The organism is Pedobacter sp. B4-66, from assembly GCF_018492665.1.
Taxonomy (GTDB): domain Bacteria; phylum Bacteroidota; class Bacteroidia; order Sphingobacteriales; family Sphingobacteriaceae; genus Pedobacter.
In genome coordinates this window covers 1-115,343 of the sequence record NZ_JAFVME010000018.1, presented here as the reverse complement: position 1 = coordinate 115,343, position 115,343 = coordinate 1, and the positions used below count along the sequence as shown (strand labels likewise).

The window sequence follows — 115,343 nt, the reverse complement described above, 5'->3', positions numbered from 1 at the left end:
TTATCTTTGAGATATGAACATCCCTCTCAAATACTTTGCTGTATTTATTTTGTTCTTTTATTTTTCTTCGCAGGTCGGGGCAAAAAACAAAAGTTCAAGGGAACGTCATGCAGATACTGTACTGATCAATAAATATCTTTCATTAGGAAAACAAAAGCATAAACAAAACAAATTAGACTCAGCCAAACGTTTTTTTAATAAAGCATTAATGCTAAGCAGGGTTGCAAAAGATTCAGCAGGAATGGTGAATGCTTATATTGGTGTTGGTACCGAAGACTATCATCGCGGAGACTTTAAAAATGCAACAGCCAATTGGCTTTCTGGATTAAAGATTGCTGAATTGATGAAGGATCAAGTTAAACAACTTGAATTAAATTCAAATCTATCTTCTGTTTTTTTAACGCTGGTAAATAAGAAAAAAGCAACCTATTACACAGAAACCACCTATAAACTTGCCAAAGCACTTAAGGACACAACTTCTCTTATTACCGCATTACTAGATATATCCAGTAGAGAAGGAATATTTGGAAATTTAGATAAAGAGGCTTACTATTTAAAGGAGGTAGTTAAATTATGTAAAGCATCAAAAAACTACCCATATGAGATTTTGGCCTATTTAAATTTAGGACAATCTTATAAAGATCATAAAGACTATAAGTTTTCTCTATATTATTATGGAAAAGCCGATTCTACTTCGAAAGCACACCAATACAAGGAATATGATCGTATGATCTATATGTCACTGGCCGGAGTGTTACATGCGACGAACAAAAACAAAGAGGCTTTAAAGTATATAAAAATGGTTATTCCCCTTGCCAGGCAAGCGGGTGCTTCTGCTCGCTTACGAGACATGTACAGTCTCGCTTCAAATATCTACAGCGGCTTAAACAATCATAAAGAGGCGCTCCATTACCTCAGAAAAAGCAACTTTTTAAAAGATTCATTATTTAGTGTTGAGAACGAAGCGGCCATACATCGAATGGAAATTGAGCATCGAAGCGTTAAAAGAGAAAAGGCAATTTCTGATCAAAAGCTGATCATCTCCAGAAACAAGCTTGAACTGCAGGAAAAGAATAAGTACATAACAATTGCGGTTTTAGCAACCATAATTCTTGCCGCAATTTCAGTGGCTGTTTATCTGGTTTATTCAGCCAAACATAAGGCCAACAATCACAAGTTAAACCTTATTCAGAAAGAAAAAGAAGTTGCTATTCTTGAAGCCTTAATTAATGGCGAAGAAAAAGAAAGATCGAGACTAGCGCTTGAACTTCATGATAGTGTGGGAGGTATTTTATCTGTGACTAAAATGCAAATGAGTATTTTATTAGATGAGCATCATTATCTTTCGACCTCTTCTACGTTTGAAAAAACGCTTTTCATGCTGGATAATGCATCAAGTGAAACAAGATCTATAGCACATAATTTAGCCCCTCAAATTTTATTTCAAAAAGGACTAAACACCTCCATTGCTTCATTATGTGAGAAGACAAATGGATCAACATTAAATGTTGTTTACTACTCAATTGGAAATGTGGACAGATACAATAGTGACTTTGAGCTTTTCATCTATCGAACAGTTCAGGAAGGCTTAACTAACGTTATTAAGCATGCGAGTGCCAAAGAGGTAATTGTTCAGCTATCAAACAGCAATAATGTATTAAACCTAACTATTGAAGATGATGGCAAGGGAATGGATGCCACATCAATTGGTGTTAATGGAATGGGATTAAACAATATGCGACTAAGAACTATTGCAAAAGGCGGAATTTTCGAACTTTCCTCATCAGCTTCAGGCACTACAATTTTCCTTGAATTTGACATCACTCCATACACGCTAAAAAACATTAATGAACCTATTGAGGATTTTTCATTAGTAAAAAATTAAACCCAGATAAATAATGATATCGTGAGAACAATTGCTAATCTTATCTTTCTCTTTACGCTTTGTCTACCTCTTTTTGTTTTATCAAAGAATGATTCAGACGGCGACAGCTCTACTGTAAAAAAATTCATGAGACTAGCCAATGAGCAACTAAAGAATGGCAAAATGGATTCGGCGGATTTTTATTACAACAAGGCTGGTTTTTTGGCAAAAAGAATAAACTATCACCGAGGTTTTCTTGATTACACAAGTCGTTATTCCAATTTCCTTTTCCAAGAACTCAGATACAAAGAAGCCCTTATTGTTGCGCAACAGCAATTGGAATTAAGTTTAAAACTAAACGAAAAGAAAAGAGCTTCCAATGCCTATAACAATATTGCTTTACAGTACCATGCACTTGGAAATTTTCATTTATCTGCAGAGAATTTCATTAAAGGACTTCGCCTTTCCGAACAATTAAACGATCCATTAAATCAAAGGATTACTTACACCAATATGGCATCGTTATTTTTTGACATTGGTGACAAAAAGAAAAGTCTTTATTATGCTCAGAAGGGTTATGACTTGGCAATCCAACTAAAAGATGAAACCCAGATTACTAGGAGCCTTGTTAACCTTGGATGCAGCAAAACATTAAATGGTAACTACCCGGAGGCAATAGCAGATTTTAAACGAGTAATCTCATTTGGAAAAAAAAACAGCGATATTACATTGGAGCTCGTTGGCATTATCAACATTGCTGACATATATATTAGAACTAAGGACTACAAGAAGGCCCTTGAATGGAATCAGAAAGGCTATGCAATGCTCAACCCAAATACTCGCGGAGATTATGACATTTACATATTAGGAGGGCTTGCAAATTCCTACTTTAACCTGAAGCAATATAAAAAAGCTGATCATTTCTTTAAACAAGTAATTGGTAACGCCGAGGATCAATTAACAAAGAATGAGCTTAGAGATCTTTATCTGGTTGGTTCAAATTTAAAGGAGCAATTAAATAAACCGACGGAAGCATTAATGCTGAGAAAAAAATATCAGGCATTAAGTGATTCCATGTTAAATGCTACTACCCAGAACAGCATACAGGAGCAAGAGATTAAATATCAAAGCTCGCTAAAAGAAAAGACCCTGGCACAACAGAAGCTTAAACTTTCAAACCATCGATATGAGTTACAGAAAAAGAATAAATGGCTTATTTTTTCTATTTCTTTATGTGCATTGTTCATGACCTTAAGTTTGTTGATTTATCTGGTGTACCGACAAAGACAAAAGGCCTCTCTTGCTGAAAGGGAAAAGCAATTATTGCAGGCCCGGTTAACCGGTGAGGAAAATGAACGTTCTCGGCAAGCCCGTGAGCTTCATGATGGTGTTGGAGGCATCCTCTCCGCAGCAAGGATGCAGATGAGTACACTTAAAGATGAAATTGTCGGCTCACAGATAGGCACTTATGCACGAACACTATCCCTAATTAATTATGCTTCGGAAGAAGTCCGCAACATCTCACACAACCTTGCTCCTGAGGTAGTACTAAATGAAGGATTGGAAATGGCAATTACCCGATTTTGTAAAAGAATTAGTCAGCCGGGACTAAGCATCAACTGCTATTTAATAGGGAAAATTCCGCCACTAAAAAGTGAGTATGAACTGCTAATTTACCGCATCGTTCAGGAAGCTGTAAATAACATATTAAAACATGCGAAAGCTACAGAAGCAATTGTGCAGTTATCAATTAATGACGCCATACTTAGTCTTACAATCGAAGATAATGGAATTGGTTTCGATACGGCTATTTTTTCTAAAACCGGAATGGGATTAATGAACCTTCAGTCCCGAACCTTGAATCTTGGCGGAACTTTTGAGATTTCCTCCTTACCCAATTCAGGCACCACCATTTTCCTTGAATTTGATGTTAAGTCATTCATTCTAAATCCGGATCAGGAGGCTATTAACCTCAAGGCGAAGTCTTTTGCAACCCCAATTAATCCTGAAGCGTTTTAATATTTTAATTCCCTAGATTTGCGAACTAACATAAAAAAGCTAGATATGACTTATCCGGAAAAACTGAGCGAAATACGCAAACAAATGAAGGCCGACAACGTACAGGCTTACATCATTCCATCTGCAGATCCGCACATTAGTGAATATTTGCCAGATCATTACAAATGCATTCCTTTTGCTTCGGGCTTTACGGGCTCAGCAGGCACATTGGTAATTACACATGACTTTGCAGGACTGTGGACTGACTTCCGCTATTTTGAACAAGCCGCTGAACAACTAGAAAACAGTGGTTTTGAACTGGTAAAACAAAAGGTGCAACATGCCCCTGAATATATTCAATGGTTGATTGAAAAGCTGGAAGGCGGATCGGTTGTTGCCAGCAATGAAAAATTGCTTTCTCTACTTTTAGGAGACCTGTTCACTCAACAGTTTTCTGTTAAGAATATCACCCTGGCCAATAAAGACTATTTAAATTCCATTTGGGAAAACAGACCCGAGCTGCCAAACGAAAGTGCATTTTTAATTGCTGAAAAACACATCGGACAATCTGTAAGCAGTAAACTTGCCGAAGTAAGATCAGCGCTAAAAAAACAAGGTGCGGCTTATCATTTAGTATCCTCTTTAGATGATATGGCCTGGTTATTCAACATCCGTGGAAATGATGTGAGTTACAACCCTGTAGTTTTAAGCTTTGCATTAATCAATCAGGGCCATGCTAAACTATTTATTAACGCGAATAAATTAAGCGCTGGCGATAAAGAAGAATTATTGAAAGAAGGCGTAGAAGTATTCGCTTACGAAGAGATTGAAGATGCTTTAGCACGAATCCCTGAGAGCAGCTCCATATTTATTGATCCAAAACGCAACTGCTTTGCCTATGCAAAGCTAGTTCCGAAAACAGTAACCGTAATAAAAGACACCAATCCATCTACCCATCTTAAAGCTGTTAAAAATGAAACGGAACTAGCCAACACCCGTACTGCAATGGTTAAAGATGGTGTTGCGATTACCCGTTTCTTAAAATGGCTTTCGGAAAACATAGGAAAAACGTTAATTACGGAACTTTCTGCAGCGGCCGAATTGCTTAAGTTTAGAGCAGGACAGGAAGGCTTTGTTGGCGATAGTTTCAATACCATTAGTGCTTATAAAGCTCATGGTGCCCTACCTCACTATGGTGCATCAGAAGAAAGTAATTCGGAAATAAAAGCTGAGGGATTATTCCTTCTGGATTCGGGTGGTCAGTATTTTTATGGAACTACTGATATTACACGTACCATCCCAATGGGAAATAATACTGAAGAAGAAAAAACCGATTATACACTGGTACTAAAAGGTATGATTGATGGTTGTAAAACTCGTTTCCCGAAAGGCACTTGTGGTTATCAGATTGATGCCATAACACGTAAGCCTCTATGGGATTATGCGGTTAACTATGGTCATGGAACGGGACATGGTGTAGGTTATTTCCTAAATGTGCACGAAGGTCCTCAGGTTTTAAACCCGACAGCAACACCGGTTGCTCTTGAGCTTGGAATGATATCATCTGTTGAACCTGGAATTTATCGTCCGGGGAAACATGGTGTGAGAATTGAAAACCTTGTAAACACCATTAAGGATATAACCAACGAGTTTAATGAATTCTATTCATTTGAATGCTTAACCATTGCTCCAATTAGCACTAAAATTGTTAAAAAGGACCTACTGGAACAAAACCAGATTGACTGGCTTAACGGTTATAATTCATTGGTGTTTGAGAAGCTTAGTCCTTTCCTTACTGAAGAAGAAGCGAAGTGGTTAGCTGAAGAAACTAAAGGTATTTAGCAATTCTCTTCAAAAGCTGCATTAACATGCGCTGAAAAAGCGCATATGAACGCTAGGCTTTTTCTGAGAACAACTAAATATTAGCCCAATCAGCGTGAGGGGGAATGTAAATAGCAAAAAGCAAAGGTTACATTTTTTAGATCTGCACCCTATTTAGGTTGATCTAAAAAATGTAACCTTTGTTTTTTAGGCAATTGCTGGCCCCCCTGCCTTTCCAGAAAAAATCGATGTGCTTCGAAGACATGCAAATGTTTTGCCCTTCAGCAAAAGATTTGAGGATGAGAAGAACATTGTTTTTTTCCCTTTTCCTAACTTACAGAGCGGTCTAAATGAACATATCCGCCATCAACATATACAAGTTGTCCTGTGGTATGGCTAGAAACCTCCGACAGCAAGAATATGGTAGCATTAGCTATCTCTTCTGCCGTCGTCATTCTATTTCCCAATGGGATTTTAGCTTTAATAGAAGCCAGTTTCTCTTCAGAGTTAGGTATAGAGCTAATCCATGTTTGATACAGAGGCGTATAGCACTCAGATACAATCACGGAGTTTACACGGATACCATGAGGTAGTAATTCAACTGCCCACTCTCTTGTAAGTGCATTTCGGCCACCATTTGCTGCCGCATATGCTGATGTACCACCCTGACCTGTGTCTGCTACCTTTGACCCTATATTAACAATAGATCCTTTGGATTTGATTAATGATGGCAAAGCATGATGTGCCATCAAATAATAATGCACAATATTTTTATGCAGGCTTTCGATGAATTTTTCGTAGCTGCCATTGGTTAAACTAACACCATCATTTACGCCAGCATTATTTACCAATCCATCTATACGACCGAACTTTTCCAACACCTGGCTTACCGCCTTTGCATTATCTTCTGGATTAGTCAATTCAGCAACAATCTGAAATACTTGTCCACCACTTGCGGCCACATCATTGGCCAGTTTTAAATTATCTGATTCGTTTCTTCCAATGATAACAGGAATGGCACCTTCTTTGGCCAATACTCTTACAATGCCCTCGCCAATGCCCTTTGCACCGCCAGTTACGATAATTACTTTATCTTTTAATTGCAGATCCATAGATTGCTTATTTCAAATTGTAAAATTTAGTTGCATTACCACCCCAAAAAAGTGCCTGTTCGTTTTCAGAAAGCTTGGAAACATAGCTTTTAGCAAGGTCTATAACCTGCCCGTATGCAGCTGCCAGCAGGCTTACCGGCCAGTCAGACCCATACATTATTCTATTTGCTCCAAAAGCTTCGAATACGACATCCAGATATGGGGTAAAGTCTTCATTCTTCCAGTACTTCCAATCAGCCTCAGTTACCATACCTGATGCCTTACAGTACACATTCTCATGAGCAGCCAGCTTTTGTATATCAAGAGCCCACTCTGTGATGTTTTTATTTTTAATATCCGGCTTTGCAATATGATCCAGCACAAAAAGCTGATCAGGGAATTGAGCTACCAACTCTGGTGTGTACTTAAGCTGATCAGGGAAAACCAATATATCGTAGGTAAACCCGTAGTTTTTAAGTTTACCAATTCCATTCACAAAGTCCGGCTTCAGCATCAATGCACGGTCTGTTTCACCCTGCAAAATATGTCTGAACCCTTTCATCTCAGGGTGCTCACTTAAATCTGCCAGTTGCTCATTAATGTTTGCAGCCCTTAAATCAACCCAGCCAACAACCCCTTTTACAAAGGGATTATCTTTAGCATTTTGAAGTTGAAAAGCATTCTCCTGAGGAGACTGGTCTGCCTGCACAACTACACAACCATCAAAATTAAAATGCTCTAGTACAGGCTGAAGGTGTTTAGGAAGAAAGTCATCCTGCAGCACCGCCATATCATCTGTTATCCAGCTATCCCTTACCGCATTATATTTCCAGAAATGCTGATGAGAATCAATTCTTAACATAATTTTTTACCTGTTGTTTTGAGGTACCAAGGCCATCAATGCCTAGTTCTACAACATCACCTTCTTTAAGATATACAGGAGGTTTAAACCCTAGTCCAACACCTGCAGGCGTTCCCGTAGAGATTACATCACCAGGTAATAGCGTCATGAACTGACTTACATATGCAATTACGAAAGGCACATTAAATATAAAGTTGGAGGTATTACCGTCCTGCATTATTTTGCCGTTAACGCTAAGCCATAATCTAAGATTATCGACATCAGCTATTTCATCTTTAGTTGCAAGGAATGGACCTAAAGGAGCAAAAGTATCACAACCTTTTCCTTTATCCCATGTTCCGTTTCTTTCGATCTGGAATTCACGCTCTGACACATCGTTATGCAACACATAACCAGCCACATAATCAAGCGCATCAGCTTCTTCAACATAAGATGCTTTTTTACCGATTACAATTGCCAATTCAACTTCCCAGTCTGTTTTAACAGAGTTTTTAGGGATAACGATATCATCAAAAGGCCCTACTAAAGCAGTAGTGGATTTCATAAAAATAACCGGCTCCGGTGGTAATGGCGCATTGGTTTCCTTTGCGTGATCTGCATAGTTTAACCCGATGCAAACAATTTTTGAAGGACGTGCAACAGGTGAACCCAAACGTGTGTCGGCAGGAACCTGAGCTAATTTACCTTCATTTGCTTTAACAAATGCTTCAAGTCTGGCTAAGCCATTATCATTAAAAAACTTTTCGTTATAATCTTCGCCAAATGCCGAAGTATCATACCAAATATCGTTTACAATAACGCCGGTTTTTTCCTGATCGGCTGCTCCCCATCTGATTAATTTCATTGATTTATATTTATTTAAAAAAACTCAAATTAGTTATTTAATTTAACAAATCCTCCATCTAAAGGATAGTCATTTCCAGTTACAAAGCCGGCTTCGTCTGAACATAAGTATAATGCAAGAGAGGCCACTTCTTCCGGCTTGCCCATACGGCCTATTGGCTGGCTTTTCGATAGCTTATCGAAAATAGCTTCTTCCTGACCCGCATAATTTTTAGCAATAAAACCATCAACGAACGGTGTATGCACCCTTGCAGGCGAAATACTGTTACACCTGATTCCATCTGCCATATAATCGCGTGCTACAGACAATGTCATTGCGGATACAGCACCTTTACTCATCGAGTAAGCAAATCTATCAGTAATACCTACCAATGCAGCGATAGAAGCCATATTAAGGATTACAGGAGCACTGCTTTTTTTCAATGCAGGGATAGCAGCGTATAAACAGTTATAAGCGCCTTTAACATTTACATTAAAGATTTTAGTGAAATCGTCTTCACTTGTAGTTTCAAGTTTTCCCACATGAGCAATACCTGCATTGTTAACAAGGATATCTATATTTCCTATTTTGGTAAAAATATCAATTACCTGAGTCTGGTTGCTTACATCACAACTATAGCCTATTGCATTTCCGCCTGCTTTACTGATCTCATCTATGGTTTGTGAAGCAGCTTCAGCATTTAGTTCGAGAATATGAACCAAAGCACCTTGTTTTGCAAAAAGCACTGATATAGCTCTGCCAATTCCGCTTCCACCGCCTGTAATAATTGCTGATTTTCCTTTTAAACTGAACATATTTATACTATTATAATGAAACACCTCTTTTCCATGGGATGAAATCATCCTGGTTTAACAATACTGCTTTAGGAGTGATTTCGCCACTTGCAGCTTTGATACAATACTCTAAAATCTCCTCGCCCATTTGTTCAATGGTTTTCTCACCGCGAATAATTGCTCCGGTATCGATATCAATAATATCACCCATTCTATTGGTAAGGGCTGTGTTTGTAGCAATTTTAATAACAGGACAAACTGGGTTTCCTGTCGGCGTGCCTAAACCTGTAGTGAAAAGGATCAAGGTAGCACCACTGGCTGCTTTTCCGGTTGTTGCCTCAACATCATTTCCTGGAGTACACACCAAGCTTAAGCCTGGTTTAGTTGCAGGTTCTGTATAGTCCAGAACATCAACCACAGGTGAAGTCCCTGCTTTTTTAGCTGCTCCCGTACTTTTGATCGCATCGGTAATTAAGCCATCTTTTATATTTCCAGGTGATGGGTTCATGTGAAATCCAGAACCGACAGCATGAGCTTGAGCGTCATACTCCTGCATTAGCCTGATAAATTTATCTGCCGTAGGTTTATCTATACATCTATCAATTATGTTTTGTTCTGCTCCACATAATTCAGGGAATTCTGCCAGCAGGACTTTAGCACCAAGTGCGACTAACAAATCAGAAGTATAACCCACTGATGGATTAGCGGAGATACCACTAAAGCCATCGCTACCGCCACATTTAACACCAACACATAGTTGACTAAGTGGCGCTGGACTTCTTTCTGCTTTATTGATCTCGGTTAAACCCGCGAAAGTTTTAAGAATCGCATCTTTTATCAGTTGCTCTTCGCTTTGGCTTTGCTGCTGTTCAAAAATTAAGACCTTTTTATTGAACGTAGGATTACGCTCTTTAATGTCATCTAACAAACTTTGAGTTTGCAAATGCTGACAGCCAAGACTAAGCACGGTGATCCCGGCCACATTTGGATGATCTGCATAAGCAGCTAACAAATTGCTTAATAAATCAGAATCTTGACGTGTACCCCCACAACCACCCTGATGATTAAGGAATTTTATACCATCAACATTTTTGAATACTCTGTTTTTGACTGCCTGTGCAGAAGCAAGACTGTCGATATCAAAAGACTCAATTGATTCGCCATCTTGATATGCAGTAAGCAACTGATCTGTAAACTGTTTGTATTTATCAGTTACATTATAGCCCAAAGTGTTGTACAATGATTCTTTTATTACATCAAGATTTCTGTTTTCACAAAAAACCGTCGGTATAAACAACCAATAATTCGCGGTTCCCACTTTACCATCCTGACGATGGTATCCGTTAAATGTTCTGTTTTGAAACTTTGATACATCTGGCGCCTGCCATTGATAATTTACATCTCTGTAGGCATAATCCTGAGAAGCATGATGAACATTTTCGGTAGTCATCAATCCTCCCTGAGGAATAAAAGTAGTGGCTTTACCAACCAAAACCCCATACATTAACACATCTTCACCAATTGCTCTTTCCGTTATAAAGAACTTATGCTTTGCGTGTACATCATCCTGTAAATCGAATGTTAAGTTATTCCATTCAATTTTTAGCCCTTTTGGTAAATCTTGCAAGGCTACCAGAACATTATCGTCTGGATGTATTTGCAAAAAACTTTTATTAGTTATTACTGACATTATGCTTTTAATTCAAATATTTTATCCATCATCACCCATTTTTCACCCGGTTTAGAACCCGGAATAGCCTGCTGATATTTCCACATTAATTTTTCCCATTCCTGCACCTTTTCGTTTGAGGCATCCATAGCTCCTTTCTTTTCAAAGCTAAATTTACTATTTACTTCCATAATCATGAACAGCCTATTGCCATATCTGTAAATTTCCATGGCATCAATGCCGGCAGAGGTAATACTGTCCTGAATTTCAGGCCATACCTGCTCGTGCATGACTTCGTATTCTTTGATCAGATCAGGATCATTTACCAGATCAAGCGCTAAACAATATCTTTTCATTTTATATATTTTTCTAAGGTTTTTACACTATGCTCTTTTAACAACCTTGTGTCCGGTTACACCAAATAGGAATACAACAGCGAAACATATTAATGGTACTATATACCCAACCTGAATATCAGCTATATCACTAATATAACCCATTGCCGGCGGTAATATTGCCCCCCCAACGATAGACATAATGATCAGACTGCTTCCAAATTTCGTGTCTTTTCCAAGATCCTTTATTCCCAGAGAGAAGATCGTTGGGAACATGATAGACATGAAGAATGCAATACCAATAACCGCAAACAATGCCACGGTGCCATGTGCTACTATTGCAACGGCACACAATATCATACTGGCTACAGCATAAATGGCTAATAACCGCTCTGCCTTAATAAATTTCATCAGGAAAGTACCAAGTATTCTTCCAATTAAAAAAGCTAATCCCATGCCAATACCTGCGTACCCAGCCGCCTTTTGCTGATCAATTTCGGCCGCTTTAGTAGCATACAAAATAAAAAAGCTAAACACACAAACCTGAGCACCTACATAAAAAAACTGAGCAAGAACAGCCCATCTAAGATGTTTATGCTTAAAGGCATCCCATATGGTATGGTCAGTTGCTTTGTCACCAGGCTCTTCTGTTTCCACAATTTCAGGCAATTTCAAAAAGACAAAGATGATTGCTATTACCAGAATAATACTTCCCAGCACTAAATATGGCGTTTTTACTGATGAAGCTTCTGATGCCAAAGCAAATTCCCTTGCTGTGGCAGTCATTTTATTTAATTCTTCGTCTGACAACCCTTCTATTAAAATAATTTTAGCCCCGATTATTGGAGCAACTGTTGCTGCAAGCCCATTAAATGACTGTGCAAAGTTCAGACGAAAAGTTGCCGTTTCGGGAGGGCCAAGCAATGATGCATAAGGGTTAGCCGCCGTTTCCAGAATGGTAAGTCCACATGCGATAATAAATAACGCGCCTAAAAAGAACACATATGCTTGCGTATTTGCAGCTGGTATAAATAAAAATGATCCTATAGCAAACAGTGCTAAACCTAAAATGATCCCGGTTTTATAACCATACTTTTTCATAATAAATCCTGCCGGAAGCGCCATCACAAAGTAGGCGATAAATACGGCAGAGTCGACCAATGATGCTTCTAAAGTACTTAGACTAAAAGACCTTTTTAAATGCGGGATTAGAATTGGATCTAAATTATGTACAAAGCCCCACATAAAAAACAGGGAGGTAATCATAATAAATGGAAACAGGTACTTGTTTTTCGTCATCTGGTTTAATTTTTTGGTTAGTCAAAGAACGCGTTTTTTGAAATGATTTATTTTATCATTTTACCTTATTATTAAGCTATTTTGGCAAATAAAGATTCTATTAACTACATTGAGTGGCCCGTTACGCAATGTGCTCTTTCAGAATTTTAAATTCAATTGCCAAAATAACTTAATCTGATTTGTTCTAATTATCTAATTTCGATTCGTGTATTAAATAGTCCGATAGTTGTATGCGGAGAAAGCGGATTGTGCAATTGCCAGCTAATTGGATAGTATTTACCTTTCTCTACAGCAATTGGTTTTAGCTCCTGATGATAAACCGTTTGATTTAAATTGTTATCAATGCTCATCACATTGATTTTTTTAAAGCCATTATAGTACTTCACAATCAACTGATTCTTGCCTTTTTTAAGTGGCAATAGGATTACGTCCTTTAATTGTTTCTCCTTAAATGGATTGTTATGCTCTGCCAATACTTTCCCATTCAGCGTTACGGTAACACCATCTCCACTGGTTATACCAACAAGATATGATTGATCTTTCTCTGAAGTAATTTCCTGTAAGAAATAGGTTGCCGAATTTTTATCCGCCTCTATTTCATAAGTAACATTATTTTTCCTGTCATCTGTTTTACTCCATACCTGGCTATCTGAGTTTGGCCAAGGTCTACTTACATCAACATTGGTTAAATTGCCATGCACCCCACCAACACCAGAGTAATAAGAGCCCGACTGATAAATATCTCCCCATTTAATAGCTGCAGGATCATTCTTTAACTTCTCGGCAGCTGTTCCGTTCAATGTAACAACGGTAGTTTTTCCATTAATTTCTAAATCTATTGCCTTCCCTTTTTCTTCGTCTGTATAATAGATAACAGGTGTTGGGTTTCCGCCTTTTGAAGGACTAATTGTCCATGACTCTTTTACAGTGCTTTGAAAACGGTTATTGTAATCTACTCCTGAGCTGCTATAATGTTTAAAAGCATTGTGTGAGTTAAGGATTAGAGGCGCTTTATTGAAAGCGATGATGTTCGCGGGAGGCACAGAATATCCATTGGCAAATTCTATTACAATCACCTTAAATTCCTTTTCAATAGCTAAACCTTGAGGAACATTAATTGTTACGCCAGAAGCATTCTGACTAAATTTACCTTTTATATTCTCTCCGAGAACGTAAACATCCTTAATTTTTCCTGTAAGTCCCGGAAGCGTTATTACTCCATTTTCAGGAGCTGAAAGTAAGTGCAAATAGATTTTATTTGGTCTGCTGGTCAGGCTCCCCCATTTGAATGAAATGTGAAAAGGATCAGGATCTGTTCCATAAATGGCCTCTTTGTTCTTATCTAACCATTTGCCTATGCTTAGTAAAACATCCTTTTCGAAATCAACCACTGAACCATCTCCTTTGGGGCCAATATTCAATAGGAAATTACCTCCGCGACTTGCAACTTTAATTAAGCTTGTCAGTTTTTCGCGAATTTTTGCTTCTTCACTTCCTCTTTCCTGCCATGAACGGTAGCTCCAGGTTTCATCAAAGAAAGATGCAGGTGACTGCCATGGTACTCCAATTGCGTAATCAGGCTCCTGATTATCACCCATCACATTAAAATCCCCCATATCGTTTCCGATTCTGCTACCGATCATACAATCAGGTTGAAGCTTATGAACTAAATCTCTTAACTCTCTGCTTTCATCTGCATTTTGAGAACCCATATCAAACCATAGCTCAGAAATTGGTCCGTAGTTACTTAATAGTTCTGTAATCTGTTTTTTATTGTATTGCACATGTTCAGGTGTAATATAATCTGAATTACTGCTTGAAATTGGAGAAGCCTGAGGGTAATGCCAATCGATTAAAGAGAAATACAATCCAAACCTTAATCCACCACGTTTACAGGCTTCGGAAAGTTCCTTTACCACATCTCTTTTGAAAGGTGTAGCATCAACCACATTAAAATCGGTAGTATTTGTTTTGAACATACAGAAACCATCGTGGTGTTTTGAGGTAATTACGATAGAACGCATACCTGCTTTTTTAGCTAATGAAACAATAGAATCTGCATTCCAGCTCTTAGGATTAAACCTTTTAGCCACATCTGCATAAGTATCACTGTAGATACCTGCATGGGCCTGAATCTGTTCACTTAAACCTTTTGCAACCGGTTTTCCTTCCCAAACCCCACCCAAAACAGAATAGATTCCGTAGTGAATGAACATAGAATATTTTTGGTCCTGCCACTCTTTTAAGGCTTTAGGATCATGCTGGGCAAAAGCCAGGGTTTTACAGAGCGTTAATAATGCAAATAAAATGGTTACTTTTTGTTTCATGTTTTACTGGTTGTCGTATTTATTTGAGCGGCTTATCTAAGTTGATCTTTTGTGTATTTTGGCTTCTAAAAATAGTCATTTCGACAATTTTATCTGATTTATTTTTCTGCTGTTCGGCAACCAGTGCAACAACTTTATTTGTTGTTTTCTTTTTAAAAGAAAGGATAACATCATTAGGTTTTAATACCCCTGCAAAAGGACTATTCGCATCAACACTAAGCACCAGAATACCTATTTCTTCAGGCATTCCTGTCGCAGATCGCTCGCCTAATGTTTCCAGATTTTTTATCTGCAATCCAAACCATTCAGTGGACGCACTCATATTTACACCTTCTATTCCCTTAAGTACAGGTATTGGTGCTTTCTTGGCAATCTTGCGTAAAGCAGCTGATGTTACACCAAATTTATCAGTGGAAAAGTTCTTAAACCCTAAAACCAATGCTTTAGAATTACTTCTAACGCTGTAATCGCCAATTGAAGGATTTACAAATCCAGGATTCCCAAACGTAGAATGCTGATCTGTACCTGCCTGCTGTGACTTTTCTAATGAGGCTTTATCTGCAAAGAAGTTATAGTCGATCTCTTTGCCCCAGAAATTGATTCCGATAGGATAATAATTTCTTGTTATAATGTTATGCTTAAACACATCTCCACTGTTTTCAAACCAAACATGGGGATGAAATGAATTATTTAAAATGATGTTATTTTCTACTGTTCTGTAAAACCCTTCGCGAAGTTTTAACCCTCCATTTAAGCAAACGTTATTATAGATGCGGTAATTGCTTGATCCGTCGTCCAAATCTATATCCCATCCATGCTCACAATGAAATCTATTGTCGTGCAGTGTAATTGTTTTTATCACGTCTGCTGTAATTAATGCAGGATTATCTTTAGCTATTTTATTCATTGTTGGAACATCAGGATTCCAATACCTATCCCTGCCCCATGAATTAAATGCGCCATGATCTCCGGATTCCAAAACCGTATTAAAAACATCATTAAAGGCAATCTCGTGACCGCCCCATGTTCCTTCACTAATATTTATACCTGCTCTGGGAACGTCGTAAATGGTATTGTGGATAGCTTTGATACTCATCGACATTGAAATTTGCACACCTGCTACCTGCTTTTCAACCTGTCCCAGTCCATACATCAATGTATTTTCGACAGCACAATTTGCAGGGTAGTTGTTTGTTTTTGGTCCACGAACTGTGTCAATTTCGTTAAATGGTACAAATTGAGAATATTCGAAACTAGGAGAACGAACTGCTTTTGGATCGCCGACAAAACAAACGCCACTTGCTCCTGCGAAAGCGATATGACAACCGGAAATTCTATTGTTTCTATTGTAATTACTTAAGAATACGGCATTGCCTCCAACATGGTTGAAATAACAAGACCTCACCTCACAAGACTCTGCTCCTTCCATCAAAACAGCTCCACCTCTATAGATGGTCCAGTCGCTACGTAATAGCGGCTCTTTGGTTTCCATAAAGGTTCTAAGTGTATGTGTCAGTTCAAGACCTTCGATGTTTATATTTTTAACAGGACTTTTTTCGGAGCCTTTAAATTCAAAAAGGTGCTTTAGACGAGGTATCTCTACTTTAGCTGCAGAAAGGTTGGTGGATTGTTCTGGATAATAGTAAAGTATCTTTTCGTCTTTATTGTAATACCACTCCCCTACAGTATCCAGCTCCTCAAATATATTTTCAACGAATCGATGTTTCTCGTGCATCCCCATTTGGCGGTTATTTTGGTAACCACCTTCCATTTTCAGTTTTCCTTCTCCGTCTTTTCCGGTGATCCGGTATTGATAACCACCCCACTCCGCTCTGTGTAACGCATGGATAAAGCCACCTGTTGGGTTTTTCCAGCTAGCTATGCGCTCTGGACTCAATGCATCTGCAGAAGATCCGCCAAAGAACCTTACAGCCGGATTATAGTTAGGGTATCTAGCCATGCGTTGCTGATTTCCTTTAATGAAAAGCTGATCAAAAGTATAGTCGGCTCCAACCTTGGCTTTCATGATCTTGCCTTTATAGCTTTCCCATTTTAAGGGTAAGTGAGTTCCGCCACTGACAACTACTTTTTCGCTTGCATATGGCTTTATGGTTAGCTCATTATTTGTTTTTCTTGAATCTTCTGGTGTAAATACAACGGTTTGTGATAAGTAGTGGGTTCCGCCACGAAGGAATATGACAACTTTGCCAGGGGTATTGCGCGCGGCAAGTTGAGCTCTTTTTATTGTTGCAAAAGGCTTTTCCCTGGTTCCTGAGTTTTTATCATTTCCTTTTGGAGAAACGTAAAAATCTTTAGCGAAGGCACAATTGACAGTTAGCAATAAGGCAAATAGAATTGAGAACAAAGGTTTCATTTGGTTTCTTGTTAGGTTTTATTTGGTCTATTAGGTTTCTCAAAGAAAGCGAATTACAGCATGCAAAATTTGCATAAATTGTCTAAACATTAAGCAATTTTGGCATTAGACTATGAAGATATGCCAAAATTCAGTATTTATAACAAAACCAGCAACGGTTTATTGAGGCTGGTTTTATTTAATGGCATTAAAAGAGCGCGTTACTTTATCATTTTCTTTAAATAGACGATTGGTATTTTAATCATGGTCTCATCTGATAAACTTCCTGAAACAGTATTTAATTTGACATCTGTTAAATTCACATCTACTTTACCAGTAGTATTCAGCGTTAATTGATTAATGCCAATACGATCTTTGCTTTGTTCATCTCCTGAGATATTCAATCCTGATTCAGGAGATGCGGATATATTTAGTAAGTCGTAAGATTTCTCTTCAGACCTAAAATGTGAGGATTTCAGATCTAAATCAAGAGATTTAACTCCTTCCCCAGCCAACAGCAAGTCATTTACCTTTTCAGCATTAATGCTTAGGTGATTTACATTGAAATCGTTCTCCATATTTAAAAAAACTATATCCTTAGCATTTAACTTTAATGCTTCCGATTGGTTTTTGAATGTTAATGTAACTGCATCTATGTCTGATAAATTTAACGCTTCTATTTTTGGTGCATACACATAGATAGTAATGGGATAAGATACATCTTTAAGACCTCCCTTCAATGTAATGTGAAGTTGCTCGTTAGCGTCAATAGTTACTTCGACAAAGTCCTTATATATCTCCGAAACTTTTACTCCATAATCTTTATCATTCACAAGATTTACGTACCATGTTTTATCTCTATTCCCAAAAGCGCCTACTCTATTTCCATGAACACTTATAGATTTGAACGCTCTCTTAAGTGCTATCCTAGAAAAGCCATTAGACTCGGAGTTTAAACGTAAATTGGCATTCCCTTGTTCCTTGATTTCTTCAGGATCTTTATAATCTCTGTTTATGGTGTAGGCCATTATTGTTAATGGTACAACAAACATCAAGACTGCAAATGCGATTAATAATTTATTACTTGTTTTCATTTGAATATTTTTTAATGGCTATAATATCTAACTAGCAGACATTCGACCTAAGGGTTAGTAAATGTTTCGTTCACAAATTTCTTATATCTTGCTTCCAGCTCTTCAAAGCCTATATCCAGCAGATAAAGGTTTCTGAAGAAGACCGGAAGTTCTTCGTCCATAAACTGAACTTTACGATAAAGTTTTATCTGTTTAATAGCATCCTCTGCTATAAAAAAACCGATGCCTCTTTTGTTGCTAAGGATATTTTTATTCTGAAGAAGTTCGTAAGTACGCATTACCGTATTAGGATTAACTTCTAATGATACGGCCAACTCTCTTACTGAGGGTATTTTTTCTTCATCTTTCCATTTGCCCAACAAAATATGCTCACAAACGTAATCCCCTATCTGAAGGTATATTGCCTTATTATCTCTAAATTCCATGTTTGTGTAATTTAATTAAACCTCTTTCTCTTTGACACGAAAAAAGGTTATTGCCCAGAAAAACAATGTTATGAATGCAGTTCCCATTAGTATATAAATAAAAACTTCATCGTTGTGGGATCTATATCCGAAATTAGCTGAATCCTGTACTTTATGGAGGGTCAACCACATTCCTACTTTCACAAGTGCATATATCAACCCGCTGCAAAAAAGCATTGTAACAACAGCAGTTTTTATATAATGAAACCTATTAAAATAAACTGAACCTAAGAGAAAAATACTAGTAATCATAAACGGGATTCCATACATAGGCCTCATCTCTTTATGCGCCAACAACTCAGAGAACAAGGTCCTTATACCAATAACACCCGTTTTAGGTGTAGGAAAAGGCCCAGATGTAGTACTAAATGTAATATGACCAATAGACTTTTCAATGTAGGTTACAAAAGTCAGATCAACAATATAAAAAACTAGCAGAAAGCTAAATACACTTAAGATACTTGTGTAAAATAAACCACACAGCCATTTTTCTAAACTTGAGGCAGGGGCCATTAGTTCAATTATTGCCTTAGCCTTTTGTCCCAGCATTGAAAAATAGCTACTGGCTATTACACTGATAAAAATGAATCCCAACGTAAGAAACAAAGGAATTCTAAAATACAGGTTCAAAAAACCATCTGAATTATAACGGTAATCTTTATCCGGATCCGGGAAATTCCAGGAGTAAAATAGAACAAATACACCGGTTATCACCAATAAACTGATGAGGTATATTTTGCCAAACTCAAGCCATTGTCTTTTCACCAATAACCAGAAGCGATTAAAATTAAATGTGTTGTTCATAGTGCGTTAATTAAAAATGGGTTTAAGTTTTTTCTTTTCTGCAAGTACAGCGTTGAATAAAAGTTCAATATCCATCTTGCTATCTTCCTGATGGTAGTTTGGTACTACTACGTTAAACCCAGATAAAGCCGGTTCAGCATAAATCACGGTTTCGTCTAACTCCTTCATCTTTTTAAAGGTTAACTTTTGAGTGATCTCTTCAATTGATGCCTTTAATGCGATTGTACTTTCATCTAACATAATCACCGTATCAATTAAATTATCAAGATCACGTACCTGATGGGTTGAGATGACAATACAACGGTCGTCAGTTAAGGCAGAGGCCATAACTTTACGAAATTGAGCCTTAGAGGGAATATCTAAACCATTGGTTGGTTCATCCATAATAATCAGCTTAGCCTGGGTAGCCAAGCCAAAGGCAATAATAAACTTCTTCTTTTGCCCATAAGACATATTAACCAGCTTATTGCTAATAGGGATGTTAAATTCCTCTAGCAACACATTCAAATAAGCATGATCAAATTTTTTATAGAATGGGGCATTTGCCTTTATATACGCATCAATTTTAATTGAAGGGAGATGAAACTCCTCAGGAATAAAACAGATGTCGGCCAACAACTCAGGTTCTCTTTTGGCGGGATTAAATCCCATCACATTTAGAGATCCACTTTGCGCATATACCAAACCAGCTATATTTTTCAATAGGCTAGATTTCCCTGCTCCATTTTTTCCTAGTAAGCCATAGATATGACCAGCGCTGAGCTGCATACTCATATCTTTAAAAAGTAAGCTATGCTTACTGTAACCAAAATTAAGATTGTTAATTGCTATCATTACTACTGTATTAGTTAAATAATACACTAATGTATATGGTAATTTTTGTATATCCTAATAATTGGTAAAATAAAATTTAACTGTATAAAAAAAGCCTTACATGATGTAAGGCTTAAAATTTCTATTTATAAAGGGTGTTTTATTCACACGTGCATTTTCCTTTAAAATCACCTTCTCAGAAGAACGGTTATTTTAGAATCTTTAACAGGTAAGAGCCATAACCACTTTTAACCAAAGGTTCAGCAACTTTTCTTAGTTGTTCTTTGTCAATGAACCCCATTCTATAAGCAACCTCTTCAATACATCCGATTTTTAACCCCTGACGTTCTTCAATCACCTGAACAAATTGTCCTGCCTGCATTAAAGAAGCAAAGGTTCCAGTATCCAACCATGCAGTACCTCTGCTTAGCACGCCTACTTTTAGCTTTCCTTGTTCAAGATATACTTTATTTACATCTGTAATTTCATATTCCCCTCTTGGCGAAGGTTTAATATTTTTAGCGATCTCAACAACTGAATTATCATAAAAATACAATCCCGGGACTGCATAATCAGATTTAGGATGCGCCGGTTTCTCTTCAATAGAAATAGCTCTGTTATCCTCATCGAACTCTACAACACCATATCTTTCAGGATCAGAAACACGATAAGCGAATACAACACCACCACTTGGATCAGCACTTGACTGTAGCAATTTAGCCATCCCATCACCGTAGAAAATGTTATCTCCAAGTACCAGCGCTACTTTATCATTGCCAATAAAATCTGCTCCAATTACGAAAGCCTGTGCCAAACCATTTGGTTGTTCCTGAACTGCATAAGAAAACTTACATCCTAAAGCACTTCCATCACCAAGCAGTTTCTCAAAATTTGGAAGGTCATGAGGTGTAGAAATAATGAGGATTTCATTAATCCCCGCAAGCATCAAGATAGACAATGGATAGTAGATCATGGGTTTATCATAAACCGGCATCATCTGTTTACTCATCACCAGGGTTAAAGGATGCAACCTAGTGCCACTTCCCCCTGCTAAAATAATTCCTTTCAAATTATAGCGTTTGTTTGTTTAAAATTCTATTAGTGTTCTAACCGACTATGTCATTATTCGAAGATACAGTATCTTCTAGTTCTTTAAACCACTCCGCACCATATTTTCTTACTAAAGGGCCTTTTAAAAATTGATAAACAGGCACCTTTAATTCCCTTCCAAAAGAACAGGCATCATGACAAATATGCCATCTATCGTAGTTCAAAACCTCAAATTCAGGATATTGAGTTACTCTGATAGGATACAAATGACAAGAAATTGGTTTTTGCCAATCAACTAATCCTTGTTCATATCCTTTTTCTATTCCGCATTTAGTAATTCCATTTTCGAAAGTAACATAAGCGCATTCTTTATTTCCATCTACACATGGAGTTGTCAAATCTCCATCAGCATCAACCACTGATGTCCCCTGCTCTTCTATTGCTGCGATTCCCTTAGCCTCCAGCAAATGCTTGATCTTTGGATAAACTTCTTTGAGTATCGCAGTTTCAGCAACATCCAATGGAGCTCCGGCATCCCCCTCCACACAACAAATACCCTTACATTTGTTGAGGTTGCACACAAAGTTTTCTCTAATCAGGTCTTCATGTACCAGGGTATTTTGTACTTCTATCATCTTTTTAATTTACTATGGCTAATGGATACTTTAATCCATCCGCCGATTTAATTTCCATTATTACTGACCCAACTATAATCTCAACCTGAGCCTTTACAGGGACTCTGTTGCCATCATCGGTAATCCATAAGTATAATTTACTATCCTTACGAAATATTCGACCAGGCTTAATTGAAGGGCTAAATTTCAAACAACTTATTTTCCCCAGCTTTGTTTTTACAATTTCTCTGCCCAGATATTGAATTTCTAACTGGTTCACTTCATCACCAAGGAAATAATTCAATTTAACATATTCGCCAGATTTCATTTTAGAGATATCGAGACTCCTTGCAAAATAATAAGAAGACACCAAGTCGAATGTTTGATTATTGGGCGTTGAAAAAGTACCCTTTGTTGCAACTACTTTCTTTTCTTCCTGATTAAATCTTGCTTTATCTTGCCGTCTATAACTTCCCTCTCTAATATTTTCCTGAAAGAAGTAGGGTTTTAAATTAACTTTATCTATATAAGAATCGTAATGATCTCTTATTTTATAAAAAACATCAAAGGTTCCGGATGTTACTCCATCAACGCTCAACCTATAGGTAGGATTACCATCAAATTTTAAATCTGAATTGAGCACTTTTAATGTCCCTTCTGCAGCAGTAATAAATCCATATTTCAATTTATATGTAAGCACCTCTCCTGGCTGAAATACGGACTCTTTTACAAAAGGCAATTCCTGTGCAAAGCCTTTAGCGCTTAGGAATATAATAACAGCAAATAACAAAAATGATCTTCTCATACCTAAGCTAAAACAAAAAGCAATCCAAAATTAATCCTTTCGCTTATATATGGGTACAGTAGAGCATGGCTCTCCATACATAATACTCTTAACAACCGGCGTTAGGAGGTTCGTAATTTCCACATAAGCAGAGACAGGCAAATAAATATCTGCACATCCCTTTACTACAACGCGCTCACCTGCAAAAGCATTAATATCTATTTTCGCCAGTGCTTTGGTAAACAAAATGGTTTCTAATGTTTCAAGGCTACCAAAAACTACTTCATTTGCATATGGCTTTAATTTATTAGCCAAAAGCATATAAGCCCAGGTAGGAACAATTGCATCAGCACTACAGGTGATTGCTACGTTTTTACCTTCATAGCTAGCCCAATCGTGTGTTTTGATAAACTCTCTGAAATCCTTTTCTCTCAACATCAATCCGTGGAAAAGATTATCCTTAATATCATAAACCACTCTTTCTCCCTGATTAAGATACTCTTCAAGGTTAAAAGTGATTAAACCACTGGAAGCTACTTTATTGACGAAATTCTCTTGAATGTCCATTGCTTTAAAATAAAAAACCGGAAGTATAAACTACTTCCGGTTGCAAAATTACGTAAAATAAGATTAATAGAATTTCACCCTATTGTCTTTTATATCGCTTTTATCTTGTAATGCCTGGAATGCCGCACCTAATGAGCGCTGAGCAGTAGCCTGCATCATTATTTCTTTTTGTTTGTAAGTATTAGCTAATGGAGCTGGGTTAGTAAATCCATCTACTGAGAATACATATACACCACGCTCACCGTCGATAGCTTTAGAAAGCTTACCTGGCTGAGATCCAAAAACAGCACCCACTACTTTATTTTCCTGACCTGCGCCTGGGATAATAGGGTTTGCGAATACAACATTTTGAACAGGAGTTGCAGGTTTAGCTAATTTTTGAGCTACCTGATCGATATTGCCTGCACCTTGTAATGCTTTGTCAACTTTTTCTTTAAGCATTTTAGCTTTAACGATATTACGAACGATTGGCTCAATATCTTTTTTAACTGCATCTAAAGGCAAAGTTCCTTTTGGTCTGATATCTGTTACACGAGCTACAACAAATGAGTTATCCATTTGATAAACCTGATCTAACACATCACCTGTTTTAGCGCTATAAGCATCACGTATTAACTGACGTGGATTATCTAAACCTGGAGCAAAGCCTTGTGTTGGTGTAATTTTGTCAGCAACACCTAAAGTGTAACCTTTTTTCTGAGCTAATTCAGAGAAGTTACCACCTTTAACTTCACTTAAGAAGTTACTTGCTTTTTTATAAGCAGCATCTTTAGTTTTATTACTTGCCATTAAGCTTTTCTCAATGTAAGCTAATTTAGCCACTTTTGAAGAACCAATTTGTTTTTCGATTTTGATTAAGTGAACACCGAATTGGCTCGTTACAATTTTAAGGTCACCAACGTTTCCATTAAATGCAGCATTTTCAAACTCAGGAACCATTTGTCCACGAACAAATGTACCAAGGTCTCCACCTTTATCTTTAGAACCGTCTACACTGTACTCAGCTGCTAAAGTACCAAAGGCCGCACCTTTTTGAATAAGACCCTTTAACGAGTCAGCTAATTTGATCGCTTTATCAACACCACCAAGTTTGCTGGCATCAAGTAAAATATGACTTGCCTTAACTGAATCAGGAGAAAAACGAGTATCAATCACCTTAACCAGTTTGTAAGAATTTCCAGACAACTTAGGTCCGTAGAAACTACCAGCAGGTAAGTTGAACACTACTGAATCTACAGCAGGATCCAATTTGCCTTTAGTAAGGTAAGTGTATGGAACTTTAACATCTGAATTAACTGCCGCGAAAAGAGAGTCATTTGCAGATGTTCTAAAATCAGCAGCAAGTTTCTCAATTTGTGTTTTAACAGCTGCAGAATCTTCTTTAGTTGGGTTAACACTAAAAGCTACGTACTCAAATGCACGAGTTTCTGTAGGGTTCTCGAAACGTTGTTTGTTATCGTTATAATAATCTGAATAATCAGATTCAGCAATTTTCACACTAGCATCAGGAATAGAAGCATATTCTAAACCAACATATTTGAAGTTAGCCAGTTTATTACGGTTTACATGCTCATCATTAGCTTCTAATGAAGTTACGTAAACAGAGTTAGTTACAAACTTCACATATTTTTGTTGTAATGCTTGTCTTTCTATTTCTTCTTCAACTGCTTGTAACTGTTTTGCCATATTAGGATCTTTATAACCTTCTTTAAAGGTTCTGATCACCTGAGCTCTATCAACCTGGCCAGTTTGAGGGTTTCCAAAATATTGTACGATAAGTGGGCTTGGGTTATCGCCTTTAATAAGGTCGGCCAACTCATCAGAAGATACATTTATACCTAAGCGGCTATATTCTTTTCCTAAAAGAACCTTAGCTACTTCGCCTTGCCATACGTTATCAACAGCCATAGCTTGCATTTGAGCGTTACCGGAACCTCCGTATTGCTGTTTGAACTGAGCTAAACTCTGATCAACTTTAGCACCAAACTCATCTATGTTTATTTCCTCACCGTCAACAGACCCTACAACTTTTTGAGAAGCAGCCCAAAAAGGCTTACCTACGTTAATTGCATCACCAACTAAAAATGCAACAATTGCAAAACCGATGGCTCCAATCAGAATATAGCCTGCGCGATTCCGCAAAAATGTCATTAAACCCATAATATTCTTATTTATAATTTTTTTTAAGAGGGCGCAAGATACAACTTTTGCTAAAAAAAGAAAATATAAAATTGTTTTTGAATAAGTATTTAAAAATTAGGGAAATAAGCCCCCCAGATAAATGAGCTTATTCTCCGAAATTATCCGGCACATAGGTCTCCCCTGAACCGTTTTTCCAGTTGATAAAATTGAAATCTTCGGTGGCACTAAAATCTACTGCATTAAGAACCGTACCGTCTGGTTTTGTGACTACGCCTTTTGGAGATAAAAACAATTTCTTATTCTGATCCCAAACCAGCTCCTCCGTATTAAAAGTCATGTTTTCGTTCACGACCACTACATTTCTTCTGAAAATAGTTAATTTTTCAGCTTCCTTCATTATCGCATAATCGGAAGTGATTGATCCTTTAATCTTTGTAGTGATCTCGTCTATGAAGTTGATTTTAACGCCCTTTGGCATTTCCTGATAACCAGCACCGTTAGCTGGTGTAACCTTATCCATGATAGGTGCAAAACCCTGTGCTTTAACCTTTGCTGAATCACTATAGATGATATCGACACCCGTGGTACGGTCGCGATCTAAAGTGACTTTTTCAGACAGCTTTGCTGCCTTCTTCAAGTCATCCTCTCCGCAAGAACTTAAGCAAATCTGTAGCAGACAAAGTATAACACTTCCATATATTATACCCCGAGTATTCATTAATCGAATTTATATCTTCTGAACCAGGTATCGTTAAGTGTAAATCCTAAATGGAAATTTATATAGTTCTCCTGAATAAGACCGTTGGTTATTGAACCTCTTTTTCCTACTTCAGTAGTAAAGTTTAACTTGTAAACAGAATTTCTGCTAAGTGCCAATGGCAGACCAACCCCAAAGGTTACAGCCATCTGCTTAACATCCTGATCGTTTAGTCTGATATAAGTTTTATCATATTGGAAACCCATACGATAATCTACGTGCTTAAAATAGCCGGTAGTTGCACCTGCGTCAGGCGTAAACTGACCTCCTCCAGAGAATCCCCAACTATCTTGTAAACCTTGATTTACACCATCCATGCTCAATTTAGACCATTTTCCCATTCTATAATCTGCACCAATCATCCATTTGTTGTCTCTTTGAATTGAGATACCAAAATTATGCATCAAAGGAAGCTTCAATTTAGCAGAACTGTTTTCTTCAATTTTAACGGTATCAAAAGGAGTATTATCAACTCCTTCGTTATTTTTATCGTACAAAGTAGTTAAGAAAGTCTTTTTCGAGCTCACTGAAGAAGAAGACGACCCAGAGTATCCTAAAGTAATGCGGCTTTTAGTTCCTAAAGGAATCTCATATTGTGCTCCATAAGAAAAGCCAACACCACCAACACTATTTTTCTTAATGTTACGGCTATTTATCGCAATCTGATTTACAGGCTCTAAAGAAGCACTTTCCTGTAAATTTCCGAATACATATTCAATGTTACCACCAACTCTGAAATGATCTCCAAACTGCTGTCCGAAACCGAAATATGCTTTTGTTAGGTTTCCTTCTCCCGAATACAAATAATTTACACTGTTTGTATCTAGTTTATCGTTAATAGTATACTCATAACCAAGTTCAGTAAAAGGCAATAAACCAAAGCTTATTGCTGATTTTCCTGCTACTATTGGAAAAGCTACTGCAACATGGCTAAGTGTACCATTAAAGCTACTTTCAGATTTAGAGCCGTCTTTTAATGTGGTAACAGCACCACTCAAACCCATATCAAGGGTAGTAAGCGTAATCCCTGAATAAGAAGCAGGGTTCTGCATGTTGATGTTACTAAACCCGCTTGGTTTATAAACACCTGTAGAAATACCGCCCATTGCCTTAAACTGAGGAAGCAATGCTCCTTTTACGTTTCCAAGCCCAAATCTGGAGTACGGCGACTGTGTTGTAACCTGTGCATTAACAGAAATACTGGTAAGCAATAACAATACTGCCGCTATATAATTAATCTTTTTGTACATATTCAAAAGCAATGACTTCATTTAATCCTTTTAATACTAGGTATGGATCGTGTATAATTTGAGGCGCAAAGATGCTGTTTTTTAATTGTTTCAGCAAAAAAGCTGCATCGCCCCCGGTTATTAGTACGGTTAGATCCTTATTTTCTTTATTTTCATGGGAAATAAATCCCTGAACTTCATTAATTGCACCTTGCAGAACCCCACTCTTAATGGCTGTTTCTGTGTCTTCTCCTGCGGGAATTTCTGTCTCTGCTCTATCCCACTCTACTAAAGGCAGTCTGCGGGTAAAATGATGCAGGGCTTCGAACCGCATATGTAAGCCTAAACTTATACTACCTCCAAAATAGGTATGCTCGCTATCCAGCAAATCGTATGTAATGCAGGTTCCTGCATCAATTATAAAACAATTTCTTTGAGGATAGTAATAATGAGTAGCAATAATTTTAGCCCATCTATCCAAACCCAGTGTAGCAAGTGTTTTATAGTGATTCTTTATTCCGGTATTGACCTTGGTAGAAAACTCGATATAATTTGTGTTCTTTTTTAAAACATTAATTATCTCTTCAAACTCAACGGCAACACTCGAAATTGTTGAATTACTTATCTTATGCTGTTTAATTAAGTTTAAAACATCCTCAGCAGTCATCTGTTTCAGTGTCAGGTACTCGATCAGCTCCCGGTTGTTAAATACAGCCAGTTTACTATTCGTATTACCAATATCTATGACAAGATTATGCATTAAGGACAGCTACTCCAAACTTCATTGCACAAAGCTATTAATCTTTGGCAAGTTTCAACATTTCAAATTGTTAAAAAAAGTTAAACAAACAAAAAGTACTGAATAGCAAAAACAAGGATCAGGAACAAGCTTTCATAAAACCATCTCTTTTTTGCATTTGAGAAATAATATGCAAGTAATACAGCTCCAGGAGGCACGCATAGCAAGAAATGAGACATCCTAAAATCCGGTTTGGTATAAAAACTTACAATACTGATGAGGAACATAAAAAACAGCATCTGAAATGCTTTTCGGGTACTTATAAAGCTCCTGAAAAAGTTTTCGCGTAATTGCAATGTAGCCAAAACGATCATCACCGCAACAGGAACCAACACCAAATAATCGTTATAATTGATCTTAAATACAGAAGGGAACTTATTCACCAGTGGAAGCCAAATCTTGTAGAACATTGACAAGTTATCATTCCAATAATAGTAAACGCCTACAAAGAAAAATATAGTTAAAAAGCCAACCAAGCCAGAAATCCACTCTCTCCAGCTAAATGACCTGTATAACAGCAGCGTAAACCAGAGCATTGCCAGCATTACAATAAAAGGAAAATAAATAAGTGTTCCAATGGCAATAATCATCCCCACATCAAACATGGTCATGATTGCATTTGGCGATTTACCCATCTTCAAAAACTTATCCATTATCCATATCATCAGAAAGTTACAGATCAAAGTAGGACTTAAAACCAGGAAAGGCATAAACAAACTCGAGGCGGTAACGTATAGTAAAGCAGGTAAAAACCCTGGTTTACTTAACAATCCGTGATTGTTAACTACCCTGTTAAATAAAATTGCCTGTATGAAAATGATGATTCCTGCGAAAAACACGTTGCCGGCAGGCGAGAAAGTATTCTGAAGAGGGATCTGGATAAAGAATTTAGTATACGGCTCTAAAAATTCAAACTGAAGTGATGGGGGTAAATCAGCAAATATCGCCATTCGCATAAAAAAAGTATATGCGAATAATATGAGCAGATTTATAGGGTTTAAATTTCTAAATTGATTGATCATGCCTGTATATTACGGCAAAGTAAAGCAAATTATCTGGCAAACTGCTTTACAACTTTATCAATTACCGCAGCCGTTTCATCAGGAAAATAAAATTGATGCTCCTGAGGATTATTTACCCAGCCTTTAATAATGGGCAACCAGTTTTTATTGCTACCCCATATTACAGGCAAACCAAATTGCTTTAGTGCAAAGGCATTACATTGTTGCTCGTATTGGAATTTCATAGGTGCTACCAGCAATTTTTTACCCATGTGTAATGCCTCGGCAGGGCCTTCAAATCCACCTCCGGTAAACAATCCTTCGCAAGAAGCTAAGCTTTTATTGAACAGCTCATTATTTACAGGATTTACCATTACATTTCCATCAGTATAAGCATGCTTGGTATGCTTAGAGAACACTTCCCATTTTACATGAGCAATCTGTTTTAAAATAGGAACCAGAAACTTATCGTCGATTGCAGGCAAATAAACAGTGTAATGACCAAGGTTTGAGACAATCATATTCCTGATTTCAGCACGAATTACTGGAGTATAAATGAAATCATCGTACCTATCAAAGTGAAAACCAACATAATGAGATGCCGGGGCATAATATTTCATAACCAGCTGTGCCCAGTCTATACTCTTAGGTTTAGGGACTTTTTTTGATTGAAAGGATGCCTGATGGCTAAGTCCTACACTCTCAATACCTTGTCTCTTACAAGCCCATGCCGTAACAGGTTCAAAATCGTTAAGTATCAGATTGTATTCTTCAAGAGGCACACTGCGCATATCTCTAACAAAGCGAGGAAGGTTCATTTCCTTCCAGGTCTCGTAATGATTTACGCCACCTTTTTTTCCGAAGATAAAGCTAAAGCCATGGAGCTGATACTTCACTTCCTGAGTTAATTTAACATCCGCTTGTGTTCCGCTAATCAAAAGATCTACGTCTCCGTATTGCTGAAGCAACGGTACAATTTCTCTTGCCCGGCTAATGTGTCCATTGCCAGTTCCCTGAATGGCGTAAAGTATCTTCATCCGCACCGAATATCTGTAATTTTCATCAGAATATATTGCTTTTTTATAGGTTATGAAGCTTGCATGAGCTGAATTCAAAGTAAAAGAACAAATGTAAGCTCATGCAAGTTTAACGTGTTAGGCAATTTCTAATTTAATTTTTTGCAATAAAGTATTAATATCCAATTTACTGTGAAGATCTTCACTATCAGATAAAACTCCCTCTTCTACCTCATCTTTCTCAAAGTCCTTTTGATCGTACTTAAAGATCTTCCAGCTTTTGTCGTAGTATTCAAGGGCAGTTAAGTTTTCAACCCAATCGCCACTATTCAGATAGGTAACTTCGCCTTCTTCTGTTTTAATGGTACGCATTTCCGGTTGATGGATATGTCCGCAGATTACGTATTCATATCCTTTCTCTACTGCAAGTTCCGCAGCAGTATATTCGAATTTATTAATAAACTTAACGGCATCTTTAAACTGAGCTTTTATCTTTTTAGAGAAACTCATTTTTTCTCTTCCGATTGATGCAAGACACCAGTTCACAAAACTATTTATCAAGATCAATGTATCGTAACCAACTGCACCTAATTTAGCCAACCACTTAGAGTGCTGCATGGTTACATCGAAAACATCGCCATGAAAAAACCAGGCTTTTTTACCATCAATCTCCAGGATCAGTTTATTTTGTAGGTGAAAAGCTCCCATGTGCATGTCTGCAAACTTTCTCAGTAACTCATCATGATTTCCTGTTAGGTAGTATACCGGAACTCCTTCAACAACGAATTTCATTAGCTTGCGCACTATCTTCATGTGGGTTTCAGGCCAGTACCTTTTACTAAACTGCCACACATCTATAATATCGCCGTTTAGGATAAGCATTTTAGGTTTAATGCTTTTAAGATACTTCAACAACTCTTTAGCATGACAACCATACGTTCCTAAGTGAACGTCGGAAATTACAGCTATCTCAACTTCTCTTTTAGATATCATCGTCCTCCATTGTTAATTCGTATGGGCTAAAAAAGAAAGCGACTATTGCAATAACACATACTATTAAAAACAATTCCAACATAGGGATATTAGTTTATTGGACAAATATCCAACACGTAGATTAACAATAGGTTAAGAAACAGTTACCATTAAGATGGATGCAAAAAAAGGCCGTTACATTTAAAGTAACGGCCTCAGCAGACTCTTATAAAGCAACTAGAAATTAAGCTGCTTTTTTCTTTTTCTTATCATCATAGAATGCAAATCCAAGACCTGCAACCAACAGAATAGAACCAGCTAGTGAAATTTTTTCTCCTAAATAATATGAAACTGGTTCAAATTTAAATTCAACCTTATGATTTCCTGCTTCAAGTTGGGCCGCACGAAGTACATAATCGGCTCTGAAATATGGCTTTTTCACACCATCAACATACATATTCCATCCTTTGTCGTAATAAATCTCTGAGAATACAGCGATGATATCACGAGGAGCGCTATAAGAGTAAACCAAATGATCCGGGTTATAACTATCAAGCTTAATTGAAGCTGAAGGGTCAGCACCTACATTTTTCGAGCTGATCAGACCTTTGTACTGAATATCAACAATAGCTTCTTTTTTAGGGTCAAAGCTACTGATTGCTTTCATTTCCTCGTCTGCATCCTTAACAAACTGAACACTTGGAACAATCCATACATTTCCAGCTGCTGTTGCATTATTTTTCATCTGGTATGACCCAGTCTTAGGATCCTGAGTAATGATGTATTTAGTATTCAACATATCTAATACATCCTGATTGATACTTTTAGTAAGCTGATTGTCTATCAATTCCTGATATCTCTTCAATTTTGCAGCATGATAACCCCCAATAGTTTTATGGAATGCAGAAGTACTTGCATCAGAGAAAGTATTGATGGTCAAATCCATTACCCTAAAATTAGGGTCTTTATCTGAAGAAATAAAAGTATCTACTTCACGTTGTTGGAAGTGGTTATTCAAATCTGTTTTACTAGCAAAATTGTTATTGTTCAAATAGCGACGATCTACTTGCCACATGTCGATCATAATGGCAAATCCTAAAAGAATAAATGCGAGTTGCATGTTGATTTTTTTAGTGATTAGAGCCCATACCAACGCATACCCAACCGCAATAAACAAGAATGAACGAATCGCATCCGCACGAGCAATATCAGCTCTGTCGGCAATAAGTGCATTAGCTATTGATTGCGCAACACCCGCATTATTTTGAAGCATTTGCGTAAGCACCTGCACCATTTGCTGATGATTGGCAGTAGTAAAGCTAAATAATGCAGTAGGCATAATGGCAACAATTAGCGTAAAGCCTCCTGTTATTCCACCAGCGATTGTTAATTTTTTAACCAAAGTTTTTTGATCGTAGCTGCCTTCCTGAGCTTCTTTTATTGCAAGAACAGCCAAAATAGGAACCATTAAGCCAACAAGTGCCAAAATAGATTCAACAGCTCTAAACTTATTGTACAATGGGAAATATTCAAAGAAAAGATCGGAGATCATTGGGAAGTTCTTCCCAAATGACAACAACATGAAAAGGATAGTTGTTCCAAGTATCCACCACTTCCATCTGCTTTTTACGATTAGTAAACCGAATACGAATAAAAAGCATACGATAGCGCCAAAATAGTATGGCCCGGATGTTCCTGGTTTTTCTCCCCAATACTGTTGTAAGCCGATTTGTCCTGCCAACTGGCCAATTGCCTGAGTAGGATCACCACCTGTTATACCTTGTAAAGCTTTATAAGTATGGCTTTCAGGTTTTACCAATGCATCAATACTTGTTGCACCACCATAAAGATCCGGGATTAGGAATGTAAAACTTTCTCCAATACCCTGACTCCAGCCATAAGCATATTCCTTTGATAAACCATTTTTCTCTTCTGCCGCATCGGTAGTTAAGTTTGATTTACCTCGATTTGATTCTTTGCCGTACTCATAAGTAGTCCAAAGTTTACCCGTGTTAACCATAAATGCCACAAGCATACCAACAGCTAAAAAGCCTAAAGCTTTACTTAGTTCGGCCGTTTTCTTTGCTTTTACAGCATGGTAAATCTCTATGCCTATAAAAATCAGCAAGGCGATCATCAGATAATAGGTCATCTGAATGTGGTTAGACCTGATCTCTAGCGCCAGGAATAAAGACGTTAAGCTGGCCCCTATCCAATATTTACCCCTGAGAGTTAAAATTACCCCGGCAATTATTGGTGCACAAAAGCCAATGGCAAGCGCTTTATTACTGTGTCCGGCAGCAATAATGATAAAATTATACGATGTAAAAGCAAAAGCTATCGCACCCGCGGCCGCAAGCCATGGATTTATCCGCAACACAATAAACAGGAAATACGCACCTACAAGGTACAATAAAACCGAATCTACCGGATCAGGAAAAATAGTTTTGATTAATGAAATTACATAAGTTGCTCCATTATAAGGGTGCTGAACCCAAATCTGATAAGCAGGCATACCACCAAAGATCTGGTTAGTCCATAAAGGACCCTTCCCATCTTTTTCTTTGTAGTGCATGATTTCCGTAGCGGTTGCCTTAGCACCCAAAACGTCTCCCTGAGCAGGTGCCTTACCTTGCAGAACTGGACTGAAGTAGACAAAACAGATGATTATAAAAAATCCAATAATGGCAAGATGTATGCCATTCGCTTTTAACCAATTATTCATTAAGGTTTGTTTATGATTTAAACTAACCCCAAACTTAGATAAAAAATCCTTTTTAAAGAAAATTAAAAGCAGGATTAAATGCCCCTACTTTACCTCCTCATAATCAACGAAATCGCCCAATTTATCTGGATTACCTTTCTTTTCTACCGGCGGCACATATTCGATTGAAATATCACCCACAGGTTTTGAATATTGTTGATTGTTCTGCTGGCGAGACTGATTTGCAGCTTGCTGCTGAACTTTACTAAACATACTTCTTAATACCACAGGAAAAATTAAACGGAGTATAACCCGGATAATATAAAGTACCAGTACGGTTATTAATATGAATTTTATAAGTCCCATTTCTTTGTTTTAATATTTACAAATTTAAGCAAAACTGTTTAATTACAACCCTGCTAACCTCTCTCCAACCTTTGAAAAGCGGTTTATTGATATAATATAGACACATTAGCCATACCAATATTACAAACTCAGTCTGATTATTGCATAGCTATTACAATATCGACATTTTATTCCTCATCAACAATATTAGCAACCCTACCAACCTGTCCATCTTCCAATCTCACTTTAATTCCTCTGGAATGGTATGGCGCCGAAGTTAATAGATTACTTACTATACCTCTGGTTAACGTACCATTCCGCTGGTCTTTTTTCAATATAATATCCACCTCTAGTCCTGGATATATGTCTTTTCTATTTTTTCCGTCCATTACTTACCAAATCTTTCTTCAAACATCTTTTCCATTGCAAACATCTCGTCTCTCAATCTTGCAGCTAGCAAGAAGTCCATATCTTTTGCTGCTTTAGCCATATCCTTACGCGTTTTATCTATCGATTTGTGCATTTCAGGTTTGGTCATATACTGAACAATCGGATCTGCGGCAATGCTAACTTCATCAACCTCCACATATGCTTTTGCACGTGATTCGTTACCAGAGAAATCCAATACTGATGTTTGCTCAAGTATTGCTTCCCTGCTTTTTCCTACGGTTTTAGGAGTGATACCATTTTCGAGATTGTAAGCGATCTGCTTTTCTCTCCGTCTATTGGTCTCATCCATAGTTCGAGCCATAGAATCTGTAATCTTATCGGCATACATGATTACCCTACCCCTATCGTTACGGGCAGCCCTTCCGATGGTTTGGATTAAGGCCCTATCAGAACGAAGAAAACCTTCTTTATCTGCATCCAGGATCGCCACAAAAGAAACCTCAGGTAAATCCAGACCTTCCCTCAATAAGTTAATTCCTATCAGTACATCAAATTCACCCAATCTCAGACCTCTTAAAATCTCTACACGTTCCAAAGTTTTTACTTCAGAGTGGATGTAACGACATTTAATATTCAGACGATCCATGTATTTTGTCAACTCCTCAGCCATCCTTTTTGTAAGGGTAGTCACCAGAATCCTATCACCCATTTTAATGGTCTTATCTATTTCATCCAGCAAATCATCTACCTGATTAATCGCCGGGCGAACTTCAATAAGCGGATCCAATAAGCCCGTAGGTCGAATTACCTGTTCTACATAAACTCCATCAGTCTTTTGGAGTTCGTAATCGGCAGGTGTAGCACTAACATAAATTGTTTGAGGTGCTAACCGTTCGAACTCATCAAAGTTAAGCGGGCGGTTATCGAGTGCCGAAGGCAAACGAAAGCCGTATTCAACAAGGGCCATTTTTCGGGACCTGTCACCTCCGTACATCGCTCTGATTTGCGGAACCGTAACATGGCTCTCATCAATGATCATCAGATAATCGTCAGGAAAATAATCGAGCAAACAGAACGGTCGCATTCCTGGTGAACGTCCATCAAAAAAGCGCGAGTAGTTCTCAATTCCTGAGCAATATCCTAGCTCTTTCATCATTTCGATATCAAAATTAACACGCTCTTCCAATCGTTTTGCTTCTAACAGCTGTCTGTCATCAATCAATTGATTTTTCCTGATTTCCAGTTCTTCCTGGATACCCCAGATTGAAGAAGTAAATCTGTCCTTTGGTGTAACAAACAGATTGGCCGGATAAATTGCCATATCTTCAAGCTTCTCCAATGTTTTTCCTGTAACAGGGTCTATAACGCTAAGTTCTTCAATATCATCACCAAAGAATGAAACACGATAAGCTGTATCCAGATAAGCAGGAAAAATATCTACAGTATCGCCCTTTACCCTAAAAGTCCCCCTTTTGAAATCATTGATTGTTCGGGCATATAAAATCTCTACCAGACTATGCAAGAATGAATTACGAGAGATCCTTGTTCCTACTGCAAAACGGAACACTGAGCGTGAAAAATCTTCGGGATTACCCATACCATAAATGCAGGAAATAGAAGAAACAACGATTACATCTCTGCGACCAGACATAAGCGCTGATGTAGTACGTAACCTTAATTTCTCTATCTCTTCATTTATGCTAAGATCCTTTTCTATATAAGTATTGGTGCTTGGCATAAAGGCCTCAGGCTGATAGTAATCGTAATAAGACACAAAATAGTTCACGGCATTCTCTGGAAAGAATTGCTTAAACTCTCCATAAAGTTGCGCTGCAAGTGTTTTATTGTGACTTAGAATTAGGGTAGGCTTTTGCGTTTGCTGGATTACATTGGCAACAGTAAATGTTTTTCCTGAACCGGTAACCCCCAAAAGAGTTTGATAATTTTCATTATCACTAACACCCTGAACCAGTTGCTTAATGGCATTAGGTTGGTCGCCTGTTGGTTTATAATCTGAAACAAGTTGAAATTTCATCCGTGTCCTTTATGATTTAAGTCCGTAGATTTCAAATTTACGAAAACTTTATGGCGGTGGCAATATTGGTTGTTTTAGAGGTCAATTTTATTTAAATTTATGTGATGATATTCGAACTCAGCAAAATCAATTCATTAGCCAACGTTTTCATTTCTGAACTTAGGGATGAAAACATTCAAAAAGATGCCATGCGTTTCCGTAGGAATATGGAACGTATAGGTGAGTTTTTTGCTTACGAAATCAGCAAGACACTTGAATACTCGAAAACTCAAACACAAACCCCTTTAGGAATTGCGCCTAGTGTTCAATTGTTAGATCAACCTGTTTTAGTAACCATTTTACGTGCAGGGCTGCCCTTACATCAGGGACTATTGAATATTTTTGATCATGCGGATGCTGCCTTTATTACGGCTTACCGAAGAACCCACAAAAGCGGAAGTTTTGAAATACAGATGGAGCATGTCTCTTCTCCGGATTTAACGGACAAAATAGCAATTATAGCCGACCCAATGTTGGCGACAGGATTAACCATGGTACTTTGCTGCAAGGAATTAATTCGAAGATATCAACTTAAAGAATTACACATCGTTTCGGTAATTGCAAGTGCCGAAGGAGTTAAACATGTAAGGGCGAATTTACCTAAAGCCAAGCTATGGCTTGGTGCTATTGATGAAGAAATGACCAGTAAAGCGTATATTGTGCCCGGATTGGGTGATGCCGGAGATTTGGCATACGGACTTAAGCAGTAAGGCTTTTCATACTATGATTAAACATATTTTTTTCGATTTAGACCATACCATTTGGGATTTTGACAGAAATGCGCAGGAAACACTGCACGAACTTTATACTAATTACGAACTTCAGAAACTAGGATTAACATCAGCTGAAGATTTCATAACCACTTATACTGAAAACAACCACCTTCTTTGGGCTCAATATCATGTTGGCAGTATTAGCAAAGAAACATTAAGGTCAGAGCGGTTTAAAAAAACTTTTATTCAGCTTGGGATAGCTCCCGAACTTATCCCTCAACAATTTGAAGAGGATTATGTGAATCTTACTCCTACGAGGACTAATTTATTTGAAGGATCGGAAAAAGTACTGGCTTATCTTCAAAAAAAATACGCATTACATATTATTTCCAATGGTTTTAAGGAAAGTACCTTAACCAAAATGGATAGATCGGGTTTAAACCCTTACTTTAAAAATGTGATCATTTCTGAAGACGTAGGTGTTAATAAACCAGATAAAGCTATTTTTGAATATGCACTTGGCAAGGCTGGAGCTGAAAAACATGAGTCTATTATGATTGGCGATAGTGTTGAAGCCGATATTCGCGGTGCACAGGGTTATGGCATTAAAGCCATTTATTTTAACCCATTAAACAAAGAAAAGCCTGAGGATGTAGAATGGCAAATTACACATCTGGAAGAACTGATGTCACATTTTTAACTACAAGTAAATGAGCACATCGAGAATTTTACACCATTGTACGATTCTTTACATTAACTATTGCGTTATTTGAACATTTAATCAATAATTATTTTATTAATCCCTTAAAAAATATTCAATGAAAAAAATCCTTTACATCTGCTCATTAGCAATCGCGTTTTCAGCTTGTCAATCCAGCCCTAAAGAAACTCAGAATATCGTAACACCTACACCGAATGGTGTACCTACGACACAGCCTGCAGCTCCATCAACCGCGGTTCAGCAAAGTACAGCTTCAGGTGAAAGACCCGCAAACAATCCGGCACATGGCCAGCCTTTTCATGACTGCGCACTTCCTGTAGGCGCTCCACTAAATGCGAAAAACACAGCTGCACCGGCGGCACAAGCTCCCGTAGCTGCTCCTACTGTACAACAACAAGCGCCAACAACTAACACAAATAAAGAAGTAAAATTAAATCCGCCACACGGACAACCAGGACATGACTGTAAAGTATCAGTTGGTGCACCTTTAACCTAGTAAAAATAACGAGAGCGATTAAGCGTGAAGATTCCAAGCATTAAAGGCTTTGATCAGGAGGCCCTGGAGAAGTATGTAAAAAATACCGGATGGTTAATGTTGGCCAGAGTGGGAAGCATGGCTATTAAAATTCTGGCATCAATTGCATTAACCCATTACCTGAGCAAAGAGCAGCTTGGAATACTTAACTATCCTGTGGCTTTTACAACTTTTTTTACTGCCGCAGCGGCATTAGGAGTAGATGGTTTTGTAACCAGGGAACTATTACGTAATCCAGAGAAAAAGAATCAACTACTTGGCACAGCCTTCATTTTAAAGATTATCGGAGGACTTATCATCCTACCCCTTATCTACGCCACCTACACTATAGTTAATAACTATAAAACAATTGATGCTCCATTGATTTTTATTATGACAGTTAGTTTTACTGGTCTGATTCAATCATTCAACATCATTGATAGTTACTTCCAGTCGAGAACGCAAGGCAAATATATCATGCGTGTTCAGGTGGCCGGAAACCTGCTTTCCGCTGCTATTAAGGTCAATTTAATCCTAATTGGCGCGAGCCTTCAGTGGTTTGTTATTGCGCTTTTATTGGATGCCGTATTATTGGCAGCAGGTTACTTATTTATTTATCAGAAAAATGGAGAATCAATCCTTAAATGGACATTTAAGAGTGACATTGCAAGATTTCTGTTAAAAAACTCATGGCCATTGGCATTTTCAGCCATCCTTGTTTCTATTTACCTGAACATTGACAAGCTGATGATTGAATACTATATCGGTTCCGGTGCATTAGGAAATTACGCCAATGCGGTTCAGTTCGCAGAAGCATGGTATTTTATCCCTGTTGCGATCACAGCCTCGGTATTCCCTGCCATTATGAATGCTCGAAGAGATGACCAGGTGAGGTATCAAAAAAGAATGCAAAACATGTACGATTTAATGGTGTGGATTAGCATGGCTATTGCCATAGGTGTTACACTAACCGCTCCATTGATCTTCAGAAATGTGTTTCCGGCAGAGTATTATAGTGGAGCTCAGGTATTATCCATAAACATTTGGGCAGGAATTTTTGTATTTCTAGGCACTGCGAGCGGTCAGTTTTTAATTGCTGAAGGCTATACCAAGCTTTCTATGCTGCGTACGGCAATGGGTGCCCTGATTAATATTGTATTAAATATCTTTTGGATCCCTAAATATGGAATAGCAGGAGCTGCATTTGCTACATTAATTGCATACGCTTGTTCTACATTTTGGATTTTATTGATCCCTAAAACAAGGCATCAAGGCATTATGATGCTTAAATCGTTGCTCTTAATTACATTATTCCAGAAATTAAAAGGTTCAACCGATCAGCCTAAATAAGCGCTACATAAATTTTAATATTAATATATTAGCGCTTTGCATTTAACGTTTTAACTTTACCACAAATCATAACATATTAAAGATGTCCTTAAGAAAGGTGATAAGATCAATTGTATATAAGCCCAAAAACATACTGGACCTCATCCAGCTTAAAGCTAAAATAAAAAACAGCACCGGAAAACTTCAGATCATAATTGGCGCACATACAACCGATTACAAAGATTGGCTACCTACCAATATCGAAAACCTTAATTTGTTAGAGATTGCTTCGTTCGACAATTTGTTTGGTGATAAAAAGGCTGATCGTTTTTTAGCTGAGCACGTTTTTGAGCACATCAGTTACGATGATGCGCTTATTGCTTTAAAAAATTGCAACAAATACCTTAAAAAAGGTGGGACAGTTAGAATTGCAGTTCCTGATGGCTTACACCCTAATCCTGACTATATAAACATGGTAAAACCGGGTGGACATGGTGAAGGCGCACATGACCATAAATTACTATACGACTATAAAACATTATCTAAAGCATTTGAGGAGTCGGGTTATCGCGTAAATCTTTTAGAATATTACGATGAAAATGGTAAGTTCCATTTTAACGAGTGGGATAGCAAAGATGGTCACATCATCAGATCTAAGAGATATGACAAGCGTTTTAATGAGCCTCTAGGTTATTCTTCGTTAATTGTTGAGGGTATAAAAGACTAGATTTATGCAAACCTTTGCTCCCATAGCATTATTTGTTTACAATCGCCCTCAACATACTGCGCGTACAATCAAGTTTTTGCAACAAAATGAAATGGCTGCTGAAAGCAGATTGTTCGTGTTTTCTGATGGATTTAAATCTGAGGACGATGAGAAAAATGTACTTGAAGTAAGGGAGCTGCTTAAAAATATTGAAGGGTTTAAATCTGTTGAAGTTGTAGAACGCAAAGAAAACATGGGGCTTGCCAAGTCTGTTATAATAGGCGTAAGCAAACTCATTAAAGACTATAAACAAGTAATTGTTTTTGAGGATGACCTGATTACCTCTCCATACACATTAACCTATTTCAATGAGGCTTTAAACCGTTACCGTGACGAAAGCAAGGTAATGCACATTGGCGCTTACATGTATAATTTAAAAGGAGCCGATTTACCTGAAACCTTTTTCTATCGTGCCGCTACCAGCTGGGGATGGGCTACATGGGAAAGAGCATGGCAACATTTTGAACCAAACATAGACACCTTGATGGCTAAGTTTGATAAATCTGCCAAAAGTGCTTTTTCTATTGAACACACCATGAACTTCTGGAAACAGATGGAGGATTTTAAAAAAGGTAAAAATAACTCTTGGGCAATCAGATGGTATGCCTCAATATTTTTAAAGGGTGGTCTAACGCTTAATCCTTCACAATCGTTAGTCAATAACATAGGCCACGATGGATCAGGAATACATTCAGGTATCAACGACATCTATAATGTAATCATCAATCCAAAACCTATTACTGAATTTCCTACCTCAATTGAAGAAAATGCAGCTGCATACGAGGCCATCAAAGGTTTCCTTAAAAATAGAAAAGGAACCTTCTGGGAAAGATTAAAACGCTATGTAATACAACGGTTAAAATAGCAACTAAGCTTTTCTGGCTTCTAAAATAATGTAAGGCGAAAGTTGCTTAGAATTGAACGGAAATACTTTAGTGAATATTTTACCGGTTAGCCACATTGACTTTTTCAACAACCTTACTCCTACCGGTTTTTGCTGTTCATTCTCCAACCACAAGCTAAAATGGCCAAAATATTTAGATTGAACAACTTGTAACCCTGCCCGCTTACAGATATTCTCTAGCAGTTTAGGATCCATGCAATTAATGTTGTGTTTATCGTAATTCTCCTTGTCGAAGTTTTTTTGAAACCACCCGTTTAAAGCTTTAAAGTTAGGCAGAGTGATAAACAAGGTACCTCCCGGCTTTACAAAATTGATGTGCCTGTTAATAATATCGGCAGTATCATTAAAATGCTCAATAAGACCACAGGACAAAACAAGATCATACTGTTTCTCAGGTGTGTAATTGAACAGGTCAGTTTCAATAATATGGATATCTTTTTCGTTTAATTGATTAGCTTCTAATAAAGAACTTGTAACCGGCGGGTGTACAAAGTAATCAAGCAAGGTAACATCAAGTTTAAAATACTTTTTCAGAAAAACTGCGTAATATCCAGGGAAGCCACCCAGTTCAATAGCTGTTTTAACTTTTTGACCGGCAATAATACTGGCAAGTTCTTTATGAAAAAGATAGTTTTCAGGAATACTAACCGATAAACCGGTTTTACTCTCCCAATAATTCACCCAAAACTGTCTGTCGGTTAACAGGTTACCCATATTGTCTTTTTAGTTCTTTAAATAGATGATCATTGCAGGATTTAATCGCTTAAAGCTTGTAAAAAATCAAAGTCAGACGAAAATACACAAGAATTTAATAAAGATTGAAAATATATATTATTTTAGGCTGCGTAACCGTTTTAAAAAGGAAACTTTTATCTAAGTTTGATTAATTGAAAGTAGTTCACCTAAATACATACGAAGGAAATGGAGGCGCCGGAAGAGCCTGCCTCAGGTTAAGTGATGCGCTAAACGCAAGTGGCGTGGACTCCAAAGTAATGGTTTACCTTCAGTTTAAAGAAAGTTTAAAAACAGGAACTTTTAGTAAAGGCCCTTTTGCAAAAGCTGGTGCAGTTTTTAATATTCTTTCTGAACGCTATTTATCAAAGGCAGTATCCAAAGCGGTAAAAACACCTTTCTCATTACAGTGGTTTGGAACTTCCGTAGTTGACCATCCAACGGTACAAGAAGCCGATATTATTCATTTGCATTGGGTAAACCATGGATTCCTTTCGCCTAAGTTTCTTGCCGAAATTGACGAACTGGAAAAGCCTGTAGTATGGACATTTCACGACAGTAATGCATTTACAGGTGGTTGTCACGTTCGTTATTCCTGCGAAAACTACTTTAAGGAATGCGGAAATTGCCCATTGTTAAGATGGAGCGGTAAAAACGACTTTTCGCACAGAACCTGGTTGCGTAAGAAAAAGGCATATTCAGAGTTTAACTTCCACATTGTTGCACCAAGTAAATGGATGGCAAACTCTGTTAAATTAAGCAGTTTATTGGGATTTAGGGAAACAACGGTTATCCCAAACACAATCGAGACAGAAGTTTTTAAGCCTTACGTAAAATCTGAAGCAAAAAAAATCCTGAAAATAGACCCAAGTAAGTTTGTGTTGATGAGTGGTTTTATGCCTTCTAAAAACGACAAGCATAAAGGCACCTCCTATCTTATAGATGCCCTAAATGATCTGGCAACCAGACCTGGAATTATTAAAGAAAACATAGAACTGGTAATTTTTGGCAATAAGGATAATGCCGAAATGCCAGAGTTCCCATTTAAAACCACATTTCTGGGGACTATTAACAACGACGCTCACCTGGCCAAGTGTTATTCGGCTGCTGATGCATTTATAACCCCCTCTCTTGAAGACAATCTTCCGAATACAGTAATGGAGAGTCTGGCTTGTGCAACCCCCGTAGTGGCCTTTAAAACAGGTGGCATACCAGACATGGTTAGACATCTTGAAAATGGCTATCTTGCAGATTACGAATCCTCAGAAGACCTTGCCACCGGAATGGAGTGGTTATATCATGATGAAAATGCTCCTGAAATTCAGAAAGAAGCAAGAAGAACAATTTTAAATCACTTCTCTGAGCAAGTAATTGCAGAAAAACACTTATTATTGTATCAATCACTGATTGATTTACAGCCCCGATAATTTTTAGATTTAGAACCACATGCAGCCCAAGTTAAGTGTTATTACTATCGTTTATAATAATGTAAAGGATATTGAACGCACCATGCTTTCTGTGCTAAATCAAACCTATAAAAACATTGAGTACATCCTTATTGATGGTGCTTCAAAAGATGGCACCGTTGACAAGATCTATAATTACAGATCGAGGCTAGCTCAATTCATTTCGGAACCTGACAAGGGTATTTACGATGCCATGAACAAAGGACTTTCCCTTGCTACAGGCGATTATGTACTTTTCATGAACTCTGGCGATGAGATTTATGCCCCGGAAACAGTAGCCGAAGTGTTTGAAAGCGCAAGCTCAGCCGACATTTACTATGGCGAAACTGAGATGTATGATGAGGACTGGATAAGTTTGGGTCAGAGAAGACATCATGCTCCTGAAAATTTTGACTGGCAAAGTTTTAGATATGGAATGAGCGTAAGTCATCAGGCCATTTACGTTAGAAGAAGTTTAGCCGAGCCTTTTGATTTAAAATACAAGTACAGCGCTGATATCGATTGGATTATTAAAGCCGCAAAGCATGCCTCAAGCATTGTGAATACACATACTTATGTAGCCAAGTATCTGGTAGGTGGGATTTCTAAAAAAAAGCACATGGCTAGTCTAAAAGAGCGTTTTCACATATTCACCAAGTACTACGGGCTAATTCCAAATTTGATTAACCACGTTTTCATTGCAATTAATCTGGCTCAGTATTACATCCGCCACCGCAGAACTAACGATTAAAGAAAAACGGGTTCGAGAAAAATCTACAATCTGTTAGACTCAACTCAGACTCAAGTCTGACTCCGGTCAGAGTCTGGTTAGACTATAGCCTAATACAACTTTATTCTAACTCCAGTAAGAATCGGAAATTAGTCTGTTCCTGAAACCCGTTTCTCTAAATAGTTATTTTATGGATTTGTAGACCAAAGACCCGCTTCTTTTACAAACACCCTTCTGTTCAATTTTAACTGAGAAACAACCAACTCTGCAAAATCTTCAGGTTGCATTACTCTATCAGGGTTTCCATCAGTTAATTTAAGATCCTTAGCCATATCAGTTGCAATTGTACTCGGCAACAGCGTAGTTACGCGAATGTTATGCTTGCGCACCTCCTGCATTAATGACTCAGACATTCCAATTAAACCAAATTTAGAAGCGCTGTAAGCACTTGTTACTGCAGCTCCGTTTTTACCTGCTGTAGATGAAACATTAATGATATCTCCAGTTTTTCTCTCTATCATTTCTGGCAAAACTGCTCTTGTGGTATAATAAGCACCAAATAAATTTACTTTAACAATCTCTTCCCATCTTGATGGCTCCAGTTCTAGGAACGGCCCAAAAGAAGCTATTCCGGCATTGTTAATTAAAATATCAATTACGCCCAATTCAGATTTAACCTGACTAACAGCTGCATTCACATTTTCTATATCAGAAACATCAACCGTAGCGATTGCTGTTTTAACTCCGTATTGTTTTAATTCTTCTGCCAGGATTTGTAAATCTGTTGTAGTTCTTGCCATCAGCCCTATATTAACACCTTCTTGTGCCAAAGCTATCGCCATTGCCTTCCCTAAACCTTTTCCGGCTCCTGTGATTATTGCATTTTTACCTTTTAATGATTCCATAGTATCTTTTATTAAAATGGGGTTTCTGTATTAAAATACAAAAATAACAAAAAACAAAAGCCTGTTTCTTGCGAAACAGGCTTTATGACTTATCAATAGAAAAAATTCCTATTTATACTATTTTATTAAGTTTACGTGCAGCTTCAGTTAAGTGAATTTTACGTAAACGCATGCTTAACGGAGTTACCTCGATATACTCATCAGCCTGGATGTACTCCATAGCCTCTTCCAAAGAGAATTTAATTGCCGGAGCAATACGCTGACTATCATCTGTACCAGAAGCACGCATGTTAGTTAAAGCTTTACCTTTTACGATGTTAATAACCAAGTCATTATCACGAATGTGCTCTCCTAAGATTTGTCCTTCGTAAATATCTACTCCCGGATCAACGAAGAAACGGCCACGATCTTGTAATTTGTCAATTGAATAAGCTGTAGTGCTCCCTTTTTCCATAGAAACCAATACACCGTTCAATCTACCAGGGATTACACCTTTCCAAGGCTCGTAAGCTTTGAAACGGTGAGCCATAATCGCTTCACCACCTGTAGCGGTTAATACGTTATTTCTTAAACCGATGATACCACGTGCAGGAATATCGAACTCTAAGTGTTGTAAATCACCTTTTGGTTCCATAATCAATAACTCACCTTTACGTTGTGTTACCAATTCAATTACTTTACCAGCAACTTCACCCGGTACATCAACGATTAAAGTTTCGATAGGCTCACATTTTTTACCATCAATTTCTTTGATGATTACCTGTGGCTGACCAACCTGAATTTCATATCCTTCGCGACGCATAGTCTCGATTAATACTGATAAATGGAGAATACCCCTTCCGTACACTAAATAAGCATCAGGAGACTCAGTTTCTACAACTTTAAGTGCAAGGTTTTTCTCAATTTCTTTATATAAACGTTCTTTCAAACGCTGAGAAGTTACAAATTTACCTTCTTTACCAAAAAATGGTGAGTTATTGATAGTGAACAACATGTTCATCGTTGGCTCATCAATTTTGATTACCGGCAATTGCTCAGGAGCATCGAAATCAGCAATAGTATCACCAATATCAAAACCATCAATACCTACAACTGCGCAGATATCACCTGATTTTACTTCAGTGGCACGGATTTTACCTAAACCTTCGAAAGTATATAATTCTTTTACTCTTGATTTTACCATTTTACCATCACGTTTAATTAAAGTAACCGGTTGGTTTTCTTTAATTACGCCACGGTGTACACGACCAACAGCAATACGACCTACGAAAGATGAATAATCTAAAGAGGTGATTTGCATTTGTAAAGTACCGTCGTTTGTTGGTGCTGCAGGAATTTTTTCAACAACTGCATCTAAAAGTGCGAAGATGTCTGTTGTAGGTGTTTTCCAGTCAGTACTCATCCATCCTTGTTTTGATGAACCGTAGATAACCGGGAAATCAAGTTGCTCTTCTGTTGCTTCTAAGTTGAAGAACAATTCGAAGATCTGCTCGTAAACTTCTTCAGGGCGACAGTTTTCTTTATCAACTTTATTTACAACAACGATAGGTTTTAAGCCTAAAGCCAAAGCTTTTTGAGTTACGAAACGTGTTTGAGGCATGGCACCTTCAAAAGCATCACACAATAACAATACACCATCAGCCATTTTCAATACACGCTCTACCTCACCACCGAAATCGGCGTGACCAGGGGTATCAATAATGTTGATTTTAACGTCTTTGTACATAACCGAAACGTTTTTTGACACGATGGTAATACCGCGCTCACGCTCCAAATCATTGTTATCAAGTATTAAATCTCCCGATTGTTCGTTATCGCGGAAGATTGAACAAGAGTGTAAGATCTTATCGACCAGTGTAGTTTTACCGTGGTCAACGTGGGCTATGATAGCTATATTTCTTATTTTTTGCATAAAATGCTACTAATTTTTGGCGCAAAGATAAGATTAATTATCGAGATTTCAGTGCTTTAGTTAATAGGCATTTAACTCTTTTTTTAGTAAGTTATTTGAAGGCTCATTTTAGACGTGGTTTTATTTCTATAATTTATATGCATTAATTGCTTTAAATTTTAAACAATGTATATATTGAGGTGTTTCATATATACTAAATTAATAAGGCTATGAACAATTCAAAAAAAGCTGATAAAAAGGCACAGCCCCAAGAGGACAAACCGGACAATAAAACAGGGTTGGACAACTGGAATGATCGTCTGGATCAAAACTTTGAAACGGAACATGAGGGCAATGAGCTTGCCGATGAAAGAGCACGTGATTATTCATACAAAGCTGGAAGCGGTGATCAATCAGACGAAACGATAGATATTCAACAGCAAGATTAAAATATCAATGACAAAGAAAGCAATACTACTTGGTGGTAGTGGATTGATAGGTAAGAATTTATTAACTCAATTGCTAAATAACCCTGGTTATACTGAGGTGCTAGCTATAGGGCGCAGAGCACTTAACATGGAGCATCCTAAGCTAAAAGAATTAATTGTTGACTTTGATCATATAGATCGATACGCTGCAGACATCAAAGGTGATGTTGTATTTTGCTGTTTGGGTTCAACAAATAGCAAGACTCCAGATAAATTACAATATAAAAAGATAGACTATCAATATCCTTTAGACGTAGGCTCGATTGCACAAAACAATGGTGCTACTGCCTACCATCTGGTTTCGGCAATAGGCGCAGATGTAAATTCGTCCATATTTTACCCAAAAACCAAAGGTGAGGTAGAGAGAGATTTAAAGGCTATACCTTTCAAAAGCATATATATTTATCGTCCATCATTCCTGGATGGTAACCGCGAAGAAAAGCGAACAGCAGAAAAGATTATGATAGGGCTAATGCGCTTCCTAAACCCATTATTAATTGGAGGGCTAAAAAAATACAGAAGCATTAAAATTGAAACAGTAGCCACAGCAATGCTAAAAGAATCTTTAACAGACAAAAAGGGCGTGTTTATTTACTCATCTGATCAGATTGAGGCATTGGGATAAGTTCTTAAAAAAGATTCTTTTTCCCGAAAGCCCATATTAAAAACGGCGACATCGCTTTTGCCCAGGTTGGCAATTCGTGTTTACCTCCAACCATTTCATAATAGGCGATATCATCAGGTCTTTTATAACCCTTGTTTAAAAGCTCCTTAATTACATCAATGGTATCATCGATAGAATCTATTATGAAGTTCTTATTCCTGTCGGCCACCTCATCTTCGGTACCTGTCATTAGCCAGAACTTCAATTCAGGCTTAGTCTTGGTGTCAATAATTCGCTGGTGCAGAATGCGATCATTATCGGTATAACCATCTTTAAGGTCTTTTTTCCTCCACCAGAATGCTCCTGAAAAAACACCAACAGCATCAAAATAATTGTCATTATTCCATGCGATATCGAATGCGGTTAGCCCACCTAGAGAGAAACCTGCAAAAGCACGTTTGCCATTTATAGGAAAATCTACATGGGTTTGTATAAAAGGGATAAGCTCTTTAATAATGAAATCAGTATAAGATTGGGCTTTGCTACCTCTATCCTGAAAGTCAGGAATTCCTGCAACTCCATACTCCAACACACGATCTTTTGAAGCTTTTATAGCAACAACTACCAATGGCTCTATTTTATTTTGGCCGTACAATCTGGTTAGCGTGCTTTGCAATTCCAATGCTTCAGTATCCTGCCCATCGTTTAACAATAACAGATTTAACTGTTCATTCCCTAAAAGATTGTCTGGAACAAAAATCTCAACCTCAACTCCCCTTTTCAGGTACTTTGATTGTATAGTTTTTTCGGTTTTAATAATTTCCGCAAGTAACATGGTAGTGTACATAATTCAGCAATTTCCCTTTCTCTCAAATGCACTACAAAGGTAATACTCTCTGTAAAAAATTAAATAATCGGTATGTAATTTTATATAAAACAGATATTTACGAGAAGAAATAAGCCCGTTACTTGCTTTTCACATTCTTTATTTCTTATCTTAAAGCATCTAAATTTTACGGGGATGAAAGAGGAATATAAAAAGTGGCACAGCAACAATCTGAACGCCGATTTTGAATTGCTCGCTTTTGGGCACAGCGGCTATCCAATTCTTCTTTTTCCTACTAGTATGGGGCGATATTTTGAAAGTAAAGACTTCAAAATGATCGAATCTATTCAGTGGTTTATAGATGAGGGAAAAGTTAAAGTTTACTGCGTTGACAGCATTGATAGCTTGAGCTGGTACAACAAAAGCGTTCAGCCGTCCGACAGGGTAAAAAATCATATTCAGTACGATAAACTTTTACTGGAAGAGGTATCTACGATGGCCCGTAACGAAACCGGACATGCTAAAATCATCACTGCCGGCTGTAGTTTTGGAGGTTATCATGCCGCAAATTTCGCTTTCAGGCATCCATGGCTGGTAAGTCATATGTTTAGTTTGAGCGGAGCCTTTGACATTAAAGACCAGTTAGACGGGTTTTACAATGATGATGTTTATTTCAATAATCCGGTCGACTTTTTACCTAACGACAGCAATCCGGAGTTATGGGACATGAAAATAATTTTAGGCACAGCAGATAACGATATATGCAGAGCCAGTAATGAAAGATTATCCCAGATACTGACCAACAAGGGAATTAATCATTGGCTAGATGTGCGACAAAACGCAGAACATGACTGGCCAATTTGGAGAAAAATGCTCCCAGAATACCTATCACAATTATAACCTAATTAAAAACATCTAAAACATATACTTATGAAAAAAATCGGAATACTGTTCGGTAAGGAAAGATCGTTCCCTGAAGCTTTTGTTAAGCGGGTAAATGAGATCGCAGGAAAGGATATCAGAGCCGAATTTGTAAATATTGACAAAATATTTCAAGCAGAAGCACTCGATTACGCTGTAATTATTGATAGGATATCGCAGGATGTTCCTTTTTATCGCTCTGCACTAAAAAATGCTGCAATTACTGGAACGGCAGTAATAAACAACCCCTTTTGGTGGAGTGCCGACGAGAAATTCTTTAATAACGCATTAGCTGTAAAGCTTGGGATACCAGTACCTAAAACAGCTTTGATACCATCTTACGAACAACCCGACGACACATCGGACGAATCATTTAGCAACCTTGCATTTCCATTAGATTGGGAGGCTATCTTTAAATACACCGGTTTCCCTGCATACATGAAACCTTTTGATGGCGGTGGCTGGAAAGAAGTTTACAAATTACATGATATAGAGGATTTCTTCGACAAGCACAGTCAGACCAAACAGACCGTTATGATGCTTCAGGAAGAAATCGTTTTTGATGAATATTTTAGATGTTATTGCATTGGAGGCAAATATGTTCGCATTATGCAATACGAGCCGCGCAATCCTTTTCATCTTCGCTACCAGGTAAACACCCCTCCTTCGAGTGAGAAATTACTAAAAACTATTCATGACTATGTGATTAAACTGAATCAGTACTTGGGCTATGATTTCAATACTGTGGAATTTGCTGTAAGAGACGGAATACCTTATGCTATTGATTTCTGTAATCCCGCACCTGATGCTGAGGTAACCAGCGTTGGTCAGGAAAACTTTGACTGGGTTGTCGAAACTTCAGCTCAATATGCTATTGAAAGGGCAAAAGCACAAATTGAAGGGCAAGATAATTTAACATGGGGGGAATATGTTAAAACATCTGCTACCGGACAACCTCTGGTTGGCAAATCAAAAACCAAAGCTGTCGCCGAGAAAAAAGCGCCAGCTAAAGCAGCAACAGCTAAACCCAAAAAAGCACCTGCTGCAAAAAAATAATTAGGGATAAATTGGAGGGAATAAGTTATGATGAATGAATTTACACTTGGTGTAGAGGAAGAGTACATGGTGGTTGATCCGGTAACCCGTGAACTTACCTCACACGATCAAAAAATAGTTGAAGCAGCACAAAAAATACATAAGGATCAGGTTAAGGCCGAAATGCATCAGGCCGTTGTTGAAGTTGGGACAGGCATTTGCAGAAATACAGACCAGGCGCGAGCAGAAATCTCACAATTAAGATATACGGTTTCGCAGCTTGCAGGTGAACAGGGATTACGAATTGGTGCGGCAGGAACGCATCCTTTTTCCCATTGGGAGAAACAATTGATTACTGAGCATCCACGCTATAGCGAAATAGTTAATGAACTTCAGGAAGCTGCAAGATCCAATCTGATCTTTGGATTACATGTACACGTAGGATTTCAGTCGAGAGAGCTTGCAATTCATATCGCAAATCAGGTACGCTATTTTTTACCACACGTATTTGCTTTATCTACCAACTCCCCTTTTTGGGAAAGCAGGAATACCGGATATAAATCATTCAGGACTAAGATATTTGACAAATTCCCAAGAACGGGTATTCCGGATATTTTTAACAGCATTGAAGATTACGACAATTATGTTAAGCTATTGATTAAAACTAATAGTATTGATAACGCAAAAAAAATCTGGTGGGACATTAGGGTACATCCTTTCTTTGAAACCATAGAGTTTAGAATTTGCGATTGTCCGATGTTGATTGACGAGACTATGGCTTTTGTAGCGTTGTTTCAAGCGCTATGTGCCAAATTATACAAATTGAGACTTCAAAACATGAAATTCATCAGCTATTCCAGAGCCTTGATTAATGAAAATAAATGGAGAGCTGCACGTTATGGTATTGATGGCAATCTGATTGATTTTGGTAAGGAAATGGAAGTAAACTGCAGGAATTTGATACTGGAATTGTTGGATTTTGTAGATGATGTTGTTGACGATCTGGGCTGCAGAAATGAGATCAATTATGTGCTTAAAATTCTTGAAAATGGAACAGGAGCAGATAGGCAATTGGCTGTTTACGAACAAAGTGGTAACTTTGAGGCCGTAGTAGATTACATTACTACACAAACACTAATTGGGGCTAAGCCGTGAACATAATAGATAGAAATAAGATTAGGGTTGCTGTAATTGACATGAATAATGGCGTTACGAACCAGGGGATGCGTGGGATACAGGAAATCTTGTTGCACTATCGTACAGAGAATGACGTTGATTTGTGTTATGATATTTTTGATTTGAGGCAAAAGGGAGAAATTCCTGATGAACATTACGACATCTATATATCAAGCGGCGGCCCTGGAAGTCCTTTTGATGGAGAAGGCCAGCAGTGGGAGAACGACTTTTTTAATTTACTAAACAAAATAGAGTGTCATAATAAGATTAGCTCACAGAAAAAACACGCTTTTTTAATATGCCACTCTTTTCAAATGGCTTGCAGGAAGTACCATGTAGGCGAGGTAATTAGAAGAAAATCAACTGCTTTTGGCATTTTCCCAGTCTTTTTAACCGAAGAAGGGGAAAATGATTTGATCTTTAATGGCTTGCCTAACCCACTTTATGCTGTAGACAGTCGTGACTGGCAGGTTATAAATCCTGATGATGTACTGTTTTCAAACTCAGAGGCTAAGGTTCTGGCATTAGAAAAGGAAAGGCCACATGTTGATTTGGAACGCTGTGTAATGTCGGTTCGTTTTACCAAAGAAATAGTGGGCACTCAATTTCATCCGGAAGCAGATCCCGTTGGCATGAAGATGTATTTGCTACAAGAGGATAAAATGAAAGCAATTATTGACAATCATGGTCTGGAAAAATACGAGGACATGTTATCGAGTCTTGACAATCCTGATAAGATCAAACTTACGCAAAGCGTTATTTTACCTAATTTTTTAACTGAGGCATTAAATGCCTTACAGGAAGCATAGCTATGATCGGGAAATACAGAGACCAGTTTAACAGTACTTTTACCAAAGAAAAGTACTCTAGCTTTTTAAAAACACTGGAATCTGGTTTAACAAACATTCCTTTTAGAGTAGCTGAAACTCCTGTGTTTATTCCTTCCTACCTACAGAAAAAACTGGTTGAAGCTGGGGAAGAAATTATAAAACTGATAAAACAACCTAATTTTAAAGAGCTAACAAAGGATTGTATTCCGGCGAATTGGAATGTTCCAAATGAAAATGAGCACCCTCATTTTTTGACATTCGATTTTGGGATTTGTAAAGATGCTAGTGGTCAGCTTGTGCCCAAGCTAATTGAGATGCAGGGCTTCCCTTCTTTGTATGGTTTTCAACCTGAACTAGGTAAGGTTTATAAAGAATCTTATGGACTAGCACCTGGTTTAACTCCTTTTTTTAATGGAATTAATGAACAATCGTACGTTGACTTATTAAAAAAGGTGGTGATTGGCAAATACGCCCCCCATCAAGTGGCGCTAATGGATGTTGATGCTCCAAATCAAAAGACGGCCATTGACTTTTTAATTACTCAGAAATATTTAGGCATCAAAATTTTAAGTCTAACCGACATCTTTAAAGAAGGCAACGCTTTATTCTATAAAGAAAACGGCGAAAAAGTGCATTTAAAGCGGATTTATAACCGACTGATTTTTGATGAAGTTACCGATAAAACAGATCTTTTTACAGAAAGCTTTGATCCGAGAGATGAGATTGATGTGGAGTGGATTACACATCCCAATTGGTTTTACAGGATTAGTAAATATACTATGCCTTTTTTGAAGAGTGAGTTTGTGCCTGAAACACATTTTCTGAATACTTTAAATGAAATACCTAAAGATCTTGAAAACTATGTGTTAAAACCTTTGTTTTCTTTTGCAGGCATGGGTGTAATTATTGATGTAACGAAAGCTGATATAACGAAGATTAATGACCCTGAAAACTGGATACTTCAACGAAAGGTTGTTTATGAGCCCGTTGTACAATCGCCTGATGGCGGTGTAAAAGCTGAAATAAGGTTGATGTACCTTTGGGCGGATGGAGAAGAACCCAAGTTATGTATTAATCTGGCTCGTTTAAGCAGAGGAAAAATGATTGGCGTAAGGTATAATAAGGATTTTGACTGGGTTGGCGGTACCGTTGGGCTTATGGAAGGTTAAATTTACAATTAACAGACCTGCCTGAAACAGGCATTAACTAATTTTGTGATATGGACATTCAGACTATTCTAGTAATTATACTGTTTGCAGGCGCATTATTTTATGTCGGCCGCATCGTTTATCGCTCTATAGCCCCAAAAAGCAATGGCTGTGGCACCAACTGTAAGTGTGGTGTAGATTTTTCCAATATCGAACCAGACAAGAAATAGATTCCATCTATGACAGCTATACTAGAGCCTTTCAAAGCTTATTTACAAAAGAAAGTAGCCATAACTGATGATCAGTTTAACCTTATTTCTGACAAACTTAAAGTAAAAACCTTCGATAAGAATGAAATGATTCTGATGAAGGGAGAGGTTTTATCTAATGGATTTTTTGTGCTAAGCGGGCTTTTACGTAGTTATTCGATAGATAGTAAAGGGAAAACCCATATTATTCAATTTGCCCCTGAGCAATGGTGGCTTTCTGAAAGAAATGGAATGTTCAATGAGGCTTCGGAATTTTTTATTGATGCAATTGAGCCTACAACGGCTATTACAATGAACCGGGATTTCATGAATGATGCTGCAAAGCATGTTCCCTGCATGAATGACCTGAACAGTACGATGCTTAATAATTCCATCAGGTTTATGCAGAAAAGAATCAATATGCTTTTAAGTGCAACTGCTGAAGAACGCTACCTCAATTTTATCCAATTATATCCCAACCTTACCTTAAGAGTTCCTCAATGGATGATTGCCTCTTACTTAGGCATTACACCTGAATCGTTGAGCAGGGTACGCAAAGACCTAGCGCATAAGCATTTTAGGCCCTAGTATTTTCTTATCATAGGTCAACGTGAGACAAAACATCTAGCCGTAATTTTGTGTTGTAATTAAAGAACAACTTAAAAAAACAATACTATGGCAACTACACAATGGGTATTAGACCCAACTCACAGTGAATTACAGTTTAAAGTTAAACACTTAATGATTTCTACCGTAACCGGTGGTTTACATTTAATTAGTGCAACATTAACTTCAGAGTCTGATGATTTTGAAAATGCATCGGTAACTTTTGAAGCTGAGACTGATTCTATTAATACCGGAAATACTGATAGAGATAACCACTTAAAAAGTGCAGATTTCTTTGATGCTGAAAAATTCCCCAAAATCACTTTCGAATCTACTTCGATAACGAAAGATGGCGATGATTACATTTTAAATGGAAATCTAACTATTAAAGGAACAAGTAAACCTGTAGAATTGACAGCTGAATTTGGTGGTATAGCAACCGACCCATGGGGTAATACCAAAGCCGGGTTTACTTTAAACGGCAAAATAAATAGAACTGATTTTGGTTTAACATGGAATGCAGCATTAGAAACTGGTGGTGTTATGGTTAGTGAGGCTGTTAAAATAGCTGGTGAATTACAATTTGTAAAACAAGCCTAAATAATAAAATAAGCATCCGTAAAAGGATAAGAATGCAAATGGAAGCAAAAACTAAAGCAGTGTCGGTCATTTTAAATGCGCCGGCACCTCATATGGTTGGTGATGGTTTTAGGGTGCATAATTTTTTTCCAAAAGGATATAAAATTAAAATGAGCCCATTCTTTATGTTGGATTATAATTCAAAGATAGAATTCTCGGCACGGAATGAACCCAGAGGTGTTGGAGTTCACCCACACCGTGGGTTTGAGACCGTAACCATTGCCTATCATGGCGCAGTAGCTCATCATGACAGTGCAGGAAACAGCGGTATTATTTATCCCGGTGATGTTCAGTGGATGACTGCTGCCAGTGGGATTTTACATAAAGAATATCATGAAGAGCAATTCAGCAAAAAAGGCGGAGCTTTCCAAATGGTCCAGTTGTGGGTTAATTTACCGGCAAAATATAAAATGAGTACGCCAAAGTATCAGGATGTAAAACATAGCGTTATGGCTAAATACAACCTGGATAATGATGCTGGTGTAATTGAAGTAATTGCTGGTGAATATAATGGAATTAAAGGATCTGCAAATACTTTTTCTCCATTAAACTTACTAAATGCCCGTTTAAACAAAGGTGGCATGGTCTATTTTGATTTCCCTGAGGATTACAATACGGGTTTTGTTATCATAGAAGGTAGTGTTAAAATTAATGGCGCTGAAATAGCCAAAACAGATCAGTTTGTTCATTTCAGAAATGAAGGCTCTAAAATAGAGGTTGAAGCTTTGGAAAACAGTGTAGTTTTGATATTAAGTGGCGAACCTATAAATGAACCAATTGCCCAGTATGGTCCATTTTTAATGAATACTCCGGAAGAGATACAACAAGCAATAAGTGATTACAACCAGGGGAAATTTGGGTACTTAGAAGAGTAAAAAATGACCGTTCTCTTCGAAGACTGGAATCTTTTGCCCGCTTCGCTAAATGGGCAAAATTTCCGAGGTCTTCTCTGAGAAGGTAATTTTTTAGTAAATAGCATGGTGCATAGCGTACTGTCTGGTAGTAAATGCATCTTCTGGAACGCCTTTATTTTTGAATTAGGCAGACTGCGTAGGCAACAACCCCCTCTTCCCTACCAATAAAACCCATCTGTTCGTTGGTAGTTGCTTTTATAGAGATGTCATCGATAGAAATATCTATTGCCTCTGCAATATTCTTTTGCATGTCTGGAATGTGAGGGTTAATCTTTGGCGCTTCAAGGCAAAGCATTGCGTCGATATTACCGATCTCCCAGCCTTTCTCTCTAAGAAGCTTTACACTTTCTTTAAGCAAAATAACACTGCTTATTCCTTTCCATTGTGGATCGGTATTCTTAAAATGAAAACCAATATCTCTTAAGTTTGCAGCACCCAATAGGGCATCACAAATTGCATGCAGCAAAACATCTGCATCAGAATGTCCAAAAGCACCTTTATGATGCTCCAGATTAACTCCGCCTATTACAAATGGATGATTATCTTTTAACTGATGTACATCGAATCCAAACCCTACTTTAATTTTCATCTGTCTAATTGTTATTATATACTATTATTTGGCATCGCCAAAATTAAAAAGCAATGTGAAGCGCAATGTGTTTGCCAATGGACTTTTTTGAGCATTAGCCGCCAGATAAGCAAAATCTATATTAAATACATTGTATTTTAGACCGGCACCAAGCGTAAAGTATCTCCTGTCACCTTTTTGAGGACTTTCATAGAAATATCCAGCTCGTAAGGCAAACTGCTGGTTATACCAGTACTCCAATCCGGCAGCTATATTAATTTCCCGCATTTCTTCCCTAAAACCACCGGGGGCATCACTAAATGAACCAAATATACCGGATGGAACTGAACGATCAGGATTTTTACCGGCTACAATCTTCCCATCTCCATCATAAATTGGTTGTGTGGGCACCAATAGCTTATTGAAATCCAGTGCAAAGGTAAATTGACTATAATCATCAATTAAAAAGGTTGAAGCAGCACCGATTTTAAAGTTTGTTGGCAGAAAATTCTTTTCTCCACCAGCTACATAGCTTATTTTAGTCCCAATATTTGAAATGTTGACACCGGCAGAAATAATCGCATCGGTGCCCAGGAAAATAGTTGGCTTTTTATAGTATGCAGAAACATCAACTGCAACTGCTGAACCAGCTTGGGTTTGTTGTCCTGCAGCAAATTGCCCCGACAAAAGATTAGAATAAATATATCTTAAGGCTGTCCCTAATGAAAATGAACTACCAAATCTTCGTGAATAAGTTACATCCCAAGCCAGCTCATTTGGACTGTAAACTCCAAGGTCTTGCTGATTAATATCTACAAACTGTATTTCACCCAAAGAAAAATACCTTAAGGAACTTCCAATGGCACTTTCATCATTAAGTTTATAAAATCCACTTAAATAGGCGAGATTAATATCAGGAACCAAACTTTTCAACCAAGGACTATAGGAAGCAGAAAAACCATATGGCCTATCTAAAAAAGCCAATTTTGATGGATTTATACTCATAGCATTCGCATCCGGAGTAACTGCAACGCCTGCATCCCCCATCCCCCCCGCTCTTGCATCAGGAGTGATTAATAGGAAGGGAACAGCAGTAATTATGTTGTTTGGCGCGCTGCCATTTGTTTGGGTACCAGGTTGCACTTCCTGAGCAAACGCTCCAATAGAAACTGCTGCCAGAGAAAAAATGCTTAATACAGTCTTTACTGAGTACCTGAAATTCATTTGTCTCGTATAATTTATACTATTCCACGCAAGTTAGCATAGTGTTTATTAATTTCAAAGTATTCTTAATTATACGCAATTTCTATCCTGAGATAATTACATGGAGTTTATAAAGAAAGATTTTTTTGGTGCGAAAGCGTTTTTTTGCGTAGTTTTAACGGTTAGAGTACCTATTTGCATGACCCAATGAAAAAATCATACTTATACTCGCTTGCATATCTTGCAGTTGTAGCCTCCTTTATGTCTTGTAAATCCAAATCAGGAACATCTGATAAGACAGGATTGGCCTATAATAAAAAAGAATACGGAGGATTTCAGGTAAACAATAAATTCAAAAGAGGCCCAGGCCCTGGCCTAGTTGAAATTGAGGGTGGTGTTTTTGTGATGAGTGGCAGTGCCATAAATGTTGCAGGACAAGAATTAAGCTCTTATAACCATAAAAGAGAGACCACTGTTTCTTCTTTTTACATGGACGAAACAGAAGTTTCGAACACGAACTGGCTTGAATACTTAAATTGGATAAGAACCAATTATCCATCTGATTACGAATACTATTACAATGAAATCCCAGATACTTTGGTTTGGCGTAGACCATTATCATACAATGAGCCATATGTAGATAACTATTTGAGGCATCCCGCCTATCAAGACTATCCTGTAGTTGGTGTTACATGGGAGCAAGCCGAAAGGTATTGCGATTGGAGAACTGACCGAGTAAACGAGTTATTGCTTAGAGATCAGGGCTTTATGACCAGCTTCAAAGAAGTTAACGGAGATACCAGATCGGGTGTCGCAGCAGCCAGTTCCAGACCAACAGAACCTTTCAACACTGAGATCTACTTAAATGGTCAATATGACGACAAGGGTAAAAAAGCAATGAAAGATTTAAGTCCTACAAATGCCAATGCTCCGGATGCCAGAGGAAATAAAGCAGCAACCAGAAATGTAAGACTTGAGGACGGAATTTTAAAGCAACCTTATCGCCTACCTACCGAAGCGGAATGGGAATATGCAGCCCTTGGCTTAATTGGAAATACTGAGTATGAAAATATTCACGAGAATAAAATTTATCCTTGGAATGGACTTGGCTTAAGTTCAGCTAAGAAAAAAACCAGAGGTTTAATGTTAGCTAACTTCAAAAGATCAAAAGGTGATTACATGGGTGTTGGGGGCTCTTTAAATGATAAGGGAGGCTTAACAGTACCTGTAAGATCATATGTACCAAATGATTTTGGTTTGTATAACATGGCTGGAAACGTAAATGAATGGGTTGCCGATGTTTATCGTTCTAAAACTTTTGAAGCTGCTGACGCATTTAATCCTTATAGAGGAAATTTCTATGAAGACAAGAAAGTAGCCGATCCAAACACAGGTAAAATAGAAAAAGATAAACATAACAGGCCGGTTATGATTGCAGCAGTATCTGCAAGGAAGCAAACTTGGGCAGAAAAACAAGCAGCAGCTGCTAAACCTGCTGATTCGGTTAACACTTATGCAGATCAGAGAGGTTATCGTGACCAGGCTAATGATTTGTACGGTGAAATTACACTTATTACTGATAAATCGAGAGTATACAAGGGAGGATCATGGGATGATCAGGCAATGTGGTTAAACCCTGCGACAAGAAGATTTCTTCAGCAAGATGAATCAACTGCAGACATTGGCTTTAGATGCGCGATGACTATGCTTGGAGCTTCTGAAATTAAATCAATGGGCAAACCTCAATTTAAGACTAAACAACAAAGGGCTTTCAATGGCCGTAAGAGATAAAATAATTTATTTCAGTAAACAAAAAATGGGGGCTATAAATAGTCCCCATTTTTTGTTTACTGAAATTGTATCAATATTTCATTCTTCTCTACCTTGTCTCCTTTATTGATAAGAATCTTTTTAATAATTCCTGAGGTTGGTGATTTAATAACATTTTCCATTTTCATGGCTTCCAGAACAAGTAGGCTATCTCCTTTATTCACCTCCTGCCCTTCAGTAACAATTACATTGAGAACTAATCCAGGCATTGGTGCCTTAATTTCGCTTACTTTATTTGCCTGAGAATTATCCATTCCTAATTGCTTGAGCAATTGATCATACTGGTCTTCTATTTCTATAGTGTATAAAGTTCCGTTGACTTTAATTACACTGGTTTTGGCAGTTTTGTCTTCAGTAACAACCTCTATGTTAAAGGACTTATTTTTATAGATAACGTGGATATGGTTGGCCAAACTCCTTGAGTCAATTGAAACTTCAGAACCATTAACACTCAATAAATCATTACTTATCTCAACATTGAAATCGTAATGCTCATTTACTTTTACTTTCATAGCTATTGTGTTAATGCATACTGAATTAAGTTTGCGCCCATTTTAAGCGCATTAGCCCGCTTATCCTGGCTGTCGTCAGGATATGTGCCATAATCCTCCCATCCGTTCCCTAAATCGCACTCATATGTATAATAACAAACAATGCGTCCTTCCCAAATTAATGCAAACCCCTGTGGTCTTTTACCATCATGTTCATGAATTTTAGGCAACCCGTTTGGGAACTTAAATTTCTGATTGTATAGTATGTGATTTGCAGGTAATTCTGTAAATACTAATTCAGGAAATACCTTCTTCATCTCCCTACGAATAAACTTATCCAGACCGTAATTATCATCGATATGCAAGAACCCGCCGCCAATTAAGTATTTACGTAGATTACTAGCCTCAGCATTACTAAAAACGACGTTTCCATGCCCGGTTAAATATACGAATGGGTAATTAAATATTTCGGGGCTCCCTACTTCAACAATTGACTCCTGAGCAACAAAGTTGGTTTGCAGGTTTTTATTGCAAAAATCAATGAGATTTGGAAGTGCAGTTCTATTGGCATACCAATCGCCACCACCATTATATTTTAGTTTTGCTAACTTATAGGTAGGCGTATAAAAGCCACATAGCAGCAAAATTAATCCAATAAGAAAAAAGGGTTTAAATCTCATCTATTTAAATAATTCACTTCAAAGCAGGCCGCTAAAGCAGCGGTTTCTGTACGTAGTCGTGTATTACCTAAAGTTAATGGTTTATAGCCATTCCGCAAAGCCAATTCAATTTCAAGAGGTGTAAAATCACCTTCTGGGCCAATTAATATGGTATAATTTTGATTAGGTTGAGCAACCTGAGTAATATATTGTCTTGAATTCTCATCAATACAATGAGCAATCATCTTGTTAGAATCGTTCTCCAGTTTTAAAAAATCCGAAAGATTTATCTGAGGATTCACTTTAGGGTGGTAGGCTTGAAGTGATTGTTTAACTGCAGAAGTAACCACCTTAACCAAACGATCTTCTTTCACCCTGCGACGTTCAGATCTATCACAAATGATTGGTGTTATCTCTTCAATGCCTATTTCAGTTGCTTTTTCGAGAAACCATTCCAATCGATCGATATTTTTTGTGGGTGCAACTGCAATATGGAGATGATGGTTGCGCTTATTATAATTGTGAGTCGCCTCAATAACCTTTAGGCTTACATTTTTTTTTGAAAGCTCTATTATTTCTGCTCTGTAAAGACCTCCAATACCATCAATGAGATGAACTTCGGTTCCAATATTTAATCTTAAAACTCTAATGCAATGCTTGCTCTCATCTTCATTTAAGACATACTCATTAGAATTGATGTCAGGTGTATAAAAAACATGCATAGCAAAAAGGATTAATGATTATCAACCATATCACTTTTACTAATTACTAGTTCAAGCTTTATGGTTTCAATATTCTGTTCCGTTTTCTTTAAGATGGTAAATAAATAACCATAACACTCTTCACTGTCACCTACTTCAGGAATCTTTCCAAATGCATGGGAAACGAGCCCCCCTACTGTATCGAAATCCTCATCTTCAGGTAAATCATGAGGCAAGTGCTCATTAACATCATAAACCGTTGCATATGCATTAATGATAAATTCTGTATCAGATATTTTTTCTACTGTTGGTTTTTCCTCATCATACTCATCTTGTATCTCTCCAACAATTTCTTCAACAATATCTTCAAGAGTTACCATTCCAGCGGTGCCTCCGAATTCATCAATTACAATAGCAATTTGAATGCGCTTTTGTTGGAGCTCACTTAACAGATCATTTATTTTCTTTGTTTCAGGAACAAAATATGGTTTTCTGATGATATCACTTAACGACCATTCCTTATTACCTGCCAATAACGGCAGAATGTCTTTTGCGTGTATAATCCCTATAATCTTATCAATTATATCGTCATAAACCGGCATTCTTGAGTAACCTTCACCAATGATTGTTTCTACTACTTCCTCTTTAGATGTAGAAAGTTCAATTCCTGAGATTTTAGTTCTGGGAACCATAATGTTTTTAACAACGCGCTCATTAAAATCAAAAACATTTTTAATAAGCTCATGTTCATTTGTATCCAACGCTCCACTTTCCTTACCTTGATCTAATAGATAATATAGCTCTTCGGTACTGTGAACAGACTCATGGCCTCCAACACTGGATATACCAAACATTTTAAGGATTACATTTGCAAAGCCATTCAACACCCAAATGAACGGCCTGAATAACCAATAGAATGCCTGAAGCGGCACTGCAATGAATAAAGTTGTAGCAACTGGTCTTTGTATTGCTACAGACTTTGGCGCCAATTCTCCAAATACAATATGCATCACTGTAATGAACAAGAATGCTATAAATGTAGAAATCGAGGTAATATAAACCTCAGAAAGATTAAAATTAATTAGCGCATCATGAACAATGCTATGCATTACGGATTCACCAACCCAACCTAATCCAAGTGAGGCAAGAGTAATACCCAGCTGTGTTGCGGCTAAATAACCATCAAGATGCTGGGTAATATATTTTGCGATATTAGCAACCCTACTTCCGGATTTCGCTTTAATTTCAATTTGCGAGGCTCTAACCTTTACAATTGCAAATTCTGCTGCAACGAAAAATCCGTTCAGCGCTACTAAGAAGAATGTTAAAAATATCTTGAGACCTTCCATTAAGAATTGTTATTTCTAAACTTTTTGTCATAAAGTGCCAGACTTTCCTGAATTACTTTATGTGCATAACGTACACCTAAAAGATGCTCAATAGTTACTTTCTTTTCTTCCAATGCCTTATAGTCTTGGAAAAACTTAACTATTTCTTTCATTGTATGAGGAGGCAAATCTGCCAAGTCATTAATATAGTTTACTGACATGTCATTTTTAGCAACTGCAATGATTTTATCATCTTGTTCGCCGTTATCTACCATGTGCATTACACCGATAACCTTAGCTTCAATAATAGACAATGGGTACACATCTACCGAGCATAATACCAAAATATCTAAAGGGTCATTATCATCGCAATAGGTTTGCGGAATAAAACCATAGTTTGCAGGATACATCACTGAAGAGAATAGTACCCTATCTAATTTAATTAAATTAGACTCTTTATCAATTTCATATTTCGCTTTCGAACCTTTTGGGATTTCTATTATGGCATTAACAATTTCAGGCAAGTTATCGCCTGGAGAAACGCTGTGCCATGGGTGGTGATCGTATTTACTCATTTTTTATTTTATTGTTCTGTATTTGTTGTTTCATTATCAGTGCTACTCACCACTTTCTTCTTCACAAATGTGATAACGAGAGGAATGGTTGTAACAACAATAAATCCTATAATTATATATAATAAATAGTCGTTTATTTCTTTTTCAAATCTTTTACCTAAGAAATAACCGAGCAAAGTTAAGGAAGCTATCCATAATATTGCTCCTGCAATATTATATAATGCAAACCTTTTAAAATCTAATTTAACCACACCAGCAAAAATCGGTGCAAAAGTTCTAACTATTGGAACAAACCTTCCCATTATTAATGCAAAAGCTCCCTGTTTATTGTAATATTCTTCGGCAGCTTTCAAATAACGCTTCTTAAAGAAAAAAGAATCCTTTCTATGATATAACACAGGCCCAGTCTTTCGACCAAACCAATAACCTGTGAAATTACCTGAAATAGCGGATAAGCATAGGCCCAATATGAGTACATATATGTTTACGTCAAGCTTTCCGGTAGCTACAAACATTCCGGCAAGAAATAAGAGATAATCACCAGGTAAGAAGAACCCAAAAAACAAACCGGTTTCCGCAAAAATCACGAACATTACAACGTAAAAACCACCTTCTTTAAGTAATTTTTCGGGGTCTATAAAATGCTGTAGTGTCGTCCAGAAATCTTGCATAGTTCAATTACTCGTAAAACTACAAATAATTATCTAGAGAAATGGTTATATCAAATTTAAAATTACAGCAGGATATACGCCTAAGAATAATGTAATTACAACTGATAACACCAATACTACTTTGTATTGAAGCGGTGCTTCTAACTCAATTTCATTACCTTCCTTAAAGTACATCGCCACTATTACTTTAAAATAGTAATAGAACCCTACCAATGCATTTAAAATAGCAAATGCTACCAGAAGTATCTGATATTCTCCCATCACATTAAGGAACATTAAATACTTTCCAATAAACCCTGCAGTTAGTGGTATTCCAGCTAACGACAACATCGCTATTGTTAACACTAATGCAGTTAAAGGATTACGCTTAGCCAAGCCATTAAAACTATCAAAATGATCGTTACCTGTTTTTTGCTTAACCATAATAAGAACAGCAAAAGCTATAATACTTGCAAAAGTATAAGCAGCGGCATAAACCAATACATTATTTGCAGAGTTTGCTGATAAAGTAACTAATGAAAACAATAGATAACCTGCATGCGATATACTTGAATAAGCAAGCATTCTTTTAAAGTTCTTTTGAAACAATGCAGTCACATTGCCAATAAACAAAGTAATGCAAACAATTGCGATTAGAGGCGGAAGCCAGAAATCATGCAGAGGAGCAAATGCATCAGCAAACAATCTTAAAAATGCGGCGAAACCGGCAGTTTTCACTACAGTCGACATAAAAGTTGTAATCAAAGTTGGTGCACCTTCGTATACATCCGGAGTCCAGAAATGAAACGGAGCAGCTCCCACTTTAAAGCTCAATCCAATCATCATTAGAATTATCCCAGGATAAAACAGCGGAGAGACTGATTTGTAATTACCTACCAGATATTGACTAATTGTTTCTAGATCGAATGAGCCTGTCGCACCATAAATCAATGTAATTCCGAATAACAAAAAGCCCGTTGAGAATGCTCCCATTAAAAAATACTTTAATGAAGCTTCATTAGACGCAAAATTACTTTTGCGAATACCAGCAAGGATATATAAACAGACAGACATGATCTCAATACCAATAAACAACATAGACATGTTCTTATAAGAGACCATAATAATAATACCTGCCAATGCAAATAATATTAAGGTGAAATACTCTGCAATATTTTCACTATCCGCTCCAAAATAATTTTGAGTAAGTAGAAATATAAATAAGGTACCAAGGATTGTTATTCCGGAGAAAGCCAATGCAAAATTATCCATTTGCATCATTCCAAAATAGGTCTGATTAGTGTTCCATGAAGTAGCAACAAAAACCAATGAAGTAAGCAGCCCAATAAGAGTAATGGGTAATAATGCTTTTTTAGCCTTAAACAAACCTGCGTAAAGCACTACTAAAGCTGTAACAGTAATTGTTATTATGATATTCATTTGCTTAGTTTACCGATGTTAATTTTTGTGTTACTTGTTCTATTAAATGCTGCACTGATGCCTCTGACAATTGCAGAATTGGTTTTGGATAAACGCCCAATACGATAATTAATGCGCAAATCGTGTATAGGACTACCTTTTCTGAACCTTTTACATCTGTAAAAGTAATTGTTAAGTCGTTAGTTTTACCAAGCATGATGTTTTGATACATTCTGAACATATAAACTGCTCCGAATATGATCGTTAATCCTGCGAAAACAGCTATCCAGATATTGTACTGATATACCCCAATCAATAAAAGGAATTCTCCTATAAAGCCATTAGTTCCTGGCAATGCCACAGTTCCAAGAACTATAATCAAAGCAGTAATAGCCAATATAGGTGCTTGTTTGGCAATTCCACCTAATTCACTTATCCTATTCGTTTTCAAACGACTTGAGATGATGTCCAGAACAAAGAATAGTCCTACCACATTTATCCCATGACTTAACATTTGGATCATAGCACCCTGCATACCTTGTGTATTCAATGCAAAAATACCAGCACTGATTAAACCAACGTGTGCAATAGAAGAATATGCTACCAGACGTTTTGCATCTTTTTGCGTAAAAGCTATCAGTGACGCATACACAATCCCTATAACAGACAATATGATTACTACATGTCCCCAATCCTGAACCCCAGTCGGCACTATCGGTAATAACCATCTAATTACACCATAAATACCCATTTTCAACATTATACCAGCTAACAACATTGTACCTGCAGCAGGGGCTTCAGTATATGTATTTGGTTGCCAGGTATGGAAAGGGAATACAGGCATTTTAATTGCAAACGCAATAAAGAAAGCCCAGAAAATCCATCCTTGTTGTACTGAATCTAAGTTAAGATTATAGAAAGCCTGGATATCGAAATTATGTGCTGGGTTCTGCAAATAGAGATAAATTAAGCCTAAAAGCATAAACAATGATCCTGCGATTGTATAGACAAAGAATTTCATGTTTACCTTAATACGATCTTTCCCACCCCAAACTGCACAGATAAAATAAATCGGGATTAGTGCTGCTTCCCATCCGATATAAAACAGAAAAGCATCAAGTGAAGTAAACACAATTAACAAGCCAGTTTGCATAAAAAGAATCAAAGCAAAAAATGCATTTGAACTCTTGTAATTATGCTGATAGCTTGCCAATATGATTAATGGTACTAACACATTTGTTAATAATATTGTGATCATACTTATTCCATCAACACCTGCATGGAAATTTATTCCAAGATCATTGATCCATGGATAGTTTACCATAAATTGAGTACTGGCATCTGGGGTAAAGTTACATACCATCACCAATGCTAATGCAAGAGAGACAATTGCCGAAACCAATGCAACATGTTTTGCTGCATTTCCGGAAAAAGCGGTAACCAAGGCTCCTAGCAATGGTAAGAATATAAGAAGTAGTAAAAGTTGTTCCATTATGTTTTCTTGAACGATCTTTTATAGAGATAAATAAGTATACAATAACAATGAGATGATTCCTACCACCATCATAAAAATATAAAAGCCAACATTTCCGGATTGCATCAAGCGTAAACCTTTACTTGCTTCGGTTGTTCCCCAACCAAAACTATTAACAATGCCGTCAACAATTTTATTATCTACTATTTTATAGAAGAATACAGAAATTGCATCCAATGGTTTTCTAATTAATGCATCATATATCTCATCAAAATAAAATTTGTTATAAGATAAGTTTGCAAGCACAGAACGCTTAGCCTCATCAGGGGCCGGCACATGACTTTGTTTAATGTATTTTCCGTAAGCTACTGCGATAGAGATTAAAACACCAACAACAGAAACTGCCATAAGCGCATACTCTGTAGCATGATCAGGAGATTCGCCTGTATGCTTAATTACCGGAGAAAGCCAGTGTGATAACCAATGGTTTCCACCTAAAGCCTCAGGTACGCCAATAATACCACCAATTGCAGATAGCACAGCCAATACGATTAATGGAATAGTCATTGACTTAGGTGATTCATGAATTTTTTCTTCAGAATGATGTGTTCCACGATATTTACCATAAAAAGTAAGGAACAACATTCTGAACATATAAAACGCAGTAAGAAATGCGCCAAACACTGCAATTCCCCACATTACTTTATTGTGTTGATATACATGCGCCAAAATTTCATCTTTTGAAAAGAATCCTGAGAATGGAGGTAATCCAGCAATCGCTATAGTACCAATTAACATAGTTATGAATGTAATTGGTAGCTTTTTGCGTAAGCCTCCCATATGTCTCATATCTTGTTCATGATGCAAGGCATGTATAACAGATCCTGCACATAAGAACAATAATGCTTTAAAGAACGCGTGTGTAATTACATGGAAGAAAGCTCCGTTGTATGCGCCAACACCAAGACCTAAGAACATATATCCTAATTGAGATACTGTTGAATAAGCAAGTACCTTTTTAATATCTGTTTGGGTTAATGCAATAATGGCAGCCACAATTGCAGTAGCCAGGCCGACAATAGCAATCACATGCTGAATTAGTGGCGCTAAATCGAAGATCAGGTTAGATCTGGCAATCATGTAAATACCAGCTGTAACCATTGTCGCAGCGTGAATTAGAGCTGAAACAGGCGTTGGACCGGCCATCGCATCAGGTAACCACGTAAAAAGTGGCAATTGAGCAGATTTACCGCATGCACCAATAAACAGTAACAAAGCAATAAGCGCTATTGTATGATCTCCAGGCAACATGTTTGCAGCCTGAGGGAATATTTTAGAAAACTCAATACTTCCAAAAGTAGTAAAGATGAAAAACACACCTAACAAGAAGCCTAAATCACCAATACGGTTCATCACAAACGCTTTCTTCGCTGCTGAAGCATAACTGCTATTTGTATACCAGAAACCGATTAATAGGTAAGAACATAACCCTACGCCTTCCCATCCTATGAACATTACAATATAGTTCGATCCTAATACCAATAAAAGCATAAAAAAGATAAACAGGTTCAGGTAACTAAAGAACTTACCAAAACCTTCATCGCTATGCATATATCCAATTGAATAAATATGGATTAAGAAACCAACTCCGGTAACGATAAGTAACATTATTGCACTTAACGGATCTACCAGAAAGGATAGTGGAATATGTAGTTTTCCTGCGCTTATCCAATCAAAAAGAAAAACTTCATGAGATTTATTTGCATCTGAGCCTAAAGCCAGAAATATGCCAACACTGATGGCAAAAGAAACGAAAATAACACTGCTTCCTATAAAACCAATTAGGCCTTTAGATAATGTGTTTCTTCCCAAACCATTGATTATAAAACCAATCAAAGGAATCAACGGAACCAGCCAAACTAAATCTATTATCATTTTATATCTATACTTATATTACCACTTAAGGCGATTCAACACATTTATATCTACTGATTGAGTATTTCTGTATACCATTACAATAATACTTAAGCCTACTGCAACCTCTGCAGCAGCCAAAGCCATAATGAAAAATACAAATACTTGTCCGGATGGATCATTGTTATGTACTGAAAAAGCCGTAAGCAATAAGTTAACTGCATTAAGCATCAACTCTACAGACATAAATATAACGATAGCGTTTCTACGGGTTAATACTCCAATAACGCCGATTGTGAAAATAATAGCACTTAGCCAGATGTAATGGTTAAGTGGTACTCCCTGCAATTGTTGAGTCATGTTTTCCACTATACTTTTTCTTTTTTAGTTAACAATACGGCACCAACCATTGCTGAAAGCAATAAAATTGATGAAAGTTCAAACGGCAACATGAACTGCCCAAACAATTCCTTACCCAGGTTTTTCAATAAGCCCAAATTAGGATTTCTTAAAATAACGGGATCAGATACCGCTGTAGCTTTTAATGACCCGATTAAAGTTACCACCAAACAGCACCCAGCTATAACGCCAACTACTTTAACTGCTCCTGATTTTAGTGGCTCATTATCTTTATTGAGGTTCAGTAACATCAGTACAAAAAGGAATAGAACCATAATTGCACCCATGTAAACAATGAAATTTACAACAGCTAAAAACTGAGCGTTTAACAGAATGTAATGAACCGTAAATGTGAAGAATGTAACAATCAAATAAAGCACACTATGCACAGGGTTTTTTGAAAAAATAACCATCAGTGAAAAGAATACACTTAGTGTTGCTACAAAATAGAATACTGAAGTACCCATTATCTATGTTTAAACTGTTTATATTAAAAGGCCTTTACCAGGCATTATATACTAAATTACTATTTATTCAATGGTGCCTCAACCAATTTATCTTTACCGTAGATAAAATCTTTACGAAGATAATCAGAAGGTACAATTGGGCCATCTAAGTAGATTGCTTCTTTAGGGCAAGCCTCTTCACATAAACCACAGAAAATACAACGCAACATATTAATCTCATATACTGCAGCATATTTCTCTTCTCTGTATAAATCCTTTTCTTCAGGTTTACGCTCAGCAGCTATCATTGTAATAGCTTCAGCAGGGCAAGATAAAGCACACAAGCCACAAGCTGTACAACGCTCTCTTCCCTCTTCATCTCTTTTCAAAGAGTGCATACCCCTAAAATTTGTAGAGAACTCTCTTTCTACTTCTGGATATCTTATTGTAGCCTCTTTTTTAAATAAGTGGCTAATTGTAACAGATAAACCTTTAACTATTGCAGGCAAATACATGCGTTCTGCAAACGTCAATGGTTTTTGTTCTAATACTTTCTTTTTACTGGTTAATGGTTCCATTAAACCTCCTTATTATTTATCCGCTAATGCGGGTAGTTAAAATTTTTCAATTATTGCAATCACAATACCTGTGATAATGATGTTAGCTATAGCTAAAGGAATTAATCCCTTCCAACCAAGGTGCATCAATTGATCATAGCGGAAACGAGGAATTGTCCAACGAACCCACATAAAGAAAAATATGAATGCAAATATTTTTATAAAGAATACAAGAGTTCCAATCAAAGGGCCAATTATTGGTCCCGTGTGTAACAGTACCCAATCCATCCCTGGATAGTTATATCCTCCAAAGTAAAGCGTAGCCATAACTGCCGATGATACAAACATATTGATATATTCAGCAAACAGATAAAAACCCAACTTCATTGAAGAATACTCCGTATGATAACCACCAATTAACTCCGTTTCACACTCGGGTAAATCGAAAGGAGCTCTATTTGTTTCAGCGAACGAACAAATCATAAAAAGAAGGAATCCCAATGGCTGATAAAGTACATTCCAATGCCAGCCGTGTTGTTGTTCTACAATCTCTTTAAGACTCATTGTGCCTGTAACTAGCAGCAAAGCGATAATTGACAAGCCCATTGCTATCTCGTAACTAATGTTCTGCGATGCAGCACGGATAGCACTTAACAATGAGTATTTATTATTTGATGCCCAACCACCTATCATTACACCATAAACACCTAGTGAGACAACACCAAAGATGTATAATATACCTACATTGATATCTGTTACCTGTAATGGGATAACACGATCTCCAATAGTAATATCACTACCCCATGGAATAACAGCTGTTCCAATACATGCAGTAAGCATTGCTAATCCAGGGCCAACCATAAATAACCATTTGCTGGCATTTGAAGGAATGATTTCTTCCTTCATGAACATCTTAACTCCATCTGCCAATGGCTGAAGTATTCCAAAAGGACCAGCTCTATCCGGACCAAGTCGGTCTTGTAAAAAAGCAGCTACTTTCCGTTCAGCATAAGTAGAGTACATAGCAATCAATAAACTGATCCCAAAAATGATGGCAACCAGTACAAATTTTTCTATTACAAAAGCTATATCCATTAGAATTTGGTTGTTTTTTCTAGTTCTACTTTATTTGCCTGTTGCAATTGAGGGTTATTCTGAATAACAGGCAATGGTTTTAAGGTTTCATAATGATTAGAAGCAATAACCGAGGTATCGCTAATATGAGTAGGATGCTCAATTACCCAATCAGCCGTTTTCTTCTTATCAAAACGACAAGTGTTGCAGATAAACTCTTCAACCTCACCATAAATATCTTTGCGTGCTGTAACGCGTAAAACATCCTCTCCCTTATACCACAAGGTTACTTTACCACTACATGTTGGACAATCTCTATGTGCATCAATTGGCTTTGTAAACCAAACGCGATTTTTAAACCTAAATGTTTTATCAGTTAATGCGCCAACAGGACATACATCTATTACGTTTCCAGAAAAATCATTATCTACCGCCGTTTGGATATAAGTAGATATTTCCGAATGATCTCCTCTATTCAGGATACCGTGTACACGTTTATTTGTAATTTGATCAGCAGTAAATACGCAACGATAGCATAAGATACATCTGTTCATATGTAATTGGATTTTATCTCCAATATCTATCCGCTCAAATGTTCTGCGTTCAAATTCATATCTTGTTTTTTGCAAACCATGCTCATACCCAAGATTTTGAAGATCACATTCTCCCGCCTGATCACATACAGGGCAGTCTAATGGGTGATTGATCAACAGCATTTCTACAACTCCACTACGTGCCTCTATAACTTCCGGGGAAGTAATGTTTAGCACTTCCATCCCATCCATTACTGTTGTACGGCATGATGCTACTAATTTAGGCATCGGACGCGGATCCTTTTCAGATCCTTTGCTTACCTTAACAATACACGTACGGCATTTTCCGCCACTGCCTTCTAATTTAGAATAATAGCACATAGCAGGAGGCACAATATCACCACCTATTTGCCTTGCAGCATTTAGAATAGTTGTGCCGGGTGCTACTTCTACTGATATCCCGTCTATGGTTACCTTAACTTTGTCACTCATGATTGTTAATTTCCTGTCGTAACTTCTGCTTTCACAATTGGCTCAGCATAATTTGCTAAACCATAATTAGTATCTAAACATTTGATTGGCTCTTTAACATGCCATTCAAATTCATCTCTGAAATGTCTTATTGCACTTGCAACCGGCCAAGCAGCAGCATCACCTAAAGGACAAATCGTATTTCCTTCAATCTTTTTAGAAACATCAACCAATAAATCAATGTCGCTCATTTTACCATGGCCATACTCGATTCTGTGCAGTACTTTCTCCATCCATCCTGTACCTTCTCTACAAGGAGAGCATTGTCCACAGCTTTCATGGTGATAAAAACGAGAAAAGTTCCAGGTATTTCTAACAATACACTGATCTTCATCAAAAGCAATAAAGCCGCCAGATCCCATCATCGAGCCTGTCGCAAAACCACCTTCTGATAACGATTCGTAACTCATCAACCTTGGTTCGCCATTGGCCAATTTCAAAGTAAGATTTGCCGGCAAAATTGGAACAGAGGATCCTCCGGCTACAGTAGCTTTCAATCGTTTACCATTCGCAATACCACCACAATACTCATCAGAATAAATAAATTCCTCTACCGGTAAGCCTAAATCAATCTCATATACTCCCGGTCTAACTAAATTACCTGAAGCGGAGATCAGTTTAGTTCCAGTACTTCTGCCAATACCAATCTTAGCATACTCATCACCACCATCATTGATGATAGGCACAGTAGCCGCAATAGATTCAACATTATTTACTACTGTAGGACATCCATAAAGTCCGGCAATTGCAGGAAAAGGAGGTTTAATCCTTGGATTACCTCTTTTACCCTCAAGCGACTCTAATAAAGCAGTTTCTTCACCACAGATATATGCACCGCCACCAGGCTGAACATATAATTCCAGATCATAACCTGTTCCTAAAATATTTTTCCCTAAAAATCCAGCATTTTTTGCTTCTGCAATTGCTTTCTCCAATATTCTGATCTGAGGCATCATTTCGCCTCTTACATAGATATAAGACGTATTAGCACCCAGTGCAAAACTGGAAACGATCATTCCCTCAATAAGTGCATGAGGAATATGAGTCATCAGATATCTATCTTTAAAAGTTCCCGGCTCCGACTCATCTGCGTTGCAAACTAGATATCTTGCTACACCCTCTGGTTTCGCCAAAAAACTCCATTTCATTCCCGTAGGGAATCCTGCACCACCACGACCACGTAATCCAGACTTCTTAACTTCTTCAACAACTTCATCAGGAGTTAAAGTTTTTAGAGCCTTTTCTACAGCGCGATACCCACCTTTTTGGCGATAAACATCAAATGTATTGATGCCTGGTACGTTTATGTGTTCTAATAATAGTTTACGGGCCATTATTTCTTGCGTAAATCTTGTATTAACTCGTCAACCTTTTGTTCATTAAGGTTTTCGTAAAATGTATATTCAGGACCAATCTGTAATACCGGACCATAACCACAGGCAGCTAAACACTCTACACCTCTCCAGCTAAATAAGCCATCCGACGTAACTTCTCCTTCTTTAACACCTAAGTTTTTTTCTATGTGGTTCATCAGCTTCTCAGCCCCTACTAAACAGCAAGGTCCTGTTCTGCAAACTTCCAACATATACTTACCCTGCGGTTTTAAAAAGTACATGCTATAAAACGAAGCCACTTCATATACCTCAATACTCTGTATATCAAGATAAGCAGCAACTTTATCCATAGCATTTGGGCTTAACCAACCTAATTCGGCTTGAACCTCATGAAGCATTGGTAACAAAGCAGATTTCTGTTTACCTTTCGGGTATCTGCTAATTATCTCATCAAACTTTTCTTTTAAAGCTGATGAAAACTCTACAGGTTGTTGTTCTTCTACTTTAAGCATCTAATTCTCCTGCAATAATGTTCATACTACTCATATTAATAATGGCATCAGATAAAAGCATGCCTTTACTCATTGGTGCAAACATTTGATAATTAATAAAACTAGGTCTTCTGAAGTGCAAACGATATGGTGTTCTTCCTCCATCATTGATCAAATAAAATCCAAGTTCACCGTTACCACCCTCTACTGAATGATAAACTTCAGCTTTAGGAGCATCAATTTCACCCATCACAATTTTAAAATGATAGATTAACGCTTCCATGTTATTGTAAACCTCTTCTTTAGCAGGCAGATAAAACTCAGGTACATCTGCATGAAAAATACCTGCAGGCTCATGTTTTATTTTTTCTAAAGCCTGTTCAATCAACCGAACACTCTGCCACATTTCTTCATTACGAACAAGGTAGCGATCATAAATATCACCACTTGTTCCTACTGGAACTTCAAAATCAAAGTCTCCGTAAGATGAATAAGGATCACTCACACGAACATCGTAATCTACACCTGCTGAGCGCAATAAAGGCCCTGTCCATCCGTAATCAAGCGCTTGTTCAGCCGATACTGCAGCAACCTTAGCTGTACGATCTATAAAAATACGATTACGGTTAAGTAAGCTTTCAAACTCTCTTAATGCTACAGGGAACTCTTTTAAAAACTTATTGATCTTAGCAAAGGCGATTTCATTGAAATCTCTTTCAAAGCCACCGATACGTCCAACATTAGTAGTTAATCTTGCTCCGCAAATCTCTTCATAGATCTCATAAATATGTTCTCTGAATTGAAATAAATATAAAAATGTGGTGGTTGCGCCTGTATCCTGAGCAATAATTGTATTACAGATAATATGATCTGAAATACGAGCCAACTCCATGATAATTACCCTTAAGTAATCAACACGTTTAGGCATTTCAATACCCAATAACTTCTCAACTGTCATGTGCCAACCCATATTATTTATAGGTGAAGAGCAATAGTTTAATCGGTCTGTTAAAGGAGTGATCTGATAGAATGGACGGTGTTCTGCAATTTTTTCAAAAGCACGATGAATGTAGCCAATAGTAGATACACCACTAACGATGCGTTCACCATCTAACTGAATTACATTTTGAAAAACACCATGTGTGGCAGGGTGAGTTGGACCTAAATTTAAGGTAACCAATTCATTCTGCGGGTCGTTATCTGTATATACCGGTTGATTCATCATTTCTTATCTACCAAAGTATTCGTCTTTTTTATCTACTCTGTTTGGATCTTCTAAAGGATACTGCTTTAACATTGGATGAACACCAAGATCATCCATATTCAATATTCTTCTAAGATCCGGATGGCCTTCAAACTTTACTCCAAACAAGTCATAAGTTTCTCTTTCCATCCAGTTGGCCGCATTCCATAAGGTGGTTGCAGTTGGAATTTCAGGATGATGCTCATCTATAAAAACTTTCACTCTAATCCTGATTCTATTAACCATGCTATGCAGGTGATAAACCACGGCAATACCATGTTTTTTTTCTGGATAATGTACCGCCGTAATGTCGGTAAGGAAATTAAAGCTAGCTAATGTATTTTGTTTCAGAAAAGCTAAAACATCGATAATAACATCCTTTGTGGTTTCAAAAGTAAGTAACCCATAAGGCTCGGTAATTCCAATTATTTTCCCACCAAACTTTTCAGTTAGCTGTTGTATTAATTCCTGATTAGTAACCTCTGCCATTATTCAATTCCGTATGAAGCCAACATTTCTCTATATTGATCTGAATTCCTTCTTCTTGAAGATTCATTCTTAACCAATTCCTGAATTTTACCAAAACCATCTAAAATAGCTTCCGGTCTTGGTGGACACCCTGGAACATACACATCTACCGGAATAATTTCGTCTATCCCTTGTAAAACGGAATAAGTGTCAAAAATACCCCCGCTTGATGCGCAAGCACCAACAGCAATAACCCAACGAGGCTCTGCCATCTGTAAATATACCTGCTTAAGAACCGGACTCATTTTCTTGGCTATTGTCCCCATTACCATTAATAAATCTGCCTGACGTGGAGAAAAGCTTAAACGCTCAGATCCAAATCGACCAAAGTCATAATGAGATCCCATGGTAGCCATAAACTCAATACCACAGCATGAAGTTGCGAATGGCAAAGGCCATAATGAATGGGAACGGGCCAAGCCAATAACCTTATCTAAGGACGTAGCAAAAAAACCAGATCCTTCTATGCCTGGAGGCGCGTCTACTATATTGATGTTACTCATGATACAAAACGAAAAAGGTTCATTCCTGTAAAGAATGAACCACAAATCTACAATTTTTTAAAAGCAAATGAATTAAGTTGAGGGCATTTAGAAACAATCTAAATAATCTAATTCCAATCCAGTGCTTTCTTCTTTATAACGTAAATAAAGCCTAATAATAATGTCCCCATAAAGATAAACATCTCTATCATTCCAGCCATTCCAAGTGCTCTGAAATTAACTGCCCAGGGATACATAAATATTACCTCCACATCAAACAGAACGAAGAGAATAGCTACTAGAAAATACTTAATAGAAAATGGCTGACGTGCATTACCTATCACCTTTATACCAGCCTCAAATGTTGACAGCTTATCAGATGTTTTCCTCTTAGGGCCTAAAAAATGTGTTGCAATTAAAGTAACAACAACAAATCCTAAGGCAACAACTACTTGAAATATAATTGGTAAAAAATCTACAGGTACACTTTGAGTTTCCATTTGAATATAATTATGAGACAAAAATAAAAGAAAAAGGCGGGATAACAACCCCGCCTTTTTCTTTTATTATAAAATTCTTACTTTTTCTTTGGTTTTGCAGTAGTAGCTTTTGGAGCTGGAGCAGTTAATGATTTAATTCCTTCTAATGCAACAGCATTCGCCGGATCAATCGCTAAACTTTTATCCCAATATAATTTTGCTTTTTCCTTATCGTCCTTAAATGAAGCAAAACCAGCAATTTGGTTATATGCTTCTACCATATTCTTTTTAACTGCTGGTGTCTGTTTATCAACATGTGCTTCAACAGAATCTAAATATTGCTGATAAAAAGGCAATTTTAAGCCAGTTGGCGCTACTTCATCATCCATAAAATCGTTGATTCTAGCCCTGTATAGAATCGCATCATATGTCGATGGAGCTAATTTCAATAATTTCGCTAATGACGCGTCACCTTTAACCAAAATATCTTTAGAAGGGTTCGTTTTTGCGGTGTAAGCTTTATAATAAGATACGTATGATGCGATAGCATGGTAAAAATAATTATATAGCGATCCCTTACCCTCTGGATTCAAACGGTTAACTACATCATAAGTAGCGATCGCTTTCTTATAATTTTTCGCATCATAGTAAGATTTAGCAATTGCAGCTAAAGCCTCAACTTTCGTAGAATCCATACTAACTGCTTTAATCACATTAACCAGACCTAAGCTATCGTTAGCAGCATCAGTACTATCTTTCATTAAAGCTTTACCCAAGTACATATAATCATCAGAGATAATACGAGAAGTATCTTTCACTTTAGCAAAGAACTCTTTCATGTATTGCAAACTCTGAGGAAAATTTCCATTCTCAAAAGCAGAATAACCTCTCAATCTTGAAACGATCAAACTTTTAGGATCATTTTGATTCAATGATGCTAACTCCGAAGTTTCTTGCTCCAATGTTTTAAAATCTTTTGCATAGAATAAGAAGGTAGCATAACGTAATCTTGAATCGTAAGATTTGTCAGTTAAATCAAGATATTTCTTATAATTCGTTAAGGCTTCTGCTGCTTTAGCATCAAAGTTTGCTGGCTCTTGATTTCCCCACTGCATATTAAGCTCAGCTAACTCACGATAAGCAGGGCCATAGTTTGGATCTGCAGCCACAACATTCTTCAATTCGCCTTCAGCATCACTAAATGCTCTTGATTCTTTATACATTTTTCCGATTTGAACAGTAGACCTGTACAAAGTTGGATCAATACTTAATGCTCTCATATAATTCTGAAGTGCTTCAGAATTTTTTCTTTGCAATGAATAATAATCACCTAAAGCAACAAATGTTTCGGCTTCTTTGTCCTTATCATCAAGCTCTTCTGCTTTTTGTAAATTAGGTAATGCAGCTGCAAAATCTGGTTTATCACCAATTAAATAAGCTTTACCGATATACAGATATGGGGTAAAATCCTTTTTAGAAGCTACTTCAATTGCTTTATCAAAATTTGTCTTAGCAGACGCTGCATTATTTGAAATAAGGTCAGCTTCGCCTAAACCTATATAATTTAAAGGATTTTTTGCATCTGCTGCTACACCTTGAGTAAAGGCAGCTCTTGCAGAATCAATGTAATCTCTTCTTAAATAAACATCACCTAAACTAAAGTAGTTCTCTCCCTTTCCTTTTTGCGATGCAACCAATGTTTTAAGCATTGAAGTCGCTTTAGCGTACTGTTCGGCATCTATCGCCTTCTTTGCATCGGTAATGCTCTGAGCAAAAGAGGCAGAACCCATCACTACTAAACCTAAACCTAAGGTTATTGCTTTCTTTGTCATTTTCATAGTTCCTCTATTTTCAATTTAATTGTATGAAGCTTGCTTTGCAGGTTTCATGGTTCGATATTTTGTTTTTAGTTTTAATTATTAAGCAGACATTCCCAAATTCTGGTTCACTTTACATTGTCTCCTATTTCTATATCCCAAATATAAAATTTAGTTTGTATTCTTCAAGTTAAAATCCCTGGACATCATTTTATGAGGTCCCAATCCAGACCTCAATACGATTAATTGTCCGCGAGGACTCATTAACCAATTTGCAAAACCCGTGCCTAAACCATCACGTCCTTCACAATTAATGATGTAAACATTCCTTAAAAACGGATAAATGCCACTAATTAAATTCTTTTGATCTGGACGATAGAATGCATTATCGCCCTTCTTCCCTTTAATGTTCTTCACCCCCATCATTTTCACCTTTGCAATATAAGAAGTCATATTGGAATTATTAGATAATAACCAGTTTACGCCAACTACTCCTATAAAATTCTTATTTTCAGAAACGTACTTTATAACGTCATTATTACTCTGTAAAGTATAAACTCCCTTTTTTGGCAGCTCGGTTATCTGAGCCAATTCCTTAAAATACCTAAGTGTACTTGAATAAGCATTATCAAAAACCAGTTGTTTTCCACTTGTAGAAGTTCCATTTAATATTTTAATCACTTCGTCAACCGTAATATTTGAATCCACATCATTCTTCTGAGTAAGTAAGGAAATGCCATCTATGGCAAACCTTGAACTCTTTGGGACAATGCTTCGGCTTCTGTATATCCTATCCTCTTCTGGTGTTAACATTCTAGACGATACGATAACTCTAATGCTATCATTTAAAAAGGCTGGCATTATTTTATTTTCGTTACCTGCAATAGTTGTAAACTCCGCATTTTTATAATCAGACTTAAATACTTCTATCTGATCAGCGATAATTGAAGAAAAAGACTCATCTACAAGAATCTTTACAGTGCCTGATGTACGAGTTTGTTCTACAACATCGGGTTGCTTTTTATTCTTACAAGAAAATAGCACAAAAAAAATGAATACAAAACCTAGATTCTTCATTACTTTAATTATCCTTTTGATTAATTACACGAGTAAATCTTATTACGGCATAAACGATTAACAAAACTCCAAGAAGGATTCTATAAGTACGTTCTATTGTTATCGGCATATCCTTCCAGACAATTAAAGTCACTCCTAAAACCAAGTAAAAGGCAAACATAACTAGCCCTAAAATAAACAGAAATCGCTGTTGAGGCGATTTCTGCATAAATGTTTTTAAATTAAACATTGATCTTATTGTGATAAGGTAAAACTAATAGGAATGTTATATTTCACACGAACTTTTTTACCGTTTTGAACTCCTGGGATCCATCTTGGACTTGCTTTTAGTACTCTAACAGCTTCCTCATCAGTACCACCACCAAGTTTTCTATCAACTTTAATATCGGTTAAGCTACCATCCTTTTCAACAACAAATGATAAAAACACTTTACCTTGAATGTTGTTTTCCTGAGCCATAGGAGGATATCTTACTGCTTTTTTCAAATAAGCATAAAATTTCTCCATACCACCAGGGAAAGTTGGCTGAGTCTCAAGACTAACAAAGTCATAAACTTTGGTATCCTCTACAACCGCAGCTTGTTTAGGACCATCACCGGCAGCAGTTGCGATAACAATATCAGCATCTGGATCACCTGCAATAGTTTTCTGACCTGGATCAGCCTTTTTCAAGTCTTCAATCTCAACTGGTTCTTCATCACGAACCAATTCATCTGGTTTTACAACTGGAGGAGGGAATTTAACCTGATCCTGTTTTGGCGGCGGTGGCTCAACCGGTGGCGGTGGAGGTGTTTCCGGGTTTACAGGAGGTGGAGGTTGTACCACTACTTCCGTTTGTTTAACCACTTCTTCTTCTGGAGCCTTTCCTTTGAATAACTCCATGATCTTAGGGGATAAGAACAACAACACGAATGCTGTTGAAGCTATCAGCAGTGATTTTGTTGTATTAGAAGAACTCTTCTGACGAAGCTCATAAGCTCCGTAGGCTTTGTTCTTATTGGCAAATACAACATCAAGCCAATCCCTTTTTAATAAATCTATTTTAGAACCAAACATAGCCTAATATTTTTATGTTTATAATTATTTATAATATTCCAGCTTTTTTCATCGCATCTTTCTCACTATCAAGAATGTTCACATCATCAATAGCGGGAGCAGTTTTAATCTTCGCGATATTTAACTCGTCCATTATATCAACAAAATTTTTATAGGTAGCGCCCTCTGTTGGTTTAACCACTATTACTATTTGTCGGCCGGTACCTTTAAGTACCTCTTCTTTATTCTTTAATATTGATTTTCTGATTTCAGTAAAACCTTCAATATTCGGTGCAGACTTTCCAGCTTCTCCCATATACCATGCAACCTTATTGTTTTTACCCAATAGTATTGTCATAGTCTGAGATGCACGAAGCTCATTTTTTACGTCATTATCCTCTTTATCCGGTTTTGCAATATCCATTGCTATCGGCTTTGACAACGAGGTGGTTAACATAAAGAAAGTGATCAACAAGAATGCAAGATCCACCATCGCCGTTAAATCTACCTTGGTGTTTGCTTTCTTACTTCTTACTTTGCCTTTTTTCCCGCCCCCGCTGGAGGTATCTAATTCTGCCATAGTATGATTTTATTTAGCATCGCCCTCGGCCGATGTAATTAAACTAAATTTGTTAATTTTTTGATCCTGAAGGATATCAATAATTTTCTTAACTACAGGATATTCTTCTTCTGCATCACCTTTAATACTCACCCTCATTGCAGTCTGGTGTAATTCAGCAACCGCTTTACGAGATTGCAATAACCATTCTTTCAATTCATTGTTAGTAGAATCAGCAGGAATGCCCATGTTAGCCTTAGCAAACTTTTCCCTTTCATCTCCGTTCATCATGATAAACTTTTTCAAGCTACCTACAGGAACACCAAATGATCCAAGAACACCAAAACGTTCTCTTTCTTCAGGAGTAAACTGAATCTTATACTGCTCTCCTATTTTATCAAGTGTTGCCATTTTCACGTCCTTTCCTACAATCTCGTAGAAAACCTTACCCTGACCGATAGATAAAATTCCCATATCCAAATCAGGAACTTTAATCTTATAGGTAGAACTTGGAATTTTAACTTCCAATGGATCCGGCTGGCGTGCTGTTGCTGTTAATATAAAGAAAGTAAGTAGCAGGAAAGACACGTCGCACATAGCGGTCATATCTATCGAAGTACTCTTTCTTTGAACCTTTGCTCTTGCCATAATATTTATAAATAAACTTACTTTTTACTAATGATGTTAATTCTTCCGGTTTTCCATAAAGCCGGTAAAAAAAAATTCATTATTTTTTATTTATGTGTACTGGCGTAAGTTTGAATGATACTGAAACCTGCTTCATCAATTGCATAAGTTAATTTGTCAATTTTAGAAGTAAGGATGTTGTACATGATAATAGCGAAAGTAGAAGTACCGATACCAGTAGCTGTGTTAATTAGGGCTTCAGAAATACCAGTTGCTAATGCAGCCTGATCCGGAGCACCAGAGTTAGCCAAACCACCGAAGGCCTTGATCATACCTGTTACTGTACCTAATAGACCTGTTAATGTACCTACTGATACCAAAGTAGCGATTACAGTTAAGTTTTGCTCTAACATTGGCATTTCCAAAGTAGTAGCTTCTTCAATATCTTTTTGGATAGCTAAACATTTTTGATCTGTATCCATGTTTGCTTCAGTTTCCATCTCACGATATTTTTTCAATCCTGATTTGATTACGTTGGCAACAGAACCTTGTTGTTTATCACACTCAGTTAGGGCTGCTTCGATGTTGTTTGAGTTTAAAAATCCTTGGATTTTTTTCACGAATGAATCCAAGCTAGATTTTCCAGTTGCTTTACCAATTACAATAAGACGCTCGATAGAGAATACAATTACCATAAGGAACATACCTAATAGAATTGGAACGATAACCCCACCTTTGTAAGCCATACCCATGTAGTTACCTACTTTTGGAAGCGTCTCATGAAGATCTGGATCAGCGCCATCGATGAAATTCCCTCTATCTCCAAAAATAAATTTGTAAACACATATTCCGATAATGATACAAATTGGAATAGTAAGAGTTGCGAATAAATTTGAAGCTGTAGAAGAGCTTTCTTTTTTTACTGTTGTTGGTTTTGGTGCGTTTGCCATTTTTTTTTAGTTTTTTAGTTTTTAGTACTTTGTTTTTTAAAATTAGATTAAATATTCCGTAATACACACAACGAACATTACAAACAATTGTTGCCGTAACAAATTTAGAACTTTGATTTAAATTCCAAATTAAATAATTGTTAGCTTGCTAATTCGTTTTGCCCGTCAATTTTACCCGTTTGCACTTCTGTTTTACCTAACGTATTACTGTATAATTAAAAAAGATTGTCTCGTTGCGGAGACAATCTTTCGCAATTAAAACTAAAAAAAAACTGAAATGCAAATTTTTAGGTAAAAAAAAAGCTTTAAACTATGTTTTCGGTTATTTTAGGGAGTGAACTCATCATTTCTTCACTTGCGAAGGCCTCAAATTGTTTAAAATTATTTATAAACTCCAGAGAGAGTTCATTTGCTTTATGATCGTATTTTTTCTTATCAGCCCAGGTATTTCTTGGATTTAAAATTTCTGATGGAACATTCGGACAGCTCATAGGAATCTGTAGTCCAAAAACAGCATCTGTTGCAAATTCAACATTTTCCAGATCCCCATTTAAAGCAGCAGTGATCATCGCTCTGGTATATGTCAATTTCATACGTTTACCTTCTCCGTAAGCTCCCCCACTCCAACCAGTATTAATTAACCATACGTTAATGTTGCTCTTTTTCATTTTTTCTCCAAGCAATTCTGCATATCGAGTAGGATGAAGCGGTAAAAAAGCTTTACCAAAACAAGCGGAGAAAGTTACCTGAGGTTCTGTAACACCTGCCTCTGTGCCTGCAACCTTTGCAGTATATCCTGAAATAAAATGAAACATTGCCTGTCCGGTATTCAATTTTGAAACTGGGGGCAAAACACCAAAAGCATCAGCTGTTAAAAAGAAAATATTTTTAGGTTCTGGAGCTATTGATGGAACTATAGCATTATCTATATACTCTATTGGATAGGCTACTCTGGTATTTTCTGTTTTATCAATATTAGAAAAATCAACCGTTCTTGTTCCTTCAGCGTAATTGATATTCTCCAGCAATGCGCCAAATTTTATAGCTTTAAAGATCTGAGGCTCCTTCTCAACTGTTAAATCAACACATTTTGCATAACAACCACCTTCAAAATTAAAAACGGATTCATTTCCCCATCCATGCTCATCATCGCCTATCAATCTGCGCTCAGGATCTGCTGACAGTGTAGTTTTTCCTGTTCCCGAAAGGCCAAAAAATATTGCTGAATCATCATTTTTCCCAACATTTGCCGAACAGTGCATTGATAATGTTCGCTTTTGTTCCGGAAGAATGAAATTCAATACAGAGAAAATCCCCTTTTTAATTTCGCCTGTATATCCCGATCCACCAATAAGTATTATTTTTCTTGAAAAATTGAGGATAGAAAAATTTGGTTGCCTGGTTCCGTCTAAATCCGGGTCTGCCAAAAAGGATGGACTTGCAATAATCGTCCACTCTGGTTTTTCAACAAAGTCGGCTTCATCAGGTCTTAAGAATAGATTGTTCGAAAATAGATTTTGATAAGCAGTTTCGGTTACCACCCTAATCGTAGTTTTATAGGATTCATCAGCACAAGCGTATGAATCCCTTACATAATACTTGTTTTTACTAAGGTGTGCCGTTACTTTTTTATATAAGGCATCGAATTTCTCGGGTTCAAATTTGAAATTTATATCCCCCCACCACACTGAATCACGTGTTATTTCATCGCAAACTATAAATCTATCTTTTGGAGAACGACCAGTAAATTTCCCCGTATCTACTGCCAGTGCGCCGGTATCTGTAAGGGTCCCCTCCCCATTTTTGAGGGACTCTTCAACCAATTGTGCTACATTAAGCTGATATAACGCCAAATCCGAATCGAGATTCAGATAGCTCAAATCAGGCCTAAGCATAAAAGCTTTGCTCATAAGAATAATAAGTTAGTCAGGCAAAGTTATGCAGATAAAAAGGTAAAAAGCACCTTTTTTTAAGAAAAATTTAACTTATTGTCGCATATACACTTACACCAAACACCTTATTAATCAGACAATTAAACATAAAATTATCCCCCTGATTTTTTTACTTTATAGCCTTCTTTCTGCAAAAGGATAAGCACTTTATCCCTAAAATCTCCCTGAATTATGATCTCACCATCTTTTGAGGCCCCTCCTACCCCACATTTTGTCTTTAACATTTTGGCCAACTTGTCCAATTCATCAATACTACCTACAAATCCAGTGATTAAAGTAACAGCTTTCCCTCCTCTGTTTTTCCGATCCATCATTACTCTTAAGTCTTGCTGATTATTTGGCACCACCAACTCTTGAGAATCGGCACTTTCTTCTTCATAAACAAAAGATGGATCAGTGGAATACATAATTCCTCCAAGATCACTCAATGTTTTCTTTTTAGATTTCATAGTTCGGAATAATAATATTTAATGATAACGGCACAATAGATACGCTTATTTCTTTACCCATAAAGAATGGTTCGCCGTCAATATGTATTGCATCATCCTGGCTTCGGGTAATCTTAATGTTTTTGCCCTTGATAATCTCAACTATCTTTGAACGATCTGTTCTCGCACTTAACATTTCATATGCCAATACCGGCAATTTGTACATTGGAAACTCTTTAACTATACAAACATCAAGCAATCCATCAACCACTGAGGCTTTAGGTGCTATATGTGCATTGTTTCCATATTGAGACGAATTAGCAATACTAATTACAAATGCCTTACGCACATAATCTGTTCCATCTACATTAATACGGTACGTTTGAGGTTTATAGTTCAAGACTTCCGTTAGCCCTAGTTTTAAGTATCCGGTTAACCCTCTGGATTTATTCCCAGCGAATACGGAGCTGATATGTGCATCAAAGCCCATCCCTGCCATATTAAAAAAGCACTTATCATTAAACTTTGCTGTATCGATAATTTCAACATTACAATCATTGATCACCTTAATTGCAGCGACCGTATTCATTGGTATTTTTAGAAATCTGGCCAAGCCATTTCCAGAACCAAAAGGAATAATTCCTAATATTTTATCCTGCTGTATTACTTTCGTGGCAATTTCATTAATTGTGCCATCGCCACCTACGGCAACAATGATGTCAAAATTCTTATTTGCAGCTTCCTCGGCTATTTCAGAGGCATGACCAACATATTCTGTAAAGCTAAAATTTGGATTAAATTTAGAGCGATCGAGATGGGCATCTATCAATGCTGGTATCTTTAGCTTATCCTTCCCCCCCGATATGGGATTAATAATAAATAAAATGTTTGATTTCGACAAAACCTTTTGATTAATGATAGTACAAAATAATTGATATTTTTTGACTATTTAAATATATATAGTAATTTTGCAGCATCAAAGTGGACTGATTTGCGATGCTATCTAAAAATAGCGGGATTGCAACCACGTAAAAAAAAGTGCTAACCTTATCATACACTTCATTTTACAGCCTGTTATGCAGGATCTGATTCCATTTTTATAATTGTTTAAATTAAAAATTTTAATTATTTAAAATGTCGTATTTATTTACATCCGAATCAGTTTCTGAAGGCCATCCGGATAAAGTAGCAGATCAAATCTCAGACGCGCTCATTGATAACTTTTTAGCTTTCGATCCGGAATCTAAGGTTGCTTGTGAAACATTAGTTACCACAGGTCAGGTTATTTTAGCCGGTGAGGTAAAATCACAGACTTACCTTGATGTGCAACAAATTGCGCGTGATGTAATCAGAAAAATTGGTTATACAAAAAGTGAGTACATGTTTGAAGCCAACTCATGCGGCATTCTTTCTGCAATCCACGAACAGTCTCAGGACATTAATCAAGGTGTCGACAGAAGCTCCAAAGAAGAGCAAGGTGCAGGTGATCAAGGAATGATGTTTGGTTACGCCACTAATGAAACTGAAAACTATATGCCTTTGGCATTAGATTTATCTCATACTCTTTTACAAGAGTTAGCGCTTTTAAGACGTGAGAACAATGAGATTACTTATTTACGCCCTGATGCTAAATCACAGGTAACATTAGAATATGCTGACAATAATAAGCCCGTTCGAATTGATGCCATTGTGATTTCTACCCAGCATGATGATTTTGACGAGGAAACAGTAATGTTAGCTAAAATCAAAAAAGATTTAGTTGATATTCTTATCCCAAGGATTATAGCAAAATACCCTCAATATGCTCATCTATTTAATGATAAAATTGAATACCACATCAATCCTACCGGTAAATTTGTAATCGGTGGTCCACATGGTGATACTGGCTTAACTGGTCGCAAAATCATTGTAGATACTTATGGCGGTAAAGGAGCACATGGTGGTGGTGCATTCTCTGGAAAAGATCCAAGTAAAGTTGATAGAAGTGCTGCCTATGCAACACGTCATATTGCAAAAAATCTTGTTGCAGCAGGTGTAGCTGAAGAAATTTTAGTTCAGGTTAGTTATGCTATTGGCGTTGCAAAGCCAATGGGAATTTACATTAACACTTATGGAACAAGTAAAGTAGATAAAACAGACGGCGAAATCGCTAAGATTGTTGAAGATTTGTTTGACATGCGCCCTTACTTTATTGAACAACGCTTAAAATTAAGAAATCCAATTTATAGTGAAACTGCTGCTTATGGCCATATGGGTCGTACGCCAGAAACTGTTACCAAAACATTCAAAAGTCCAGGTGGTGAAGAAAAAACTGTTACAGTTGAATTATTCACTTGGGAGAAATTAGACTTTGTAGATAAGGTAAAAGCTGCTTTTTCTTTATAATCACTCAAAACATTAACAAAAAGAGGGTTGTCCGGCTAAACTGGACAGCCCTCTTTTACTATTAAATAGCACCTAACTTTTCCATATATCCTCGATCCAGACTTTGCAGGCTCTTATCATCAATCAGATAAGACTTTATATCTATAATACTCATTTCATCTAACACATCTACAAAATTCTTGTAGGTTGATTTTTCTGTCGGCTTAATAATGACTACCATAAACTTGCCAGGATCATTTCCATGCAGTCTGGCTATTTCCTTTTTATTTTGAGCTAAAACCCTATTTATCACCCTAAAATCCGCTCGCTGTGGAGTGGCCTTCTCCATCTCACCGTTATACCAAACAATACTATTGTTCTTACCCAAAAGAACAGTTATTGTTCTTGATGCAGGATAAGGCTGATCAGGGATATCGACAACTGGCTTGGCCACATCCATCGCTTGTGATTTAGACAATGATGTAGTGAGCATAAAAAAAGTTATTAAAAGAAATGCTAAATCTACCATCGCAGTAAGATCTACCGAAGGAACTGCTTTTCGTGTTCTGTTTTTTCCTTTCAGGGCCTGGCCATTTTGAGGAATGCTTAAGGTTGCCATAGTTCTATGTTTTAGTCATGATGTCAACACGATTCAATTTTCATAACTAAAACAGAAATATTATTTGAGAAGCATTTTTCTGATTTTGAGTAAAATTTATGATACATCAAAATAAAGTCGTTATCTTGAAAAAGAATTAAACCAAACCAACTAACCAAATGTCTTCTTTAACCTCCAAATCGTATCTAAGCATAGCACTTTTCGGCCTATTCTCGTTATCAGCCTGCGTAAATAATGAGAATAAATCAGGCGCGGAGTCCAATACAAATAAGCTATTTACTTTGCTCCCCTCAGATCAAACCCATATCGACTTTAATAACTCAATCATCGAAAACTCCAGAGCAAATATCATTTCTTATCAATATTTCTATAATGGTGGCGGAGTAGCTATTGGTGATTTGAATAACGATGGGTTGGATGATATTTATTTCTCAGGAAATATGACAAAAGCCAAATTGTATCTCAATAAAGGAAATATGCAATTTGAAGACATCACGGATAAGGCTGGAATAACCGAGATTGAAACTTCATGGAAAACAGGGGTTACTATGGCAGATGTTAATGGTGATGGCCTTTTAGATATTTACCAATGTTACTCTGGGGCATTACCTGCAAAGAACAGGGCAAACACACTTTTGATAAATCAAGGAAATGATGCTCAGGGGGTTCCAATATTCAAGGATCAAGCTGCAGAATATGGGTTGGCAGATACCGCATATAGTACCCAAGCTGTCTTTTTTGACTATGATAAAGATAACGACCTTGATATGTTTCTCATAAATCATAATCCGAAGGTGTTCACTACGCTCGATGAAATTTCCGCACCTATAATTCTAAAAGAACCTGCACCAACAATTAAAGTCAAATTATACAAAAACAATAAGGGGAAATTTGAAGATGTATCAGATAAAGCTGGCCTATACAATTCCTCTTTTACCTATGGTTTAGGCGCAGGCGTAAGTGACATAAATAATGATGGTTATCCTGATATATACATCTCGAATGATTATTCAGCCCCAGATTATTTATACATAAATAATGGTGATGGCACTTTTACCAATCAAATTCAATCCCAAATTGGCCACACATCATTATATTCTATGGGTAATGATATTGCTGACATCAATAACGATGGACTTGTTGATATTCTTACTTTAGATATGCTACCTGAAGATAATAAAAGGCAAAAACTACTCTTCTCTCCTGACAATTATGAATATTACGATCTACGTTTACGCTTAGGCTTCCATTATCAGGATATGCGTAACATGCTTCAAATAAACAATGGCAACGGCACCTTCAGCGAAACCGGCCAATTATCAGGCATATCCAATACCGACTGGAGCTGGGCTCCATTATTCGCAGATTATAACAATGACGGATGGAAAGATCTATTTGTATCCAATGGCTATATGCGAGATTACACCAATATGGATTTCTTAAAATTTAAAGGAGATTTTTTACGAAGCACCGACCCTGCCCAGATAAAAGAAAATCTTTTAGATTTGATTCATGCAATGCCGGCTTCCAATGTCAATAATTATATCTATCAGAACAATGGAAACCTTACATTCAGCAATAAAGTCGATGACTGGGGGCTAACTACTCCTTCAAATAGTAATGGAGCAGCATATGCTGATCTTGATAATGATGGAGATTTGGATCTGGTGGTAAACAACATTAATATACCGGCATTCATTTATGAAAACAAATCAGATAAAAAAGCAGGAAATCAATTTCTAAAAATAAAGCTACAGGGGGCAGAACAGAATACCTCAGGCATTGGCGCCAAAGTATGGATCTATAATAAAAACAAGCAACAATACCTGGAGCAAATGCCATCTCGTGGGTACCAATCAAGCGTTTCGCCTATTTTACATTTCGGGTTAGGAGAAGCAAGCACAATAGACTCACTTAGGGTGGTGTGGAGTAGCGGAAAACAACAAGTAATTTCAGGTGTAAAAGCTAATCAGCAAATATCATTAATAGAAACAAACGCGAAGGAAACGTATAAAAAACCACAACTACCTGTGGCCATGTTTAAAGAGGTTAAATCACCAATAGCCTTTCAACAACAAAAGAAATCAATCAATGATTTTAAAAGACAGCCATTATTAATCAACCCTCTGTCTTTTTCCGGTCCATGTATGTCTAAATCGGATGTTAATGGTGATGGCTTGGAAGATATATTCATTGGAGGAAGTCAGGGACAAGCCGGCACACTTTATATTCAAAATAAAAACGGAGAATTCACAAAAAAAGCACAGGCAGCTTTTGCTTCTGATATAAAAAGTGAAGATGTAGATGCTATATTTTTTGATGCGAACAAAGATGGCTTTATGGATCTTTATGTATGCAGTGGTGGCTATGACAATTACATTCCTGATGATCCATCTCTTCAAGACCGACTTTATTTAAATGACGGTAAAGGTAATTTCAGAAAAGCCGCTAATGCACTTCCTAAAATGCTAAGTAGCAAAAGTTGTGTTAAGGTTACAGACTTTAATAACGACGGACATCCCGATCTATTTGTAGGGGGTAGGGTAATCCCTGGTCGTTATCCTGAAACGCCGGAGAGTTATTTATTAATTAACGACGGAAAAGGAAATTTTAATGATCAGATTAAAACTATAGCCCCACAATTACAAAAGGCAGGAATGGTTACAGATGCTGCATGGCTAGATTTAAACGGAGATAAAAAAGAAGATCTAATTCTTGTAGGAGAGTGGATGCCAATTACAGCAATGATTAGCGAAAATGGCAAATTAGTTAACAAAACTGCTCAATATTTCGATAAATCGCTGTCAGGATGGTGGAACAAGTTACTGATTGAGGACTTAAATAATGATGGATTCCCTGATTTGGTAGTAGGAAACATGGGATTAAACACCCAATGCAAGGCAACTGAAAAAGAGCCTGCAGAAATGTACTACAAAGACTTTGATGATAATGGATCAGTCGACCCCATTTTATGCTTTTACATTCAAGGAAAAAGCTATCCATACGTAACCAGAGATGAGATGTTAGATCAGATGAGCATAATGCGTACAAGATTCCCTGACTACAAAAGCTATGCAGACGCATCGATGAAAGAGATCTTTACCAAGGAAGAATTAAGTGGCGTCTCAATTCTAAAGGCCAACTCTTTAAAAACTACTGCTTTCATAAATAATGGAAAAGGAAAGTTTAATGAACTTAACCTGCCAATCGAAACCCAACTTTCTCCTGTTTTCACCATTACTTCTGTGGATTACAATAAAGATGGAAAAAAAGATTTACTGCTATGTGGCAATATTAGTCAGGCTCGTCTTCGATTTGGAAAGTATGACGCAAATTATGGAGTACTACTTCAGGGCGATGGAAAAGGAGGGTTCAACTATATCCCTCAACAGCAATCCGGTTTTAATTTAAAAGGTGATGTTAGAAGTGTAATTAGCATTAACAACAAACTTCTATTCGGTATTAATCAGCAAAGCTTAAAAGCTTATCAAATTAAATAAAGTAAAAAAGAAGAGGCCATTCAAAAACATGGCCTCTTCTCATAAAATATAATACAAAGCTTATTGCCTTGCGTAAGCTTCAAAATTCCCAAGACAAGGGTATGGAGAACCAACCAACAATGTAATTTTCACATACCTGATTGGCGTTGCCGGAGATACTTTAAAATTTTGCTCCGTAGTAATGCGAGGATTAAATGTTTTTTGCCCTTGAGCAATGTCGGTAAATCCAATACCATCAACACTACCTTCAATCTTAAATTCAGAAAAACCCTGGTTCCCATCAGTATGGGCATTTAGCCCAATTTTGGTGATCCTTATATCCTTCTTCAAATCGATGATTAGCCAGTGTGGGTAGGGGAACATAGGATCCAAATTGTAATCTGACTGCCAAAAAGATGGAACCTCTGGTGAGGTGATGCTCTTTGCAGTTACGTTATCAACTATATTTTCAGCCCCGTTAAGTTCTTCATCCTCATTATTAATTTCGCTTGATGCAGTAGCTGTCCAGCCTATTTTGTTTAGTTTAACTTCGGGCTTTAATACAGGTAGAATTCCCATTAACCTTGTTTCAATAGCTTTTCCACCTGTATTGGTTACTACTATTGTAAAATTTGTAAGGCCAAAAATAGGCACAGATATAGCGCCTTCCGCATCTGCATTATTTTCAACAAGTACCTCCTTATTTATTCCGTCTGTCGTGTATTTGAACTTAATGGTAACGGCCTTTTTAGAGGCATTCTGCCATACAAATTTAGCGGCTTCAAGCTCCGGAGAAATTTCAATAGTGTTTGCAACTGTTTTATAATTTATATCTTCAACTACCACCGGTTTTTCCGGTTCAGTAGTAATATCTGGCTTTGATGAACTTTTCTTGCATGACGAGATTGTTATAGCAACAAACATCATGAATAAATAGAAACCTTTTCTTTTCATTGTTTTCAATTTTGTGTTAATCTATTTATTATTTAATATACTCTATTTCAAAATTCGATATCCATGGAACTCCATCTAAACTCCAGGTACTTTTAACCGGAACTCTTAACCAATAAAATGTAAGAGCCGTTACATCCGGACCTGTAGCAACAATTGATAGTGTCCCATCTGTTATGTTCTGAGGAGTTCTGCTTACAGGAATATCGTTGCCAAGCCCTTGCCAAACACCACTTCCCCGCAGTATAAAATTATAACCTGTTGGCGCGAGGTTGTTAATAACCGATCCTCCCCCTTCATCTAAAGGCCAGTAACCGATTAAATTGGCATAATTCGGATGTTTTGCAATGTCCTTCAACGCGATGTTTGCTTTCACAACATCGGCGTCTAAACCAACATTAAAATATTGCAGATCTGCCGCATAAAAATCCAAATCAGTTCCACTATTATCCTGATTTCTATAGCCAATTTTAAATGGCTCTGTTGTCGTCAAATCCTTTACCCCAGAAATATCCTTGCTCACCATCAGGTTACCGTCTGTATAAGTCGCCGCAGTTCTGACACCTCCAACTGTTTTCACCGTAAGTGTTAAAGTGTGCCATTTTTGATCATTGATATTGACTGATCCGCTACTCAAACTTACTGTTGAACCATTATAATTTTTTCCCCCTATCTGTGTTTCCCAGTTTCCTCCATTAAAGATCATCGTCCATCCGGTAGTAGTATGACCTTTTACATCAGTGCTTTTTGAGAGAAACCCTGGCCAGTATACATTTTTATTGAACTTTGCCTGCAGTTGTACGGTGAAATCCTTGTTTGTACCCGCATTATAAAAATTATTATCTCCATTTATAACAGCGGTAACAGCTGTTCCTTTAAAGTTCATGGTATTAAAACCTTCTTTAGAAATGCCCTGGCTCTTTAAATTCGAATTGTAACAAATAATAAATCCCTGCTTAGAGTTTAACTCATCACCTCCTCGATTGGTGGTAACGATTACCAACCAGTCTTCTGATGCATAATTTTTACGGCTTTTTAATGCCGTCATCATTTCTCCAATATACCCATCTACTGTTTCTATAGCCGCCTTATAGGAAGGTACCTCAGGCGAAAAACCATCTTTACTTCCTGCAGCTTTAACAGATCTAAAATCAACCATAATTACCCTGGCATCATTATCTTTTAGCACATTCACTGCAGAATCCTTAACCAAGGCGTCATTTTGAGCCAAAATACTATGGTCAGCATGAATCAAATACTTATCCAAAGCTTCATCAGGTGTAATTGTCACAGTCTTAAATTCCGGTTTTACATCCAGCATTCGGGAAAAAATTGATGGATAATTTGTAACTGGGGCATGGTCATCGTTATCATTATTATTAACCGGGATATAGCTATTATTAACTATTTTGTGCTTGGAAGATGATACCCCTGTTAACATACTGGCTATTGATCCCGCATCAGACGAAACCGCATCTTTGAGTTCATTAAAACTGAATTTGCCATTTTTAATTAATGCCGCCATGTTTGTCGGATTGATCGCTTTAACATCTGCACCAACTGCACCATTTATGTTAATAATCAGCACTTTTCTTGCCGTCTTCCCATTCATATCATCTCCGTACTCTTCATATATCTGAGCAGGATTTTCGTATTTTTTACAGGCATTAAACACGGTCATCAGCATCACTGCCAAGAGACTGCAAAATATCCCGGTTTTATTTTTATAATTCATCATCATCTGATTTTTAATAATTAATTACTTAATAACATTCAATTCTGACAAGGCTGCCCACTGCTCGCCCGTCCAGCTGTCCTTCAGGATAACTTTATAGAATTGAGCATTTATCGTTGCAGGGAAATTATAGTTATATCTAGCAAATGCATTCGTTATTACTGTTGAGCCTACAAGCGTCCAGGTTTTCTCATCATTACTGGTGTATATTTCAACATTCTTAGGTCTTTGAGCACCTGAATTTCTAGTTATAAAATATAGCCCTTTAGCTGCCACGGCAGTACCAGTATTAAGGATAAGAGTATACGGAAAATTATCGTCACCTTCCGACCATCTAGAATGCCAGAATGTATTATCCAGGCCATCCAACATTGCAGTTGCATGACCATTTATTTCGCCCTCACCCTCCAATTCTTCAGAGCTTGCGGTAATGGTTGTCTTAAAAGCAATAGGATCAGTGCCTCCAGTTTTGGTCATTGGATTATAAGTCCATATCTTTTTTGTTAATCCAGGAAATTTAGCCGAGATTTTCGACCTTGATTGAGAAGAAATAGCGATACCCCATGCTTCGAAAAAGAGCTTTAAGTCGACCTTGGCATATTCAGAGAATCGTTCGTATACAAAATCATGCTTATCAATTTCAATAATCGAATAACGTTGTGCATGTCTTGCTGCGGTATATAAATAAGGCATTGCATCATATCCATATATGCCGAATATCTGAAGAAATGGAATCATCTTTTTAAATGCACCATCCTCTCTCATATCTACATCCGTATCGAATGAGTTTAGAGAGACATTTTTAGCAGCAAAATCTAAAGCGGGCTTTACCCACTCATCGCCATGCTGCATTGCAAAGTCCGCTCCATTTCTATGAGCTACTTTATAACTAAAAAGATTATTCGTTGTTTCGTCAAGGGTACTCCAACTCCAGATTGAATGTTGCTGACAGTTATGTCCGAATTCATGATAAGTACCCCAGTTTGCACCATGAAGTAACTGGTCTATACTTACTATGCTATTAAACCACTCATCATCCATTGTAGCAACAACGGCAGGAGCTCCAGGAACACCACTATGACCATAACCTACGGAGGGTTGAATATCCAATACCTCTCTCCAGGTACCTTGAGGACTTCTGTCTCTATTGTCTATCGCATTGTCTGAAAGTCCCATCCATTTATTATAATCTTCTTCAAATACAGTATTCCATGCATTCATCAAAGCTGTAGGGTTTGTCAAGGGTTTTGCAGAATCGAAATTTCTAATTAAGAAATCTCTCGGAATTAAAAATATTACGCGTTTACTACGTAATTCCAGCCATGGAACTGTAGATGCGCGGACTTCTTTTATCCACTCAGCATCATTACTTTTTCCTAATACAAAATCGGGTGATTTAACCGCTCCTGTTATTGTAAATTCCACAGGTCTTTCAATTCCAAATGCCGCATTAATATAAATTGTACCACCGTATGGATTGCGGATAAAGTTTGCTCCCGGATACAACTGTTTACGCGTATAAATCAAAGGATCTCTTTTCAAATTCATTTGACCTGTAAGATCGTCTGTATGACCACCTACCTGAACACTTAATCCATCAGCCCCTTGAGGGACAATAATTTTAATCAGTTCGCCGGCAGGGGCATAAAACCCCGTACTATACTGAGGAAGAGGTGCAACCGCAATACGTAACAAATAAGAATTTGCTGCAGAAAAATTCAGATCCAGTGTAAACTTGACATCCTTTAATCTCGGCTCCGCCGCTTCTACCATTCCCGGAAAAATTCTGGCCCTTGTATATAAAGATTTATCAATATAATTCATTGAGGTATCGAGAGTCTGTTCACTCTCCGGTGTTCCAGGCTTATTATAACCATCTTCAAATTCATAACCATATTTTTTACATGAGACTAAACTCAATAAAAACATAGCCATCAATATTTTAGTTGAAAAAAAAGTGCTTTTCATATCAAATTAAGGTTTAATATCAGAATAAATAGGGTTCCATGATTTGCCGTCCAGACTCCATGATTTTGGTACCGAAACACCTAACCATTGATAAATTTCAAATGGAATGTCAACTGAGTTAGGTACAATTTTGTAAAAATCAGATGAAATAATCGGGTCTAAATGCGGTGTATATTCATTAAACTGTTGCCATTGTGCAGTACCCTGCATTCTAAAATCATGTGCATAACCAGATTTATCTTTAATGAATTCATCTTTACCTTCATTTGCGGGCCAGTATCCTATCAGATTACTGAAATATGGGTGCGAAGAGTCTACATAGGTTTTACGCGATTGCACTTTGATAACATCATCAGGTATAGCAACATTATAGAACTGTATATCAGACATCAAGACATCAATTGACCCACCTGAACCAGTAATGTATCCCAATGTAAACGGCGCTGGAGAATCTATGTTACCACGAGATGTAATATCTATTGTTTTCTTTAAAACACCATCAGTATATACAGAAGCTTTACGTGTAGCCCCATCCTTATAAAATTTAGCGGTTAATGTATGCCATAAACCATCTCTAATTGCTCCACCATTTGCCTGTATATTGCCTCCACTTGTTGAGCTTAGGTTTAATTGCCAGTCATTACCCTCAAGAAAGAACAACCAACCAACAACATTACCGTTAAAAGTTGCTCTTTTGCCTAAAATAGGCGGATAATATTCTCCACCATTATTCACTTTTACTTTAACCTCAACAGTAAAATCATTTAAGCCCATATTAAATGCAGTAGCATTCGAAATAACTGCGCGACTAAGCTTTGAATCATTACCTACAAAATTAGGTGCTGTCCCGGTATAAGGAACTGCATCACTTGCCGGCTTAGGTATAAACAGTGTACTAAAGCGAGGGTTATAAAAAACAATAAAGCTATTTCTTGTTGCATCACCGTAAGCCGTATTATCTACAGTGTTCCCATCGGGTGCAATTTCTCCACCTTTATTAGATGCAATAACTACCAACCAGTTTTCATCAGAAAAAGTCTTTCTGCTTCTTAACGAAGTCATGATCTCTCCTATATAATTATCAACCTTAAGTATAGCATTTGCATACGCGGTTGTTTCCACCTCATAGTCATTTGCTTTAGCAGCAAGCTCTACACTATGAAATTGGGCCAACACAAAAGTGGCATCGTCTTTTTTTAATTCCTCATTAACTGCATTCTTAACTGCCTGATCATCATTCTCAAATTCCTGATGCAATACAGCATCACTTGCAAGATTTGCATTTAATGATCCTGACGATGCTATCGAGACAGTCCTTAATTGCGGATTGGACGCTTTAAGATGTGAGATAAGACTAGGATAAGCGGCAAGCTGATTACCCGAAAAATCATTTGAAGTAACTCCATGTTTATCTTTAGTTACCCCTGTTAACATATTGGACCATGCTCCCGCATTAGTAATTACGTTTTCATCAAAATCAGATAAAGCATCAAAAGCGTAAACCGAGTTATTGGTAATTTTAGCAATATTTGGTGGGTTTATAGCCTTTAAAGCTTTTCCTCTTACTCCATCTATAATAATATATAGCACTTTACGATTTTTTGCACTGATACCCAAAGTATCATTACCTGATGATTCCTTTAACCTGTTTGGAAAATCCTTATTACAGGCTGAGAATATCATAACAAATAGTGCTACAGTTAATGTGGCAACTAGTTTATGAGTATATGTATTTATTTTATTCATGTCTGGTTCTGTTTATAAGGTTTTCGGCTATGGTTTAATCTCAACACGTACAATATTTCCTACCTTTTTATTATCGAATTTGGTAAAGTCTCCTACCAATAGAACCGCAGGATAGCCCAACGATGAAGTTGTTTGTACCATTTTTATGATCCTACCCTGAAAAGCCCCGGTGTTATTGTATCCTTTTGAAAGTGCGCCATTTTGATCTAAAATCATAAAGCCTTGCCTAATGATACCACCATAACTGTTGAAATCTCCGGAAACCAATACTTTACCATTGTTCAATTGGGCAGCATAATTTGGAATTCCCCCGGCCAATTGCCCAAACTTAAACACATCATCAACACTTCCATTTGCATTCAACATTGCAACGCCATTACAACTTTTGCCATTAAATGTTCTAAAGTTCCCTGCAACTAATATCCTTCCTGTGGTAGCATTATAGTTAATAGAAGTTATTGGACCATCTGTTCCGGAGCCTGTTGCAAATGTATTATCTACAGTTCCATCGTTCTTTAAGCGGACAATGTTATTTGCCTGAGCGCCATGGACAGTAGAAAAAGCTCCAACAGCTACTATTTTTCCATCCTCTTGCATAAAAGCATCATTAATAGGGCCATTTGGACCAGCGTATCCACCTTTGATTGAAGGATCGAAGTTATAAGTCGAGTCTAATTCTCCATTCTCTTTTAGCCTGGCCAATTGGGGCATTTTTGTACCAAAAATAACTTTATTCTCACGGGTAGACCGCTCATAGAAATAGCTCAGGTAGTATATAAAGTTCCCTAAAATAATGGTCTTATTATCTTTCACAAAACTCTTTACTATGGAGAATGGAGGATTTCCTATTGCCCCTCCATTAAACGTAGGAACAGTATCCACACCAAAAGAAGGACGGTCAGGATCAGGATTAATTACTTCAACACTTGTTGAATCTAAAGATCCGTTTACATTCAATCGTGTAATCCCATTTATTCCTGCTATTCTATTATAACTAGAAAAACCGCCTGAGATCATATATTTCCCTGATGACAATTTATTAATAGATTGAATCGGACCATCCGCTCCTAACCTGGTGGTTAAGCTTGTTTGGAACTCTCCATCATTTGACATCGCTACGATACGGTTTACAGGGATAGCAGGTGCCTGACTTTCAAAATTGGTAAAAGTCCCAACCAAAATATATCCTGTTGAGGTAGCAATAATATCTGCTATTGCTCCATTCGTACCATTTACGGCTTTAAAGGATGGATCAACCGATACCTTACCCTGAATTGTAAATTTAGGCCCAAAAAAAGACTGCCCATCTAACAAAAGTGTTGTTCCTCCGGTACTTGCATCTTCAGGAACTTTAATTGTAACGGTAGAATCTGTAGACGATAAAACCTCTGCTTTTGTTTCATTTATCAAAAACTCAAATTTGTTCTCGTACTTTTCCAGTCCATTAATATTGAATGTTACTTCATCCCCCGGAGTACCTGCATTTGGAGTTGGCTCCGCCCCAGTAAATTTAACCCCTAATGCTTCCTTTCCACCCTTATAAGGATCTTCCTGAATGATCGCTTCTTTTGAGCAGGAAAAGCTGAGTATAATAGACAAGAGTAAAACTGATTTTATCAGGCTTATCCTTGTATTTTTTATGTTGATTGAAATCATAATTGATATTTATAATAATTCTGTTAAACTAATCTGGTCAACTCTATTCATCTGCCTTACCTATCCCGGCCGAGATAGCAGAGGAAATGAACCGCCTGCTCTCAAAATCAAAAGAATGGGTATTAAACCTTAATGCGTGAATCACACCATTTGTAGGCTGAATATCAGATGTTGCGATAGGTGCGTTGATTAAATTAACTTGTGGGTTCGAAAAATCGGGGATAAATGAGAGCACCAATTGTCGGTAACCCACATATTTAATACCACCTGCGTCATTATAAAACACACCGATGTTCATAGATCTTCCCCCATAGGATGCATAGCCCTGACCCGGAAAAGCTTTAAGAGAGAGTGTGTCAATCTGAGGAATGTCTTTTAGCAAATAAGACCCCTTGAAAATGTAAAGCGACAATGCTTCTTTCCATACCTCAGGTTTAATCTGGGTCAATTTAGACACTGTATCTTTACCATTTAATCTCAAATCTTCATTTAACCACTTGACCGCTTTATAGATGCACGAATTACCCGGAGCAAAAAATGTAATATTTTCTTTTTCGAATACATCATTCATACCTGCAGCATCGATTGCCATTACCAGACTATCAAACAGCACCGGTTTTGATTTCAAATACTGTAAAATTGTACCGTCATATTTTGCTTTATGAACACCTGTATCGTAGAAGTAATCTTCTTTTGAGCAAGACATCAATATGCAGCTTAACACTGTCAATATTATTGTTGTCGTTTTAAATATCTTTAACATAACTTTCTTATTATTTGTCTTAAAAATTACTGCCAATAGTCGTTCAAATTCATATATGGGTTATTGGTGAGTGCGCTCGGATCGATTGGCCAGGCCCATGCCCCTGCTTTAAAAGCTTCAACTGAAATTGTGTTAAAACAATATTCCCTATCCATTACTTTTTTGGTACGCACCAAATCATAATAATAATGTCCTTCTCCCATCAGCTCTCTGCAGCGCTCATACCAAATCGCATCCTTTAATTCTTTACCGCTTAATGCAGAAAAAGGCTCTGCTTTGGCTCTGGCTCTAACAACATTTGCTGTGGCCATAGCTCCCCCATCGTCGCCAAGCTCAGCTTGCGCTTCTGCACGTAATAAAATTGCGTCGGCTAAACGAAATACAATTAAATCATCATCGGGTAAAACATCTTCTCCCTCTGCTGCGAAGATGTTAACGAATTTTAGCAGCTCCCAGGTTCCATCAGTGGCATATAAGGTTTTAGAGTCAAACCAGTATTCCGCTCTTTTGTCCGGCACACCTGTAGGATAAAGCTTATTAATAAATCTACTATCGTAATACAGGTAACTTTTGGTGATAGATTTTACCGGTTTATGTGGATAGTGTAAAACCATATCAGTAAAAGTGTTATACAGATAATCTCCGGTAGAATATTCTCCATAGTTCAAACTTCTTAAAACTTCAAACAAACTCTCTTTTGTACGACCTTTAAAAATCTCCTTAGTTCTGGTTATTGGTAAAAGCTCATAACTTGGGCTTTTCATGATCTCATCACCTAATTGATTTACCGCATTATAATACTTGGTCTTATCTCCCGTCTCAAATCCGGCCGCCCACATGTTCATGTGCATTAATAAAGCGATCGCGCTTCCCCGCATTGCGCGAATTCCTACTATTGAGGGATCGTCAAAGGTCCAGGGCAAATCATCTTTCACAGTTAACATATCGGCTATACAATTATTCAATACCTTAACCATGTTCATCCTTGGTAAGGGTTCCTGATTATATGCGTTAGTGTAATAAGGAACATCACCAAACTGACGAACCATAAAAAAGTAGGCCAGGTTGCGCAGGAACACAGCTTCAGCCCGATATTGTTTTCTTTGTTCCGCAGTTAGTGCTTCAACTTTACCAGCTTGTACATATAAAATATTAGCCGATTGAACCATCTTATACCAGCCAGTCCATTGGGTAAGACCTTTATAATTGAATATCTGTGAAAAATAATTGTCAGTTAGCAGTAACGCGAAAAGGTTATTGTTTACAATTTGATCAATATAATCGCGCCCAAGTCCTGATGTGGCAATTGCCGGGCTGCAACGTAAATCGCCGGTCGTTGGAAAATAAGCTGATGACAGTGTATTTTCTCTAAACTGATTATAGATACCGGTAGTAAAAGCCTCTACATCCCTTTGATTTTGCCAATAGTTATTACCTGAAAGATTATCAACAGGAACAACATTTAAGAATTTTTTGCACCCGGACATGATCATTGACCCCGTAGTTAAAACTAGAAATGCAAATATGAAACGTTTCATAAAATCTATTTTAATATTAAAACTGAACATTAAGACCCAATATATATTTACGGGCACTAGGATACCCCCCAGATTCATCTCTACCAAGATCTGATACGCTCTCCGGATTTGGCCCGGAGTAATTAGAAAAGGTATATATATTATATGCCGTTCCGTAAACGCGAAGAGATGACATCCCGAACCTTTTTATAAATTTCTTATCCAGATTATAGGATAATGTTACCTGTTGAAGTTTAAAGTAAGATCCATCTTCCTGGAAAAGCGTCTGATCATAACGGAAAGGCTTTGTAGTGTTATAACGTACATAATCGTAAGGGTTAGGATACGTAGCATTATCACCCAGTTTCTTCCAATATAAAAACTGCTCTAATGGAACCAAACCTTGAAGACCTTTGTTATTGACTGCCCTGTCTAATGGGTCAGAAAAATTCTGGAACAGCGATGAAGTAGCATTGTTGAGGATATCTCTTTTCCATGTAAATACACCTTGAACATTTAGCGAGAACCCTTTGTATTGCATAAAGGAGTTAAAACCACCAGTTACTAATGGCTGAGAATTACCTGCAGGTACATAGTCATTTACATCAAGGATATAATCACCATTAAGATCAGTCCATCTTGGATCTCCTGCTTTAAAATAACTTAAACCATTAAAACTAGTGCCGGCTCCTGCTCTATATCTTAATCCTGTTAACGGATCTACAGGAACCTGGGAGTTGTTAGCATAAACCCCGCTTGTATTTAAGAGTACATTTGTAAGAGGATTCCTACCTAAACGATAAAGAATATTTTGACCCGTATTCGCATCAGTAAAGATAAACTGACTAACTCCATCCGGAAGATGTGCCATAACGCCCTTATTTAATGCTCCATTTGCACTTAAAGTCCATGTTAAGCCCTCTCCTGCCGGTAGTATGCGTGCACTTAGATTCAGTTCATATCCATAATTCACCAGGCTCATTTCATTGGTTTGTACTTTACCAAATGCATTTATATTTGAAATATCCTTCGGCCTAAGCATGTTATCAACCTGCTTATAATAGGTTTCAAAGGTTAAATTGAATCTATTAAAAAGGCCAAGCTCTAAAGCAGCATTATATTGTGTGGTTGTTGTTGGTGTTAAACCGGTGTTAGGAATAACCCCAAGATCAAGGCCAACAGTAGGCAACTGATTATAGGTTCCGCCTGCAATGTATTTACCATAAACATCGTAAACTGATCCTGTAGGCACGATATTTTTACCATAGCTTAAACGAACAGAGCCATAATCCAACCAACTACTTGTAGACTTAAGAAAGTCCTCTTTATTAAAATTCCATCTTACTGCAACTGAGGGATTCTTGGAATATCCTGCATCAGGGCCATTGGTTGAAGAGCCATCCCAACGATAAGTTAAGTCTAATACATACTTCTGCATATAATTATAAGAGAAAGCTGTAGCAAGAGAGACTCCTCTTCTATCTTCTAAATTATTTAACGTACCACCCAATGAGTTTAACCAGTCATTTCCAAGAGGACCGGTAACATGGTCATTTGGCGTACTATTTTGCCTCATTGCATCCGCCCTAAAGTCTGTTGCGTTTAACTCACCAAATACCGAGGCACTAAAATTGTGCTTCTCTGCTACCTCTTTTACAAATGCAACCCGTGTTCTGTTATACAATGTATTTTTACGATCGAAATAATTGTATACCCGGTTAAAACCATCACTTAATGATCCTGGGTTAAATTTATCTGTCCCTTGAGTCATGTAAGTATAACTCATGGTATTTGAAGCCCTCAGCCCCTTTAATATTTCATATTCAACATCGAGATTTGCAGTGATATTAATAACCTTATTATCGTTCTTTACATTCAAAGTGTTTAGCAAACCATTTGATGCAGTATATAATGAAGGTGCAGGTAACAACGACGATGAACTTGCTCCATCTGCCAGACCTGTTTGCGACAAGCTATTTCCTCCACCTGCACTACTGTTTGTTAAGGCATTAGCCAATGAAGCCATCAATTTAAACCTATCGTTAGGCATATACTGTGCATTCATACCCAAATTGTAACGGGTAAAATCAGTATTTTCAACAATACCCTTTTCATTATAATAACCGGTAGTTACCTTATAATTGAATGACTGGTCGCCCCCCGAAATATTTACGTTATGTGTTTGGTTTAATGTAGTTCTATAGTAATAACCCTGCCAGTTGGTCGAGTTATTATAGTAAGCATTTAAACTATCTGCAAGAAAAGGAGTTTCATTAATATCACGTAAACCGCCATAAAAACTAGTATCATAGTTCAAGATCTGGTCGATCCGCATCAAACGCTCTCCTTTTCCACCAATAACCTTTCTTAATGATGGAGGAGTAGCTATGTTGAAGCTGGTCGTATAACTAATGATTGGAACTTTAGAGTTTCCTCGTTTGGTAGTAATCAAAATAACCCCATAAGCGCCTCGGGAGCCATACAGTGAGGTTGCCTGCGCATCCTTTAATACCTCTATCTGCTGAATATCCTCAACAGGAATTAAAGATATCGGACTAATACCAGGACCAGCAGATTCGAAACCATAAGAGTAATCCGAATTGTCATCCACCGGAACCCCATCCACAACAAATAAGGGAGAAGTGGGCGTTAAAAAAGCTTTATCACCTGATCCTGAAACATTTAAGTTTGAAATACCACGAATATTCATTGAACCACGCATCCCGGGAGTTCCGTTGTTGTTTTGAATATTCAAACCCGCAACCTTACCTTGAAGCAGTTCCATAACGTTTGCTACCGGTACATCCTGAATGTCTTTGGCAGTAATAATAACGCTTGAACCGGTAGAAACTTCTCTGGTTTTCTTTCCATAACCAATAATTACCTGCTCTTTTAGTGAATTTATTTCCTCATCAAGAGAAACATTAATTGTCAGATTAGGTGTTACCTTTCTGGTTACAGATTTATAGCCAATGTATTTGAATGTCAATTCAGCATCCTCATTTACACTTACACTAAATTTTCCATTTGCATCGGTTTGGCCAACGGTAATCAATGGCTTTCCCGACATAATAATAGCACCAGGGATTGGAGTTTTTGCTGCCCTATCCGTAACAGTTCCTTTAACTACTACTTTCTTTTGTTGAGCGATGGTTTCTTTATTGAAACCCAACAGCAGCAGCAAAGAAAATATTATAACCGTATATCTCATATTAGATCTTATATAAATTAGAAATCCCATGTTATTAATCATTATCAAATTTGGGGCGCTCACCAGTAAACCAGACCGTTATCTCCCAATTACCCGGTTCAAAAATTGCAAAGTCCAGGTTTAGATATGCTTCCTCTCTTATATTCCCAAATCCCTGTCTATCATACCTGAACTTTACACTTGCCATGTCGCCAAATATGTTTGTGTATTCTGTTCTATAAGCAATTAGAGGAATAGGATAAGCCATATCGTACTTTACAGATTCATTCGTTTTTACCATATTAAAGCCATGTACCAGTTTATCCCATTTAGTAAGATTAAATTTGTTTGGATCAATTGGTTTAAATAGTGAGTCAACGAATTTGAAAGTCAACGAATTTCCTTCTCCAACATTCTTTTTAAACAATACACCTACTGTAAAAAAAAACATGTAGTTACCGGTACGTTCACCGCGAATGTTTGACATGCTTCTCGGTGTTAAACCAACATACTTGGAAAGTCCCGTTAGCGGATCTTGTTCAGATGGTTCATAAGCACGCTCTTTTAAAGGCATCAGTTTAAAATCTCTAAAATATCTGCGCCCGCCAGAGTTAGACATTTCTACATCAAATACATATCCTGAATCCGGCTGTGTTTTTATATTACTTGAATTTGCAGCAGCCCACATTAAAAACTGACCTGAGTGCTCTCTAATCTCAAATAAAGGGCGATTTTCTATCTTTCTTTTTGCTTCTATTTCAGCAATTGATTTTTCATCACCAAGATATGGCTGAGTCCAAACCTGAACCGGAGTAGTTTCAGTAAGTTTAGGAGCCGCCACACCATCTCTGGTTCTCATGTTAATGATTTTAAACGTCAAGGGCTGAGAAGAAGACCCTACGAAAAAATTATTTGAGAAAAGCGTATTTCTGCCTAATATAGGGGTATAAACAGTTTGCGTAAAGCGAGTATCTGTTCCGATTGATTCTCGATCCTCCGGTAAATTCTTTGTACAACCGATGGTACTTACTAGTAGCACCAATCCTATAAAGAAAATACAAAGTGATGCTAATGGGTATTTATTATTCATTTCTTTAGCCTTAATTATTAGTTCTTGTTACAAAATCACCGAATCCGAAATCGTGCCCCGGAGAAAGTACATTTATGATTGCATTTTTAGTTTTAATATTCACAGAGTTAGTAGGTGTACTCTGCCAGTACCTCACGAAAATTGAGTTCTTAGGATCTGTAAAAATTATTATACCCGGGCCACCCGCAATAAATCCGGAAGCATCTACTTTATTATATTTCAGGTGCATATTATAATTGTGGTTTATGCTTTTCACAATTAGTCCATCAACAAACCTCTGGAAATCAGCAGTAACCATTTCTCCACGGATAATATACTTACTGGTCATTGTATCCAATTGTTCGATGTCCACATCAGCCAGATACAAAGGTTCTTTATTCAATTTTTTACGAACCGCATTTAAGCTTTCTATTGAGATCTGAAAACTTTTATTTGTCGCCGCAAACAAAGTCACTTTCTTATTTCTTAATGAGTCCTGCAAGTGTGGTAACCTATTAAGTACAAGCAACAAAGAGTCGTAGATTCCTTTCTGAGATTCCAGATACTCCAAAGCATTGCCATCAAACTGCTTCAAGTTATTCTCGTAATTGTAGTAATCGGAATTGTTCTTTTTACAAGAAAACAATGTTGTACTAAGCATTACCAACATCAGAATCACAAGGGAAAAAGTCTGTATATTTTTATTTTTCATCTGTATATTTTTGGTTGAGCCAATAATTGATACTAATCCTATTTTAATTTTTTCCATTATTTCCAATAGTTATTTTGTACCAGTTTATTATTTGCATTCAATACATCTTTTGCAATAGGCCAATAAATACCCTTTTGATTAATTAGAGCTAAAAAGTCCTGGTTATCATTTTGAATTTTGTTATAGCGGATCTGATCATACCAACGCCATCCTTCGCCCATCAACTCTCTTCGGCGTTCAGCAAAAATCTCACTGATCAGGTCAGTTCCCGGTCCATCACTAACTCCTTTGCCTCCTCTGCTTTTCTTGATGATATTTAATAAATTGATTGCATCAATGCGCTGACCAAGAACAGCCAATGCCTCTGCCCTAAGCAAAGCAATTTCCTCTAAGCGGGTAAAAATTATACTTGAACTGTATACAGCAAAATCACCATTTGTTGATCCACCTCTGAGTACCTTAATCTTACTAAAAACTGGAATGGCGCTGCCGTAATTCACAAAATAATTGGTTCTAGGCAATCCTGAAATGGTATCTAAACCAAAACGTTGGTCACTTAAATCCTTAAATACACTAGCGATAGTATCTTTAGTAACATACAGATCCGGAGTTTCTCTTGAAATTAGAGGTGCTGCCAATACCAATTGCTCAACATGCCCGTTAACGGTAGATTCACCATAAAGGTCATTGAAACCAAAAGCAATAATCTGATTATAAGACTGTGCATTAAATATACCGTCTGCAGCAGTTAATTCCAGTGTGGTAGAATATGCAGCATTTGCTTTTGCGTAATTATTCATTACAAACTCAGTATACACCGAAGCATCAATATAATGCGACTGCCAGGCAGCAATATGTGACAGCACTGCATAAGCAGATATTTTAGTAAACAATGCCCCTTTCCAGCGCTCAAAATCATACCCATAATATAAACCCGGAAGAAGATCATCTCCCTCAGCTCCATATACATATGGTAAGTCCTTTGCGGCAGCTATCAATTCAGATTCGGCAAATGCCAATACCTTAGATTGCTCAGTTCTGCCTTTCATTTCAAAACTACCATCGTGAGATGCTGTAATCAAAGGAACATCACCCCAGATTCTAACCATATAGAAATAGGCAAATGCCCTTAATGCTCTTGCCTGAGCAACATCAACTTTATAGTTAGGTTCGGTATAACGGATGTCTGCTTTTAATACTTCGGGAGCACGCTCAATAAATAAGCTTGCGTTATTAATTACTGCATAAAAAGCCCTCCACGAAGCTATTTTTTGAAGCAGCGGAAAAGACGCATTTAGATCTCCCTTAACAATCACTTTAAGGTCTGACCTACTGCTTGCAGTAAAATCACCGTTTCTAAACTCACCCCATAGCCAATGTGCATTATTATCTGCCAAAGCACTACGCATAAGTCCATAAGTCGCCATCAATCCTGATCTTGTATCTTGAAAAGATTTCCAATGATCGTCTTCTTTCGAAAGCCTGCTGGAATCTATATCGAGTACTTTTTTACAAGAGACATTCAGCCCCATTACAGTAACCAGTAAAATTATCAGGGTTCTGTTAAACTGAATATTTTTATTTACAAAAGATATCATACATTTAATAATTTTATACGCGTTAACACTTACAAATCAACCTTAATTCCTAAAGTATAGGTCCTTGGAATGGCCAAGCCATAACCGCTATATATACCGTTGTATTCAATTAACTCAGGGTCACTACCAGAGAAAGAAGTTACTGTTAGAAGGTTGTTTCCTGTTACATATACATAGGCCTTTTTAATGCTCGATTTACCTTTAAACAATGATGTCTTGGTTAAATCAAAACCAACAGTAACAGCTCTTAACTTCGCATAAGATGCATTTTCAAGAAACATGTCTTGCTCTAAACGGTAAGGAACAACACTGCTCCATGGATTGTAAATTGCATATTTTGATAAATCACTGGTAACCTGCCACGAGAAAATCTCCCTAACTGAGTTGATATCGTTAGCTGCCTCTCTATTGATAAAATCATACTGAAGAGAAGCTGATTGATTTAAGGCTTTCTGACCGATTGCGTAAACGATATTGAAACTCAAATCGAATTTCCCGTAACGGAATTGATTTGACCAGCCACCGGTAAATTTCGGCATTGAATTACCTGCAAGGATTTTATCCTCAGAATTGATTACAAAATCTCCATTATTATCTTTCCATTTAGGATCGCCGGCTTTTAAGGTAGTGCCTTCAAAAGTTAAAGCTTTATTGGTTTTAGGGTTAACCGGAACTTCGCTATTAGCATTATAAATTCCCTGATTCTCATAAATCCAGAAACGATCAATAGGTTCTCCTACTTTAAGTTTTCTATCGCCAACTATAAGTTCATCTAACCCATTAGGTAGAGCAGTTAATTTGTTCTTATTAAAGTTGAAATTCAATCCAGACTGCCAGTTAAAGTTGTCCTTCATAATGATATGGCCTTGAACACCCAGATCTAACCCTATATTTCTAACAGCCAAACCACTTCCATACTGACTAGCAAATCCGGTTTCAGCTGGAAGGGGTGTATTGATCAACATCCTTTTATCGTCCTTTTTATAAAAAGTTGCAGATGCACTTAATCTGTTTTTAAGAATAGCACCATCAAATCCAATGTTTAACTGGTCTGTGTACGGCCATTTGATATCATAACCAACCCAGCCAGAACTATATGGTCTTGAAATAGTTGCAATACCATTATACCCAGGTATAGTTGGTTCCAATGTCCACCCAGCATTAACACGATATTGTGGTCCTGCTGCGAATTTGTCATCAGAGAAAGTTTTTCCAATTCTTGACCATGAAACATCCATTCTTAACTTGTTAAACAGATTGTTATCCTTTAAAAATTGGTTTTTCAGATTCCAGCTTGCATTTGCCGACGGAGAAACAAACCAGCGATTTCCAGGTTGTGAATTCGAAGATCCATCATCCCTTATTAATGCAGAAAAGGTTAAGAGGTCTTTATAAGAATACCGTGCTGATGCATAAAAAGAAAATAAACGGCTGTGTATTTGATCAGTATAGCGATACACCAGGTAGCCAACCGGCTTAAGGTAATTTCCCTTGTCTGGATCACCCTCAACTACGTTTACTTTTATAAAGTCGTTTGGTCCGTTGTATGCATTAGCATAGTTATACCTGTAGCGATCATCCTGAACAGATTGTCCAACCTCGAAATAAAGATTGTGGTTTTCTGCAATGTCTTTAGTGTAACTTAAAGCATTGTTAATCATAAACCTCTGATTATAGCCTATGTAACTGGATGAAAAGTTATTTCCTTCCATCAAAGTAGTAGGAAAAAATGCATCTCTTACTCCTTCACTGTAATCAAAGTTCAAAGTAGAAACAAACTTAAATGGCTTTAAATCCAATTTTACAGCAAAATATCCTTGTGCCTGAGTTGTTCTGTTGTCATCAATAGCTTTATCATACTCATTAAGAAATGATTGGTAGGTATTTATGTTTGGAGAAAGAGGATTATATAAATCGGGGATATACCTGGTTTCGGCAAAGCGATCACGAAGATTTCTGTTTCTATCTCTATCCATGCGCCCAACATTTACCATACTTGAAATGGTAACCCAGCTTAAAGGAGCCATATTAACTTGAAATGACATTGAATACCTTTTAAGATCAGTATCATCAGAATTACCTGCATTACGGGTAGCCGAGCCAAAAAAGCGGAAATTAGCTCTTTCCGAGCCGCCTGTAAGGCCTAAATCAACTGAATAAATTGGTGTATTCTTATAATACCTATCCCCCCATTTTGCCGGGCCGTAATAATCCAAACTGGTCGAATCCCTTAAGTACCCTACATAATTCAGGTAATCGTCTTGCGTACCATACTTCTGATAAAAAGGTTTACGAAACTGATTCTCGTACTGTGCATTAATAGGCGAGATGTTACTTGCCTGCACCATTCCAAAATAACTATTTACACTTAAGTCCCTACGGCCAGACTTAGCAGCCTTAGTTGTAATCCAGATTGCACCATTAGCTGCATTCGGACCAAGTTTGGCCAATGCAGCAGGATCCTTAATTGCTTCAATTGAGTTGATATTACTAATATCAATTCCTGCCAGCAAGTTAGTTGCCGGGCCAATTCTGTTAAAGCCATATTTCTGAATATCAAAAACGAATGGATTATCCCTTATCATAGGAACCCCGTTTACATAAACAGTTGGTTGTTGGCTATAAATGTCGTTTTTATTAAAAACTGGGGCCGATAAGCCTCTTATAATCATACTCTGTTCTGTTCCAGGCTCCCCACTAGTTTCCTGTACGTAAAGACCGGCAATATTGCCCTTTAACATCTGTTGAACAGAAAGATTTGGACTAAGAGCTGATAGCTTCACATTCAACGAATCGGCGATACCCTTTACCATGCTTCGTCTGTCAGCTATAACCATGGTGTCCAATTTCTTCTGGGAAGTGTCATCAGTATCTTGCCTAAAAAGCATACTGTAGTGCAGCGTAGTATAAGATGCTTCTGCCTGGACTTTTGTTGAACTAAAAGTAGACAGTAAGGCAACATAAATAATAACTACAATAATTCGGATCATTTTCATTAGCATTAAATAATTGTTGATTTGTTGGATCTCTGTTAAAATTATTTGTTGATTGCACGGGCACACACCTGCACCTACGAGCAACTGACGTATTAAAAATCACTGAAAACTAGTGGCATAAAAACCACAGAATCAAGAACAATAAGAACAGCAAAGTGGTTAACTTCAAAACTGTCTGAGCTTATTCTTGAGATTGTCTAAGAATATTAAATCTTAATTATCCGATTGGAACTTTGATTTTGGAAAAGAGTAGAGGTTTGGTTCATGAAGTTTGCTTTAGTTGGTTTGGTTGGTTAATATTTTATATTCCGAATTCAGTAGATGAGTTATCAAAATGACCGACTAACACTTGTCTCATTCTTAATAATCAAATAATTGGGATCGAATTATTAAGACCTAAATTAGATTAATATGTATGATGTAATCCCAATTTTATCAACGCAAACGATTGATATTCATTTTTTTTAAGCTTATTGGGAATTTTATTAGACTATCTGATCAATATTCTTTAATTACTGGAATAATGAAGGTCATTTGATTAAATTAATGTCTCAAAAATAAAAAAACAGTTAAATTTTATCCTATTGATTAAATAAATTTATTACCAAACAAGAAATAAAGAATTGAAAAATATTAAAAATCAGCAAATACAACACAACCGTTTGCATTAGCTTGAAATAATGATTTAGCAAGCCTTTAATCCGCGTTTCTATATTCACCTTAACAAGAGAAAAACAACAAAACCTAGTTTTTTACTAATTTTCGCCATTCAGAAATGAAGATTTGCACTCAAGTATGACATATTTAAGGATTATTCTTAAGAAAAAGAATAACGAAAGGCTAGAGAATTTTCATAAAAAAGATTTTATTTTATTGTCTACAAAAAAAATGGCGAGAAATCGTCATACAAATTTGACTCATTCTCACCATTTTAATTACAACTTAGAAGCTAAAGATGCCCCCATCCAACAGGGTTATTTTTTTTGCATATTGATCACATTCAATTCATAAATTGAAGGAGGAGCAGTTGCCTTAAGGACCTTAAGCCGCAACTTACTGGTATTATAGCTTAACGGCAGTTTAATCACCTTACAGTCGCCCATAGGCTCATCAGAAAGATAAATGGTTTGCCACTGTCCATTTTGCATAATATCGACACTATACTGCTGTATACGCGGTACTCTTATCTGAGAAAACCCATCTGGCAATCTTTTGGTATCCTGATATTCAAATATGCTGATCTTATTAAAAGGCTCTGAAGGGTTTAACTCCATTTCAACAGTTGCCAGAGTGTCTTTAGCAGCCCAACGGCTACTCATTTTGCCATCATTAATAGCATTGCCCGCATACTGTCCGTTTTTATCGTCCCACACACTGGTTGCCACAACTGGCTTATTCATCGAAATAAATTTACCATTTTTAGGTAAGGGCTTATTTAATGATAGATCAAGTCTCTTACCCAATCCTATAGCTGTATTAGCTACATATTCCCTTATGCGTCCAGTTTGATCTGGTGGCACATTCATCACCAGACAATTATCATTATCCGTGCACCAGTAAAATAACTCCTCCAACTCATCTAAATCTCTTGTCGGTAATGGTTCTGTTTTCTCGAACCAATTTAATCGTTTGCTGATGCAAATGGTATGTTCAAAAGGTAGATAATACGACTTCCCTTCATGCAGGTATTGTTTCTTATCAGATTTAGCAGCTAACTCAGGATCCCACAAACGAAAATCTGAAGGGAAATACTGAAAGAAGTACTTATTATCTTCCGTCATATTAGCTGGAGGTGTGTAGTTACGCTTTCCCTCTTCATTTACAATGGTATGATTAACACTTACTGCACAATTAGGATTATACTTTTTAACTAAACTATAAATCTGATCAACGCCCCAGTCTGATGGTTTTTTATCCCATCCACCATCCAGCCACAACTCACCAATTGTACCGTAATTTGTAAACAATTCTGTCAATTGATTAAGCATATAGTCAACGTACTTTTGTGGATCTTTATCCTTGTAAGAAGGCTCTTTCCTATCCCACAGGGAATAATAAACAGCAAACTGGATCCCATATTTCTTACAGGCATCTGATACAGCTTTTACAACGTCCATTTTTACTGGAGAGGAGGCCACGTCGTAAGTTGTATACTTGCTATCCCATAAACAGAATCCGTCATGGTGTTTCGTGGTTAGCAAAACATAACGGAATCCTGCTTTTTTGGCAGTAAGTACCCATTGATCAGGATCAAGGTTTGTAGGGTTATAACTCTCCAACGGCAAAGTACCGTCAGACCATTCGGTATTATTAAATGTATTAATACCGAAATGGATAAACATGCCATAGCCTCTTTTAATCATAGCTTGTTGCGCCGGATTAGGTTTCGTAGCCGGAAGCAATAGTTGGGCCACACAGCAATTAACAGCTAAAGCCATTAGGAATGTGATAAGTACATATTTCTTCATAAATTTTACAACATGTCAGTGATATAGCTGACGTAAAAGGATTTAATAATTGGTTAGGTTTTAACTGTTTAGGTCCTGCTAAATTAAAAGAGATATTCAACATAATAAATAGATTAAAAGGCTAAATCCATGAATTATCCGATGAAAATTTGTTTCTAAACAAAAAAGCCACTCGAATGAGTGGCTTTTGCGGACCGGACGGGACTCGAACCCGCGAC

Annotated in this window: 102 protein-coding genes; 25 read left to right on the top strand and 77 right to left on the bottom strand. The window is 37.2% G+C overall.

The features are described from left to right. Nucleotides 1-13: 13 nt before the first annotated feature. The 3 genes from J1905_RS22955 to J1905_RS22945 are packed head-to-tail and all read left to right on the top strand — an operon-like array spanning nucleotide 14 to nucleotide 5,704. A complete protein-coding gene (locus tag J1905_RS22955) occupies nucleotides 14-1,885 on the top strand; it encodes a tetratricopeptide repeat-containing sensor histidine kinase (RefSeq protein ID WP_214229525.1) in 1,872 nt (623 codons plus the stop codon). 21 nt (nucleotides 1,886-1,906) lie between these two features. Further along, a complete protein-coding gene (locus tag J1905_RS23865) occupies nucleotides 1,907-3,883 on the top strand; it encodes a tetratricopeptide repeat-containing sensor histidine kinase (protein ID WP_214229524.1) in 1,977 nt (658 codons plus the stop codon). A gap of 45 nt (nucleotides 3,884-3,928) precedes the next feature. Continuing rightward, nucleotides 3,929-5,704: an aminopeptidase P family protein gene (locus J1905_RS22945; protein ID WP_214229523.1), complete on the top strand. Its 1,776-nt coding sequence runs from the start codon at nucleotides 3,929-3,931 to the stop codon at nucleotides 5,702-5,704. Between the two features lie 308 nt (nucleotides 5,705-6,012). Here the strand turns inward: J1905_RS22945 and J1905_RS22940 are convergent, their stop codons facing one another. The 28 genes from J1905_RS22940 to uvrB all read right to left on the bottom strand — a co-directional run bounded on the left by J1905_RS22940 (nucleotide 6,013) and on the right by uvrB (nucleotide 36,816). Then, nucleotides 6,013-6,795, bottom strand: coding sequence for an SDR family oxidoreductase (locus J1905_RS22940; RefSeq protein ID WP_214229522.1), 783 nt, complete (start codon nucleotides 6,793-6,795; stop codon nucleotides 6,013-6,015). 7 nt (nucleotides 6,796-6,802) lie between these two features. Further along, entirely contained in the window at nucleotides 6,803-7,636 is an 834-nt protein-coding gene (locus tag J1905_RS22935) for an amidohydrolase family protein (protein ID WP_214229521.1), read from the bottom strand. Continuing rightward, nucleotides 7,623-8,480, bottom strand: coding sequence for a fumarylacetoacetate hydrolase family protein (locus J1905_RS22930; RefSeq protein WP_214229520.1), 858 nt, complete (start codon nucleotides 8,478-8,480; stop codon nucleotides 7,623-7,625). The genes J1905_RS22935 and J1905_RS22930 overlap by 14 nt, the downstream gene beginning before the upstream one ends. Nucleotides 8,481-8,509: 29 nt before the next feature. Then, nucleotides 8,510-9,274: an SDR family NAD(P)-dependent oxidoreductase gene (locus J1905_RS22925; protein ID WP_214229519.1), complete on the bottom strand. Its 765-nt coding sequence runs from the start codon at nucleotides 9,272-9,274 to the stop codon at nucleotides 8,510-8,512. 10 nt (nucleotides 9,275-9,284) lie between these two features. Beyond that, nucleotides 9,285-10,943 carry a UxaA family hydrolase gene (locus tag J1905_RS22920; RefSeq protein ID WP_214229518.1) on the bottom strand — a complete coding sequence of 553 codons (1,659 nt, stop codon included), beginning with the start codon at nucleotides 10,941-10,943 and terminating at the stop codon, nucleotides 9,285-9,287. Then, the gene (locus tag J1905_RS22915) at nucleotides 10,943-11,278 is read right to left on the bottom strand and encodes an L-rhamnose mutarotase (protein ID WP_214229517.1); all 336 of its coding nucleotides are present in this window, start codon (nucleotides 11,276-11,278) and stop codon (nucleotides 10,943-10,945) included. The genes J1905_RS22920 and J1905_RS22915 overlap by 1 nt, the downstream gene beginning before the upstream one ends. Before the next feature lie 27 nt (nucleotides 11,279-11,305). Beyond that, nucleotides 11,306-12,556, bottom strand: coding sequence for an L-fucose:H+ symporter permease (gene fucP, locus J1905_RS22910; RefSeq protein WP_214229516.1), 1,251 nt, complete (start codon nucleotides 12,554-12,556; stop codon nucleotides 11,306-11,308). Between the two features lie 188 nt (nucleotides 12,557-12,744). Continuing rightward, on the bottom strand, nucleotides 12,745-14,883 hold the full coding sequence (locus J1905_RS22905; RefSeq protein ID WP_214229515.1) for an alpha-L-fucosidase: 2,139 nt from the start codon (nucleotides 14,881-14,883) through the stop codon (nucleotides 12,745-12,747). A 19-nt stretch (nucleotides 14,884-14,902) separates the two neighbouring features. Continuing rightward, nucleotides 14,903-17,257: a PDZ domain-containing protein gene (locus tag J1905_RS22900; RefSeq protein WP_214229514.1), complete on the bottom strand. Its 2,355-nt coding sequence runs from the start codon at nucleotides 17,255-17,257 to the stop codon at nucleotides 14,903-14,905. A gap of 200 nt (nucleotides 17,258-17,457) precedes the next feature. Further along, nucleotides 17,458-18,330 (bottom strand): DUF2807 domain-containing protein, encoded by an 873-nt coding sequence (locus J1905_RS22895; protein ID WP_214229513.1) that lies wholly within the window; start codon nucleotides 18,328-18,330, stop codon nucleotides 17,458-17,460. A gap of 47 nt (nucleotides 18,331-18,377) precedes the next feature. After that, complete coding sequence (locus tag J1905_RS22890; protein ID WP_214229512.1) at nucleotides 18,378-18,755, bottom strand: GntR family transcriptional regulator; 378 nt, start codon at nucleotides 18,753-18,755, stop codon at nucleotides 18,378-18,380. 15 nt (nucleotides 18,756-18,770) lie between these two features. After that, a complete protein-coding gene (locus J1905_RS22885; protein ID WP_214229511.1) occupies nucleotides 18,771-19,598 on the bottom strand; it encodes a hypothetical protein in 828 nt (275 codons plus the stop codon). Between the two features lie 6 nt (nucleotides 19,599-19,604). Then, nucleotides 19,605-20,432 carry an ABC transporter ATP-binding protein gene (locus J1905_RS22880; protein ID WP_214229510.1) on the bottom strand — a complete coding sequence of 276 codons (828 nt, stop codon included), beginning with the start codon at nucleotides 20,430-20,432 and terminating at the stop codon, nucleotides 19,605-19,607. A 187-nt stretch (nucleotides 20,433-20,619) separates the two neighbouring features. Beyond that, entirely contained in the window at nucleotides 20,620-21,480 is an 861-nt protein-coding gene (rfbA, locus tag J1905_RS22875) for a glucose-1-phosphate thymidylyltransferase RfbA (protein WP_214229509.1), read from the bottom strand. Between the two features lie 37 nt (nucleotides 21,481-21,517). Further along, entirely contained in the window at nucleotides 21,518-22,096 is a 579-nt protein-coding gene (locus J1905_RS22870) for a DUF3109 family protein (RefSeq protein ID WP_214229508.1), read from the bottom strand. 4 nt (nucleotides 22,097-22,100) lie between these two features. Next, entirely contained in the window at nucleotides 22,101-22,880 is a 780-nt protein-coding gene (locus tag J1905_RS22865) for a DUF3108 domain-containing protein (protein ID WP_214229507.1), read from the bottom strand. Nucleotides 22,881-22,910: 30 nt separating this feature from the next. Further along, nucleotides 22,911-23,426 carry a DUF2480 family protein gene (locus J1905_RS22860; protein ID WP_214229506.1) on the bottom strand — a complete coding sequence of 172 codons (516 nt, stop codon included), beginning with the start codon at nucleotides 23,424-23,426 and terminating at the stop codon, nucleotides 22,911-22,913. A gap of 63 nt (nucleotides 23,427-23,489) precedes the next feature. Further along, nucleotides 23,490-25,586 carry a peptidylprolyl isomerase gene (locus J1905_RS22855; RefSeq protein WP_214229505.1) on the bottom strand — a complete coding sequence of 699 codons (2,097 nt, stop codon included), beginning with the start codon at nucleotides 25,584-25,586 and terminating at the stop codon, nucleotides 23,490-23,492. A 127-nt stretch (nucleotides 25,587-25,713) separates the two neighbouring features. After that, complete coding sequence (locus tag J1905_RS22850) at nucleotides 25,714-26,286, bottom strand: hypothetical protein (RefSeq protein WP_250318177.1); 573 nt, start codon at nucleotides 26,284-26,286, stop codon at nucleotides 25,714-25,716. Continuing rightward, entirely contained in the window at nucleotides 26,286-27,596 is a 1,311-nt protein-coding gene (bamG, locus tag J1905_RS22845) for a BamG family beta-barrel-assembly machinery protein (protein WP_250318176.1), read from the bottom strand. Before bamG ends, J1905_RS22850 begins: the two co-directional genes overlap by 1 nt. Beyond that, nucleotides 27,559-28,314 (bottom strand): type III pantothenate kinase, encoded by a 756-nt coding sequence (locus J1905_RS22840; protein ID WP_214229504.1) that lies wholly within the window; start codon nucleotides 28,312-28,314, stop codon nucleotides 27,559-27,561. Before J1905_RS22840 ends, bamG begins: the two co-directional genes overlap by 38 nt. An 80-nt stretch (nucleotides 28,315-28,394) precedes the next feature. Further along, entirely contained in the window at nucleotides 28,395-29,375 is a 981-nt protein-coding gene (locus tag J1905_RS22835) for a DUF6427 family protein (RefSeq protein WP_214229503.1), read from the bottom strand. A 29-nt stretch (nucleotides 29,376-29,404) separates the two neighbouring features. Beyond that, complete coding sequence (locus J1905_RS22830; RefSeq protein ID WP_214229502.1) at nucleotides 29,405-30,391, bottom strand: glycosyltransferase family protein; 987 nt, start codon at nucleotides 30,389-30,391, stop codon at nucleotides 29,405-29,407. A gap of 117 nt (nucleotides 30,392-30,508) precedes the next feature. Beyond that, the gene (locus J1905_RS22825) at nucleotides 30,509-31,360 is read right to left on the bottom strand and encodes a UDP-2,3-diacylglucosamine diphosphatase (RefSeq protein WP_173090543.1); all 852 of its coding nucleotides are present in this window, start codon (nucleotides 31,358-31,360) and stop codon (nucleotides 30,509-30,511) included. A gap of 226 nt (nucleotides 31,361-31,586) precedes the next feature. After that, nucleotides 31,587-34,067 (bottom strand): glycosyltransferase family protein, encoded by a 2,481-nt coding sequence (locus J1905_RS22820; RefSeq protein ID WP_214229501.1) that lies wholly within the window; start codon nucleotides 34,065-34,067, stop codon nucleotides 31,587-31,589. A gap of 84 nt (nucleotides 34,068-34,151) precedes the next feature. Then, nucleotides 34,152-34,412 (bottom strand): DUF4834 family protein, encoded by a 261-nt coding sequence (locus tag J1905_RS22815; protein WP_214229500.1) that lies wholly within the window; start codon nucleotides 34,410-34,412, stop codon nucleotides 34,152-34,154. A gap of 167 nt (nucleotides 34,413-34,579) precedes the next feature. Continuing rightward, nucleotides 34,580-34,780 carry a YwbE family protein gene (locus J1905_RS22810; RefSeq protein WP_173090238.1) on the bottom strand — a complete coding sequence of 67 codons (201 nt, stop codon included), beginning with the start codon at nucleotides 34,778-34,780 and terminating at the stop codon, nucleotides 34,580-34,582. After that, complete coding sequence (uvrB, locus tag J1905_RS22805; protein WP_214229499.1) at nucleotides 34,780-36,816, bottom strand: excinuclease ABC subunit UvrB; 2,037 nt, start codon at nucleotides 36,814-36,816, stop codon at nucleotides 34,780-34,782. The genes J1905_RS22810 and uvrB overlap by 1 nt, the downstream gene beginning before the upstream one ends. 104 nt (nucleotides 36,817-36,920) lie before the next feature. Between uvrB and upp the strand changes: the two genes are divergently transcribed. From upp to J1905_RS22775, 6 genes are all read left to right on the top strand, one after another. After that, nucleotides 36,921-37,565 carry a uracil phosphoribosyltransferase gene (gene upp / locus J1905_RS22800; RefSeq protein ID WP_214229498.1) on the top strand — a complete coding sequence of 215 codons (645 nt, stop codon included), beginning with the start codon at nucleotides 36,921-36,923 and terminating at the stop codon, nucleotides 37,563-37,565. 13 nt (nucleotides 37,566-37,578) lie between these two features. Further along, on the top strand, nucleotides 37,579-38,268 hold the full coding sequence (locus tag J1905_RS22795) for a YjjG family noncanonical pyrimidine nucleotidase (RefSeq protein WP_214229497.1): 690 nt from the start codon (nucleotides 37,579-37,581) through the stop codon (nucleotides 38,266-38,268). Between the two features lie 118 nt (nucleotides 38,269-38,386). Then, nucleotides 38,387-38,785: a hypothetical protein gene (locus J1905_RS22790; protein WP_214229496.1), complete on the top strand. Its 399-nt coding sequence runs from the start codon at nucleotides 38,387-38,389 to the stop codon at nucleotides 38,783-38,785. Between the two features lie 24 nt (nucleotides 38,786-38,809). Continuing rightward, nucleotides 38,810-40,153: a flippase gene (locus J1905_RS22785; protein WP_214229495.1), complete on the top strand. Its 1,344-nt coding sequence runs from the start codon at nucleotides 38,810-38,812 to the stop codon at nucleotides 40,151-40,153. Nucleotides 40,154-40,235: 82 nt separating this feature from the next. After that, entirely contained in the window at nucleotides 40,236-40,859 is a 624-nt protein-coding gene (locus tag J1905_RS22780) for a class I SAM-dependent methyltransferase (RefSeq protein WP_214229494.1), read from the top strand. 4 nt (nucleotides 40,860-40,863) lie between these two features. Beyond that, the gene (locus tag J1905_RS22775; RefSeq protein WP_214229493.1) at nucleotides 40,864-41,763 is read left to right on the top strand and encodes a glycosyltransferase family protein; all 900 of its coding nucleotides are present in this window, start codon (nucleotides 40,864-40,866) and stop codon (nucleotides 41,761-41,763) included. A 3-nt stretch (nucleotides 41,764-41,766) separates the two neighbouring features. Here the strand turns inward: J1905_RS22775 and J1905_RS22770 are convergent, their stop codons facing one another. Next, on the bottom strand, nucleotides 41,767-42,516 hold the full coding sequence (locus tag J1905_RS22770; RefSeq protein WP_214229492.1) for a class I SAM-dependent methyltransferase: 750 nt from the start codon (nucleotides 42,514-42,516) through the stop codon (nucleotides 41,767-41,769). 173 nt (nucleotides 42,517-42,689) lie between these two features. Here J1905_RS22770 and J1905_RS22765 point away from each other — a divergent pair, with 173 nt between their 5' ends. Beyond that, nucleotides 42,690-43,961 (top strand): glycosyltransferase family 4 protein, encoded by a 1,272-nt coding sequence (locus J1905_RS22765; protein ID WP_214229491.1) that lies wholly within the window; start codon nucleotides 42,690-42,692, stop codon nucleotides 43,959-43,961. A gap of 19 nt (nucleotides 43,962-43,980) precedes the next feature. Then, on the top strand, nucleotides 43,981-44,730 hold the full coding sequence (locus J1905_RS22760; RefSeq protein WP_214229490.1) for a glycosyltransferase family 2 protein: 750 nt from the start codon (nucleotides 43,981-43,983) through the stop codon (nucleotides 44,728-44,730). 167 nt (nucleotides 44,731-44,897) lie between these two features. Here the strand turns inward: J1905_RS22760 and J1905_RS22755 are convergent, their stop codons facing one another. Both J1905_RS22755 and typA read right to left on the bottom strand, forming a co-directional pair. Further along, nucleotides 44,898-45,614, bottom strand: coding sequence for a 3-ketoacyl-ACP reductase (locus tag J1905_RS22755; RefSeq protein WP_214229489.1), 717 nt, complete (start codon nucleotides 45,612-45,614; stop codon nucleotides 44,898-44,900). Nucleotides 45,615-45,726: 112 nt separating this feature from the next. After that, nucleotides 45,727-47,526, bottom strand: coding sequence for a translational GTPase TypA (gene typA / locus J1905_RS22750; RefSeq protein ID WP_173090226.1), 1,800 nt, complete (start codon nucleotides 47,524-47,526; stop codon nucleotides 45,727-45,729). A gap of 209 nt (nucleotides 47,527-47,735) precedes the next feature. Between typA and J1905_RS22745 the strand changes: the two genes are divergently transcribed. After that, entirely contained in the window at nucleotides 47,736-47,954 is a 219-nt protein-coding gene (locus J1905_RS22745; RefSeq protein ID WP_214229488.1) for a hypothetical protein, read from the top strand. A 7-nt stretch (nucleotides 47,955-47,961) separates the two neighbouring features. Further along, entirely contained in the window at nucleotides 47,962-48,618 is a 657-nt protein-coding gene (locus J1905_RS22740; protein WP_214229487.1) for an oxidoreductase, read from the top strand. Between the two features lie 4 nt (nucleotides 48,619-48,622). Here J1905_RS22740 and J1905_RS22735 read toward each other — a convergent pair whose 3' ends face one another. Then, a complete protein-coding gene (locus J1905_RS22735) occupies nucleotides 48,623-49,444 on the bottom strand; it encodes an alpha/beta hydrolase (protein WP_214229486.1) in 822 nt (273 codons plus the stop codon). 174 nt (nucleotides 49,445-49,618) lie between these two features. Here J1905_RS22735 and J1905_RS22730 point away from each other — a divergent pair, with 174 nt between their 5' ends. The 9 genes from J1905_RS22730 (at nucleotide 49,619) to J1905_RS22690 (ending at nucleotide 56,901) form a co-directional block, all read left to right on the top strand. Further along, nucleotides 49,619-50,323, top strand: coding sequence for an esterase family protein (locus J1905_RS22730; protein WP_214229485.1), 705 nt, complete (start codon nucleotides 49,619-49,621; stop codon nucleotides 50,321-50,323). A 30-nt stretch (nucleotides 50,324-50,353) separates the two neighbouring features. Continuing rightward, nucleotides 50,354-51,400: an ATP-grasp domain-containing protein gene (locus J1905_RS22725; protein ID WP_214229484.1), complete on the top strand. Its 1,047-nt coding sequence runs from the start codon at nucleotides 50,354-50,356 to the stop codon at nucleotides 51,398-51,400. 27 nt (nucleotides 51,401-51,427) lie between these two features. Beyond that, nucleotides 51,428-52,534: a carboxylate-amine ligase gene (locus tag J1905_RS22720; protein WP_250318175.1), complete on the top strand. Its 1,107-nt coding sequence runs from the start codon at nucleotides 51,428-51,430 to the stop codon at nucleotides 52,532-52,534. Continuing rightward, a complete protein-coding gene (locus J1905_RS22715) occupies nucleotides 52,531-53,364 on the top strand; it encodes a type 1 glutamine amidotransferase (protein ID WP_350027997.1) in 834 nt (277 codons plus the stop codon). The genes J1905_RS22720 and J1905_RS22715 overlap by 4 nt, the downstream gene beginning before the upstream one ends. Nucleotides 53,365-53,366: 2 nt before the next feature. Further along, nucleotides 53,367-54,554: a hypothetical protein gene (locus J1905_RS22710; protein ID WP_214229483.1), complete on the top strand. Its 1,188-nt coding sequence runs from the start codon at nucleotides 53,367-53,369 to the stop codon at nucleotides 54,552-54,554. Nucleotides 54,555-54,604: 50 nt separating this feature from the next. Next, a complete protein-coding gene (locus J1905_RS22705) occupies nucleotides 54,605-54,763 on the top strand; it encodes a FeoB-associated Cys-rich membrane protein (RefSeq protein ID WP_108206405.1) in 159 nt (52 codons plus the stop codon). Nucleotides 54,764-54,772: 9 nt separating this feature from the next. Then, entirely contained in the window at nucleotides 54,773-55,369 is a 597-nt protein-coding gene (locus J1905_RS22700; protein WP_250318174.1) for a Crp/Fnr family transcriptional regulator, read from the top strand. Nucleotides 55,370-55,456: 87 nt separating this feature from the next. Then, a complete protein-coding gene (locus J1905_RS22695) occupies nucleotides 55,457-55,987 on the top strand; it encodes a YceI family protein (protein WP_214229482.1) in 531 nt (176 codons plus the stop codon). 32 nt (nucleotides 55,988-56,019) lie between these two features. After that, on the top strand, nucleotides 56,020-56,901 hold the full coding sequence (locus J1905_RS22690; RefSeq protein ID WP_250318173.1) for a pirin family protein: 882 nt from the start codon (nucleotides 56,020-56,022) through the stop codon (nucleotides 56,899-56,901). A 151-nt stretch (nucleotides 56,902-57,052) separates the two neighbouring features. On the opposite strand, the gene ispF is transcribed toward J1905_RS22690, so the two are convergent. Both ispF and porV read right to left on the bottom strand, forming a co-directional pair. Continuing rightward, nucleotides 57,053-57,529, bottom strand: a complete 477-nt coding sequence (ispF, locus tag J1905_RS22685; protein WP_214229481.1) for a 2-C-methyl-D-erythritol 2,4-cyclodiphosphate synthase — start codon at nucleotides 57,527-57,529, stop codon at nucleotides 57,053-57,055. 24 nt (nucleotides 57,530-57,553) lie between these two features. Next, complete coding sequence (gene porV, locus J1905_RS22680) at nucleotides 57,554-58,732, bottom strand: type IX secretion system outer membrane channel protein PorV (RefSeq protein ID WP_214229480.1); 1,179 nt, start codon at nucleotides 58,730-58,732, stop codon at nucleotides 57,554-57,556. A 186-nt stretch (nucleotides 58,733-58,918) separates the two neighbouring features. Between porV and J1905_RS22675 the strand changes: the two genes are divergently transcribed. Further along, nucleotides 58,919-60,502: an SUMF1/EgtB/PvdO family nonheme iron enzyme gene (locus J1905_RS22675; RefSeq protein WP_214229479.1), complete on the top strand. Its 1,584-nt coding sequence runs from the start codon at nucleotides 58,919-58,921 to the stop codon at nucleotides 60,500-60,502. Nucleotides 60,503-60,558: 56 nt separating this feature from the next. Here the strand turns inward: J1905_RS22675 and J1905_RS22670 are convergent, their stop codons facing one another. The 29 genes from J1905_RS22670 to J1905_RS22530 form a co-directional block, all read right to left on the bottom strand. Beyond that, nucleotides 60,559-61,053: an acyl-CoA carboxylase biotin carboxyl carrier protein subunit gene (locus tag J1905_RS22670; RefSeq protein ID WP_214229478.1), complete on the bottom strand. Its 495-nt coding sequence runs from the start codon at nucleotides 61,051-61,053 to the stop codon at nucleotides 60,559-60,561. A 2-nt stretch (nucleotides 61,054-61,055) separates the two neighbouring features. Then, nucleotides 61,056-61,712: a DUF4159 domain-containing protein gene (locus J1905_RS22665; RefSeq protein ID WP_214229477.1), complete on the bottom strand. Its 657-nt coding sequence runs from the start codon at nucleotides 61,710-61,712 to the stop codon at nucleotides 61,056-61,058. Continuing rightward, on the bottom strand, nucleotides 61,709-62,413 hold the full coding sequence (locus tag J1905_RS22660; protein WP_214229476.1) for a 16S rRNA (uracil(1498)-N(3))-methyltransferase: 705 nt from the start codon (nucleotides 62,411-62,413) through the stop codon (nucleotides 61,709-61,711). The genes J1905_RS22665 and J1905_RS22660 overlap by 4 nt, the downstream gene beginning before the upstream one ends. Nucleotides 62,414-62,424: 11 nt before the next feature. Continuing rightward, the gene (locus tag J1905_RS22655; protein WP_214229475.1) at nucleotides 62,425-63,741 is read right to left on the bottom strand and encodes a hemolysin family protein; all 1,317 of its coding nucleotides are present in this window, start codon (nucleotides 63,739-63,741) and stop codon (nucleotides 62,425-62,427) included. Continuing rightward, nucleotides 63,741-64,295: an inorganic diphosphatase gene (locus tag J1905_RS22650; RefSeq protein ID WP_173090209.1), complete on the bottom strand. Its 555-nt coding sequence runs from the start codon at nucleotides 64,293-64,295 to the stop codon at nucleotides 63,741-63,743. Before J1905_RS22650 ends, J1905_RS22655 begins: the two co-directional genes overlap by 1 nt. Before the next feature lie 8 nt (nucleotides 64,296-64,303). Next, nucleotides 64,304-64,966, bottom strand: a complete 663-nt coding sequence (locus J1905_RS22645) for a DedA family protein (protein ID WP_214229474.1) — start codon at nucleotides 64,964-64,966, stop codon at nucleotides 64,304-64,306. A gap of 45 nt (nucleotides 64,967-65,011) precedes the next feature. Beyond that, nucleotides 65,012-66,385: an NADH-quinone oxidoreductase subunit N gene (locus J1905_RS22640; protein WP_214229473.1), complete on the bottom strand. Its 1,374-nt coding sequence runs from the start codon at nucleotides 66,383-66,385 to the stop codon at nucleotides 65,012-65,014. A gap of 4 nt (nucleotides 66,386-66,389) precedes the next feature. Beyond that, complete coding sequence (locus J1905_RS22635) at nucleotides 66,390-67,856, bottom strand: complex I subunit 4 family protein (protein ID WP_214229472.1); 1,467 nt, start codon at nucleotides 67,854-67,856, stop codon at nucleotides 66,390-66,392. Nucleotides 67,857-67,877: 21 nt separating this feature from the next. Further along, the gene (gene nuoL / locus J1905_RS22630) at nucleotides 67,878-69,770 is read right to left on the bottom strand and encodes an NADH-quinone oxidoreductase subunit L (RefSeq protein ID WP_214229534.1); all 1,893 of its coding nucleotides are present in this window, start codon (nucleotides 69,768-69,770) and stop codon (nucleotides 67,878-67,880) included. A 21-nt stretch (nucleotides 69,771-69,791) separates the two neighbouring features. Next, nucleotides 69,792-70,112, bottom strand: a complete 321-nt coding sequence (gene nuoK / locus J1905_RS22625; RefSeq protein WP_216854440.1) for an NADH-quinone oxidoreductase subunit NuoK — start codon at nucleotides 70,110-70,112, stop codon at nucleotides 69,792-69,794. A gap of 8 nt (nucleotides 70,113-70,120) precedes the next feature. Beyond that, entirely contained in the window at nucleotides 70,121-70,618 is a 498-nt protein-coding gene (locus J1905_RS22620) for an NADH-quinone oxidoreductase subunit J family protein (protein WP_214229471.1), read from the bottom strand. Between the two features lie 59 nt (nucleotides 70,619-70,677). Continuing rightward, a complete protein-coding gene (locus J1905_RS22615) occupies nucleotides 70,678-71,175 on the bottom strand; it encodes a NuoI/complex I 23 kDa subunit family protein (RefSeq protein ID WP_173090204.1) in 498 nt (165 codons plus the stop codon). Nucleotides 71,176-71,211: 36 nt separating this feature from the next. After that, nucleotides 71,212-72,249: an NADH-quinone oxidoreductase subunit NuoH gene (gene nuoH / locus J1905_RS22610; protein ID WP_108206422.1), complete on the bottom strand. Its 1,038-nt coding sequence runs from the start codon at nucleotides 72,247-72,249 to the stop codon at nucleotides 71,212-71,214. After that, on the bottom strand, nucleotides 72,249-73,253 hold the full coding sequence (locus J1905_RS22605; RefSeq protein WP_214229470.1) for an NADH-quinone oxidoreductase subunit G: 1,005 nt from the start codon (nucleotides 73,251-73,253) through the stop codon (nucleotides 72,249-72,251). The genes nuoH and J1905_RS22605 overlap by 1 nt, the downstream gene beginning before the upstream one ends. 5 nt (nucleotides 73,254-73,258) lie before the next feature. Continuing rightward, nucleotides 73,259-74,626: an NADH-quinone oxidoreductase subunit NuoF gene (nuoF, locus tag J1905_RS22600; protein ID WP_214229469.1), complete on the bottom strand. Its 1,368-nt coding sequence runs from the start codon at nucleotides 74,624-74,626 to the stop codon at nucleotides 73,259-73,261. Then, nucleotides 74,626-75,138 carry an NADH-quinone oxidoreductase subunit NuoE family protein gene (locus J1905_RS22595; protein WP_214229468.1) on the bottom strand — a complete coding sequence of 171 codons (513 nt, stop codon included), beginning with the start codon at nucleotides 75,136-75,138 and terminating at the stop codon, nucleotides 74,626-74,628. The genes nuoF and J1905_RS22595 overlap by 1 nt, the downstream gene beginning before the upstream one ends. Continuing rightward, nucleotides 75,131-76,342 carry an NADH-quinone oxidoreductase subunit D gene (locus J1905_RS22590; RefSeq protein WP_246254435.1) on the bottom strand — a complete coding sequence of 404 codons (1,212 nt, stop codon included), beginning with the start codon at nucleotides 76,340-76,342 and terminating at the stop codon, nucleotides 75,131-75,133. The genes J1905_RS22595 and J1905_RS22590 overlap by 8 nt, the downstream gene beginning before the upstream one ends. 3 nt (nucleotides 76,343-76,345) lie before the next feature. Further along, on the bottom strand, nucleotides 76,346-76,849 hold the full coding sequence (locus J1905_RS22585; protein ID WP_108206427.1) for an NADH-quinone oxidoreductase subunit C: 504 nt from the start codon (nucleotides 76,847-76,849) through the stop codon (nucleotides 76,346-76,348). Further along, nucleotides 76,849-77,391, bottom strand: a complete 543-nt coding sequence (locus J1905_RS22580; protein ID WP_173090198.1) for an NADH-quinone oxidoreductase subunit B — start codon at nucleotides 77,389-77,391, stop codon at nucleotides 76,849-76,851. The genes J1905_RS22585 and J1905_RS22580 overlap by 1 nt, the downstream gene beginning before the upstream one ends. 107 nt (nucleotides 77,392-77,498) lie before the next feature. Then, nucleotides 77,499-77,870 carry an NADH-quinone oxidoreductase subunit A gene (locus J1905_RS22575; RefSeq protein WP_173090197.1) on the bottom strand — a complete coding sequence of 124 codons (372 nt, stop codon included), beginning with the start codon at nucleotides 77,868-77,870 and terminating at the stop codon, nucleotides 77,499-77,501. Nucleotides 77,871-77,947: 77 nt separating this feature from the next. Next, nucleotides 77,948-79,687: a tetratricopeptide repeat protein gene (locus tag J1905_RS22570; RefSeq protein ID WP_214229467.1), complete on the bottom strand. Its 1,740-nt coding sequence runs from the start codon at nucleotides 79,685-79,687 to the stop codon at nucleotides 77,948-77,950. A 150-nt stretch (nucleotides 79,688-79,837) separates the two neighbouring features. After that, complete coding sequence (locus J1905_RS22565) at nucleotides 79,838-80,743, bottom strand: substrate-binding domain-containing protein (RefSeq protein WP_214229466.1); 906 nt, start codon at nucleotides 80,741-80,743, stop codon at nucleotides 79,838-79,840. Nucleotides 80,744-80,977: 234 nt separating this feature from the next. Beyond that, nucleotides 80,978-81,799, bottom strand: a complete 822-nt coding sequence (locus J1905_RS22560; RefSeq protein WP_173090194.1) for an energy transducer TonB — start codon at nucleotides 81,797-81,799, stop codon at nucleotides 80,978-80,980. A gap of 28 nt (nucleotides 81,800-81,827) precedes the next feature. Further along, on the bottom strand, nucleotides 81,828-82,358 hold the full coding sequence (locus tag J1905_RS22555; protein WP_173090193.1) for an ExbD/TolR family protein: 531 nt from the start codon (nucleotides 82,356-82,358) through the stop codon (nucleotides 81,828-81,830). Between the two features lie 9 nt (nucleotides 82,359-82,367). Then, the gene (locus tag J1905_RS22550) at nucleotides 82,368-82,985 is read right to left on the bottom strand and encodes a biopolymer transporter ExbD (RefSeq protein ID WP_214229465.1); all 618 of its coding nucleotides are present in this window, start codon (nucleotides 82,983-82,985) and stop codon (nucleotides 82,368-82,370) included. Nucleotides 82,986-83,071: 86 nt separating this feature from the next. Beyond that, nucleotides 83,072-83,914, bottom strand: a complete 843-nt coding sequence (locus J1905_RS22545) for a MotA/TolQ/ExbB proton channel family protein (protein ID WP_173090191.1) — start codon at nucleotides 83,912-83,914, stop codon at nucleotides 83,072-83,074. A gap of 305 nt (nucleotides 83,915-84,219) precedes the next feature. Continuing rightward, nucleotides 84,220-85,824: a phosphoenolpyruvate carboxykinase (ATP) gene (gene pckA, locus J1905_RS22540; RefSeq protein WP_214229464.1), complete on the bottom strand. Its 1,605-nt coding sequence runs from the start codon at nucleotides 85,822-85,824 to the stop codon at nucleotides 84,220-84,222. 134 nt (nucleotides 85,825-85,958) lie between these two features. After that, nucleotides 85,959-86,315: a translation initiation factor gene (locus J1905_RS22535; protein WP_214229463.1), complete on the bottom strand. Its 357-nt coding sequence runs from the start codon at nucleotides 86,313-86,315 to the stop codon at nucleotides 85,959-85,961. Further along, nucleotides 86,305-87,195, bottom strand: a complete 891-nt coding sequence (locus J1905_RS22530; RefSeq protein ID WP_214229462.1) for a diacylglycerol/lipid kinase family protein — start codon at nucleotides 87,193-87,195, stop codon at nucleotides 86,305-86,307. The genes J1905_RS22535 and J1905_RS22530 overlap by 11 nt, the downstream gene beginning before the upstream one ends. 233 nt (nucleotides 87,196-87,428) lie before the next feature. Here J1905_RS22530 and metK point away from each other — a divergent pair, with 233 nt between their 5' ends. After that, nucleotides 87,429-88,679 carry a methionine adenosyltransferase gene (metK, locus tag J1905_RS22525; RefSeq protein ID WP_214229461.1) on the top strand — a complete coding sequence of 417 codons (1,251 nt, stop codon included), beginning with the start codon at nucleotides 87,429-87,431 and terminating at the stop codon, nucleotides 88,677-88,679. A 61-nt stretch (nucleotides 88,680-88,740) separates the two neighbouring features. Here the strand turns inward: metK and J1905_RS22520 are convergent, their stop codons facing one another. After that, complete coding sequence (locus J1905_RS22520; protein ID WP_214229460.1) at nucleotides 88,741-89,277, bottom strand: ExbD/TolR family protein; 537 nt, start codon at nucleotides 89,275-89,277, stop codon at nucleotides 88,741-88,743. 158 nt (nucleotides 89,278-89,435) lie between these two features. On the opposite strand from J1905_RS22520, the gene J1905_RS22515 reads away from it, so the two are divergent. Next, complete coding sequence (locus J1905_RS22515; protein ID WP_214229459.1) at nucleotides 89,436-92,777, top strand: VCBS repeat-containing protein; 3,342 nt, start codon at nucleotides 89,436-89,438, stop codon at nucleotides 92,775-92,777. A gap of 60 nt (nucleotides 92,778-92,837) precedes the next feature. Here the strand turns inward: J1905_RS22515 and J1905_RS22510 are convergent, their stop codons facing one another. The 13 genes from J1905_RS22510 to J1905_RS22450 all read right to left on the bottom strand — a co-directional run bounded on the left by J1905_RS22510 (nucleotide 92,838) and on the right by J1905_RS22450 (nucleotide 115,125). Continuing rightward, on the bottom strand, nucleotides 92,838-93,710 hold the full coding sequence (locus J1905_RS22510) for a discoidin domain-containing protein (RefSeq protein ID WP_214229458.1): 873 nt from the start codon (nucleotides 93,708-93,710) through the stop codon (nucleotides 92,838-92,840). A 28-nt stretch (nucleotides 93,711-93,738) separates the two neighbouring features. Continuing rightward, a complete protein-coding gene (locus J1905_RS22505; RefSeq protein WP_214229457.1) occupies nucleotides 93,739-95,448 on the bottom strand; it encodes an alkaline phosphatase family protein in 1,710 nt (569 codons plus the stop codon). An 18-nt stretch (nucleotides 95,449-95,466) separates the two neighbouring features. After that, nucleotides 95,467-97,410: a M60 family metallopeptidase gene (locus tag J1905_RS22500; protein ID WP_214229456.1), complete on the bottom strand. Its 1,944-nt coding sequence runs from the start codon at nucleotides 97,408-97,410 to the stop codon at nucleotides 95,467-95,469. Nucleotides 97,411-97,416: 6 nt separating this feature from the next. Beyond that, nucleotides 97,417-99,156: a DUF4983 domain-containing protein gene (locus J1905_RS22495; RefSeq protein ID WP_214229455.1), complete on the bottom strand. Its 1,740-nt coding sequence runs from the start codon at nucleotides 99,154-99,156 to the stop codon at nucleotides 97,417-97,419. A 27-nt stretch (nucleotides 99,157-99,183) separates the two neighbouring features. Then, the gene (locus J1905_RS22490) at nucleotides 99,184-100,812 is read right to left on the bottom strand and encodes a DUF5008 domain-containing protein (RefSeq protein WP_214229454.1); all 1,629 of its coding nucleotides are present in this window, start codon (nucleotides 100,810-100,812) and stop codon (nucleotides 99,184-99,186) included. A 43-nt stretch (nucleotides 100,813-100,855) separates the two neighbouring features. Further along, nucleotides 100,856-101,518 carry a fasciclin domain-containing protein gene (locus J1905_RS22485; RefSeq protein WP_214229453.1) on the bottom strand — a complete coding sequence of 221 codons (663 nt, stop codon included), beginning with the start codon at nucleotides 101,516-101,518 and terminating at the stop codon, nucleotides 100,856-100,858. Nucleotides 101,519-101,601: 83 nt separating this feature from the next. Continuing rightward, nucleotides 101,602-103,113: a RagB/SusD family nutrient uptake outer membrane protein gene (locus tag J1905_RS22480; RefSeq protein ID WP_214229452.1), complete on the bottom strand. Its 1,512-nt coding sequence runs from the start codon at nucleotides 103,111-103,113 to the stop codon at nucleotides 101,602-101,604. Nucleotides 103,114-103,129: 16 nt separating this feature from the next. After that, nucleotides 103,130-106,303 (bottom strand): SusC/RagA family TonB-linked outer membrane protein, encoded by a 3,174-nt coding sequence (locus J1905_RS22475; RefSeq protein ID WP_214229451.1) that lies wholly within the window; start codon nucleotides 106,301-106,303, stop codon nucleotides 103,130-103,132. Between the two features lie 34 nt (nucleotides 106,304-106,337). After that, entirely contained in the window at nucleotides 106,338-107,372 is a 1,035-nt protein-coding gene (locus J1905_RS22470; RefSeq protein ID WP_214229450.1) for a DUF5007 domain-containing protein, read from the bottom strand. 10 nt (nucleotides 107,373-107,382) lie between these two features. Next, nucleotides 107,383-108,063, bottom strand: coding sequence for a hypothetical protein (locus J1905_RS22465; protein WP_214229449.1), 681 nt, complete (start codon nucleotides 108,061-108,063; stop codon nucleotides 107,383-107,385). Nucleotides 108,064-108,119: 56 nt separating this feature from the next. Continuing rightward, on the bottom strand, nucleotides 108,120-109,661 hold the full coding sequence (locus J1905_RS22460) for a RagB/SusD family nutrient uptake outer membrane protein (protein ID WP_214229448.1): 1,542 nt from the start codon (nucleotides 109,659-109,661) through the stop codon (nucleotides 108,120-108,122). A 29-nt stretch (nucleotides 109,662-109,690) separates the two neighbouring features. After that, nucleotides 109,691-112,651, bottom strand: coding sequence for a SusC/RagA family TonB-linked outer membrane protein (locus tag J1905_RS22455; RefSeq protein WP_214229447.1), 2,961 nt, complete (start codon nucleotides 112,649-112,651; stop codon nucleotides 109,691-109,693). A gap of 980 nt (nucleotides 112,652-113,631) precedes the next feature. Further along, nucleotides 113,632-115,125, bottom strand: a complete 1,494-nt coding sequence (locus tag J1905_RS22450) for an alpha-L-fucosidase (protein ID WP_214229446.1) — start codon at nucleotides 115,123-115,125, stop codon at nucleotides 113,632-113,634. Nucleotides 115,126-115,343: the final 218 nt, after the last annotated feature.

Coding starts and splice junctions, on each gene's coding strand:
- J1905_RS22900 (WP_214229514.1), bottom strand. CDS start 17,257: ATGAAACCTTTGTTCTCAATTCTATTTGCCTTATTGCTAACTGTCAAT.
- J1905_RS22565 (WP_214229466.1), bottom strand. CDS start 80,743: ATGAAGAATCTAGGTTTTGTATTCATTTTTTTTGTGCTATTTTCTTGT.
- J1905_RS22955 (WP_214229525.1), top strand. CDS start 14: ATGAACATCCCTCTCAAATACTTTGCTGTATTTATTTTGTTCTTTTAT.
- J1905_RS22870 (WP_214229508.1), bottom strand. CDS start 22,096: ATGATAGAAGTACAAAATACCCTGGTACATGAAGACCTGATTAGAGAA.
- J1905_RS22820 (WP_214229501.1), bottom strand. CDS start 34,067: ATGAATAATTGGTTAAAAGCGAATGGCATACATCTTGCCATTATTGGA.
- J1905_RS22575 (WP_173090197.1), bottom strand. CDS start 77,870: ATGGAAACTCAAAGTGTACCTGTAGATTTTTTACCAATTATATTTCAA.
- J1905_RS22775 (WP_214229493.1), top strand. CDS start 40,864: ATGCAAACCTTTGCTCCCATAGCATTATTTGTTTACAATCGCCCTCAA.
- J1905_RS22505 (WP_214229457.1), bottom strand. CDS start 95,448: ATGATGATGAATTATAAAAATAAAACCGGGATATTTTGCAGTCTCTTG.
- J1905_RS22595 (WP_214229468.1), bottom strand. CDS start 75,138: ATGCTTAAAGTAGAAGAACAACAACCTGTAGAGTTTTCATCAGCTTTA.
- J1905_RS22930 (WP_214229520.1), bottom strand. CDS start 8,480: ATGAAATTAATCAGATGGGGAGCAGCCGATCAGGAAAAAACCGGCGTT.
- J1905_RS22735 (WP_214229486.1), bottom strand. CDS start 49,444: ATGTACACTACCATGTTACTTGCGGAAATTATTAAAACCGAAAAAACT.
- J1905_RS22465 (WP_214229449.1), bottom strand. CDS start 108,063: ATGAAAAATAAAAATATACAGACTTTTTCCCTTGTGATTCTGATGTTG.
- J1905_RS22590 (WP_246254435.1), bottom strand. CDS start 76,342: ATGATGAATCAACCGGTATATACAGATAACGACCCGCAGAATGAATTG.
- J1905_RS22605 (WP_214229470.1), bottom strand. CDS start 73,253: ATGAGTGACAAAGTTAAGGTAACCATAGACGGGATATCAGTAGAAGTA.
- J1905_RS22860 (WP_214229506.1), bottom strand. CDS start 23,426: ATGGACATTCAAGAGAATTTCGTCAATAAAGTAGCTTCCAGTGGTTTA.
- J1905_RS22695 (WP_214229482.1), top strand. CDS start 55,457: ATGGCAACTACACAATGGGTATTAGACCCAACTCACAGTGAATTACAG.
- J1905_RS22690 (WP_250318173.1), top strand. CDS start 56,020: ATGCAAATGGAAGCAAAAACTAAAGCAGTGTCGGTCATTTTAAATGCG.
- J1905_RS22480 (WP_214229452.1), bottom strand. CDS start 103,113: ATGAAACGTTTCATATTTGCATTTCTAGTTTTAACTACGGGGTCAATG.
- J1905_RS22880 (WP_214229510.1), bottom strand. CDS start 20,432: ATGATAGCAATTAACAATCTTAATTTTGGTTACAGTAAGCATAGCTTA.
- upp (WP_214229498.1), top strand. CDS start 36,921: ATGATATTCGAACTCAGCAAAATCAATTCATTAGCCAACGTTTTCATT.
- J1905_RS22865 (WP_214229507.1), bottom strand. CDS start 22,880: ATGAGAAGATCATTTTTGTTATTTGCTGTTATTATATTCCTAAGCGCT.
- J1905_RS22700 (WP_250318174.1), top strand. CDS start 54,773: ATGACAGCTATACTAGAGCCTTTCAAAGCTTATTTACAAAAGAAAGTA.
- J1905_RS22535 (WP_214229463.1), bottom strand. CDS start 86,315: ATGAAATCTAAAAAGAAAACATTGAGTGATCTTGGAGGAATTATGTAT.
- uvrB (WP_214229499.1), bottom strand. CDS start 36,816: ATGAAATTTCAACTTGTTTCAGATTATAAACCAACAGGCGACCAACCT.
- J1905_RS22890 (WP_214229512.1), bottom strand. CDS start 18,755: ATGGAATTTAGAGATAATAAGGCAATATACCTTCAGATAGGGGATTAC.
- J1905_RS22520 (WP_214229460.1), bottom strand. CDS start 89,277: ATGGCAACCTTAAGCATTCCTCAAAATGGCCAGGCCCTGAAAGGAAAA.
- J1905_RS22705 (WP_108206405.1), top strand. CDS start 54,605: ATGGACATTCAGACTATTCTAGTAATTATACTGTTTGCAGGCGCATTA.
- J1905_RS22945 (WP_214229523.1), top strand. CDS start 3,929: ATGACTTATCCGGAAAAACTGAGCGAAATACGCAAACAAATGAAGGCC.
- J1905_RS22885 (WP_214229511.1), bottom strand. CDS start 19,598: ATGAACAACACATTTAATTTTAATCGCTTCTGGTTATTGGTGAAAAGA.
- J1905_RS22670 (WP_214229478.1), bottom strand. CDS start 61,053: ATGAAAGTAAAAGTAAATGAGCATTACGATTTCAATGTTGAGATAAGT.
- J1905_RS22790 (WP_214229496.1), top strand. CDS start 38,387: ATGAAAAAAATCCTTTACATCTGCTCATTAGCAATCGCGTTTTCAGCT.
- J1905_RS22475 (WP_214229451.1), bottom strand. CDS start 106,303: ATGAGATATACGGTTATAATATTTTCTTTGCTGCTGCTGTTGGGTTTC.
- J1905_RS22660 (WP_214229476.1), bottom strand. CDS start 62,413: ATGCATGTTTTTTATACACCTGACATCAATTCTAATGAGTATGTCTTA.
- J1905_RS22745 (WP_214229488.1), top strand. CDS start 47,736: ATGAACAATTCAAAAAAAGCTGATAAAAAGGCACAGCCCCAAGAGGAC.
- fucP (WP_214229516.1), bottom strand. CDS start 12,556: ATGACGAAAAACAAGTACCTGTTTCCATTTATTATGATTACCTCCCTG.
- J1905_RS22915 (WP_214229517.1), bottom strand. CDS start 11,278: ATGAAAAGATATTGTTTAGCGCTTGATCTGGTAAATGATCCTGATCTG.
- J1905_RS22730 (WP_214229485.1), top strand. CDS start 49,619: ATGAAAGAGGAATATAAAAAGTGGCACAGCAACAATCTGAACGCCGAT.
- J1905_RS22495 (WP_214229455.1), bottom strand. CDS start 99,156: ATGAATAAAATAAATACATATACTCATAAACTAGTTGCCACATTAACT.
- J1905_RS22545 (WP_173090191.1), bottom strand. CDS start 83,914: ATGGCAAACGCACCAAAACCAACAACAGTAAAAAAAGAAAGCTCTTCT.
- J1905_RS22640 (WP_214229473.1), bottom strand. CDS start 66,385: ATGAATATCATAATAACAATTACTGTTACAGCTTTAGTAGTGCTTTAC.
- J1905_RS22555 (WP_173090193.1), bottom strand. CDS start 82,358: ATGGCAGAATTAGATACCTCCAGCGGGGGCGGGAAAAAAGGCAAAGTA.
- J1905_RS22490 (WP_214229454.1), bottom strand. CDS start 100,812: ATGATTTCAATCAACATAAAAAATACAAGGATAAGCCTGATAAAATCA.
- J1905_RS22665 (WP_214229477.1), bottom strand. CDS start 61,712: ATGAGATTTAAACCCTTTTTTCTTATTGGATTAATTTTGCTGCTATGT.
- typA (WP_173090226.1), bottom strand. CDS start 47,526: ATGCAAAAAATAAGAAATATAGCTATCATAGCCCACGTTGACCACGGT.
- J1905_RS22615 (WP_173090204.1), bottom strand. CDS start 71,175: ATGGAACCATTAACCAGTAAAAAGAAAGTATTAGAACAAAAACCATTG.
- J1905_RS22585 (WP_108206427.1), bottom strand. CDS start 76,849: ATGGCAGAGGTTACTAATCAGGAATTAATACAACAGCTAACTGAAAAG.
- J1905_RS22795 (WP_214229497.1), top strand. CDS start 37,579: ATGATTAAACATATTTTTTTCGATTTAGACCATACCATTTGGGATTTT.
- bamG (WP_250318176.1), bottom strand. CDS start 27,596: ATGAAGTCATTGCTTTTGAATATGTACAAAAAGATTAATTATATAGCG.
- J1905_RS22755 (WP_214229489.1), bottom strand. CDS start 45,614: ATGGAATCATTAAAAGGTAAAAATGCAATAATCACAGGAGCCGGAAAA.
- J1905_RS22810 (WP_173090238.1), bottom strand. CDS start 34,780: ATGGACGGAAAAAATAGAAAAGACATATATCCAGGACTAGAGGTGGAT.
- J1905_RS22840 (WP_214229504.1), bottom strand. CDS start 28,314: ATGCATAATCTTGTCATAGATATTGGTAATACGAATAGTAAACTGGCT.
- J1905_RS22905 (WP_214229515.1), bottom strand. CDS start 14,883: ATGAAACAAAAAGTAACCATTTTATTTGCATTATTAACGCTCTGTAAA.
- J1905_RS22580 (WP_173090198.1), bottom strand. CDS start 77,391: ATGAGTAACATCAATATAGTAGACGCGCCTCCAGGCATAGAAGGATCT.
- J1905_RS22460 (WP_214229448.1), bottom strand. CDS start 109,661: ATGATATCTTTTGTAAATAAAAATATTCAGTTTAACAGAACCCTGATA.
- J1905_RS22935 (WP_214229521.1), bottom strand. CDS start 7,636: ATGTTAAGAATTGATTCTCATCAGCATTTCTGGAAATATAATGCGGTA.
- J1905_RS22925 (WP_214229519.1), bottom strand. CDS start 9,274: ATGTTCAGTTTAAAAGGAAAATCAGCAATTATTACAGGCGGTGGAAGC.
- nuoK (WP_216854440.1), bottom strand. CDS start 70,112: ATGACTCAACAATTGCAGGGAGTACCACTTAACCATTACATCTGGCTA.
- J1905_RS22485 (WP_214229453.1), bottom strand. CDS start 101,518: ATGTCTTGCTCAAAAGAAGATTACTTCTACGATACAGGTGTTCATAAA.
- J1905_RS22650 (WP_173090209.1), bottom strand. CDS start 64,295: ATGAGTAAATACGATCACCACCCATGGCACAGCGTTTCTCCAGGCGAT.
- J1905_RS22645 (WP_214229474.1), bottom strand. CDS start 64,966: ATGCAAGATTTCTGGACGACACTACAGCATTTTATAGACCCCGAAAAA.
- J1905_RS22725 (WP_214229484.1), top strand. CDS start 50,354: ATGAAAAAAATCGGAATACTGTTCGGTAAGGAAAGATCGTTCCCTGAA.
- J1905_RS22470 (WP_214229450.1), bottom strand. CDS start 107,372: ATGAATAATAAATACCCATTAGCATCACTTTGTATTTTCTTTATAGGA.
- nuoH (WP_108206422.1), bottom strand. CDS start 72,249: ATGGATATAGCTTTTGTAATAGAAAAATTTGTACTGGTTGCCATCATT.
- J1905_RS22720 (WP_250318175.1), top strand. CDS start 51,428: ATGATGAATGAATTTACACTTGGTGTAGAGGAAGAGTACATGGTGGTT.
- J1905_RS22675 (WP_214229479.1), top strand. CDS start 58,919: ATGAAAAAATCATACTTATACTCGCTTGCATATCTTGCAGTTGTAGCC.
- J1905_RS22655 (WP_214229475.1), bottom strand. CDS start 63,741: ATGGAAGGTCTCAAGATATTTTTAACATTCTTCTTAGTAGCGCTGAAC.
- J1905_RS22455 (WP_214229447.1), bottom strand. CDS start 112,651: ATGATCCGAATTATTGTAGTTATTATTTATGTTGCCTTACTGTCTACT.
- J1905_RS22500 (WP_214229456.1), bottom strand. CDS start 97,410: ATGAAAAGCACTTTTTTTTCAACTAAAATATTGATGGCTATGTTTTTA.
- J1905_RS22710 (WP_214229483.1), top strand. CDS start 53,367: ATGATCGGGAAATACAGAGACCAGTTTAACAGTACTTTTACCAAAGAA.
- J1905_RS22815 (WP_214229500.1), bottom strand. CDS start 34,412: ATGGGACTTATAAAATTCATATTAATAACCGTACTGGTACTTTATATT.
- J1905_RS22780 (WP_214229494.1), top strand. CDS start 40,236: ATGTCCTTAAGAAAGGTGATAAGATCAATTGTATATAAGCCCAAAAAC.
- J1905_RS22760 (WP_214229490.1), top strand. CDS start 43,981: ATGCAGCCCAAGTTAAGTGTTATTACTATCGTTTATAATAATGTAAAG.
- J1905_RS22920 (WP_214229518.1), bottom strand. CDS start 10,943: ATGTCAGTAATAACTAATAAAAGTTTTTTGCAAATACATCCAGACGAT.
- J1905_RS22740 (WP_214229487.1), top strand. CDS start 47,962: ATGACAAAGAAAGCAATACTACTTGGTGGTAGTGGATTGATAGGTAAG.
- J1905_RS22510 (WP_214229458.1), bottom strand. CDS start 93,710: ATGAAAAGAAAAGGTTTCTATTTATTCATGATGTTTGTTGCTATAACA.
- J1905_RS22515 (WP_214229459.1), top strand. CDS start 89,436: ATGTCTTCTTTAACCTCCAAATCGTATCTAAGCATAGCACTTTTCGGC.
- J1905_RS22620 (WP_214229471.1), bottom strand. CDS start 70,618: ATGGGTACTTCAGTATTCTATTTTGTAGCAACACTAAGTGTATTCTTT.
- porV (WP_214229480.1), bottom strand. CDS start 58,732: ATGAATTTCAGGTACTCAGTAAAGACTGTATTAAGCATTTTTTCTCTG.
- metK (WP_214229461.1), top strand. CDS start 87,429: ATGTCGTATTTATTTACATCCGAATCAGTTTCTGAAGGCCATCCGGAT.
- J1905_RS22550 (WP_214229465.1), bottom strand. CDS start 82,985: ATGGCAAGAGCAAAGGTTCAAAGAAAGAGTACTTCGATAGATATGACC.
- J1905_RS22450 (WP_214229446.1), bottom strand. CDS start 115,125: ATGAAGAAATATGTACTTATCACATTCCTAATGGCTTTAGCTGTTAAT.
- J1905_RS22850 (WP_250318177.1), bottom strand. CDS start 26,286: ATGAATACTCGGGGTATAATATATGGAAGTGTTATACTTTGTCTGCTA.
- J1905_RS22835 (WP_214229503.1), bottom strand. CDS start 29,375: ATGATCAATCAATTTAGAAATTTAAACCCTATAAATCTGCTCATATTA.
- J1905_RS22895 (WP_214229513.1), bottom strand. CDS start 18,330: ATGAAAACAAGTAATAAATTATTAATCGCATTTGCAGTCTTGATGTTT.
- nuoF (WP_214229469.1), bottom strand. CDS start 74,626: ATGGCCCGTAAACTATTATTAGAACACATAAACGTACCAGGCATCAAT.
- ispF (WP_214229481.1), bottom strand. CDS start 57,529: ATGAAAATTAAAGTAGGGTTTGGATTCGATGTACATCAGTTAAAAGAT.
- J1905_RS22855 (WP_214229505.1), bottom strand. CDS start 25,586: ATGGGTTTAATGACATTTTTGCGGAATCGCGCAGGCTATATTCTGATT.
- J1905_RS22560 (WP_173090194.1), bottom strand. CDS start 81,799: ATGTTTGGTTCTAAAATAGATTTATTAAAAAGGGATTGGCTTGATGTT.
- J1905_RS22770 (WP_214229492.1), bottom strand. CDS start 42,516: ATGGGTAACCTGTTAACCGACAGACAGTTTTGGGTGAATTATTGGGAG.
- J1905_RS22635 (WP_214229472.1), bottom strand. CDS start 67,856: ATGGAACAACTTTTACTACTTCTTATATTCTTACCATTGCTAGGAGCC.
- J1905_RS22570 (WP_214229467.1), bottom strand. CDS start 79,687: ATGAAAATGACAAAGAAAGCAATAACCTTAGGTTTAGGTTTAGTAGTG.
- J1905_RS22830 (WP_214229502.1), bottom strand. CDS start 30,391: ATGAAGATACTTTACGCCATTCAGGGAACTGGCAATGGACACATTAGC.
- pckA (WP_214229464.1), bottom strand. CDS start 85,824: ATGAGCAAAGCTTTTATGCTTAGGCCTGATTTGAGCTATCTGAATCTC.
- J1905_RS22940 (WP_214229522.1), bottom strand. CDS start 6,795: ATGGATCTGCAATTAAAAGATAAAGTAATTATCGTAACTGGCGGTGCA.